Here is a 115,343-nt window from a genome sequence, read left to right as displayed (position 1 = left end):
ACGTAAAGAATGGTTTCGCCGTTCTGCTAGTAAAGCACTTAATCGTATTTATCACGAAGTGTTTCGGGTTCCACCGTTGGAGTGGCAAAGTTTAATTCCAGTAGAACTTGATGAAATTACCAAACTTAGCGAAATTCCTAGCGAGTTAGAAATAGAAAGTATTGAATCAGATTCAATTAAAGTAATTATGGGAAGACGATCTAAACAAAATAGATTAGATGCTATCGCTCAAAACCAAGACATAACAGGTAAATTTCACCACTCACCCAAACGCTATCTAGGTCAACCTAGCTCGCGACTAATTAATGTCAACTTAGATGGCAACAGTAAGGAGATTAAAGCAGAAGAACTGGTGCAATCTGCTTTTCGTTATCTGATTCAATCAACTTCAGAGTATTGCGCTCGCAACTCAGATCGACTTTCTGAAGGTCGCTTTAATAATGCAGTGATTACTTACCCGACTATAGCACCTCCCAGAGTGCGCCAGGAAATCAAAGAACTGGTGGAAAAACTGGGTATTAAGAATGTGGAGATGGCTTATGATGAAGCTGTATCCGTAGCCATCTTTTTCCTATGGCGAGAGTTTGGTGGAGACTTGAATGTAGGGATTGAATCTTTGAAAACCAGATGTCGTCGCTATGGAGACCAATGGACGCAAAATATTTTAGTGTTAGATATTGGTGGGGGAACTACCGATTTAGCTTTAATCGACTTCACACTTGAAGAGATAGAAGTTTTCAAGGGTGATGAAGACCGAGGTTCTGGAGGACGCTATTATAAACTGACTCCCCAACTTTTAGGTTCTTCTGGTCATTTACATTTGGGTGGGGAACAGATTACTCTCAATATATTTCGCTTGCTCAAGGTTGCTATTGCCGATTGTTTGCTGACAGCGGTGCAAGCAGGAAATATTCAATCAGATATATTGACAAATCAGCTAAATGACCTGAATGAAAAATTCCTGAATAATAATAAGTTTGAAAGTGGCAATTTATTAGCTTTTGTGGATAAGGATAATCCGGAAACTGATGCTACTTATAAGGATGCTTTAGATACTGCGAATAAAGTGTTACCAACTCGCTGGAAAAATGCAAAATCATCAGCTCCTCAGCAAGTATTTTACACTCTTTGGGAATATGCAGAAGAGGCTAAAAAATCAGTATTGGCCAAGGGTAAAACAGATGAATTTGTGGAACCTACTTTTGTGTTAGAGGGGCAGAAAATAACTGAATTATTGGCGTCAACAAATTTAGAACTACAAGGTGATGGAGTTAATAATTTAAGTGTAAGTTTAACTTTAAGTCAGTTAGAAAAAGCTGCTAAACCTGTAATTAAGGAAGCAGTTGGTATTGCTAAAGGGTTGGTAGAAAGTGGTTTGTCAAGACAAGAAAAATCTCAAAATTCTGATGAAAAAGAACAATTAGATTGGTTGATTTTGTCTGGAAAAACCTGTGGTTTTTATTTAGTAGAAGAGGAACTTTATCAAGAATTTAATAAGTCTCAATCAGAACGTTTTATTTGGAACTCAGAAAAAATTACTTTTGTCCCAGAATATACTAAGTTAGCAACTTCCGCAGGAGCGTGTTATGCTCAAAACCTACGACAATTCATTTTTGATCCGAAAGAATCTAAACCATTGCTCAGAAAAGGGGCAAACCAACTTTACATTGATGTCAAAAATTTGCTTTATTTTTTGCCATGTTCTTTTACTCTGAGGACTATAGATGGTAACTTAACTATTTTTAAAGCAGGTGAACAACTTTATCAACTTGACGCCAAAGAGTCAGTAGCGAGAGTACGCAGCGAACAACCCGATGGAAAACTCTATGGAGCACAATTAAAAATTGTGATATACCGAAAAGATTTTGAAGATAAGGAAGAACAACTATGGGGTAGTTATGATTCTCAAGAATTGCAAAAAAATTTGGAAATGACAGAAAAGGAATTTAACAGCAAAATTAAAGTTGAATTTGAAATTGACCAAGAACTAAATATTAAGTTATTTTTCTGTCAAGGTAAACCCCACTATTTAATTTCTAATTCCGATAATATTTCCAGTCTTAATGCTGCGGACGTTACCAAAATTTCTCCACTAATTTCTGAGGGTAGAGTGATGTGCAATATTGCTGTGAATGTAATTGAGTCTGCAACAGCAATGAAAACAGATGCTCATACACTTGTATTTGATAAGGAGAAAGATTATAGTCAGGGTCAGGAAGTTTTTCAATATGATGGCGACAATAATTCTCCAGAAATTGGGATAATTAGTCAAGCTTTACCTCCAGTTCCTTTGAGTGGAGAATATAGTTTTTATTTCCAATCCCCCGATCCAAATACCGATAAGTGGGAACTTATTGGGAAGTTGAAACCGGAGACTAAAACTGAATATCCTTGTGACTATTATGTGAGTTTGGATAGTAAGGGGATTTTACGATTACATCAGGGAACAGTTCCCTATTGGAAATCGAATAAGTGGGAATGTCTAAAGCAGGAAGGATATGTTTTTGAAGATGAGTTGCAATATGAACCAAATAAGATAGAAGAAAAGAAGAATCCATTTTCGGGAATACATTAGAATCAGTTATCAGTTATCAGTTATCAGTACGTGTTTGAGACAATTACAGCAAATTCCAAGCATAAGAAGTACAGTTCTTAAAAATTAAATGTTCCCAGTGCGAGCATCTTGCTCGCTTTGGGGTGTACCCCACCAAGGTGGAACCCGTTGTATCTGAAAACGCAACTGCTGATAACTATTAGACATCTCCTCCAAAAGAGGGAGTAGGGACGTTGCATACAACATCCCTACAGAGTAGGGTCAAATAATTTTAGCAAACTGTTGTAGAGAAAATATTTTTATGGAACACTTGAGTAATTTATTAAATAAAAAAGATTCGGATTTATCGTGGGTACTGCGTTTGAGTTTGCGGGGAATGGCAGCTCAACTCAAAGAAGCGATCGCCAAATACACAACAGACTCAGGAGTACAAGAATGTCAAGCATTACTAAAGGAACTTGATTCACTTTTGAAACCAACACCAATAAACGAAGAGAAAATTCAAGAAACTAAGTTCGATAATGTGTTGATACCTATAACTCCTCCGTCTGAGAATGAAGAGAGTTCACCAGGGAAAACTCCACTTGAACCAATACAAAATCAGGAGAAACAAGAAACTAACTCCTCAGAAACAAACGATCTGTTGCTCCCTATATCACCAAACCATGGGTTGGAACCAATACCATCTCCCCCTGAAAATGAACAGAAACTAATTCCTCTCCAGGAAGTTTTGCTTGCTGACAACAAAATAAAAGATTCCGATTTAGGGTGGGTACTGCGTTTGAGTTTGCGGGGAATGGCAGCTCAACTCAAAGAAGCGATCGCCAAATACGCAACAGCTCCAGGAGTACAAGAATGTCAAACATTACTAGAGGAAATTGATTTACTTTTGGAACCTTCATTGGAACCAATACCATCTCCCCCTGAGAATGAATTGAAACTAATTCATCTCTGGAAACTTTTGCTGACTGACAACAAAATAAAAGATTCAGATTTAGGATGGGTAATGCGCTTGAGTTTGCGTGGAATGGCAGCTCAACTCAAAGAAGCGATCGCCAAATACACAACAGCTCCAGGAGTACAAGAATGTCAAACATTACTAGAGAAACTTGATTCACTTTTGGAACTTTCAGAAGCAAACAATGGGTTGATACCCATACCACCAAAAGAACCGTTGTCACCTATACCACCTCCACCTGAGAATGAAATGAAAATTCGTCTCCGGGTAGTTTTCCTTACTGACAACAAATTATCAGAGTATGTCGGTTCAGTTGAGTTAAATAGCAACAATGTTTCTGATTTGTGGCAGGAACTACAATGTCTGCTGCTGCGACTTCCAGGAGTAGAGACAAATAGATTGCAAAACCAAGCTTTGGAGTTAGCATTGAAAGTGGGAGGTGAGAAAGAAGAGCGATCGCTTATCCCACTACCTTCTACTAAAGATGAAATATTGTATCCCGGTCTCACTGGTAAATTGAAAGCTCAAGGTTTATGCTTATCAACTCAGGAAAAATTAGACCCACGACTGACACAGAAAAATTTACCAGAGGAACTGTTGTTCCTAGCGAAAGTTATTTCTTTATATCTTAAATTTATTGAACTCGACCCCCAAATACATCATGCTTTGAAAGCAGTCGATCGCTTTGGTGTGAGGTGTTTGAGTTCAGACTCAGAGCAAAAGTCTAAGTATATTAATGCTTTGATCGACCGTTTCCAGTGGGCAGTAACTACAGAAGAGAGTGGTGATATCCTGAAAATTCTGGAAGCTAGAATAGACCTAGATGAAGCGATACATTCTTTAGTGTATGTACCACCAGTTCCTCGTGACTCTTGGTGGGGAAAATTGCAAAAGGAATGTCGGGATACACTAGCTGTTATCAGCACTCGCGCTCAAAATGCTGGTTATCAAGTGAGAATTCGTCCTTTATGGGGGTCTTATGCTGATATTTTCAGTTATTCCCAGAATAAGAATAATGATTTAGAACGCGATAGCGGGGGAACTCCAGGGGAAGTTTTAGCTTGTTTGCGAGTATATGCAAAGATTCAAGAGGAAGTATTGCCAGGTAGAGTATTGTTTAGAGGTCAGAGGTAGCAAAACGTTCCAGAATTGACATCCTCCCAACCCTGCTCTACTCTCCACCGGAAGGGTTAGGGGTGAGTTGTCTCCAGTATCGCTGTCTCCTACCCTTACCCTTAACGAAGTCAGAAGTCAGAAGTTAACCCACCCCTAACCTCTCCGAGGAGGGGAAATAGGGGATTTGAGCAACTCTCCAAAAATATTGCGCCTTAAAAGGCGGGGTTTTATATCAAATCCGTTTAATTCGGCACGTAAAAAATGTTCCATCTTCAACCATTACCAAATATTTCTCGATATTCCCCTCCTCGGAGGGGTTAGGGGTGGGTTCCCATCTCCCCATCCCCCCATCTCCTCATCTAATTACACCGATGCTACCGGATTTGATATTAGACCCATATTATTTTGATAAAACTTTTTCAGCAAACCCTAATTATTAATTATTAATTATTAATTATAAACTCTACCTCTCCATTTTTTAGGAGTTTTCATCGCAGATAAAAATATCCGCAAAACTGCAAAAGGATCTGCTAAAGGAGATAACCAAAATAACCAACCAAATTTAGCTTTACTCAAATCATAAGCAGGAGCGATCGCTAACAACAAAGCAAATCTAATTAATAGTAAAAATAAATTTAATCCAAATAACAAAAACCTGGAAGACAAAGAAATATCAACAGGCAAACTCAACAATAAATAACTCAAAACTATCAACAAAGGCAAACCCTGCGTAGCTGACAATAACCACAGGTCACTCCAAACTTGAGCAGTAGGGGAAGCATCCTTCAAGTCAAGCGATCGCCCCCACTCCTGCCAAGTTTCTGCCATACCCTCATACATCCTGACCTGCAAAACCTCCGCCCCATCCAAAAACCCCACCTTAAAACCTTGGGCAGCAATATTTCTAGCCAGAGTTACATCATCACAAAAAGAACCCTTAGCACTGCTATAACCTCCCACTTCTGACAACACCGAGCGCCGACACAAAAAACACTGACCATTGGCCATAACTCGTTCCGGCGTTTGTGCCCCGGTGCCCGTAGGTCCAAATCTATAGACCAACGTTATGAGTAAAGCAGGTTGTAGCCACAGCTCTCCTGGATATTTCAGAATAAACTGTGGCGACAGGGAAATCAGGTCATAGTTTTCAGCCTCTGCCTTTTTGACCAAACTAGCGACCAACCCTGGGTTTGGTTGAATATCTGCATCTACCCCGAGAAACCATTCACTCTCTGGAGAGCTTCTCAAAAAGCCTGTATGCAAAGCCCACGGACGACCTACCCATCCAGAGGGCAAAGGGTCGTCCGTAATTAAGCGAAACCTTGGGTCTGTTTCTGCCTTAGTTTTGACTATATATTGAGTATCATCTATCGAATTACTATCAACGATAATAAATTCCCGCACTTCATAACTTTGCCGACTCAACCCCAGTAAACAGGGAGTAATGCGAGTGGCCTCATTAAGAGTTGGTATGACAACAGTTACTTTACCTACTAATTCTGGTGTGGGTGAGTCAGGTTTTAATGGTGGTTGGCGAGTAGGACCTTTAATGAGACGCGATAGTAAGATAGCTGTTGCTGGTAGTTGCAACAGTAGAATGACAAAAAAAAAGGCTTCAGGCATGATTTTGGATTCTATTGGGCAATATTTTAGACTCTATATTATTTCTCAAACAAAGCCAAGAATTTATTTTTTCAAATACCTTTACCCCTGGTGTTCTTTCTAAAACCTAAAACTGATATAACTTTTGAGTTATTTTACAGCCATATTTACCTGTGTGACAGCTACTTTTACCTCATCATCACTCACAGCATTGTCGAGGGACATATCCACTTCACTGAATTGATTAGCTGGAGATATCCACCACAGGGCGATCGCTGGAATTACCCCTACCACTACACTCAAACAAGTAGGTAATAAGAATCTGCTATCTAGTGCAACGACAGTAATTGTTGCTCCAAAAGCAAAGTTAACTAAATAGGTAATGAGTGGCAGATTTAACTCTTGACGGGACAATGAAATTGTTTTCTTGCGCCAAAACCAAGCAGCTACAGACATATATATTGCACCTGTACCTACCCATCCTAGTAAGTTGCGGTAAGGCATACCAAAGAAAGAGCCTTCCTCTTGAAATGTCCAAAACGGAAATGGTGCCTGACTCATGGCTGGGTCAAGGACTAAGTCCCAAGCTGTTAGAAGCACTGCTCCTGTAGCGATCGCTCCTACATGACGTAACCAAGAGCTAGAACTCTTGACTTGTAAACCACAACGAGCTAGTAAATAGCAAACCAATCCCATATAAAACCAAGATAAGGGAATAGTAAAAGGTACTAAACCTGCAATTTTGTATCCTAAGCCATTCAGGTAAGCATAATCTCCAAAAGGAAAACCCGTGCTAGTGCCTAATAGTTCACTACTCAAAGATAGAAACACAGAAGGCAGCATAAAAGCCAGAGTTGTACCTATTCCTAAGTTCCTCATGCTATATAAGGCAACTGCTAATGCTCCAAAGATAATATAAGTTGCTCCTCCTCCTGCCATGCTCCATTGGAAAGCAGTCTGTCCTACCGGAGGCAAGCTGATAATAATTTCAGGATTAGGTAGAACTATTAACAGACCTGCTAGTCCAAAAAATGTTGACAAGATATGTACAAGTAATAGATAGCGTTCGGCAATCATAAGTTGCTTCATAGAAGTCCTATTTCTGAGGTCAAAAATCACTAATTTTTTAGTTTTGTGTTCTTGCGAAAATAGTCCAAATCTATTCTGTGCATCAGCAGCAGAAAGTTGGAAGTATTTTTTCTTAGTGGGACTAATTTTTTCGAGAAACCAATCCTGCAAAACACTACCTATTAGTTTACAAATCTTTACAAGAAAAAGAACCAGAATAACTTATATCTTTTGTTTTGCTTTGTATTTTTAAAATTTATTTTAATAAATTCTCATAAATTAAAGCTTTTATTACCATACTTGATAACATATGTCAATCATTATAATGGTAATATTACCAAATATTCTACTCTGCCCTAACCAAGCCAATATTAGGTACTTGATACTACTTTTAGATTTCTTCTATAAAAAATAGAGTGATGATGAATTAAATACAATTCGTTTTTTCCTACTGTTGCCTGTTCCTTTATATAAAGGCTTTTTCTCTTTAAATTATTCCCTGTTTCTAAGCTTGTGCAAAAAGTATTCTGTAAAATAAGCTGAATTTTCAAATAAGATTAAGGAAATTATATTAAGTAAGCTTAGTTCAAAGAAATATTAACAGGAGATTAAGTGATTATAGAAATTTTCACAACAGGAATTATAGTCTTAACGATACTTCTAGGTTTAGGCTATTTAGCACTAGAATTACAATATCGTAGTCGTCCAGGAAATGCATTAGAGCTAACCTCTGGAGAATGGCATTTAGCAGTTGCAGAACCAGAAAATTACCTATTAGTGGGTGAAATGGAATTATGCAACCGTACCAAAAGCTTAGAAATTATGGTGCCAGAAATACAAGCAGAAGTAAAACTTCTCTCTGGTGCAAGTTTAGAGAAAGTAAATTATCAAACTCGAATAATTCCTTTCCATGAAGATGCCTCAGCTAGACCTGATGACTATTGGTTTGCTTATATCGTTAAAGTAGGAAAAAAGACAAAACTGAAGATATCAATAGATATTCGTGGGGAAAATTTAGACCAACTAAAGTCAGCTTGGATTAAAGTCAATTATATTACCTATGGACCTCAAGGTCGCATTCCCAAAGTTCGTCATATTGTAGTGCCTCTCAAATTTCCCGACCCTAAAGCTATTCCAAATCAGCGAGAAGCGCAAAATGCAACAGTATTTCCCATTCGCACTCACTTATTAACAGAATTAGACGATCCGATAGAAATTGTCAAACGTTATGTAGTTCCTCATGCTCAACCAGGGGACATTGTTACCATCGGTGAAACACCCCTGGCCTTAATACAAGGTCGTTTTCGTCACCCCACTGACGTTAAACCTGGGTGGGTAGCCAAACGTATTTGTTACTTCTTTCTCCCCACTTCTAGTCTAGCAACAGCTTGTGGGATGCAAACTCTCGTAGATATTGTTGGACCAACCAAAGTATTGATGGCCTTTTTCGGAGGTGCCATAGCCAAATTATTAGGGAAACCCGGTATGTTCTATCAATTTGCAGGAGAACAAGCCAGACTAATAGATGACGTTACCGGAACTTTACCTCCTTATGACCAATTTATAGTTTTAGGCCCAGAAAATCCTCAACAATTAGTAGACCAAATTCAAACAGCAACTGGCCTAGGTGCAGCAATAGTAGATGTTAACGATTTGAAAGCAGTTAAAATATTAGCAGCAACCTCTAACGTGTCTACCTCTTTATTAGAGGACGCTTTGAGAAGTAATCCCGCAGGAAACGCGGATGAACAAACTCCAGTAGTTTTGATTAGGCCATCATCTTAACGACGAAGTCAGAAGTCAGAAGTCAGAAGTTAACCCACCCTAGCCCCTCCCCTCCCAGGAGGGAAGTAGGAAGATTTTGAGCAAGACTCCAAAAATATTTCGCCTTAAAAGGCGGGGTGACACGACCCAATTATTTTGATCAGACAAGAAGTTGATGGAAATGAAGGCTAAAAAAGTGAAGATTACTGGAATGAGCAAGATATAAAGTATTACTAATGCTTATATAACTAATCTGAAACAACTATAAACTCACGTCTATTTTAGTCATTCAAAATTATCTGGATGACTAAAAGCTGATTTAGGCAAATTTCCAGTTCCACAAAAATCAAAACTTTATTTGATATAAGTACCCAAAAATCTATAAGAAAAAATAATGAAACCTTTAACCCGCCAAAACAAAAGTCAGGTGGTCATCCGTCCCCTAGAGTACCGCGACCTAGAAGCGATCAAGAACATAAGTAAGGAAACTCCGGAGGTACAACACAATCATCGAGATGTTACCTTTAACCTCTCTCCTATTAGCCTCAGTCAGAAATTACCACAAATTAGTCGTTGGTACTGGCCCATAAAATTCTTGAGCCTTTTCCCTAATCCCTGCAAATATTTGCTAACTTCTTATGTTGCAGAAGTAGATGGACAAATTAAAGGGGCTATCCAAGTTTTTCCTAGTAACCGTACCCGCAGTAGTTGGCGGGTAGAAAGGATAGTTACTGAAGAAATAGGGACAAACAGAGGAATAGGTTCTCAACTATTACGATATTGCTTTGAGAAAATTTGGGAAGCACGGACATGGTTATTGGAAGTTAATGTTAATGATAAAGAGACTATGGCCCTTTATCGCCAAAATGGTTTTCAGCCATTAGCCCAAATTACTTACTGGACAATTACTCCCCAACAATTACAAGAGTTAGCCCTTTCTCAGCCAAATTTACCAAACTTACTACCTATTAGTAATGCTGATGCTCAGTTGCTCTATCAATTGGACACAGTATCTATGCCTCCTCTGGTACGGCAAGTATTCGACCGCCATATCCCAGATTTTCAAACTAGCTTTGTTAGTAGTTTGATGGAGGGAGTAAGGCAATGGGTAAATCATACTGAATTGGTTAGTGGGTATGTGTTTGAACCCCAACGTAAGGCAGCGATCGGCTACTTTCAAGTACAATTATGTCGTGATGGTACACAACCACATATAGCTCAATTAACTGTACATCCAGCTTATACTTGGTTGTATCCAGAGTTATTATCTCAAATGGCAACACTGGCTCAAGATTTTCCTCTTCAATCTCTACAACTTGCTTCTGTTGATTATCAACCTGAACGTGAAGCATATTTAGAAAAGATAAAAGCTCAACAAATTGAACATTCTTTGTTGATGTCTCGTTCTGTTTGGCATAAACTCCGAGAGTCTAAGTCTGTTATTTCTGACCTCCAGTTTTCGGAAGTTCTTCAAGGTCTGCAACCAGCTCGTAAACCAGTTCCTAGTCGTAGTTCCTTGTTAAAAATCATGCAAAATAGACATGGTAAAAATAGTAACTCTCAGCTCAAGACTAATAATAATAATTATTGGGAAGCTACAAGCGAACAAGTAAATTCTGCATCAGAATCTTCTATATCTTCATCTCCAAATTCACAAAGTGAAGATGAAGATGATAATGGAAAAATCTAAAGATGAAAAATTAGGGTGTGTCTAATTGAAGAAGGTTGACGCAACGGACTTATATCGCTTGAACTTACAAAAGCATGACTTACGCATGAGGTAGGAAAAACTAGGATTTGAGATTGCTTCCCTATCAGTCGCAATGACGAAAATAGGTTGCGGGTGCGTAAGTCCTAAATAGGGTACGGGTGAAAAAATTGGTTGGTGGGGGTAGGACACGGAGACGCACCAGACGCGGGGACGGGTCGATGTGTGGGGAACAGACAACAATTTCAGCCATTTTATGTGAAGAAATTTTCTTAAATTTCAGCAGAAAATTTCAGTAGATTTATGCCAATAAGAGCCAAAAACGACGAGATAAACTGAATATAAAAAGCTCTATTACCGTAAGCTTTCCTGACTTTCAGATTTATGAGCACAAGTCCTAAATAGGTAACAAAAAGTCTCTTAACAATTTTAGGTTTGAAGCCTATCGAAGCTAGGATAAAAATAACTCTAATGTCCTTTTAGTAAATCTAATCCTTTTTTTAGAACAGAAGAGGTAATTGTTAATTATTGATTGCTTATCTAAATGTTGGCAGAAGACCCGCGCTCTCCTCGTCGGGAGCGTCGGGAGGATGTCAATATATTGTTGAATATCTCCATTTGACCAAGAAAAGGAGTGGGAGTGAGAGATTTGTCACAAATCTAAAAAGTATAATTGTAGATTTAAGGAGTTGAATTTTCAATGTCTCAATCTCGAATTTCAGCACTGGGTTTAGATGTAGGGAGAAAACGCATGGGGGTCGCAGGATGTGATGGTACTGGTTTGATTGCTACTGGTATTACTACTATTAAACGTACCTCTTTTCAAGAAGATATAGCTAAGTTAAAAATTATTATCCAAGAACGTCAAGTACAAGTTCTAATTGTAGGTTTACCATACTCTATGGATGGTTCTATAGGTTTTCAAGCTAAACAAATACAAAAATATGCTCAAAGATTGTCACAAGCTCTAGAACTACCTATAGAATATGTTGATGAACGTTTGACTTCAGTTCAAGCTGAGGAGATGTTGAAAGCTGCGAATATTTCTCCTTCTCAGAATAAACATTTAATTGATAGAAAAGCAGCAGCTTTGATTTTACAGCAATGGCTGGATGAACGTAGAAAAAACAATATTAGCTCACAAGTAAATTATTCAATAGATATAGAAACATCTATTACATAGAAGAGAAACAAACTTATTTCAATAGACATCTGGTAAAAATCAAAAATAAAATCAATTATTATCCATAAATTATCAATTGTTCTCTCATAAATAAGATTGCCTAGAATTTTAATATCTTGAAAAATAGCCAATAAATACTAAATATAAAAACAGAGTTATAATTAGATTGGTAAAATTTGACTATTATCAACTATCAATCAAGTATAACTCAGAGAAATAACAGTTAATTGTTAATTATCTAGAAAAGGAGCTATGATATTTTAGAACCTTATAGGAAAACTGTTGAGTATTGAAATACATACTACCTAATATCAGTTTTATATGAGGTTGCATAGAATTTGAAATTCATTAAATCGATCTATATCTATCTACACTTACCTGCGGTCAATTATGCTTGAAATATTATTCTATGCAGCTTCATTTCAATTTGGTATAAAGTTAATTATATGAAAGTATACGGTAATTATCTAGTAGAATCTAAAAATCTGCTTAATGCTCATCAACAAAAACTCAATCTCTTAGACCTTGTTTGAACCTTGATGAACAGAATTTATCTATACTTAAAGCACTACTAAAGTGAAAAAATCATCCAAATACCCAAAATGTTTTCATCCCCAGAATCACAAGAAAATGGACAATATCCAGAAACTTATGTCACTTTAACTGATGAGGCAGAGCGATCGCTATGTTGTACTGTAGAGTATTCTCTGGAGTTAGATAACCAAGAGTATGTAATGTTACTACCAATAGACTTACCTGTAGAAATCTTTACTTGGGCACAAGGAGATGTAGACCAAGCAAGTATTCCTGTAGGTGATGAAATGGAAATAGATCGAATTTTTGATACTGCCAAAGTTGTACTTGAAGAACACAACCTCACACTTCAAAGAACGGCTATAACCTTAACTGTTACTGGGGAGTTACCAGAATGGGATGAAGATGAACTAGATGAAGTAGATGAAAATGATGAAGAAGGTGAATATTACGAAGAGTTGGCCACTTTTTTATATAAAGACCAGAAATACGCAATATATACACCATTAGATCCATTTTTAATTCCAGCTCGTAAAAGTGATAATGGAAAACTGGAATTGCTTTCAGAAGAAGAGTTTCAGCAAATTCAGCCAATGGTTCAATCAATGCTAGAAGATCAACTTTTCAATGATATGGAATAGACTATTTAGGGTGTGCTGAATAAAGTTTTTTTGTAGGGGTAGGAGACAGGAGACAGGAGACAGGAGACAGGAGAAATGGGAATGAGTAAGGAGGTAGGAGTAATAATTGTCCCAAGATTGTTCTGCTCAACTATGCACCTAAAATACTAGCTTTTTGAGCCAAATCAACTGAAACAGGCGCACTGCAATTCGACCCTCACAGTACTCAAAGCTTTATATATCAATACTTTTATCATTAATCAGCAAGCCCTATTTAAAACTTTGAGCAAATCAGGGTGATTTAGTCAAATATTTATACCTAAAATTATGCTCTAGAATAACTTAGATAATCATCTTCGCTACAAACTAAGCTAAGAGAACCTTGAGGATAAAGTATTAACTAATCAAATGAAAAATAGTATTAAACTAATTTCCAATCGTGCCCTATTCTATTTGGCCATCTTACCTGTAAGCTGTGGTATTTTTGCTTGGCAGGGATGGGCCTGGTGGAGTTGGGTTAGTGGCCCTCTAGTGACAAACACATCATCTACTCAGTCTCCAGAAGAAAATGCTGTAACAATTAAAATTCCAGTCGGAACTTATGGTCAACAAATAGGTGAAGATTTAGAAGCTGCTGGTATTATTCGTTCTGCAACAGCTTGGAATTTCTGGGTCAAATGGTTGGGAATGCAAAATCCAGATCTAGAGTTTAAAGCAGGAACTTATAATTTATCACCTACAGAACCACTCAGCGCGATCGCGGATAAAATTCTAGACGGAGATGTAGTTAAACTCAGCTACACCATTCGTGAAGGATGGTCAATTAAACAAATGGCTGAATATTTAGAAGCTCAAGAATTTTTTCCTGCTGCTGATTTTATTGCTGCTACTAAAAATATTCCTTATGATAAATTTCCCTGGTTACCAAGTAATATTCCTCACTTAGAGGGTTATTTATTCCCAGATACTTATAAGATAGAAGCGGAAAATAAGACTGCTGAAGCTATTATTAATCAAATGTTAGGGCAGTTTGAAAAAATAGCATTGCCTGTATATCAGAAAAATCTGAATAATGCCGAAAATTTGAACCTCCATGAGTGGGTGACTTTGGCAAGTATTGTAGAAAAGGAATCTGTAGTTGCTGAGGAACGAGGTGTAATTTCCGGTGTATTTAATAATCGTTTGAAGAAGGGTATGAGGTTAGCAGCAGACCCAACGGTGGAATATGGCCTTGGTATTCGTCAAACAAAAGAGAAACCTCTTACCTATAGTCAGGTTGAAACTCCTTCTCCTTATAATACTTATCTTAATACTGGCTTACCACCAACCGCAATTGCTAGCCCAGGTTTAGCTAGTTTAGAAGCAACTCTTAATCCAGAGGATACAGAATATTTATATTTTATGGCCAGGTATGATGGTACTCATATTTTCAGTCGTACTGCCGCAGAACATGAGGCTGCTATTGCAGAGGTAGAAAGAATGTTATCATCTCAGTAGCTAGTATCCCTACGCGGAAGTCAAAATTTAAAAGTCGTAGGGGCGAATGGCCTTCGCCCTCAAAAGTATTGATTGGTAAGGCTTTTAGGATTTTGTAACTGGTTAGTTATTTCTGCCATCCTGCACTAAAAGTAAAAGGTCAAAAGTATTGATTGGTAAAGCTTTTAGGATTTTGTAACCAGTTATTTCCGCCATCCTGCACTAGCAGTTTTTTTACTTTTTTGATTAGTAAGAAAGTCAAAATTAGCAGTTTATGAATAAATAACTTTGATGTCTTTTATTTATACTGCGTTAATATTCTATTATTTTTGACTTTTAACTTATTCATTGAAAATTATTGTTATTTTTATTATAAATATTAATTTAATTTTATGTCTTGGGGTAAACTTTTACAGCCAGATTTAGTTTTAGGGAACTCAATTTTAAGTCTAACATCGGGAATTATTCAAACACATCAAATTAAAGGTTTAGTGTTGGATGTAGATGATACTCTTGTACCAATTCGTGACAGTAATACTTCTCCGGAATTAAGTGAATGGGTAGAGGAAATTAGAACAATAACAAGTCTATGGTTAGTAAGTAATAATCTGAGCCAATATAGAATAAGTCGCATCGCCGAGTCTCTCAATATACCTTATATTGCTGGAGCAGGTAAACCTTCTCGTCGTAAATTAAAAAAAGCTGTTGATGCGATGAATTTACCAGTAGAGCAAGTTGCAATGGTAGGCGATCGCTTATTTACTGATGTTCTAGCAGGAAATCGTTTAGGAATGTTTACTATTCTTGTTGAGCCTATATCTAATATAGATTCAGATATTCCTAATTATGGGTTTCGCTCTTTTGAAATCTGGTTTTCTCAACTTCTAGGAGCATCTTTAAGTATGGATGCCTACCGTTTAATGCCTGGAAATAAGAAATAATTAGTAATTAATTATTAGCAATTCCCAAGAAGTGAGAGATGCAAAATTTTTTGGTTTGAGGGAACACCAGATATGAAGAATAGGCGATAAAAAAGAAATAAAGATTAGGTGTATTTCATTAGTGTGAGAAATGCTATATTACCTCTCCTGAAAACGGATAGGATTGACGAAAATGATTTTTCTGATTCCCGTCTAAAATCTTGACAATTGCTGATGCCATTGTATTGAAATCTCCGACAGGTACAACATAACTACGCTCATCTTTGTGATTCTCTCTCCTCCTGACTCCTGACTCCTTCTTACCGAATTATTAATAATTAATAATTAAATAATTCGTGCCTTGAAGCCTCCCTTTTAAGGGAAAAAAGAAATAATATTTCCTTATATTCAATCCCGTAACGGTTTTAACCAGAGGTAATTATCAATTATGCATTATCAATTATCAATTAATGAATTAACCAATCTATAACTGTTTAACCGGATTTGATATAATATCCTCCCCTACAGTTTACAGATTGCAAATGCCGTTGGTGGGGTACAAATCCCCATAGAATGCATTTTCTAACTACTTCTTCAATTATTAAAATCTATAGTTAAATCTATAATTTATTATTAATTTTTAACTTCAGCTATTTCTATTACTCGACCATTCCAATCTTTAACTAATAAATTCAGGGGTCTCTCCCTTCTAATTTTGTATTTAATACCTCGCATTTGTACGCGCATTAATATTTGTTCTAAACAATCTTTATCAAAGCAGACATGACGTTGGTTATCTCTCGTACCTAGACTTGCTCCACTAATAATATGTACCTGAGTATTTTTCATCAATTGATACCACAGACCATCTGAAACTCCTGTTCCTTGATTAGTAGTGCTTGGTCTGGTATAATCGCTCGATAGATAAAGTGGATCTATACCTGTTGCACCTAATGTTTGTTCATAATTATAATAATAATGTAAAGGCACTTCTGCTACTGGTAAATCAAGCATTCCTTCATAAAACTGTTGAGCAATGGCTAAGTCTGAAACCATTATTGTGTAAACCTTCGGGGCGCTAGTAAGAAACATCCACATAGCTACAGCATAAGCTGCTAGTAGCATTACCATTATTCCTTGGGTAGAAAATAAACTATCAAGTGGTAACTCTGGTAAAAAAGCGCCTAAAGTTAGCTGAGGGAGTAGAAAAGCCATAATATTTACTACTAACATTATCTAATCAAATATTCAGAATTATGATTAATTTTTGTGGTCTTAGCACAAACTCTATCTAAGTTTAACCTTACTATTGCATTATAGAGTAGTTGTGAAGTCCTCTATTGGTTCTAGAGAGAATACACGACTTCGAGGGGGAATAGATGGTCTAGACATTTCCCAATTCAGTCTCGTTTTAATTTCCGTTTACCAACTTTGCCTTGATTAGAAAACTCAGTTTTGTGAGGTTTTTCAGTAATATACCCTCCGAGACCGAGTAAAGACCTTAAACTTTGGACATTTACTTTCGTTTCAGATGACTAAAATAGTAAGGTAATCAGGACTTACGCAGAGACTCTACATACAGGGAGGGCGAATGCCATTCGCCCCTACATATGATGTGTGATTTGATATGCGTGCGTAAGTCCTGGTAATGTTGAATAAAAGCTAGGGGATTGATTGTTTTTGTTATCAGAAAAAATTCTTAGAGCCTCAATATACGCCGGATGGGTATTAATATTAATTAATTAATCGAAAAATATAAAATACTCCTATGCATAAGTAAATTAAAAATAAGTATTTTTGATAAAGTATCTGTAAAATCTAGAAGTTCTGGTATAGTTAGTATACTAATCAAAAAAGAAGCAGTTTGTTTAGAATAGGCTAAGGTACTTCTGATTAGGGGTTATAGCTCAGTTGGTAGAGCACCTCAATGGCATTGAGGGGGCCAGCGGTTCGAGTCCGCTTAGCTCCATTTTAATATTCAATTTTTCTGCACCACTATCTCTTCAAGATTAGAAAGTGCTTCTCAATAATTGATAATTGATAATTACCGAAAAATTGTGGTATAAAGCCTCCCCTTTTAAGGGGATAAAAAGCTTTCGTAGCGCAGCTTCCCGTAGGGTGGGATGGCGAGGTTTCCTCGCCATATCCATGAGACCAAGAGAAGAAAAATTTCATGATTAGTCAATCAATTCAGTTTTAAAGGAGAGATAATTCTAAATTCTAAATTCTAAATTCTAAATTCTAAATTCTAAATTCTAAATTCTTGAACTCTCCCTAGTTTAAACATTTTCCTTCCCCTACGAAAGCAAACTTACAGCGCAATTCATTTAAGTAGACTACAAAATTATTTTGAGTTAGGGAGTAGTCAGTAGGAGCTTTGGCCACTGTAGTCTATCTATTATTAAAAACTGCTATAATTGCTGATAAATTTTCATAATACCAAACTTAACTATAGCTCCGCAATGCTGAGATATTTTATTTGATGTAGCAAAATGTGGTGCAACACAATCTATTTATGGCATTTCCATCTATTTATGGCATTTCCATTTAAAGTATTTGGTAATTAATAGATAACTGATGAGAACTATATTTTATTTTTTGCTTCTACTCTGATAGATTTACCTTTATCATCTGTACGATAAGCCCAGGTATAATTACCATCAGACAAGATAATATACCAACCTTCTACTAATCTTTGCCCACAAAGTTCATTACTATTTGCAAGTCCTAAACAAGTATTAGGCCAAGTTTCTTGACTGACTTGAGTAACCTTGATATTTTCAGGCAAAATACCCGTTTGATTACTTAAATCTTCGCGAACAGCATCAACTATATTATTAGGTATTATTTCTTCATTATCAGCAAATTCTTCCACTTTATCTAGAGTGGGTTTACCAATTTTTTTATCCCATCAAAATTTTGATTAATGGAAGGTTTGCTGACAGCGAGTACCTGATTGATAGATTTATTTTTTAGAAAAAAAGGGTTGAGATATTTCTGTCTGATCGTCGATTTTCATCTCTGTTGCAGACTTGATAAGGTTAGCAAATTTATTAGCTGTAGAATTAATTTTGGTGTTTGTTTCTAATTGTTGAGATTGAAGTACTTTGACAGAAGCAATTGCTGTTTCAGTCAGATTGGGATATGCTTCAGCAGCTAATATTCCAGTCAAAATTAATGCTAGTAAAAAAGGATGAGGTGATTTCTTATAAACTCGCTCATTTAGATTGGGTTTATAATTTTTAGAGTTTAATTTCATAGTTAGTACTCATTTATTATTGCTAGATTTACTTGTTATTATGAATTGAGGAAGCTGTCATTTTATAACTCTGAATATAACTACAGGATTAGATAAACTACTAAACAAAATTATTGACATACTCTGATTCTATAGAATGCTTACAATATCAGGTAATTAATCTGAAAAAATGTGTGATTAATTTTGTGTAGCTGCTTAAAAATGTAAGTTTTAATTTTATTCTGCTACTTGGCTAAACATAACAGAAGAATTGTAAAATTTAGTATTAGTTAAACTTAATTTGTCTATATCTATTTAATCTCTCATAACTAAAATGAACTTAGTTTGTACCATTTTATCTGGTTAGTAACAGACAAGAAAAATTTACCGAAGAATTAATAATTAAATAATTAAATAATTCAGGTTTAAAGCCTCCCCTTTCAAGGGGAAAAAGCGGTCGAGGGATGGCGAGGAAACCTCGCCATATCCAATCGACCAAGAAAATATATTTTTCCTTTTATTCAACCCTCTTCTTTTAGGGAGAGGTAATTATCAATTATCCATTATCAATTATTGAAAGTATTTAACTAAAATAGACTTACAAAAAAGTCAGTTAGTTCCGTAATAATTCGTCATAAAAGCTCTGACAACAACTATTACTTTATTTCAATTTAATTTGGTGTTTTTCCGGAGAAGAGACTTTTTTCTAGAGCTGATGTAAATGTAAAGTTTGCTTCTATCTAAATTTTCTGCATTGAAAGTATCTGCAACTACCAACAAGATGGTACGATAATACAATGTTAAGCTATTAAAGTTCTAAATTTTTACTGACAAATCAAAATTCTAATTCTCATCTCATCATCAGAGAGTGTTTGTAAAATAAATATTTAACCATGTAGGGTGCGAAGTGTGTTGCATAATGCACACCTCTCACATCACGAGGTGCTTGAGGTGTAAAACTGACCATTATTCCAGAAATGGTAAGGGTACCGTCACAGACCCTACTTAATCTTTATGTTGACAAACATCCTCGAACCTAGAAGTTTCTACGGATGGATAAAAATATCTTCCTTGGCAGTAGAAAATTAAGTAAGCACAAAGCAATTTTGGTGCTATTAACAATTTAGCAAGAGAAGATAATGGAGAAAAATATTATGGACCCGTTACTTGAAGGTGGTGCTGCTATACAACAGCGTGATTACACCTTAATCATCGATAAAAGCAAAGATATGTATCTATCTGACTCTGCTATAGGCAAAAGTCCTTGGGAGCTAATGCAAGAGTCGGTAATAAAATTAGCAAGTGAATGTGAGAAGTTAGATTTAGATGGACTAACAGTTTATCTATTTTCTGACTATTTTAAACGATATGACCAGGTGACATCCACCGACTTAGTTCATATCTTTCTGGAAAATCAACCTTCGGGTAAAACTAATTTAGCAGATGCTCTTAAGGATGCTATTGATAATTATTTTGAGCGACGTGCTTTAAATATAGCAAAGCCAAATGGGGAAACTATCTTGGTTGTTACGGTAGGTGAGATAGAAAATCCCGATAGAGTCAAGGATATTATAATTTTTGCTGCTAATAATTTGCAACAAGATGAAGAATTGGGTATTTCACTTATTCAGGTAGGAAATAAGCCTGAAGTAACACAGTTTTTCAATTATTAGATAATGAATTACAAACAATGGGTGCTAGGTTTGATATTTGTAATACTGTGACTATTGAAGACTTAGAAAATATGAATTTAACTGATGTTTTTATTAATGCTATCTTTCTTTAATTAGGAGTCAGAAGTCAGAAGTCAGAAGTCAGAAATCAGAATGAATGCCTTCAATAACAGTTTTTAGGTAGGAAATTCTCTTTCTTTTTCTCTTGGTGCGCTACCAGGTACAGGCGACGCGGGGTCGCACCGCTTTGTCAAAGAGACATCTCCTGCGTCTTTCTTTTAATCACCAAAAAATTGGGTAGTTACGCCTCCTCTTTTAAGGGGATAAAAAGAATATTATCTATTTCAAGCTTCTTGCTTTCCTGCGGAATGCTGCGCAAACAGATAGAGTTACTGATAACGCAGTTCCTCCCACAGGAGGCTAACTGATAACTGATAACTGATAACTGATAACTGATAACTGAAATGACACTTATTCTTCAAACACATTCTTTTTAACAATGGTATAAAAAGATAATTCAAGACTTTAGGGAACAGAGAAAAGTGCAGAATTTTACAGATTTTTAGTATGGTAAAAAATGATAATCTAGTTTCATAACTCATCTGGAAACTCCATATTTTCATATATTGCTCGTTAATTTTGTCTAATACCAATTTTAAAAAAGAATGTTACGAATAGTAAGAGCGATAAAAAGACGCGTGCAGGAGATGTCTCTCTCTTTGACAAAAAAGATAGTTTATGCCCTAAAAATGGCACTAAAGCCATTCCTATACTACTCCTGACTCCTAAGAAATACCCTAGATATTTGTAGCAAACATTTATCAATTTGTTCTAATTTGGCAATTGATCGTCTTGAAATGTAAACATTCAGCTATTAGCATTTCCTGCGGAATACTACGCAAACAGCTTTTGAAAGAATCAAGCAACGACTAAGGTTCGCTGATGACCAATTTCATTAATAACTTTTCATTTTTTTTCGAGACTCATTCTTCCTGCCAAAATAATCAGTTAATAACTCATAGCTGATAGCTGATAGCTGACCGCTGAATGCTTACCTTGAAATTTATCGAAAAATTAAAATTAAGGTATAAAGTCTCTCCATTCATAGAGAAAAAAGAAAATTCTTTTTTAGCCTATCCTCTTAATTTACAAGAAGAGGTAATTATATGATTTCCGCTGGGGCGTATTTGTGTAAACTCAAGGATGAATATCTACAAAAATTTAAGTTTTTTGGAATTTTAAGTCTTCTGTTCTAGATAAATCAAGCCTTCTTCCCTCTCCCTTCTTCCTTCTTCCTTACCTTTACCAAATAATTAGTAATTAATAATTAAATAATTCGCGCCTTGAAGCCTCCCTTTTAAGGGCAAAAAAAGAAATAATATTTCCTTATGTTCAATCAAGAGCGGTTAAAACCCGAGGTAATTATCAATTATCCATTATCAATTATCAATTAATGAAAATACCGATGCTAGCGGACTTGATATTATTAATGATTAATTGTTAATTGTTAATTGTTAATTGTTGAAGTAGAAGAATTTTGTGGTGAAATTCTCAACCATAAATACCGTCCTACTGCCTTTAAATATAACCTGACTGGAAACTGATAATAATCAATGAAAATATTAACGATAATTAGCAAATGAAATAGAAAAGTTAAACCAGTCCAAACTTTCGGTAACCAACACAAAGGAGTACCAGGTATTGGGGGATAAAAGTAAGCCGTTAATCCTATTAATGTTGTTGGTAATATTACAAATGCAACTGCTAATAACTTAATTATCCAGTTCAATTCTACATTAGGATGATCGACTTTCCAATTTCTACCATTCCACCGCCAACTTAAATTAGAAGAACTATCTGCTATTTTCAATGATTGCTTTACCATATCGGCAGTAAAAATATGGTTACAGAAGTTACAAGCAAAAGCATCCATTAAAACCATTGCTGATATATGGCCATGATAACATACAGGACAAGTATAAACTTCTTCTAAGCTCAAATCTTTATTGATATGTTGAGAATTACACATAGAATTTGCCAGTATAAAGCTATATGGTATCGCAATTTTAAACTTGAACTTCTCAACTTATCCATAGTCTGTGATAATTCTTAATTTTTTCTAAGTTAGATAAGAATTAACATCAGCAAAACTATAGCAATCCTATTTCAATTTTAATATTTCTGTGGTAGCTAGGAGTCAGGAGTCAGGAGTCAGAAATTTTAAGGTTTTTCGTCAATCTTAACTATTATCGTAAGCATTTCCTGCGGACTGCTTCCCTACGGGATGCTACGCAAACGCAAACAGCCGTCAGCTATCAGCTATCAGCTATCAGCTATTGCTTTGAGTTTTAGATAAAAGCTTTACTAATTGAGGCATAATTTATACTTACTACCAAAGTTGGCTTTAAAGTCTATATTAATTTAACCCCCATCCTTTTGCTGAGAGCTGACAGCTAATAGCAGTCAGCTATAGCGCAAAAATACTTTCTCTTTAAGAACAGTGTTTAAATTAACAACTGACTTTAAGGTCAAGGGAACCAACTTTTGTAGTAATACCAATTTCATAAAATATTGCTACAGTCACGGCAGAGGGAATAGGGAATAGGTATGGAGGGAATAGGGAAGGAAAAACATAAATATTAAAGAGGAAAAAAGGTTTAATTTTTAGAATTTATCAGATTTATCTTTTTTATGGTAGGAAGAAATCACAAACTAAGATGTAACTACCTTTTTGAATTTGGTATAAGACAATTAATAAAGCTTTGATTGTAAACTAAAAGCAATAACTGATAGCTGATAGCTGACGGCTGTTTGGGCAGCATTCCGCAGGAAATGCTTACGTTGCTATATTCTATGTATAGATGAATTATTATTATAAGTTGTGACAAACACTCTCAATAAATTTTTATGGTAGTAATCAAATTTAGTAAGAATAATTTTATTTAGATGTCAATTTTACGGAATAATAAAGGTTTAAAGTCTCTCCTTTAAAGGAGAAAAAAAATTTCCTTAAGCGTCAATCCTCTTTTTTTCAAGGAGAGGTAATTGTTAATTATTAATTATTAATTATTAATTATTAATTGTTGAACTAGCTTTTAGCTATCAGCTTGGGTTGAAATATTCTAATTCTACAATCAAGACCATTAAAGAAGGGTTGAAATACCCTTATTCAATTGCATTTCTCTCAGTTTTAGCTGAATTATGGCTGCTTAATTGCTGTTTGCAGAGCATTCTGTTAGGAAAAGCTTTTTAATATTTTGAGCTTCCACTAAACAAGTCATAATTTAGAAGCAATACACACCTCCAATAATAAAAAATTAAATCAATTATCGTACATAAATTATCAATTATTTCCCCCTACTCTGTACGGACGTTCCATGCAACCTCCCTACCTACTCCCTCTTTTCCAGAGATGTCTAATATTTTAAATAATTTTCTGAGGAACTAAAATCTTGGTAGAATTTATCTCAGAAAAAATAATAAGCTCCAGTATAAGTGAGGTAAATAATTAAATTGGTCAAACATCAATTATTTAATTCTGTCAACCGTTCCCGACAGCTAATTATTCAATTTATTAGTTTGTTTTGTCTTTGCTGTTTCCTAGTTATTAGTTGTAGTCAACCACAGAATAATCCTAATAACACCTCCACCACAGAAATTCAAACAAATCGTATTACAATTGGTACAACTCTTAAACCTCGTACCGTAGACCCAGCAGATGCCTACGAAGTAATATCTGGTAACTTACTCTATAACTTAGGCGATCGCCTCTACGGTTACAAGTTAGGAACAACAGAACTTGTCCCTCAACTAGCTACAGAAATGCCAAAAATTAGCGAAGATGGCATAACATATACAATTCCTCTTCGTCAGGGGGTAACATTTCATGACGGTACTCCCTTCAACAGTGAAGCAATGGCCTTTTCTTTAAAACGTTTTATTGAAAATGAAGGTCCACCTTCTTCTTTATTAGCAAATACAGTAGAGTCAGTAGAAGCTACCGGAGAATATCAGTTAACAATAAAGTTAAAAAAACCCTTTGCTGCTTTTACTCCTCTACTAGCATTTTCTGGTCTTTGTGCTGTTTCCCCTCAAGCATACACAATAGATGAAAATAAATTTAAACCCGATACATTTATTGGTACCGGACCATACAAATTAGCTGAATACGGTACTGATGTTTTACGATTAGATATATTTGAAAATTATTGGGGAGAAAAACCACAAAATCAAGGAGTTGACATTCAAATATTTTCTAGTTCAGCCAACTTATTTAATGCCTTTAAAACAGGTGCTATTGATGTAGCTTATCTATCTCTCGACACTGACCAAATTTATAATTTAGAACAAGAATCAGAACGTCAAGGTTGGCAAGTAATTTCTACAGATGGTAAGACAGTTAATTATATAGTTTTAAATATTAATTCAGCACCATTAGACAACAAAGCAGTGAGACAAGCATTAGCAGCTATTGTTGACAGAAATTTGTTAAATAAACGAGTTTTACGAGGGCAAGCAGAACCTATTTATAGTCTAATTCCCAATAAATTTGCAGGTTATAAACCAGTATTTCAAGAAAATTATGGAGATGGAAATTTTGACAAAGCTAAAGAGTTATTAAAAGAGGCAGGATATTCTCAAGATAATCCAGCAAAAATAGAAATTTGGTATGCATCTAATTCGACAAAAAGACAATTAGTCGCTAGTACACTCAGAGCATCCGTAGAAGACAAAATAGACGGTTTAATGGAGTTAGAATTAAATAGTGTAGAAGCAGCGACCGCCTTTAAAAATTTAGACAAAGGACTATATCAAACTTTTATGTTAGATTGGTACGGAGATTTTGTTGACCCTGATAACTATATCCAACCATTTTTAGAATGTACAAAAGGCTCAAAAGAAACAGGTTGCGAAGCAGGAGCTAGCCAATTTCAAGGTTCATTTTATTATAGCGATCGTATCAATCAATTAATAGAGCAACAACGTCAAGAACAAAACCCAGAAAAGCGCCAAGGTATTTTCAGAGAAATTCAAGACTTATTAGGAGAAGACGTTCCTTTTATTCCACTGTGGTTAGATAAAGATTATGTATTTGCTCAGAAAAATATTAACGGAGTAAATTTAGAACCAACTCAGCAATTTCCTTTCTGGACAATTAATAAATCATCATAGCTTCAAGAATTTAGAATTTAGAATGCGCGAATTTAGAATTACCTCTCCTTGAAAATGAAGAGGATTGACTCAAAGGAAAATATTTATTTATTATCCAGTTAAAAGGGGAGGTTTTAAACCACAATATTTCGTTAAGCATTCAGCTATCAGCTATCAGCTATTGATAACAGGAGGAGTTCAACAATTAATAATTAGGGTTTGCGTATGGAAAGTCTTTTAGTAGGGGTAGGAGACAGGAAACAGGAGACAACCCACCCCTAACCCCGACCGTGGAGGGGAGAAATGGGAATGAGCAAGGAGTTAGGAGTAACAATTGTAAGAATGATTTTTCGGCTCAACTATGCGCCTAAAATACTAACTTTTTGAGCATGAATAGCTTAAAACCAGGCACTTTTTAAAGGCCCCAAAATGCTAAAGTCTTTATATGTCAATGCTTTTAGATTTAATCAGCAGAGCAATAATTAGCCATAATAAAAATTTTATTCTCTTGATAGAGAATATTTTTTCCATTTGTCATGGGGAGGAAACAAATTTCCTCTTGTTTCCTACTCCCTACTACTTACTCCTTACTCCCTAAATTTTTTATTGGGGTTATTTAAAGAGACATTATATAAGGGATATCTTGTAGATAGTTAGAGTTATAACTTTCAAGGGAGTTCAGAAGACATATTGGCAAGGTACAGGAGCTAAAATTCAGAATAAATCATTGAGTAATTCATAAATTAAGTAGATTTAAAACCTCTGCTCTTAGTAATTAGTTCTAACTCCTGACTTCTGACTCCTTTTATTCCGCTCCGGTTAGATAAAGATTATGTATTTGTTCAGAAAAATATTAATGGAGTAAATTTAGAACCGACTTAGCTATTTCCTTTCTTGACAATTCATAAATAATCATAGCGTAACTATTCACCTATCAGCTCTCAATTATTAATAAGAGAAGCAGGTAAGAGAGTAATTGAAATCAAGAGAAATAACTGCTTGAGATAGATAGCTTCTATAATGGCAAAAGTCTCTTCTAGACATAAAATTTGACTTCTATTTTTCAGAGTCAGGACTTACCCACGGACAATAAATAGAGTGAGGGCGTTAGCCAATGCCATTCGCCCCTACATCTGGTTTTTTCAAGGTTAATTTGCGTAAGTCCTGATAGTATTACTCTACTATCAAACTGTAATTAAACTCTATTCCGGGCATTGCACAATGACGAATGATTTTAGATTTTTGATTGAATTGAATTTGGGATTTGAGAGTTGCTAGAATGATTAATTAATGGTTTTTTTTAGTCACAATATGAACTAAATTTTGGCAATATCATTCCATAATGTGCAACCCCTCAAATTCCTTCCTTCTTCCCTCTTCCTTCTTCCCTCTTCCTTCTTCCTTCTTCCTTCTTCCCTCTTCCTTCTTACTTCTTTCTTACCTTAATCAACGTAAAAAACAACTAACCATCCATAACACCAAAAACGTTACCAAAGTAATAAATATTTCTGTGGTTAAACCAGTTGCTAAAGCAGTCAATATTCCACCTAAAATCAACCCAAGAATTAAACCCGCAACAGTCAACAATACAGCACGACCAAACTTATTCTCTTTACGATTAAGAAAATAAAGACAACCACCAACTCCCAAAGCCAAAGTAAGTTGCAAAATAGACGGTTGACTAACCCCAGAATAAATACTAATAGCACCTAAAACCACATATATACCAGTAGGCCACAAAATATCAGCCTGACTAGGAGTATCAATTAACTTTTGTAGCCAAGCTGGCCCTTTTTCAGTCAACCCAGGAGTAAAACTATCAGGGACCTTCTTTGTTTGCTTCTCAGGAAACCGAATACGCTCAGGAACCTTAATCTTTCCTTCCTGACGCAACCTTAAACGGTCCATCAAAATCGAATCATAAGCAGCTTCAATATTTTCTATAACCTTTTGATCGCCACTATGCTGCTGCTTCAAACGTTCCTTTGCTGCTTGAATTTCATCAAAAGAAGCATCTTCAGTGAGACCAAGTTGTTGATAATGACTTAAATCGCTCATTTCAATTTATTAATAATTTTTTAAACTATGATACGGAGAAAGTTTGGGAATTTGGTAGCCCCGTCAATTTAGGCGCAGGGCGGGAAAATGACGTGGCGGTTTCAACCGCCGTAGTTAGGGTCATTAACGTACTCCAAAATCTTAGCAGTGCTGACTTTCCCTATTTTGATGATAATAGAAACATGAGCAAAACAACAAAAAATATGGGATGTCAACAAGTGTTGCTTCATCCCGATCAAAATCTGTTGGCCATATTAAAGTACTTGTGTGGCGAGGCCAATAAAGTATTCAATTGTTCCGTTTATTATGCTCGACAAGTTTGGTTTAAAGAAAATAGATTTCTCACTCAAGGTGAACTTTGTCGGCAGATGAAATGGAACGTACATTTTAATGCAATGTACGCCTCTAGTGCCCAACAAATATGCAACGGTATTGTTGAATCTTTTAGAAGTTTTAAACAACTACTTAAACTGTTTGGAAAAGGTGAATTAGCCAATCAACCCAAACCTCCTAAATATCGAAAACCAGGTCTATTTACTGTTTCTTATCCTAAAAAATGGCTGAAATTAACTGATATTGGGATTAAAGTTCCATTAGGCCGTAAGGTCAAAGCATGGTTTAGATTAGATGCTTTCTATATCCCAATGCCAAGTAATCTAGACTGGAACCTAATTAAAGAAATTAGAATTATGCCTCGTCATGGTTGTTTTTATGCTGAGTTTGTTTATGAAATGAAAACTCAGTCAGTTAAGTTAGACCCTAACCAAGCTCTTTCTATTGACCACGGCCTAGACAACTGGTTAACTTGTGTAGATACTCAAGGCCATAGTTTTATTGTTGATGGCAAACATCTCAAGTCCAAAAATCAGTGGTACAACAAACATATAGCTACTCTGAAGAAAAATAAACCACAAGATTTTTGGTCTAAAAGATTAGCTTGTATAACTGAAAAACGTAATCGTCAGATGCGAGATGCCGTTAATAAAACAGCAAGATTAGTAATCAATCATTGCCTTAAATATGGAATTGGCACGATTGTTTTTGGATGGAATAAAGGTCAAAAACAGTCAATTGAATTAGGGAGTAAAATTAATCAAAAATTTGTACAAATTCCTACAGCTAAACTCAAGGAAAGAATTGAACAACTTTGTAATTTATATGGGCTTAAGTTTGTAGAAACTGAAGAATCTTATACTTCAAAAGCGTCGTTTTTAGATGATGACTTTCTCCCAATCAGGGCGTGAAAAACCCGACAACTGGAAACCATCAGGAAAGCGAGTCAAACGCGGTTTATATCAATTATCAGTCGGTTATCTGATTAACGCTGATGCTAACGGTGCGGCAAACATTCTCAGAAAAGTATCTGGAAGGCTTGGTCTTGACTTAAGCCAACTAAGTAGAGGTGCTTTGACAACGCCTTTAAGAGTTCGATTTTGGGCTACTTAAGAATCCCTGCGTCTTGAGACCGGGGAGTGTCAAAAATTACCGAATAATCTCATAAATTAACATAAGTACTAACTATCAAAAATAGCTTTTAACCCCCTGAGATTAATAGAAGGAAAATCAAAATTAAAGATGTCGAGAGGCAAAGAATAAGACTTTACTTAAGTAAAGCATTTAACATTGGTTAGAGAAAAAAAGTAATTTTAGCTCCAGAGTATGTTCTGCCAAACATTGAAATTACCACTTGATTAATTTACACTATCTGTCTTTTGGCTTTTTAATTTATACTTTTGACTTAATTCAACCCACTGACTATTCCTGACCACTGCACTTTTTTCTGTTTTTCACGCCGATAAGAAAAAAAGTAATCCGGTTGTTGATAAGTACAATAAGGAGCGATCGCCATCTGTGAATGACCAATACCCAATTGCTCCAACTGTAAAACATTAACCATACGCACATCCAAGCGGACCTTACCCGGTTCAGGATCGGATAAAACTGGTGAATTAGGTAAAAGCCCCATAAAATGCAAAATCTCCTCAGTAGTTGCTCTCTCTATTTGTGGAACAACAGTCGCCCCAACCTCAGCCGCCACATCTTCAGATACTTGATAAACCTCTCCAGCAATAGCAGGTCCAAGAACAAATAATAAATCGGATAATTGACTACCCTGAGCTTGAAAACTTGCCAATGCCACCGGAACAATTTTAGCGGCCGTGCCACGCCATCCGGCATGAACTGCTGCCACTTGTCCTGTTTTTTTGTCAGCAATCAAAACAGGTACACAGTCAGCACTGCAAACCCAAACTGCTTGTTTTGTTGTTTGAGTTATTAAACCATCAGCTTCAGCATAAGTTTTTTCGGCATCAGAGTTAGGCATCTCTACCTGAGTAGCTTTCCCTGTTGTTAGTACAGTATTGCCATGTACTTGCTTCACACGATATACCTCAGCAGAAGAAGGGAATAGTTCTACTAATTCTCCTGGTGTACGAGGCCAAAAATGGTGAGTAAAAAAGCCATGAGGCCAATTTTCCAAGAGGCTACAAGTTAGGTAAGATAATCCTTGCCATTTTTGCCAGTGCCAAGTGGCATTATTCTCGCCCAAAATTTGGTAGTATCTATTTAATTGTTGTGAGTCAGAGTCAGCTACAGTCATTTCAGTTATCAGTTATCAGTTATCAGTACCTCTAGTTAGAGTCAGAGGCTTGAAATATTGAACTTTATTTTTTTTTCATCCCCTTGAAAGGGGAGGCTTGAGACCTGATTTTTTGGTCATCAGAATCAAAGTTATTGTTTAGGATTGAGATTATTATTTTGACATTTTTGTGCCTTCTACTGCACAAGATTAGGAGTCTACCCAAAATTAAAGTGCTTCAGAGAATGAATTTGACTATTGCTATATTCGCAATATGAAGTAGAAGGAACAATTAATGATTTAATTTTTGGTGCTTCAGAGGATGAAATGACTATTGCGGCATCCGCAACAAAAGTAGAAGTCACACCTCCAACTCTGAGTACTTCACAGAATGAAATGACTATTGCGGCATCCGCAACAAAAGTAGAAGCCACACCTCCAACTCTGAGTGCTTCACACAATGAAATGACTATTGCGACATCCGCAACAGAAGTAGAAGTCACACCCCAACTTCGAGTGCTTCACAGAATGAAATGACTATTGCGACATCCGCAACAGAAGTAGAAGTCACACCCCAACTCCGAGTGCTTCAGAGGATGAAATGACTATTGCGACATTCGCAACAGAAGTAGAAGTCACACCTCCAACTCTGAGTGCTTCACAGAATGAACTGGCTATTGCGACATCCGCAACAGAAGTAGAACTAATAATTGAGTCATCAGCTCCGAGTGCTTCACAGAATGAAATGACTATTGCGGCATCCGCAACAAAAGTAGAAGTCACACCTCCAACCCTGAGTGCTTCACAGAATGAAATGACTATTGCGACATCCGCAACAGAAGTAGAAGTCACACCCCAACTTCGAGTGCTTCACAGGATGAAATGACTATTGCGGCATCCGCAACAAAAGTAGAAGTCGCACCTCCAACTTCTAGTGCTTCACAGAATGAAACGACTATTGCGACATCCGCAACAGAAGTAGAAGTCACACCCCCAACTTCGAGTGCTTCATAGAATGAACTGGCGATTGCGGCATCCGCAACAAAAGCAGAAGTCACACCCCAACTCCGAGTGCTTCAGAGGATGAAATGACTATTGCGGCATCCGCAACAAAAGTAGAAGTCACACCTCCAACTTCTAGTGCTTCACAGAATGAAATGACTATTGCGATATCCGCAACAGAAGTAGAAGTCACACCTCCAACTCTGAGTACTTCACAGAATGAAATGACTATTGCGGCATCCGCAACAAAAGTAGAAGTCACACCTCCAACTTCTAGTGCTTCAGAGAATGAAACGACTATTGCGATATCCGCAACAGAAGTAGAAGTCACACCCCCAACTTCGAGTGCTTCACAGGATGAAATGACTATTGCGGCATCCGCAACAGAAGTAGAAGTCACACCCCCAACTTCGAGTGCTTCACAGGATGAAATGACTATTGCGGCATCCGCAACAAAAGTAGAAGTCACACCCCCAACTTCGAGTGCTTCACAGGATGAAATGACTATTGCGACATCCGCAACAGAAGTAGAAGTCACACCTCCAACTTCGAGTGCTTCACAGAATGAAATGACTATTGCGACATCCGCAACAGAAGTAGAACAAATTATTGAGTCATCAACTTAAGGAAAGGTTAGGACAGTTCAAAAGTTTAAAACTCAGATAAAGTAAAACTTTTCCTTCTTCCTTCTTTCTTCTTCCTTGTTCCTTCTGCGATAAAGTGTTGATATCTATCAACTTTGACCCAATACTAGGAAAATTGTCAGTAGCAGAATTTAACAAAAAAAAATTTATAGACAGCTTGTCAAATATTCAGGGAGTTTCAGATAAATTCACCGCTTCAACATTCCCTAATCTCCATATTTTTCTGAGCCTCCCCTCAACAAATCAAACTCTTTGGCAATTAATCGACTCCGGAAACCCATCAAGCATTGTTATTGCCAGTCAACAAACAGCAGGACGCGGTCAATGGGGAAGAAATTGGCAGTCAACTGTCGGTGGCCTATATATGTCAATAGCGATCGCTAAGAGCAATACCATCGCTCCTAATATTTCTATATCTCAAACTTCTCAGCTAACTTTATCAAGTGCTTGGGGTATAGCCTCTAGTTTGAGGGATTATGGTGTACCAGTTAAAGTTAAGTGGCCCAACGACTTAATTTTAGAACACAAAAAATTAGGAGGCATCTTAACAGAGACTAGGATAAACAAGAAAAAAATTTCTCAAGCAGTCATTGGCGTAGGAATTAATTGGGCTAATTCTGTGCCAGAAACAGGAATTAATTTGCAGAGCTATTATAGGAAACAGTCAAAATCAGGAATATTCTCTCTAGAGATGTTAGCTGCTATAGTCTTTCATGGACTAGATTCTGGCATTAAACAACTTTTAGAGTCAGGAATAGAAAGTATCTTACCTTCCTATCAGCAACTACTAATAAATATTGGGCAGCAAGTAGTAGTAGAAGATCGTATTGGCACAATTGTGGGAGTAACGACTAATGGGGAATTACGGGTCAAGTTTAACCAAGACTCAGGTAGTCCGCTAACTCAGCCTCAAATATCTTCTTCAGAAATTTTCCTAAAACCCGGTACAATCAATCTGGGTTATGGCCAACCTTTTCCCGGAAGCCAGGAGTGAGGGAGTGGCTCACACGGATTATGGCACGGATATACGGATAGGTCAGGGAGTGGGGGAGTGGCTCACACAGATTATGGCACGGATATACGGATAGGTCAGGGAGTGGGGGAGTGGCTCATACGGATTATGGCACGGATATACGGATAGGTCAGGGAGTGGGGGAGTGGCTCACACAGATTATGGCACGGATATACGGATAGGTCAGGGAGTGGGGGAGTAGGGGCGAATGGCATTCGCCCTCACTGGATTTAGTGTCTGTGCGTAAATCCTGCTCCTACTGTCTACTTCCTAACCCAAAATAATTTTGTGTAGTCTACTTAAATGTTAAATGAAAAGCGCTGTAGTTGAAGTCAAATAAAGCAAGTAGATTTTTCTACTAGGGAAATTAATATAGCAGTCGAAGTAAAGGACGCGGATATATCAAAATCTTAAAACTCAGACAACGCCAGATTTTTCCTTATTCTTTCTTCTCCTATAAGACACGCTCATAGTCGGTCTTTGACTATCCATAAGCAATTTTCCCTTCTGCTTTCTGTCTTCTACCTTATGCCTTATGCCTTCTTCAATGTTAAAGTTAATTTTTATTAAACTGCATTAATTGTCAATTCAAATAGGACTTACGCAAATTCACCTTAAAAACGCCATATGTAGGGGCTAATTAATTCGCCCTCAATTGATTTAGTGTCCATGGGTAAGTCTTGTCAAAGTAATAAGTATAGTGTGAGGAAATGATGGTATCAGAGAACGAAAACCTGTCAGTAGAGTCTAAAACTGAACTACAGGAAACAACCAAAAAGCCAAATCAAAATATTATTCAGACCAAACTTCTAACTCATAAGTCTCTTATGCAGCTTGGTTGTTGTCTAGCAAGTCTAGGAATGTTGAGTAGAGGAATAGTTTTAGCGGAGGCAATTTTAGAAATAGAAGTGTATGACTATGAGCCATCATATCAACCTGCTCCAGTAGATAACTACTATCCCCAAACATCCTATTCGGAACCATCCTATTCACCAGAACCATATTATTCGGAACCCTACTACGAACCAACACCTTCATACACACCGGAACCATATTACGAACCCGAACCTTATTATTCACAACCATATTACGAACCAGAACCATATTACGAACCAGAACCTTATTATTCTGCTTCACCAAGTTATTCGGAACCATACTATTCGGAACCATACTATTACGAACCGGAACCAGAACCATATTATTCTCAACCAGCACCAAGTTATTACGAACCAGAACCTTATTATTATTCTCAACCAGCGCCAAGTTATTACGAACCAGAACCATATTATTCCCAACCAGCACCAAGTTATTACGAACCAGAACCTTATTATTATTCCCAACCAGAACCAGAACCAGAACCAGAACCAGACAGTGGTATTTATCTGCCGAAAAATTTGTATGTCGCACCTCCGACAAATACAGGACTCAACCTATCAAAACAACCAAAATATCAGGAGTTACCACCTCTAACATTACCAAAACCTGAAAAACTTTATTATTATGACGGTTCGACTAACGCTTATATAGATAATACAGAATACAAAACTGGCGCAACAGAAAGTTATGAAGCACCAAGTACAGTAGTTTTCTCGGAACGTTCCACAGATAATATCGCCGAATATCCAACAACTAACAAAAATTGGGGTGCTGTTGCCGAAAATAACAATTGGAGCGCCCCTACTCAGACTAATAACTGGAGTTCTACAACTGCAACAAATAATTGGAGCGCCCCCGCTCAGACTAATAACTGGAGCGCCCCTGCTCAAACAGCATCCAACAATTCATGGAGTGGGGAAACTCAACAAAGTTACTATTCTCAAAATAACTATCAAGACTCATATCAAAATAGCTATCAAGACTCATCCTACGATAACAACTATTACTCCTCCAACAACAATTATTACGCCTCCAACAACAATTATTATTCAGACACTTCTAGTTATAGTCAAAGTAGCTATTACTCTGGTTCATCCTCCAGTCAAAGCAGTTATTACTCCAGCACCTCCTATACTCCAAGTCATTACTCAGGTTCGTCACAAGGAGTAGAAGTCGCTGCAGTTTTACCCGCTCAGGTGCAGGGTTTATTTGATAACCCAATTACTCAGTCAGGTTTAGCATATTATAACCGCACCATGCGACCCCCAGCAGTAGCAGGAAATGGTAACACTAGAATAATATTTCCTCTATCTATCCCCGCACCCATCACTTCATTTTTTGGTTGGAGACAACATCCAATATTAGGTTATAAGAAATTTCACACAGGTACAGACTTAGGAGCGCCAACAGGAACCCCAGTAGTTGCAACTTATGCAGGTCAAGTAGCGATCGCTGACTGGTTAGGAGGTTATGGTGTCACTGTGGTATTAGACCACCAGAAAAAATCATTGGAAACTCTCTACGGTCACTTATCAGAAATTTTTGTGAAACCAGGAGAGGTTGTCAAACAAGGTGAAGTTATTGGACGAGTTGGTAGTACGGGAATGTCTACAGGTCCGCACTTACATTTTGAAATGCGACAGTTAACAAAGGATGGGTGGGTTGCGAAAAACCCAGATACTCATATTCAGTTTGCATTGGTGAATTTGATGACAGCGTTGAAAATTACTGAAATACCACCTGTACCGGAAATAAGTATTAATGAGTTGGTGAAACAGACTAAAGAATTAGATTCTGGTGTACCACAACTGCCACCTTTACCACCAGGTTTTGAAGTACCTATTCCTGACTTAGAACCACCAATTTTTGAATTGACAAAAGCTGCGGAAAAGTCTGATGAAAATACAAAAATTAGTTTGAATGAAGAGGAGAAAAAAGTCGTGGAATAGAGTTAGTTGGATCGGGGAAATTTGACAAAACTCTTAGCCCCCTAAATCCCCCAAAATTGGGGGACTTAAAGATAGCAAATTGACTCTTGTTCCCCCCAAAATTGGGGGGCTAGGGGGGCAAAATTCACAGCCCCTAAATCCCCCAAAATTGGGGGACTTAAAGATAGCAAATTGACTCTTTTTCCCCAAAAAATTGGGGGGCTAGGGGGCAAAATTCACAGCCCCTAAATCCCCCAAAATTGGGGGACTTAAAGATAGCAAATTGACTCTTTTTCCCCAAAAAATTGGGGGGCTAGGGGGGCAAAATTCACAGCCCCCTAAATCCCCCAAAATTGGGGGACTTAAAGATAGCAAGAGGAAAGTCAAAAGTCAAAAGTTAAAAGTCAAAACTAGGATTTGATATAGAGCGATCGCTCTCCAGAGTCAAGTCAAAAGTTAAAAGTTAAAAGTTAAAAGTTAAAAGTCAAAACTAGGATTTGATATAGAGCGATCGCTCTCCAGAGTTTATCTAAAAATAAAATAAGTTAAAATATAAAAATTATCTCTGGGCAACTACTGAAAAATGTCCAAAACCTTAAAAATCAGAACTAATTATTATTATGGAAGACAAGAAAATTTGGATTATTGCTGATGAAACTGCTTCAAAAGTCTCTGGTGAGAAAGATCCAGTAGATACTGGACCTAAGTATAGTAATTCGTCAAAAGAATCTACCGAATCTGACAGAAAAAGATTTCAGGTTAAAGCTGAAGATTTGAAACGAGAAATGTCTGAATTTCTTGAAGTTATTGAATATGTATTTGACCAAACAAATCGAGAATCTTCTAATGTTAATTTAAAAGAAATAGAATTATCTGTTGAAATTAATGGAGAAGGTCAAGTTACTCTATTTGGTATTGGTGGAAAAGCTGGAAGTAAAGGTGCAATTAAATTAAAATTAGAACGAAAGGAGTCTTAAAAGATGGCAAAAAATTGGGCTATTTGTGTTGGGATTAATCATTACGATAATATGCCAACTCTTCAATATGCTAAGAGAGATGCTGAATTAATGCGGGATTATTTTCTCAATGAAGCAGGTTTTGAGAAAGTTTATTTATTTACTGATAATTCTCCTCAAATTAATGATGTAGATCAACCTTTTAATTCCCAACCTACCTATGGCACTTTAAGAAGGTTTTTACGAGAGAGATTTGAGAATGAATTTTTATCTGCTGGTGATAATTTTTGGTTCTTTTATAGTGGTCATGGAATGCGTTTTAATGACCGAGATTATTTAATGCCTACTGATGCTGATCCTCATCCAGATGGAGTAGAAAATACTGCTATTCCCCTTTATTTTGTGACAGAAAGATTAAGGCGATGTGGAGCAGATAATATTATTTTATTTTTGGATGCTTGTCGCAGTCAGGAAAGTTCAAAGGGTTTAGGTATAGGAAAAGAAAAGCAAAAAGGAGTAATTACATTTTTTTCTTGTAGTCCCAATGAAAGGTCTTATGAAATTGAGGATGAAAGGATAAAACAGGGTGCTTTTACCTATTCTTTATTAGAAGCTTTAAGAATTCAAGGTGAAGGTAATTGTGCAACTGTTGAAAGATTATATAATCGTCTACTTTATAGAATTCCTGATATTAATCGTCAATTTAGAAAGCCTCGGCAAACTCCTTATGCTATTGTTGAACCTGCTACTAAATATCATTTAATTTTATTGGAAAAACAGGCAACTGAACAAGATATTGCTACTCTCAGAGAAGAGGCATTAGAAACAGAAAATGAGGATAATCTAGAATTAGCAGAACAATTATGGATTCGCGTTTTAGCAGTTTCTCCTGCTAATGAAAAAGCTTTAAAAGCTCTGAGAAGAATTTGGCAGAAGCAGCACAATATAAAATCAGGTATAACTTCTGAAAATTCTATTAAACAAGAAACAAAATCTACAGGAGATAAAGCTGCTAATTGGAGTTCAAAAGAGACAGATGAAAATTCAAAAAATGATGAAATAGAATTACTTTCTGACAAAAATGTAGACTATACAAAACTCCGTGAATTTCTAGCAAATGGGGAATGGAAAAAGGCAGATATGGAAACTGCTCGTTGTATGTTGAAAGTTGCGGGGCAAGAGGAGCAAAGATATCTAGACATAGAAGATATAGAAAATTTTCCTTGCACAGACCTCCGCACAATAGACCAACTTTGGGTAAAATATAGCGATGGTAAATTTGGCTTTTCTGTGCAAAAAGAAATTTATCAGAATTTAGGAGGAAAAAAAGAGTATAATGAAGAACTCTGGAAAGAATTTGCAGATAAAGTAGGATGGCGTAAAGGAGAAAAATGGTTATATTACAGTGAATTAACTTTCGACATTAGCACCCATTATAAAGGTCATCTACCGTCAAGAGTTGGGTGGTCTAAGATGTGGTGGTTTGTTGGGGGAGTGCTACTCTTCTCTCGCGCAGAGAATTGTAGACTGTAACATATAAACATTTCAGCCGCCTCAGTCAGTTATCAGTTACCAGTTATCAGCACAATATTTAAAGTTTATTGTTATCAACAAAATTAACAAAACGACCCCAGTAGTCATATCAAAAATTTATTGTTTCTACTTCCCAAATAATGAAACTACCCCAACCTGTCATTTCAGTTATCAGTTATCAGTTATCAGTTATCAGCACAATATTTAAAGTTTATTGTTATCAACAAAATTAACAAAACGACCCCAGTAGTCATATCAAAAATTTATTGTTTCTACTCCCCAAATAATGAAACTACCCCAACCTGTCATTTCAGTTATCAGTTATCAGTTATCAGTTATCAGCACAATATTTAAAGTTTATTGTTATCAACAAAATTAACAAAACGACCCCAGTAGTCATATCAAAAATTTATTGTTTCTACTCCCCAAATAATGAAACTACTCCAAGCTGTAATTATTCCTGATGAAAACTGGCAATGAATCATCAACTCCCAGAATTTGATAGTCTTAGTTTAAAAGTAGAGTTAGTTGACTAAAATTAATACCCGAAATAAGTCGTTTTTTAGGAATTATTATTACCGAAAAATTGTGGTCTAAAGCCTCCCCTTTTCAGGGGATAAAAAAAGAACATATTCCTTATTTCAAGCATCTTGCTTTCCTAGGTCATGCTGCGCAAACAGCTAGAGGTACTGTTAACGCAGTTCCTCCGACAGGAGGCTAACTGATAACTGATAACTGATAACTGAAATGACCATGTATTATAACGACCATCCACCTCCTCATTTTCACCTTCGTTATAACCAACAAAAAGCTTTAATTGATAGAAAACCTTTCCATTCTTGAAGGTAAATTAACCCCTAGAATTCTTGTTTTAGTAATCGAATAGGCAACAATTCATCAAAGAGAACTTCTAGAAAACTAGCAACGAGCAAGAGAACAAAATCCTTTGGAAAAAATTGAACCTTTGGAGTAAATCATGTTAAAAGACATTATCGAAGTTAATCATCAAGAAAACTATCTACTTTATCTGAAATTTGAAGATGGGAAAGAGGGAATTGTAGATATTAGTCAGCTAATAGAATTTACGGGAATTTTTGCCAAATTACAAGATATAAATTATTTTAAAACTGTTAAACTTAATCCTGAATGGGGAACAATTTACTGGGAAAATGGCGCAGATTTAGATCCAGATGTTTTGTATTCTATTGTGACAAATGAACCAATTCCTCAATATATTTCCAGAACAACAAAAGATAAAACCATAAATGCTTGAATTATACCAACGTATTTCTCTAACCAAAGACTTCCCAGAATATCACCTAAAAAAAGGTGATATTGCCATGTTAATTGATACAGCAATTCACCCAGAAGGAGGAGAAAATGGCTATGTTTTAGAAGTATTTAATGCCATAGGAGAATCTATTGTAGAATTCGTGATGTAGCTACCGCACTTGCTGTGCGATCGCTATTATTCATAACCAAAGAAAAATTATCATCCTGTGAAGCTCCAAAAAAAACGGCAAGGTATTAGCCCTTGCATCCTCAAAAAAATTATGATAGTATGTAATCATTGGGTGTTGCTCGCCCCTACACATGACTTTTTATTCAACGCCAAAACAGCATTTCGTTACTGAATACATATAGAAAAGATACTCAGACACCAAAGCACCAGAAAGTTATCATCCTGTGAAGCACTAAGAAAAGAAGTGGCGACACCGAAAAATTTTCACCCCATCAACACATCCATATATTTACTCATGTAGAATTCGTGATGTAGCTACCGCACTTACTGTGCGATCGCTATTATTCATAACCAAAGAAAAATGTCATCCTGTAAAGCTCCAAAAAAAAACGGCAAGGTATTAGCCCTTGCATCCTCAAAAAAATTATGATAGTATGTAATCATTGGGAGCTACTCGCCCCTGTATATGACTTTTTATTCAACCAAGGAAAAACTTATATTTTGTGTTGATACTTAATCTAAAAATCATTACCACTCAGCAACGCCTAAAAAAATGCCAATATGATGCTAAACAGCTATCCAAGTAACAAGATGCTAGACAGAACCAAAGACATTGACTCCCTCACTAACTTCAAGCGTAATACTACTCAATATTTGCAGCGAATTAAGGAAAGCGGAAACCCACTCATCCTCACAGTTAATGGTAAAGCTGAAGTAGTAGTTCAAGATGCAGAGTCATACCAAAAATTACTAGAATTAGTAGACCATATACAAGCAATAGAAGGTATTCAGGCAGGTTTAAATTCAGTACAAGAGGGACGCACTTTTCCAGCAAAGCAAACATTAACCAAGCTCAAACAGAAGCATGGAATATCAAATTGAAATTAGCGATCGCTTCTAATTTAGATAGTCAAATTACACCACATTTAACAATAGTATTCATAACTCAACTTTGCCTATCCTTGACAATTCAACACACCTCAAAAACTAATATTTTATATTATATATGTATTAACAAAATCTAACATATTGAGGCCAAATAGTTATGACAAGTGGATTAGAAAATAAAGTACTAAAATTAACAATTCCTACTCTAGAAAATGGCGATCGCTTAACTCGAATTGAATTTGAACATCGTTACAGTAAGTCAAATGTTAAAAAAGCAGAATTAATTGAGGGAATAGTTTATATGGCATCTCCTTTACGAATTACAAAACATGGTAATCCTCATGCAAGAATTATGACTTGGTTAGGTATTTATTGGTCAGCAACTCCAGGTATAGAACTTGGTGATAATTCTACTGTTCGTTTGGATGGAGATAACGAACCTCAACCCGATGCTTTACTGCGAATTGAAAATGGTGGGCAGTCAATTATTAGTGAGGATGGTTATGTGGAAGGAGCGCCGGAATTAATAGTAGAAATTGCTGCTAGTACTGTTTCTATTGATGTGCATGAAAAAAAGAAAATCTATCGTCGTAATCAAGTTCAAGAATATCTGGTTTGGCGCGTCGAAGATGGAGAAATTGATTGGTATAGCTTAAAAGAAGGGGAATATATTCAGCTTCAACCTAATTCCGAGGGAATAATTTATAGTGAAGTTTTTCCTGGTTTATGGTTAGATAAAACAGCTTTATTAACAGGAAATTTAATCAAAGTAATTGAAGTTGTACAACTTGGGTTAGCGACAGCAGAACATCAAAATTTTGTGGATAAATTATCAAAATAGGGAGTAGGAGGAAATAATTAATAATTAATAATTAATAATTAATAATTCTGGTTGAAAGCCTCCCCTTTTAAGGGGAAAAAAGCGGTCGTTTGCGGAGCATTCCGTAGGATGGGATGGATGGGTTTCCTAATCATATTCAATCGACCAAGAGAAGAAATAATATTTCCTTATATTCAATTCCGTAACGTTTTTAACCAGAGGTAATTATCAATTATCCATTATCAATTATCAATTAATGAACTATTCCCTGCTATCCAAAAATCTGAAACTAAACATCGTAACTTCGTGCTTCAGCAGCTTCTGGGTTATCCTCACAATAGAGGTCAAAAGCACTTTTTTCCATCCTTTCTGCCTTTTGATGAGCAGCTTCAGCTTGTAACTCTTCTACAACATCCCAAGCTGCTGCACATTCTTTAGAAGTCACACCTTTTTCCGCACAAATACTCCTTGCTTCTTCAATAGCTGCTTCTATTCTCCTTTCAAGCAATACAGATTTTGGTTTCTCCACAAAATCACTTTTGCTTAAAATATCTGTAATTGAAATAATACCAAGTAACTTATCCTTAATTACAGGCGCTCGATGTATACCTGTATTAGCAAATAATCTCGCTACATATTCTACACCTAGATCGGGGTTAACAACAATGCAAGGTTTAGTCATAATTTCATAAACTCGCACTTGTTTAGGGTCTTTGCCGTAAGCAGCAACCTGATAAACAATATCTGTCTCTGTGATAATACCATAAGCATCTTGTTCGTGACGGCGTTCCACAATTAGAGCGCGCAGACAGAGATCGTTCATTTTCTTCACAGCATCAGCTACCGTTGCCGAACCACGAATTTTTTCAACCTCTGTGGTCATAATATCTTTAGCTTTCATCATCTTGACTTTTCCTCAATAATATGTATTTAGTTATTGATATTTAAGCTACTAATATTTAGCAGCTTTAGTTATTAATTTAAGATTAGGATAAAAGAGTTATTTAGTCTATAGATTTATCAAATCAAATTATTTTTAATTAGCTGTTAGTTCAGAGCTAGTTAGTATCAGACAAATCTTTAACAGTCAATTTCCAGCTAGAACTTTTCTCTTTATTTACCAAAATTTTATTCATAATATCTCCAAAATCTTTTTGTAGTTTTTGAGTGACAGTAATTGGAAAATCTAAGTCTATTTCCTGATTTTGTACGATCGCTGCCAACTCAGCAAAATTAACTTTTTGAGTAACTCGTTCTGTAGGTGATAATTTAAAAGTTGAAGTTTCAGAAATATTCTGTGCTTGCATAGCTAATTTTATCCGCTCAAGTATATGAGCAATTTCTGAATCTAACAATTTCCATTCATGTAAAATATCTTGATATCTTTGACTTAGTTCCTCTAAATTCTCAGTAGTAGGTTCAGAATTATTTTGTTTCATTAATTCTAACAAAGCTAAATGTACTTGAGCTAAATAAACACAGTCCATTTTCGCATATTCTAACTGTTTTTCTGTCAGTGGGCGTTGTCCCCAGTCACTTCCCTGTATTTGTTTATCTATATTTTTAAAATCAGTTAAATTTTCAACTAATGTCTTCAGTTTTAAATTAGGAAGAGGCAAAATATAATAAGGTAATTTTTTCGCTATTTCCCAAGTGCAAGTAATATTTTCAGCTTGATTTTTACCCAAAAATTTAATATCAAATCTAGCATTATGAAATACCTTCTCAATATTAGGTTCGACCATTATGTTATCGATAAAAAAATTAGTTAGATCGGGATTATCTAAAACATCCAAAATATAAACGCGATCGCCCACTAAATCTTGAGAGTCAGCTAAGACTTGAATTAAAGACAATCTAGGTTTACGAGTCTTATAATCAGCAACTTCTGTATCAATCCAAAGTATATTAGCAGTAGCTAATTGTTCAATACATTTTTAATATCATTATTATCCGTCAAATAAAACATATAAATTAATAAAAAATCTTAAAATTACAGTATTAATACCAATTCACTTTAGGTATATCACAAATAGTTTTGCTCCTTTTAATATTAAATAACTTCGGTAAATTACCTAAAAATTATGGTTTAAAGCCTCCCCTTTTAAGGGGATAATAAAGAAAAAATTTCCTTTGAGTCAATCCTATCCCTTTTAAAGGAGAGGTAATTAATAATTAATAATTAATAATTAATAATTAATAATTATTGAATGTAGCATCAAAGTTTTGTAGCTCTATAAAATCTTACTTTTGACTTTTGACTTTTGAATTATCACTTTTGATTTTTGACTTCTGTGAAGTTAATGTAGCATCAAAGTGTTGCAGCTCTATAAAATCTTACTTTTGACTTTTGACTTTTGACTTTTGAATTATCACTTTTGAATTATCACTTTTAAGGACAAGTTGTACCATCAGGCATAATTGCTCCCCTCATATCTGCATCTCGTAGATTAGTTTTATTTAGCTTCGCATCAATCAATACAGCCTTAATTAATGTTGCTCCTGTCAGATTTGACCAACTTAAATTAGCCCGAAATAAATTAGCCCCACTCATATTAGCTCCTCGAAAAGTAGTCCAACTAACATTAGCAGTTCGTAGTTTCGCTCCACTTAAATTAGCTTCACTCAAAGTAGCTCCAATAGTAGTAGATTTGCTCAATTCAGCTTCACTCAGATTAGCCCCACTTAACATCGCCCCACTCAGAATGCCATTACTTAGATTGGCCTCTTCTAAAATTGACTCATTCATCAAGGCATTTGTTAAATTCGCAGACTCTAAATTTGAGCCATTTAAAATAGCTCTGATCAAATTAACGCGAATCATTGTAGCTGCTGTTAAATTAGCTGCCGTTAAATTAGCCTGACTGAAATTAGCTTCTGTTAGATTAGCACCTCTTAAATCCGCTTGACTTAAATTAGCTTCCCTAGAATTAGAACCCCGTAGATTAGCCTCACTCAAATCAGCATTAGTTAAGTCAGTTTTCACCAGACTCGCTCCAATCAAATTAGCTTCACTCAAATTAGTCCCATTGAGATAAGCATTCTCTAAATCCACTTCTCTGAGATTAACTCCACATAGGCGACCATCCATAAGTTTTATATTACGGAAGTTTGCCCTAGTAAAGTTAGCATTACTTAAATCAGCTCCCCTTAAATCTACCCCTACTAGAGTAATACCTTTAAAATTTCTTTCCCCTGCTGCATACTGCTTTAGAAGTTCTTCCGCCTCCATTTGCACCGCCTCAAACTATTTTCTATTTTATATTTTATATTTAAACTAGTGCCGCTACGCGTAAGTCAAAAGTCAAAAGTCAAAAGTCAAAAGTATTGATTTGTAATTGTTTTAGGATTTTGTAACTGGTCAGTTATTTGAGCCATCCTGCACTAGGACATTACTAACTTATATAAAGTAAAGAGAACCCCCATATATACCTAATTAACTTATTAACTAGCTTTTTCTATAAAACTTTTTGCTTTAGACAGGAGACAGGAGACAGGAGACAGGGAGACAACCCACCCCTAACCCCGACCGTGGAGGGGAAGACAGGAAGAACGAGGAATGAGCAAGGAGGTAGGAGTAACAATTGTCAATTCGGGATTTTTCTGCCCAACGATGAGCCTAAAATACGCTCCATGGATGAGCGTTAAGAGCTGAAAAATTTGCACTGCAATTCGACCCCAAAAAGGTACTTGTCTTTATATGTCAATGCTTTTAGATTAGATCGGTCACGCCCTAAAATACATAGGGTCTGCTGAAAAAGTCTTTTTTAAGGAGTAGGGGACCCACCCCTAACCCCGACCGTGGAGGGGAAAAAGGGAGTAGGGGAGTAGGGGAGTAGGGGAGAATTTTTTTGCCCAACTCTTCTAAAAATGCGCTCCATGCATGAGCATCAAGAGCTGAAAACCATGTACTTTTTCAATACCTAAAAAGGCTAAAACCTTTATCTGGTAATAATTTGAGATTTAATCAGCAAACCCTAAATATAGCAGTCGAAGTAAACGCCGCGGACATATCAAAAGCTTAAAACTCAGACAAGTCAAATTTTTCCTTCTTCCTTCTCTCCTAGATAGCTAAAGCCTTTTCTCCTAGATAACTAAAGCCTTCTTCCTTCTGCTATACACCAAATTAAGGGCCTAAGTTTAGTAACTTTATTGTAAATATCTCAAAAACCACGCTTATCTTCTGAGAAAATCAAGAACATAAGATAGTACAACAAAAAAAATACTATGCCAGAGAATGTAAGAAGCCAATTAATCACAAAAGGAGTACAACGTGCTCCTAACCGAGCTATGCTCAGAGCTGTAGGTTTTGAAGATTCAGACTTTACTAAACCGATAGTCGCAGTAGCAAACGCTTATAGCACTATTACCCCCTGCAATATGGGCATCAATGATTTGGCCATGCGGGCCATGGCAGGAGCCAAACAAGCAGGGGCAATGCCACAGATATTTGGCACAATTACCATTAGCGATGGTATTTCTATGGGAACTGAGGGAATGAAATACTCCCTTGTTTCTAGGGATGTCATTGCTGACTCCATCGAAACAGTTTGTAATGGCCAGGCTATGGACGGAGTTTTAGCTATTGGCGGTTGTGATAAAAATATGCCAGGGGCAATGATAGCGATCGCTCGAATGAATATTCCTGCGATATTTGTCTATGGTGGTACTATCAAACCAGGTCACTATAATGGTGAAGATTTAACCGTAGTTAGTGCTTTTGAAGCAGTAGGAAAATACAGTGCTGGAAAAATTGATGAAACAGAGCTCAAAGAAATTGAACGTAGAGCTTGTCCAGGTGCTGGGTCTTGTGGAGGAATGTTCACCGCAAATACTATGTCTTCAGCTTTTGAAGCAATGGGTATGAGTCTGATGTATTCATCAACTATGGCGGCCGAAGATGCAGAAAAAGCTGATAGTACTGAGGAGTCTGCCAAAATTCTAGTAGAGGCTATCCGCAAACAAATTCTACCTCGTCAAATAATTACCCGCAAGGCTATAGAAAACGCAATTTCGGTAATTACTGCAGTTGGGGGTTCAACTAATGCAGTTCTACATTTACTCGCCATTGCTCATGCTGCTGAGGTAGAATTATCCATTGATGATTTTGAAACTATTCGAGCCAGAGTTCCTGTATTGTGCGACCTCAAACCCAGTGGTAGATACGTTACAACAAATTTGCATCAAGCAGGTGGTATTCCTTTAGTAATGAAAATGCTCCTCGAACATGACCTACTCTACCCAGATGCTCTAACTATTACAGGTAAAACTATTGGAGAACAGTTAGCAGACGTACCTTCGGAACCACCTTCTAACCAAGATGTGATTCGCCCTTGGGATAATCCGATGTATGCTAAAGGACACTTGGCTATTTTAAAAGGGAATCTGGCAACTGAGGGAGCTGTTGCTAAAATTACAGGAGTCAAGAACCCAGAAATAACAGGTCCGGCAAGAGTATTTGAGTCAGAAGAAAACTGCTTAGAGGCAATATTAGCAGGCAAAATTCAAGCAGGAGATATTATTGTAGTCCGTTATGAAGGACCAAAAGGTGGGCCAGGAATGCGAGAAATGTTAGCACCAACTTCGGCTATTATCGGTGCTGGTTTAGGAGATAAAGTAGGGTTGATTACTGATGGTAGATTTTCTGGTGGTACTTACGGTATGGTAGTTGGTCATGTAGCTCCAGAAGCAGCAGTAGGTGGAGCGATCGCTCTGATAAAGGAAGGAGATATGATTACTATTGATGCTCACCAGCGTTTGTTACAGTTAAATATTTCTGATGAGGAACTACAACAGCGTCGTCAAGCATGGCAACCTCCAGCACCCCGGTACACCAGAGGTGTATTAGCAAAATATGCGAAGTTAGTATCTTCTAGCAGCGTTGGCGCAGTAACTGATGCTGGATTAGATTAAAAGTGTGGTATGATTAACATCAATTTGTGATATTCGCCAGTAAAATTAAATAAGCATATTGTAGACATCCTTAAGTTACAGTTTCTATTATTTTGTAGCTTAGGATGTCAATGAATTCTCAAGCAAATTACTGAAAAATTGGGTTAACTAGCTATTAGTTAGAGCGCGCTTCAGCGCTTCAGCCTAAAAATGTAGTGCTATAGATAATGGTATCTGTTTACCGGATTATTAATTATTAATAATTAAATAATTCGCGCCTTGAAGCCTCCCCTTTTAAGGGGAAAAAGCGGTCGAGAGATGGCGAGGAAACCTGCGCCATATCTAATCGACCAAGAGAAGAAATAATATTTCCTTATGTTCAATTCCGTAGCGGTTAAAACCCGAGGTAATTATCAATTATCCATTATCCATTATCAATTAATGAAGGAGCAGTCTGTCAAAAAAAGTTTGGGTTGCTTATACCCTTTCCGTTCGAGAATGCTCGGCATACACGCAAAGCTGACTGCTGAACTTCTGTTTGGGCAGCATTCCGCCAGTAAACGCTTTTTTATCAAAATAATTGGGCATAATACCAATTTGATAAATGTTTTTGACAAATGGTAGGGACTCCCTTATGCAACGTCCGTACGAAAAAAGGAAGAGCAAAGAAGGAAGATGGTTTAAATCTTGAAAAAAAGGGAAAAAAATATAAATAGCTATCTAAAATGAACTGGAATAGCTATTTTTAAGTATAATAAAAGTTATACATAAATATAGTCTTATGTAGTCAAATAATGTCAAATATCTTAGTTGATTTGTATTCAGAAGCTATTAAATACTTGACAAAATTTAATAAATCTCGACCACCTGTATTATTGTATAATCAAATTTCCTGAGAATTCCAGACTAAATAATCAGAAAATTTCCTTAATGCTCCAATCTTAATATAATTTAAACTCCTTGATTTATGAAATTAGTTGAGAGACATATTATTCAAAAAAATCATCGGTTTTATGCTGAAATTGACCGACTGTGTTTTTTGTCGAAAAATCTCTATAACTATGCTAATTATTTGGTTCGTCAGTCTTGGATATTTGAAAAGACAAATAATTCTTATTACGACCTGCAAAAAACACTCTCTACTCAATCAGATTATCAAGCAATGCCAGCTAAAGTATCTCAACAAATATTGATGATACTAGATAGAAATTGGAAAAGCTTTTTAGCAGCAAACGAAGTTTATAAACAGAACTCATCAAATTTTAAATATCTTCCTCATCTTCCTGGATATAAAAATAAAGTAACGGGAAGAAATATTGTAGTTTATACCACACAAGCCATCAGCAAGAAGCAACTTAAACAAGGAATTATTAATCCTTCTAAAACTGGGATTTATCTAAAAACATTAGTACCTACTTCACAAATTAAACAAGTTCGTCTCGTCCCCAGACTTAACCATTATGTAATTGAGGTGATTTATGAGAAATGCGCAAAACAATACGAGCTAGAAAAAAATCGTTGTGCCAGTATTGATATAGGATTAAACAACTTAGCTAAATTAACCTTTAATAAAGCCGGAATCAAACCGCTCTTGATAAATGGCAGACCATTAAAATCTATCAATCAATACTATAATAAAGTCAAGAGCTTCCTACAATCTAAACTCCGGGAAAATCAATCAAGCCAGAGACTGAAAAAGCTTTGTAATAAAAGAGAATTTAAAATTAATGATTATCTCCATAAATCATCTCGTTTGATTATTAATACTTTGATTAATCAGAAAATAGGAACATTGATAATAGGGCACAATGAAGAGTGGAAGCAGAAGATAAATTTAGGGAAAAGAAATATTTCATACTTTGTATCTGTTCGCTATAAAAAGTTAATAGAAATGTTATCCTATAAAGCCAAGATGGTAGGGATAGGTGTAATAATTACAGAAGAATCTTATACCTCAAAAGCAAGTTTTATAGATAATGATATTCTTCCTGTATACAAAAAAGTAAGAAAAATCAAGTCACTTTCTCAGGAAAAAGAATAAAGCGATGCAGCGCCGCCAAAGGGGGTTTCCCCCATGAGCGACTGCATCAAGACAAAGAGGAATGCAATCGTACCGCCAACAAAGAATTAATTAATGAGTTACGTTAATGGTTCTTTGAACATTATGAGAAAAGTAGTCCCAAATGTCTTGGACCATAGGATAGAGGGTGTTGTAGTTCACCCAGTCAGGATAACACCTGCAAAATAAGGATATGTCTTATGTGACCATATTTTTATGAACTATAATACCCTGCCTTTTAAGGCGAAATATTTTTGGAGGGAGATTTAAACCTCCTGTTACAAAAATAATTTCTAACTTTTGACTTTTGACTTTTGACTTTTGACTTTTGACTTCGTTAACTCTCTGTTCCCTGTTCCCTCCAGTTATGAATTATCCACGACCTCCTCGTAATTCTCAAACTATCTTGGGTAATATTACCCAGATGGTTAAAACTATTCATGCCAATGTTAACTTTTCCCGACTAGCACTGAGACCTAATGCTAAAGTACCCGAACTCTGGATACAGGAAACAGAGAATACTCCAGCTAAAAAATATCCTCTTTTGGGCGATCGCTATTTACTAGGACGCTCTTCCCAAGCTTGTGATATTGTCATTCGTAATCCCCTGATTAGTAAAATTCATCTGTCTGTCTCCAAAAATACTAATAAATCTAACGCTCCTTACATAGTTAAAGACGAGAATTCTGCTAATGGTATCTACAATGGGAAAAAACAAGTTTCTCGTATGTCTCTACGTCATGGTGATGTTCTAACTTTAGGACCGCCAGTATTAGCTGATACTGTTAAAATTCGGTATGTAGACCCTCCTGTTTGGTATTTTCAAGCATTTCGTTATACTGTCTTCGGTCTTTCTGGATTAACCGCTTTAATCAGTTTAATGATTTTGCTTGAATGGACAAAATTTCAGGTAGACCCTTTACCCAATCCAATTACTGGCCCAGTAGTTGTCTATGCTCGTGATGGACAAACTCCTCTACGTCCCACCTACAGAAATGCTCATTATGAATTAGGGCGCATATCTAAATTCTCTAAATATTTACCTGATGCAGTTATTGCTTCTGAGGATAGTCGCTTTTATTGGCATTTTGGCGTAGACCCCATCGGAATTACTAGAGCAGTATTGACAAATTTGAGGGCAGATGGTATAAGCCAGGGAGGAAGTACAGTAACTCAACAACTATCGAGAAGTATATTTCGTGACTATGTAGGTACAGAAGATTCTGTTGGAAGGAAAATACGAGAGGCAATAGTATCTTTCAAAATAGAGGCTTTTTATAGTAAAAACGAAATATTATTAAATTATCTGAATAAGGTTTATTTAGGGTTAGATTTATACGGATTTGAAGATGCCTCTAGATTTTATTTTGCTAAAAGCGCTCAAGATTTAACTTTATCAGAAGCAGCAACATTAGTAGGAATTTTACCAGCACCCAATACTTTTAATCCCGTAGAAAATTATCAATTAGCTATAGAAAAAGAGATGGAGTAATTTATCGAATGCTCACTTTGGGCATGATCGACCAACAAGAAGCAGATAGAGCGAGACGCTCGCGGGTAGAAATTAATCCTAAAGCTATAGAAATTCTCCAAAGTACAATAGCACCTTATTATTATAGTTATGTATTTAGCGAACTGGAAGAATTATTAGGAGAAGACTTAGCTAGAGAGGGAAATTTTGTTGTTCAAACAGCTTTAAATCCTGAAATTCAAACCTTAGCAGAAACAAGTTTAAAAGAAGCAATTAACAATGCTGGGTCTTATGCTAATTTTTCTCAAGGCGCTATAGTCACAATAGACTCTCGAAATGGAGAAGTCATCGCCTTGACCGGAGGTGCAGATTATCAACAGAGTCAGTTTAACCGGGCAACTCAAGCACAACGTCAACCAGGATCTACTTTTAAAGTTTTTGCCTACGCTGCTGCTTTGGAAAGAGGGATACCACCAACAAGATTATATTCTTGTAATTCTCTGAGATGGATGGGTCAAACCTACGGAGGTTGTCAACGCAGTGGTGGCAATACAAATATGTACACTGGAATAGCACTTTCTGAAAATGCAGTAGCTTTGCGAGTTGCTCAACAAGTGGGTTTAGGTAATGTAGTCAGGATGGCGAAGCGTTTAGGGATTAAATCTAAGTTAGATGCTGTACCAGGATTAATATTGGGTCAAAGTGAAGTTAATGTCTTAGAAATAACTGGCGCTTATGGAGCGATCGCTAATCGTGGAGTAGGAAACCGCCCTCATACCATTAGAAAGATTATTGATAGTAGCGACTGTAGCGATCGCAATAATATCTACACTTGTCGTTGTATTTATTCCTATAATTCAGACCCAAGCTGTGAAAACCCTCAAGGAGATATTCAAGCTAACCGCCAGATATTACGACCACAAATAGCAGATACCATGACCCAAATGCTCCAAGGAGTAGTGGAATATGGTACTGGTCGTGGAGCTTATGTAGGATTAGATGAAGCTGGTAAAACGGGTACGACTAATAGAGGAGTAGATTTATGGTTTGTTGGTTATATTCCTAAGAAAAGTGTGGTTACAGGTATTTGGTTGGGAAATGATGATAACTCTCCTACTTATAGCAGTAGCGGACAAGCGGCTCAGTTATGGGGGGATTATATGAAAAAGGTTGTGGGTGAGTAATAATATCAAACCCGTCAGGAATCAACTTTAAACTATCGAAAGCCATCATACTTGAAAAAACGCCAGTGCCAAGGTTCATAACTTACTCCTTGAGAGTTGTTTTCAGGAAATGACATTTCAAAACCGTATTTGTCTGCATTGTCAATTAAGATGGTCTCTCAGGATCTAAGAGCATTAAACAACTCCTAGATTTGATGATATACTAGGCCTAAATAATTCTTTAGTCGAAGTTGGATGAAGACAAACCTAATTTTAGCTCTTGAGAGAGCGAATTTAACCTGGACTCTGCACCCACACCGCACTTGTACAGTTGGCCAAGATTCTGACTGCGATATTATCCTTCCTAGTATTGGTCATGTGGCAACCCTTCATTTAGAGTTTAGATATGACCAATCAATTAAAAAATGGTGTGTAAAAAACTTAGATGGCAATAAGAATGTTACCTTCAATGAAGGGGCAATGGAAGACAAAGAGGTTCCTATTTTAGGGGAAACTCGCATAGAAATTACAGAAGGGCAGGCATTATTAGCTATACCTAGAGCTAAGTCTGACGAAACGGAAAGCTCGCCACCATTGTCGCAAAAGTTAATAACATCAACACGGTTATTGTCAGGCTATGCTTACTTAAAAGGAATTTTTAGTAGTTTTGAGCTGCTGGATTACTTGCAAGTCGATCCTTACAAAGCGAAAATTCCCTCATCTAGCCTTGATTTGGATGAAATAGCAGGTCACGCTGCTCGTTCGGCTTTAATTACACTATTGTTTTCAATATTAGCCTTAGCCGCAGTATGCGTACAAATTTTAATAATAATCGACACTGGTTTTTCAAACTTGGCTTCTCTGGTTAGCATCGTTGCAGGGCTATTAGTAGGATTCGAGCTAGTTTATTTGCGATGGTTCATGGCTAGAAAATTCATTAAAAAGAATTACACGCAAAATTATCAAGTTAGCTTTTTCAAATTTCTCGAACCATTAGTAAACCACTTTCGGCAGCAAGTAATGCAGGTAGAACCAGCCCAAAATGTTATTGTTTTTGGTGGTAACTATCCCTTTACTGGTTATGGGGAGTTGATTCCAAAATCTAGTTGGACTGTACCAATAGACAGACTAGCAAAAGCTTCAAAATCTAAAGATTCAAATAGTAGAGTTAATATTCCTGTTTCTGAATTTTATAAATCTGTTGATGCTGAAATTGCTCAAAAACAATTACCAAAACTACAAAAGTTTTCCTACTTATTTGTTGATGGTTTTGAGCTAAAAGACAGTCAATTTTTGGCCTTTCCTACTACTCAGCCAGGAGTAACTTATCTAGAAGACCCACTCTTAAATGAAGAGCATAATACAGTAGGAAGTCTCAAGCGAGCTTATCGAGTTTATCAATACACTGATACTGAACGTGATTACGTTCTGACTCACTTTTTGCGCTTTATAAATGCTGGTTCGGTTACTTTTGTTGAGTCTGCTGCTTACATTTTGACGGGTATAGATCGCAAGCGGTTTAGCTTAATTTCTACCCTTCAAGATACTAAGTTTTTAAGGTTAATTAAAGCCATGATTATTGGTATATATCTGGGTAACTTATACTTAGCTGGCTTAATAGCTATTATTCATATTGGTATTTTTATTCATAAAGTCATTTCCTGGCAGCTTAATAATTTTCGACAAAAAAAATCCGCAGAACTTCAAGAGGAGTATAATTATGGTATTGAGAAAACCTTGCGAGAGTATGTTGCAGAACCTTTATTCTTTAAAAGAAAAGAAAATTTAAAAGAGAAAGGCTCAGATTTTAAAATAACAACAATAATTTTTAACCCAGTTCTTTACCTGAACCCCATAGGTATTTTTATAATAGTTATTACACTTTTGTCATCGTTCTTAGTTTGGATACCACTTTCGTTTGCGATTTTAGTAAACAAGAATTTTAACGTCTTTCTTAAAGTTGATAGAGAGATGAAAATCAATTTTGATTATTACTGTAACCAAGATACTTTTTTTATTGGAAAACTATTCAAACTACCATATTTAATAGTACAGTTAAGACACTAGCAAATTGGGGAGTTAATACATCAGAATTTGAATATTTCAAACAAGTCATCAATAATGGATTAATGATCAATAATGGGTTAATGATTGATGCTAATACAATTACAAACAACGGTCAGATGGTTGGTGGCATCGATGCGCAAGCTATCTTTAATCAGACTGTAAACAAACCTTCCAACAAATAAGCTAACTAAAAGGGAGAAAGCAGAATGAATGAAACTAACAATGGGGTTTCTATCAAGAGCAATAGTTTAACCAATAATGGTCAAATTGCTGGTGGCCTAAATAGTAAAAACCACTATGAAGTATATGAGACGACTAACGAAGCCCAATCAAAGAGTTTGGCTGAGACAGCAGCAGAAATACAAGAAATCCTCAAGCAACTAGAAGAATCTAACCCTACCAACACAATAGCAGGTCAAATGGAAGTTGCCAAAAAAGCTATTGAGATAGTTAACAGTAAGCCAACATTAAAGGAGCGGGTCGTTGGTTTGTTGAAATCTGTGGGGACTCAAGCATTGAAGGAAGCTTTAGACAATCCAGTAGCTAATATTTTAGTTGAAGCTTTTAAAGGCTGGACGAAACCCTAATCTAGTATGTCAGGCAAAAGACAGGATATGAGATAATTTTTTCAGAAAACTGCCCTTATAATCTTGAACAATTATTAGATATTAACTGGCTACCATAAAATAAGTTATTAATTAGGGTTTGCTGATTAAATCTTAAAGGATCTATATATAAAGGCTTTAGCTTTTTTGGAGTTGAAATATGTCTATAATTCCAATTATTAATCCGACTCAGTCTTATACCTTTGCTGACTACTTTAAATTAAACTCTGAACCAGACGATATTCTATCATACTTTGGCTATGAATATGAATCGCGATCGCTAAATTTACCCCAAACCCATTGTCAACTTGAACGCTTAGATAATTTAAAACAACGCTTGGAAGAAATTTTACCTTGTGTCAGCTTAACTAGCGAAATGGCTAGAAGAGAATTTCTGATTGCTCCTGTTTTGATGGAATTAATTCACTACACCCAAGTCAAAATCAAAGTGGGGTATTCTTTAAAAATTAATGAACAGTTGAAAGGTGAATTAGATTATTTTCTCCAGACCAAAACTCAGTTTCTAGTTATTGAAGCAAAAAATGCTGACTTACAAAGAGGTTTCACACAATTAGCAGTGGAATTAATTGCTGTAGAAAAAGCAGAATTTGCCAACTATTCTATGTTATACGGTGCAGTTTCGATGGGTAATATTTGGCAATTTGCTGTTTTGGATACTCAACAAAAACAAGTTATACAAGATACAAATGTATATCGAGTTCCAGCAGACTTGACAGAGTTATTACAGATTATGGTGGGAATTTTAGAAGGTTGATATGCTGTTTACTATTAGACATCTCCTCCAAAAGAGGGAGTAGGCAGTAGGGGGAAATAATTGATAATTTCTGTGTGAGAATTGATTTTATTTTGGATTTTTATCAGATGTTTATTAGACATCTCCTCCAAAAGAGGCAGTAGGGAGTAGGGGGAAATAATTGATGAATAAGAGTACGATAATTGATTTAATTTTTTTGGTTGTCCTGCTCTCATAATGGTAAAAAAGATATATATTTTTAATTTCTCCCCACACTCCCCACACTCCCCACACCCCTACTCCCCTACTCCCTGTTCCCTACTATCTATATAATTACCAGCTAATTCCGATACACTACCCTTTTCAGTCTGAAGTTGCCATTGACCTACTACATTTAGGGAACCTTCCAAAAATTGACTACGACAAACTCCACGCTGAATCTTACCACTGGTAGTCTTAGGAATACTACCAGTCTTCAACAGATTAATAGCATAAACTTCTACTGTATGCTCTGCGGCCACTACTTGTCTAATTGCTCCAACTACTTCCTCAACATTCAATTTTCGTAAATAACTACGTTCCACCTCTTGAGCAATTATCAACCGCTCATCATCTTCTGCTTCTATAGAAAAAGCTGCCCCACAACTAGACCGTAAAGCGGGATGACACTTTTCCACTGTCAGCTCAATATCTTGAGGATAACGATACCTACCCCACAAAATCATTACATCTTTAATCCGACCAGTAATAAATAATTCCCCATCTTGTAAAAATCCTAAATCTCCGGTTCGTAAAAAAGGTCCTTTATCTGCCAAAAAAGCATTAAAAGTTCGTTCCGTCTCCTCCGGTTGATTCCAATAACCCCTACCTACACCAGCGCCAGATACCCAAATTTCCCCAACTTCACCATCTGGACGTGGAACTAATAATTCTGGGTCAACAATCATAATTTCATCGCCCAACCAAGCAAAACCACAACTAACTACTGCTCTACTTTTTTCACCACCAACCACAACTCGGTTTTCTGCTAAAGCTTCAGAATCTACATATTTAATAACTGGAGGTTTTGTTTTTGTTGCGCCACTGATAAATAAGGTAGTTTCTGCCATTCCATAACAAGGATAAAAAGCCTCTCGCCGAAACCCACAAGGTGCAAAAGTCTCGGCAAATCTTTCTAAAGTTGCAGCTCGCACGGGTTCAGCTCCAGAAAATGCGACATCCCAACTACTTAAGTCTAAATTTTTCAGTTGTTTTGGCGTTACTTGCCGAGAAACTAAGTCATAAGCAAAGTTGGGTCCGCCGCTGGTTGTTGCTTTGTATTGAGAAATAGCTTTTAACCAACGTATGGGTTTTTGAATTAAAGCCACGGGTGACATGAGGGTAACGGGAAAACCTCCATATAAAGGTTGTATTACTCCACCAATTAATCCCATATCGTGGAACATGGGTAGCCATATTACGCCCTGACTTTCTGGGGAATGTTCAAATGACTGATAAATAATTTCTGAGTTATGCAATACGTTGCGGTGAGTGACCATTACTCCTTTTGGTTTGCCTGTGGAACCGGAGGTGTATTGGAAAAAGGCGAGGGTGTCTGAGTCTATTTTTGGTTCTATCCAATGGTGTGCTTCAGAAAAATCAATTTTATCTGTGGCTATCCAGGGTAATTGGTTGAGTTTAGGAGCTAAGTCTGGATTTTTAGCTAATTTTTCTTGAATTTCCCGTAAAAAAGATTCTGTGGTGAGAATGGCTTTTGGTTGGGAGGACTCGACTCTTTCTTGGAGTTTGGCTATTGCGTCGTTGTTGAGGGGAGGGTTGCTAGTTACGGCGATCGCTCCTGCACAGATACAACCAAAGAAACTAGCGATAAATTCTAGTCCGGCAGTGTAGGGATAAACGACTAATATTCGGTCTTGTGGAATGATGATTGATTGGAGGTGAGCAGCGATCGCTCGGACTTGGGTATTTAATTGTTGATAAGTTAAGCTACCAGACTCGGTTTCTCCATCGGGCAAAAACGTATAAGCAGTTTGATTAGGAAGATTTTGGGAGCGATGGTTTAGGATGTCTAGTATTGTTGAGTATTTAGCCATTTGAGGATTTTTTCAGCAGATTAATAATTAGAGTATTGTATTAGTCAGTTTTTCTTGCTTACCACATAGTTGTAAATAGGTCAAACCCTTGTTAGAGGGGCTGAGAAAAATTAGTTCATCTTGGTTAAATAAATATGAGGCGATCAGTCATTTAAACAACGAATTTATAGATGTTTCGGGCGTTAAAATTTGATTAGGCAATAACACTCCCTTGGATCTTTCCTTGAATTATCCTATCACAGGATGTGGCAACAAGGGTGAAACCATTGAAACTCTGTTGACGAGTTTAGCCATTTTTGGCGAGTTTTTGTCAGGATTTGATGACAATCTTTTAAATTTTCTGTCAAAGAAGCTGAGATTGATAAGTAAAACTTTATCTTCAAAAAATAACGATTACATCATTTTTGATTCAACAATTAAGTTAGAGTGCGATCGCCGATCTTGTAGAGTGTGTTAATGAAATGTAACGCACCACCCACCGACAAGAAGAAATCAAACCATTCTTGACCAAAAAATAAGGTCTCAAGCCTCCCCTTTCAAGGGGATGAAAAAAAATCAAGTTCAATATTTCAAGCCTCTGACTTCGGGCAGAGGTACTGATAACTGATAACTGATAACTGATAACTGAAATGACCTAGCAGTCTAGGGATAAACGACTAATATTCGGTCTTGTGGGATGATGATTGATTGGAGGTGAGCAGCGATCGCTCGTACTTGTGTATCTAATTGTTGATAAGTTAAGCTTCCAGATTCAGTTTCTCCATCTGGCAAAAATGTATAAGCAATTTGATTAGGTAGATTTTGTGAGCGATGGTTTAGGATATCTAGTATTGTTGAGTACTTAGGCATTTGAGGATTTTTTTGAGTAGATTAATGTTTAGAGTATTGTATTGGTAAGTTTTTCTTGAATACCACATAGTTGTAAATAGGTCAAATACCTGTTAGAGAGGCTGAGAAAAATTAGTTCATCATGGTTAAATAAAAATGAGGCGATCGCTGGTTTAAACAACCAATTTATAGGTATTTCAGGCGTTAAAATCTTATTAGGTAATAAAATATCTATAGATTATACAGTAAGTATAGAATATCACATAATTTAAAAATAAGGCTGAAACCATTGAAACTATGTTGAGGAGTTTAGGGATTTTTAGGGATTTTTAGGATTTTTTTTGTCAGAGGTTGGTGACAATCTTTTAAATTTTCTTTCAAAGAAGCTGAGATTGATAATTAAAACTTTTCAGATGTTGATTAGAGAGTCCAGTAGGGTGCGTTAATGAAATGTAACGCACCATCTATCGACAAATAGTCTACCTCAGAAATCGAAAAAGCCAGGATTTCCTTCTGACTAGCTTGCTCAAGTATTTCACCTAATTGCTCTTCTTGTTCCAGATTTAATTCAGACAAAGAAGCTAATATGACAGACTCATTAATGAGCTTTTTTAAGTTAGGAGTTAAAGTCATTGAACAATTTTGTGCTTGAACAATTTTATGTTTGATTCCTATGATTTTCTAGCTTATTAATACCGGACTTATTAATATCTAAGGGTTTTAGGTTGCTAAAAAATTGTTCCTTTAAAAGCGCTTTTTGATCTTCATAGTAATTGAGGTCTTCTGGCTTTAACAAACCTAAACTTTCGCCCAAAATATAGTCTACTTCAGAAATCCAAAAACTAAGGATTTCGTTCTGACTAGCTTGCTCAAGTATTTCACCTAATTTTTCTTCTTGTTCCAGATTTAATTCAGGCAAAGAAGCTAACCTGACATACTCATTAATCAGCTTTTTCAAGCTAAGAGTTAAAGTCATTGAATAATTTGCTGTCTGATTCATTTTAAATAGTTACGTTCTCCACTAAAAGCTTTACATATACTTAGTGAGACTTAACTTATATTTGTGACACGATCGGCTGTCACAATGAGTAGTCAAGCTACACTTAATATATGTATAGGTAGTGGTGAATAATTGAATGGTATTTCTCAAAAAGTTTTAGCTGAGAAAATCATTATGCACTATCATAGATAGCAATTCCCAATTTCACATAAGTTAGAAGGAGCTTTGCATGAAAGAAAAATTTGATTCATACTTTGAAAAGTTATTACGTCGAGATGATCCAGAAAGTTATTTATTGTATGCCTTTCTTAAAAGGACTCTAAAGCAATTTCACCTAGACAAATTCTATGAACCAAACGACATTCTTAATGAAGTTTACTGTAGAACTATTAAGGCTTTGGAAAAAGGTACAATTATACATAGTTTCTCAGGTTGGGTGCGTGCAACAGGGTTTAATTGCGTCCGAGAATTTAGCCGGAAGGAAAAAAAAATAAGGATATCACAAGAAGCCTTGATTATCTAAAGGATAGCAAGCAAAAGGTATCTCTGCCAGCTCAAGTTGAACAATTAAATAATAAAGTAGAGTTATTGAAAGAGGGCTTAAAAAAGCTGACTCCTGATGAACAAAAGCTTTTGAACCACAAAGTAGTTCAAGGTTTATCGTGGCAAGAAATTGCGAGTTTGGAGGAGTACCAAGGTATTACACCGTCTGCTTTGAGGAAACGCAAAGAAAGGATTATTAAGAAATTGCGCAAGTTTTGCTATTCTTTCTATAGTAAAGCTAAGTAAATCCATAGTACAGATACTCCTCTGGAGCTGAAAATACTCGGAATCTTGAAATAAGTAAAATATTGGGATGTTCTATGGAGCATCCCTATTTATTTAAAAAAAAGCTTACACAGCAATACGGATCAGATAAGACTGGAACTATAGTTGTTTAACTTAAAAATGAGAAGTTTTTTCGTCTGAAACTTCCTCAGAGCAAGAAAGCTTTGTCTCAATCTAAAGTTAAATGACTATATTAAGGAATGGAAGCATTAGATGAGCTTTTCAAATTACAGAACAGGCAAAAAAAATCCTTAACTGAATTATATTGTGGTATAATACGCTGTCTAACTTAAGCTAGAAGTACTGAAAACTGAAAATTAACAGAAAGAGTATAAAAAATTGATTTTTAGTCCACTTGACAGGCTGAAATGTGAAAGTTATCATTGGTAAAGTCGAAAAGCTAAAAAAATAAATAGTAATAAGCTTCTTATCATTTATTGATTGTAAAAAGTAGCTAGTCTGTTAGAAGTAATAATCCCTACTTAGGGATTGAAACCATGTAACGACTCCAGTTTGAGACACTATTTATAATCTCTCTGGAAACCCTAATCCCTAATTAGGGATAATATAAGTTCTAGAAGAACTGTGATCGATTATAAAAATTGCTTGGACACCTAAATCACTACGAGCTTTTGAGCCATTAGTCCAGTGAGGTGTGTAAATGAAATGTAACGCACGAGCCTATCCCAGCTAATATAATTCTTGGGTATTTCACGACTTTTATATCACCTGAACATAAGGTTCAAGAATAGTGGGATAGGTTCAATATCTATCTACAAAAAGAAACTGAAAGATTATTAACCCATAAGTGCGGTGCAACTGTGGCTCAAAATGTTGTCAAATAATCTATTTTTATCAACTAAAACCCCTAAAGCATCCTACTTTTTTACTTTTCTAAAAAAATATATTCGTTGCCAAAGTAAAGAGAAAAAAATTGAACTTTAATTATTCTAGACTTTTGATTTTATAGTTATTTTTAATAGCTCTGTTTGTCAGTTTAATATTATCGGCAAATAACCCCTATCCTTATTCTCAATAAAGTTTACTTGAGAGGTATTAAAGCTTTGGAAGAAGGAAAAACTATAAACAGTGCCTCAGGGTGGATTCGTGGAACAGCATATAATTATATTAGAGAGCTTAGTAGGAAAAAATCTAAAACAAAAAGCTTTGAAGAGCTTAGTAAAAAGAATCTAAGTATGTAATAAAAAGCCTTAATTTGTTACAGCAAGATGGAACTATACAAGATCGGGTTGAAGAGGCAAATAATAAAGTTGAGCTATTAAACGAAGCTTTAAAAAAGTTAACTCTAGAGGAACAAAGACTTTTAAACTACAAAGAAATTCAAGGTTTATCGTGGCAAGAAATTGCGATTTTGGAAGAGTACCAAGGTATTACACCGTCTGCTTTTTTGTGGTGTAATATTATACGATTTTTCAAATAATTACGATAAAACAGAAGGAAGATTAAATCAAAATTACTAAGGAATTATGATCAAGACTTCAGCTTTTCAACAAGCCATTACAACAGTTAAAAAAAATTCCTTAGAAGAGCAATAGATATTAATCAATACCCTTCAAAAGCGATTATATAAACAAAGTTGTTTTGATCTATAAAGCTTTTTCAGCAATTAACAATTATTCGGTAAATTGAATTGATAAAATCAAAGACTCTAAATTAATCAAATGGTTTATTTTAAAATATAAAGATGAGTCAATTGCTATTTGAGTGGGACCGGGAAAAGAATCTGATTAATCAAAAAAAACGGTGTTTCATTTGAAGAGGCAAAATCAGTGTTTTATGATGATAATGCCATTCAATTCTGGGATGAACAACACTCTGAGTTAGAGGATAGATTTTTATTGCTTGGTATAAGCTCAAAAATGCGAATATTATTGATAGTTAATTGTTATCGACAACAAGAATCCGTCATCAGAATTATTTCTGCCCGCAAAGCAACTAAAAAAGAAAGTCAACTGTATGGAAAATAAAATTATGAAACCAGAATATGACCTAACTAAGATGAAAAGTCGTCCTAATCCTTATGCAAAAAAACTAAAGCAACAAGTAAATTTATCTTTAGGGGTTGAAGTAATAGAATATTTTGAAAAAAAAAGCACAAGAAAAAGGAATTTCGTATCAACAATTAATTAATTTATACCTTCAAGATTGTGTCAGTAGCAAACGTGAACTATCTTTTTGAAACAATAGTGCGATGGCAATCTTGTAGGGTGCCATCTTGTAAGGTGCTTCGCAGTGAAATGTAACGCACCGCTTTGATAATAAGTAAGTAAAATAAGTACTATTTGTAGATTTAGTAGAGGCAAAGAAACTCAACAAACTAACCCATATTCTGTCAGTAAATAGCACATCCAATGTATGCTTTTGCGGATAACTTAATTATGCCACCATCACCAAGTATTACTAATTCCTTAGACACCTTTCTCCAACAACCCAACATAGAAGCTTCTCCTGCTTGGGAATTTATCCATGGACAAGCTCAACAAAAACCCATGCCAACCCTGTTTCATTGCCGTCTCCAGCGCAACCTTGTAAATGCCATTAACAATAAAACCCAAGTATACGAAGCTATTCAAGAACTCCGCTGCATAATTCCCCCCTTATCCCCTGTGCCGGATATTGTAGTTGTTAAAAGCGATCGCCTCTCGGATGAAGATGGCCCACTCCAAGGATCGCCAGACTGGTTAATAGAAATACGTTCCCCAGACCAAAGCACATTAGACCTACAAAACAAAATTCTGCACTGTTTGAGCAAAGGGACTCAACTTACTTGGTTAATCGACATTCAGCGACAGCGAATTTGGGTTTGGGAAAACCAAGAACTACCAATGGTCTTTGCCGGAAATGACATACTTCCTACCCTAGACAATATTTCAGATTTTACAGTTGAACGGATAATAGCAATGACTCGACAGCGATAAACCTTTTCAGGGAAGTCAAAACTTCAAATTCAAAATTCAAAAGTTCAAAAGTTAGAATTTAATTGAACTAACTGTCAGTCAACTTTTAAGTCTTAATAAGGAGTTAATTGTTGCCAACAGATAAACAAAAAGAAACTGCAATTTTTATTTGTCAATTGCTATCCAATCTTTATCAGCCCATCAATTTATTTCGTGACGATATAAGACTAAAAATAATTTATATTCTAGTAGGGATAAATGATGGTTTAGAAATTTTAATCAACCAAGATGAAAATTGGGATTTTGAAACATAAACAAATCACTTTCACAAATGAGTAATAGAGAACTTCGCCAATATCTTTCAGAAAATCGCAATGATGAAGAAAAGTTTAGTCAAGCATTAGAACTATTAATGAATCGGAAAACGGAAAGTTTTAAGTATCCTCCACCATCAGAAATGAAAAGAGAAGAAATTGAGGCAATTTTTCAAGCCAAATTGAATCAGAAACAATAATATGATCGCCTTTCTATAGTATATTAATAATTCCTTAGCTTAAGATTTATATTTTTTGCCTTCTTCCTTCTTCCTTCTTCCTTTTTCCTTCTTTCTTCTTCCTTCATTTATGAAAATTGCCATTATTGCCTCTGGATTTTTACCTGTATTAGATGGAGTAACTGTCAGTGGTTTTTATCGAGTCCAAAAATTAAGTCAATTCGGACATCAAGTTTTATTGTTTTGCCCAGACTATAGTCCCCTTGCTCATTTGTATCCTAATTGGAAAGATTATACGGGTAATATTTTTCCTGGAGTTCAAGTTATTAATTTACCTAGTACGCCATTCCTAGATTTTGAAAGAAATGTAGGATTTAACACTTATAAAATAGTCCGCCGAGAATTAGAAAAATTTCAGCCGGAAATTATTCATGTAGATGAACCAGAAAGATTATTTTTTGCTTTTTTCCGTTTAGCTGGCATCGAATTTGCTCGACAAAATAATATTCCCTGTGTTTGTACTTTCAGAACTAACTTTTTAGACTATTTTGAAGATTTTTTACCTTTACCAAAAGGGATTAACTTGATGTTGAAATTAATCTTTGAAAAAAGTTTTGTCTCTATTTACAATCAATATGATTTAACCTTGGTTTCTAGCAGTGTCACATATCAAAAAATTGTGAATATTGGTATCGAGAATGTTAAGTATACCAATTTTCATGGTTTTGATGTTGAAAAATTTCAGTCAGCAAGAGTAACAGCTAATTTTTGGGAATCAAATTATCAAATTCCTAATTTAACCAACAAAGTAAAAATAGTTTTTTAGGCAGATTAACTGAAGATAAGGGTTGGCAATTTACTTTGGATGCTTTTGTCAGACTTCAGCAATTAGTAAATATGGAAAATATTGCCATAATCATTGTTGGTGACGGTCCGATGCGCGATGAAATATCAAATAGATTAACTAAACTGAAACAAAATGTATATTTATTAGGTAGAGTACCTCCAGAGAATATACCTAATATTTTGAAAAATAGCGATTTTCATGTCACTGCTTCAGAAAAAGAAACCAGAGGTTTAACAGTATTAGAAGCTTTTGCCGCAGGAATTCCAGTAGTTGCTCCTCAAGCAGGAGGAGTCGTGGAAAATATTCAAGATGGATGGAATGGTTTATTATTTACACCCAGAAATCAGGAAAATTTTTGTGAGAAGTTGAAGCTATTAATAGAAGATAATAATCTACGGATTCAAATGGGTATTAATGCCCAAGAATCTGTTGTTAAATATAGTTGGGATAATGCAGTTACTAACCTAGTGAAAATTTGGCAAGAACAGATTACTCAAATCTTTTGAAGAAGGAAAAATTCAAGAATTTAGAATTTAGAATTTAGAATTACCTCTTCTTTTAAAGGAGAGGATTGACTAATCATAAAAATTTTTCTTCTCTTGGTCGATTGGATATGGTTAGGAAACCCATCCATCCCACCCTTCGGGAAGCTGCGAAGATCGACCGCTTTTTATCCTCTTAAAAGAGGAGTCTTTCAACCGCAATTTTTCGGTAAGGAGGAAGAAGGAAGAAGAAAAAAGGAAAAAGTGGATGGGGATTAACGAAGTCAGAACTCAGAACTCAGAAGTCAGAAGTTATTTTTGTAACGGAGATTTGAGCAAGGTTTCAAAAATATTGCGCCTTAAAAGGTGGAGTTGAGCAACCCATATTATTTTGATAAAACCCCGATCAATTGTAAACATCGCTTATGAGGTGTAGGGTATTAAACCTAAAGGAAAAAGATAAAAATTAGTAACAAAGCATATCAGCTATCAACTTTTGCTTCTTTAATTTGGTGGTGGTGCATTGTAATGGTGGTCTATTGTAATTATTTTAGTCAAGGATAAAAGATAAAAGCAGTGGGAGCATCTTGCTCCCGTGCCAGGTATTCCTTTTTGCTGTATACCATTACACGAGCAGGACTACCAAGATAAATACCTGTGCAAAATTAATTTAACATTTGTTAGTCGGGAACAGGGAACATGGAATAGGGAATAGGGAAAAAACATACTTTTGTGCTAAAGATGTCAATCTAAAAATTATTTTTCCTCCTTAGGGTTTGCTGATTAAATCTTAAATAATTACCAGATAAAGGTTTTAGCCTTTTTAGGTATTGAAAAAGTACATGGTTTTCAGCTCTTCATGCTCAAAAAGTTAGCATTTTTAGCCCATAGTTGGGCAAAAAAATTCTCCCCTACTCCCCTACTCCCCTACTCCCTTTTTCCCCTCCACTGGAGGGGTTAGGGGTGGGTCCCCTACTCCTGAAAAAAGACTTTTTCAGCAAACCCTACTTATTTAAGTTGACTATCAAATATACAATTAATTTGCTTTTACTATTTATAGCAATTCTCATACTGAAAAATAAGAAAAACAGGCATATATCAATAACCAAATAGACGCTATATTTGTAGTAAATACTTACAAAATTGGTATGACTACCCTAATTATAGACATATGGAATCGAGGAAAATATCAATTAGAAACTACTTAAAATTTGATATGAACTACAGATAATTTTCTTCAACTCCACCCTCATCTAAATTTACTTGAAAAATTTCCCTAGTTTTTTCCCAAAAATTAACTTTGTGTATATGAATCAACTTAAATAACATTCTGATTGTTTTTCTCAAAATTATATTCTGAAAGCTCTATGGAATTTTCTATATTTTTTTGTGTCTTTTGCAACAATACTTCTTGAATTCCTTTGAAGAATAGTATTACAAAAAATATTCGATCAAACTTACTTATAAAAATATTAAGACAATATAATCTTTAAGCTAGTTAAAAAATATCCAGTTAAAGTAAATAGAGATACTAAAAATACTATTAGTTAAAAACCTAATAAACTAAAAACCTAATAAACCAAATAATTGTAGTTATTAATTTAATTAGGTAAATCTACTTGAATAGCTAGCAGAAAATTAATCCATCAGGCAAAAACGAAATTTTTAATAGCTGTAGCAGTCATCAAAAAAATCCACAGATTAACACATACTTAATCAGATAACTTTAGGAAGTTATAATTAGGTATTAATAAGTCTACTGAATTAATGCTATTCCATTCTTTTTCCATTCCTCTAGCAACTCAAGGTTATGCAAACATTCTTATTTATCTGGTTGGGACAAATTGTTTCCCTATTCGGTTCTAGTCTGAGTGAATTCGCTCTAGCAGTATGGGTTTATCAAACCACAGATTCAATTACCCATTATACTCTGTTATCCTTATTCATTCATCTACCTAGTCTCTTAATTTCACCATTTGCTGGTGCAATGGTAGACCGCTGGAGTCATCGCAGGGTAATGATTGTCAGTGACTCAATCACTGGAGTAACAGCATTTGCAGTAATGTTATTGGTCTTCTCCGGGCAACTGCAAGTTTGGCATATTTATATAGCAGTAGGTATTAGTTCCGTCTGCAACGCTTTTCAATGGCCAGCTTACATCTCTACCATCCCTCAACTTGTTCCAGTGCAAAACCTGAGTCGCGCCAATGGCATGGTACAAGGTGCAATGGCAACAGCAAGAATACTAGGTCCAACTATAGCTGGATTCTTGATTATTAAAATCCATCTTCATGGAGTATTATTAGTAGACTTTGGTACTTATCTGTTTGGGTTGTTGACTCTGTTGAGTATAAAATTCCCGAGAAGAGAAAAGAAAATTACCAGACGTAGAGTTAGTATTGAAGAGTTATGGCAGGAAGTTGTTTCAGGTTGGAATTATGTAGTTATACGTTCTGGTTTACGGAAGTTGACTATATTCTTTGGTGTTATCTACCTAAGTGCGGGAGTATTGCAAGTTTTATTCTTCCCAATGGTATTAAGTTTTGCTTCTGAAAAAGAATTAGGAATGGTAATGTCTGTTAGTGGCATTGGAATGTTACTAGGTAGTGCCACAGTAAGTTTATGGGGAGGTACTAAGCGTCGAATAGAAGGAATTTTAATTTTTACATTTATCCAGGGATTATGTTTATGTTTAGGAGGATTCAAAACTGCTGTAATATTAGCTGCAATTGGTGGTTTTGGCTATTTATTTTCTAGGGCAGTTATTGTTAGTTTGAATCATACGATTTGGCAAAAGAAAGTACCTCAAGATTTACAAGGACGAGTTTTTGCGTTGCAGAATATGATGGAAAAGTCTTTATTAGTAATTACTCATTTAAGTGCAGCACCTTTAGTGGAATTTATGAAACCATTGATGAGTGAAAATGGAATGTTAGCAAGTAGCGTAGGAAGAATTATTGGAGTTGGAGATGGCCGGGGAATGGCTTTATTATTTGTATTGATGGGTCTATTGAATATTGGGGCAGTGTTAGTTGCCTATCGTACTCCAGAGTTACGGAGGGTAGAGAGAGAGTTGCCTGATGCCGATCGCTTTGAAGTTGATAATACTGAATCTGATAATACTGCTGCTTGCTAAAGCTGGAAAACATGGACTATAAACAGGAGACAATAGCTGTCTCCTGCTCCTACTAAAAGATTTTTGAGCGCAAACCCTAATTATTAATTATTGAAAGTGCTTTTCAAATTGATGAACACATCCTCATAACCAAAAGTGCGAATGCCATTCACCCCTACTGTGGTCTACTGAAATGAAAACCGCTGTAATATGTCAATGCTTTTAGATTTAATCAGCAGAGCAATAATTGGGTCTAAAACCCCGCCTTTTCAGACGAAATATTTTTGTTAAATCTTCGTTACAAAAATAACTTCTGACTTCTGAGTTCTGACTTCTGACTTCGTTAATCCTCTTCCCTCTTCCTTATTTTTTATGAATTTTCACCTCAATCCTACGATTACGTTGGCGATTAGTCTTAGAATTATTTTCTACTATAGGATTAGATTCTCCATAACCAATAACCAAAAAACGGTAGCGATCGCCCATATTTTTTGAGAAATATTCTGCTACTCTTTCTGCCTGCAAAAATGATTTTTCCTGATTTACCTTGACTTTACCTAGATTATCAGTATGACCAGAAACACTAATTGTCATTTCTGGATAATTTTTCAATTCACTAATTAAATTATCTAAAATTGACCTTCCCTCAGAACGAATTGTATTACTATCAGACTCAAACAAAACATCACTAGGAAGAGTAACCATCATTGTATTTTCACTAAAAACTGGTTGAGAAGATTTACTTATTACTTCTTTATTCTTACCAGCAGATATAGGCAAAGCTAACTGTTGAGATATTATGTCCAATCTTGCCTCTAAATTTCCATCCGATTTTCTCACACCTAGTTGATTTTCTAAAGTCCTGGTACGACCAATTAAATTATTTAACTCTGTTTGTAACTCTTGAAGCTCTGTTTGTAGTTCCTTTCTTTGTGCTTGAGTCAGTTCAACTTGAGGCGTAATAATTTCTGGAGTAGATACAGGGGTAGACCTTGAGGACTGAGGTAACTTTTTCTGAGATACTATACTTCTAACACCACGGAGTAATTTTTCTGCTATGGGTATCTCTTGGGTAGTAGAAGGATATTGAAAAGCGATCGCCATTCCCAAAACCCAGGAAAAACCGCTAGCTACCACCAGTAGTAAAAATCGAAATATTAAGGATAGTATTAACAAACCCATCCCCGGAGACCTAGTATTAGGAGTCCGGTCGGGAGAAGATTTACTCACGGTTTTTCCATTCGATGATTATTCTGATTTGATACTACCTCAAAAACTGAATTTGATACATAAGACAATATACTGGAGTATAACTTTATCTTTTCTTTTGCGGGTTGAATACCCCACTGTCATTTCAGTTATCAGTTATCAGTTAGCCTCCTATCGGAGGAACTGCGTTAACAGTTATCAGTACCTCTACCTGTTTGCGCAGCATGAACTAGGAAAGTCCTATGCTTTATCAACATCTTTCTTAAGATTAAACTTGACAAAATAAACAAGTTATGTGTTTGTGTTTGAGAGGCTTTTTCCTCAAAAATCATGTATTGAAAAGTAAATTTTTGGAAAACTTAAATAGTTTTACTTAGCTAAATTGGCTCTTTCTCTCTTCTCCCCTACTCCCTGCTCCCCTGCTCCCCGCTCCCCTGCTCCCCACAAAATTTTCAGAAATTTCTTATCAAAATAATATGGGTCTAAAACCCCCCCTTTTAAGGCGAAATATTTTTGGAGGGTTGCTCAAATCTGCGTTACAAAAGATAAGTTCTCAATTCTAAATTCTGAATAATATGGGTCTAAAACCCCCCCTTTTAAGGCGAAATATTTTTGGAGGTTTGCTCAAATCTGCGTTACAAAAGATAAGTTCTCAATTCTAAATTCTGAATTCTCAATTCTCAATTCTGAATAATATGGGTCTAAAACCCCCCCTTTTAAGGCGAAGTTACAAAGATAAGTTCTCAATTCTAAATTCTGAATTCTCAATTCTCAATTCTGAATAATATGGTTCTAAAACCCCCCCTTTTAAGGCGAAATATTTTTGGAGGGTTGCTCAAATCTGCGTTACAAAAGATAAGTTCTCAATTCTCAATTCTGAATTCTCAATTCTAAATTCTGAATAATATGGGTCTAAAACCCCCCCTTTTAAGGCGAAGTTACAAAAGATAAGTTCTCAATTCTAAATTCTGAATTCTCAATTCTCAATTCTGAATAATATGGTTCTAAAACCCCCCCTTTTAAGGCGAAGTTACAAAAGATAAGTTCTCAATTCTAAATTCTGAATTCTCAATTCTAAATTCTGAATAATATGGGTCTAAAACCCCCCCTTTTAAGGCGAAATATTTTTGGAGGGTTGCTCAAATTCCCGTTACAAAAATAACTTCTGAATTCTCAATTCTAAATTCTGAATTCTAAATTCTGAATTCTTCAATTACCAAGGTTCTACTTCCAGTAAACCATTTTCTTGAAACAACACCTTAAACTCAACTATAGATTGATTATTCTCCTCACCTAATGCTTTCTTATCGAGTAAATCTGGCAGAGAAGTTTTATCTACCTCATCAGCAGCGGCCGGATTTATAGGCTTATAGCCAATTATAGAACCATCCGAAGCTACTGTCACACGATAAATCAAAGCTTCATTAATTGGTATTGTCCAAGCGTTATTAATTTTTTCCAAGAGTAAATTCTCTAATCGTTGAATCTCTGCTTGGTCGGTAATTTTGGAACTGGTAGTCAAAGATGTCTCTGAATTTTCTTCAGTCAGGGTCTCCTCAGAAGTATCTACCCCATCCACTTCATCTGATGAATTAATAGTGGCATCCGGTGATGAGTCCAAACCTTCAGGTGTAGGGGTAGGATTAAAACCAGGTTCTGAAGTACTGTTAGGAGACGCCTCTAAATTATTAATACTTTCATTTGACTGTGGTTGAGGATCTTTAGGACGTTGTACCTCTGGAATAGGGACAAAGAATAAGGCCAAACTAGCCAATGCCAAACCAGACATTCCCACAGCAGCAGGTATAACTTTCTGAGCTACAGGTTCTCCTAATTTTGCCTCTTTTCGAGAAACAGGTTTTACTGCCAGAGAGAAACCAGGTAAAGTCAAAGAATCAGCAAAAAACTGGTCCACCGCCTCAACCAAATCAAATAGTTGGACTGTGTTTAAATCAACAACTCTTCCAGGTTTTTGCTCTGGAACATTGCCGTCAAAAACTGTCAATCTGTGTAGATTAGTATCTATTCTCTGTAAATGCACCAACTCTTGACTTTCACTTTGATGTCTAGGCAAAGATATTCCACTGAGAAATTCTTGAGCATAACTACTCACCTGTCTTACCAAGCTCTCAAAAAAATCTCGCCCCCCAGTTAATGATGGTTCTTGGCCTTGAATATGACATTCAGCATTAGTCAAAATAGATAATACCTGTCCTTGACTTAAATTAGGACTTCCAGTTTCACTCAAACCTTGTAAAACCAATTTACAGTTAGGCAAACTGTACTGACGTTGAATCGTCATTGCACTTCTGCTCCATAAAACTAAAACTAATACCAAATCTCAAAAGTCTTGCTACATCTCCTTGAGAGTAGGGAGTAGGGACCCACCCTCGCCCCTCCCCCTCCGGTGGAGGGGAAAAAGGGAGTAGAGAGTAGAGTTCAAAGACATAAGATATCTTAGTTTAATGACGATAATCGTTACAAAAATTACTGGACGATTATTATTACTTAATAACTAAAGTCTTCATGAAGAAGAGCATTATTTTTGTATAATACAATAACTCACAAAAAGTAACATTCTGTTCTTATATTTCTCCCTGTTCCCTGTTCCCTGTTCCCTGTTCCCTGTTCCCTCCTTTAACTAACTTCCCCATCAAACAGACTAATCCAAAACCTTTGCATACCCGTTGTACCAGTACAGAATAATAATTTACCCAATAACTCTAATCCCAGTTGATTTAACTTTTCCTCTGAATTGTAGGCCATTACACCAGACCGCCTAGGGTTCATACGACTGCGAAAATGCGCTCTAAACTGTTCTAAATAAAAAGATAATTGTAAATGATTTTCTATGGGTAACTGTTTTTGATTTAACTGCTCGTAGTCAAACAAAAGTTTACGAATCGGAACAGTTAAACGTTTGGCCAAATGACCAGTAATAATCACTAAAGCTTTAGCTTCATTCAATGTCAAGGGACGACGTTGACTATTAAGACGTAGAGGATTTGTACTACGCAGTCGCCACAAAAAAACCCGATTTGGAATAATCCCTTGTAGCTCTAGGTCTTTGACAACTTTCAGCATAACTTCAGCTCCTCCAAGTTGCAAAGCTTCAACGGCCAAAAGAATTAAATCAATTTGGGTTTTAGTTCTACGGGGACACCCACTATCGGGGAGAAGTATATCTGGTAAATTATTCAATACTAATGGTGTGGACGGACTGGGGGCAGTTTTCAATTCCATTACTTTATTTATTGCCAATATTCAATACTTCGTTATACTATTTTGGTAAAAATGTCAATACAACTAAATAATATTAATTATGATAAAGAACAACACCCAACTATAGCAATCCTAAATAGGTTGCGGGTAATCAAAAAGTAGATAAAAAAACTTAAACTCCCGCCTGTTCACTGTTCTCTGTTACCTTTTCCCTAAAAGCGGTAAGATTTTTATACACAAATAAAATAGGATTGCTATATAAATTTTATACTAAGTCTAAATTAGAATCATTAATCAAGACTTACGCAAAATATAAAATCATATACTATCGTTAACGCCCCTACTCCTGACTTTTCCCACTGAGGAATTTTTTGAATTTATCTAACATCTTATAACTTTTGACTTTTGACTTTTGACTTTCTATTTTTAACTTTTGACTAAAATCTATGGACTTAAAAAATTTAATTCGCGAAATTCCCAATTTTCCCAAATCAGGAATTTTATTCCGAGATATTACTACCCTTCTCAGTGACCCAGAAGGTTTACGTTATACTATTGACATTTTGGCAGAAAAGTGCTCAGAATTTCAACCAAACTATATAGTAGGTATGGAATCTCGGGGCTTTATTTTTGCTACCCCCTTAGCTTATAAGTTGAATGTAGGTTTTGTACCAGTGCGTAAACCGGGAAAATTACCAGCAGCAGTATATTCAGTTACTTATGATTTAGAGTATGGCCAAGATACGCTGGAAATACACCAAGATGCTATGGCAGCAGGTAGTAGAGTTTTAGTAATTGATGATTTATTAGCTACAGGTGGTACAGCAGGAGCTACAGCTCAATTAATTGAAAAAGCAAATTGTAATTTAGTAGGGTTTGGCTTTGTTATTGAGTTAAAAGACTTGGGTGGGCGTCAGAAATTGCCAGAAGTGCCAATTGTTAGTTTGATTGAATATTAATTGAAAATTAGGAGTCAGCAACTAAGTATAACTTCGGTTAATTAACTATAAAAAATGATCAATATAGTAGGGGCGAATGGCATTCGCCCTGACGAGGTTTTAGTTATTTAACAAAAGCGCTGTAAAGCTCAGGCAAGGTTAGATTTTGCTTTTAACAGTAGGCATCTTGTCCGCTTCAGACTGTACCTCACACTTAGTGGAGTCTACTTTCAACAATTAATAATTAATAATTAGGGTTTGCTGAAAAAGTCTTTTTGCTCTTTGTAGGAGACAGGAGACAGGAGACAGGAGACAGGAGAAATGGGAATGTAGAAGAGCTAGGAGCGGGCGTTTTGTCCCTTAATTTTTCTACCCAACTCTTGCACAAAATGCTAGTGTTTTGAGCAATCTTTACCGAAAACAGGGGCACTTTTTTAAACCTAAAACAGCTAAAACCTTTATCTATCAATGCTTTTATATTTAATCAGCAAACCCTAATTAATAATTACCTCTCTTTGAAAAATGATTGAATTGACTCAAAGAAATTTTTTTCTTGTTTCTCCTTTAAAGGAGAGAATTTTTACCTTAATTATTAGCTAACTATTGTAAGGGCTAAAGCCCAACTACAAACAAAAACTTTATTATTAGTAATTATCCTAATATAAACCCCTTCTTCCCTAGATAACTAAAGCTTTCTTCCTTCTTCCTTCTTCCTTCTTCCTTCTGCAAGCTAATGGATAAAAAATTGAAGTATAACAAGCTAAAACAACTAATTGCCAGTGAAACTTTTGCTTATGTTTTAAAGAGATTATTGCAAGCAATTTTGACTTTATTTCTCGCATCTGCTTTGTGTTTTGCAATAATTCAGTTAGCTCCAGGTAGTTATATAGATACTTTAAGTCAAAATCCTCAAATTTCTCAGGATACTATTCAACAACTTGAGCAACAATTTGGTTTAGATAAATCTCCTTTAGAACAATATTTACGTTGGTTAACACAAATTATTACCAGTGGCAATTTTGGTAGGAGTTTTGTCTTTCAACAACCAGTGTCCGCTCTATTATGGGAACGAATACCCGCAACCTTAGTTTTGTCAATTTCTTCCTTAATAATGACCTGGGCGATCGCTATTCCTCTTGGTATTATTGCTGGAGTTAATCAAAACCGTTTTTTAGACCGTTTTCTCCAATTAATTAGTTACACAGGTCAAGGTTTTCCTAGTTTTATTACTGCTCTATTATTATTATTTTTAGCTCAAAATCTTTCTCCTTTATTACCAGTGGGAGGAATGCAAAGTATTGATTATGATGAGCTATCTTTTGTCGGTAAAATTTTAGATATGGGTTGGCATATGATTTTGCCAACTGTTGCTTTAAGTATTACCAGTTTTGCAGGTTTACAGAGATTAATGCGGGGGCAATTATTGGATGTTTTACGACAAAATTATATTCAAACTGCAAGAGCTAAAGGTCTTCCAGAGAATCGAGTGATTTATGTTCATGCCTTGAGAAATGCCATAAATCCTTTAATCACACTATTGGGATTTGAATTTGCCAGTTTATTAGGTGGTTCGTTTATAGCTGAATATTTCTTTAATTGGCCTGGTTTAGGAACTTTAATTTTAGAGGCAGTAAGAAATCAGGATTTATATTTAGTTATGGCAAGTTTAATGATGGGTGCTTTGATGTTAATTATTGGTAATTTATTGGCTGATTTACTGTTGAAAGCTGTAGATCCAAGGATTAAATTGGAAAATCTGAAGTAGATATTTCTAAAAATTACCGATAAGAATGATAAAGTGTTTGTAGTGTGGGCATCTTGCCCGCGATAGGTGTACCTTACTAATATGAAATACCCTGTAAATTACTAAATAAAAAATGGTATCAAACCTATTCATTCTGACTCCTGTCTCCTGACTCCTAAGCAGTAACCTAAATATTTGTAGCAAAGATTTATCAAATATTATGACAGAAACAATACAAGCAGAACGAGTTACGCTTTATGATTTGATAGATAAATTTAATTTTAAATTGAGTGAAAATCCTGCTTTTTTTAGGGAATGGCAAGTTAACGAAGTCAGAAGTCAGAAGTCAGAAGTCAGAAGTTGTTTTTGTAACGGGGATTTGAGCAACTCTCAAAAAACGTTTTGCCTTAAAAGGGAGGGTATTAGACCCAATTATTTTGATAATTTACTAGAGATTAATGAAAGAGAAAAACAACAATTACATCGGGTTAAAAATAATTATTTTAATTTAGCGATGCGTCCTATGGTGGAAGATATGTTCAACAATTAATAATTAATAATTAATAATTAATAATTAATAATTACCTTTTCTTTTCAAGGAGAGGTAATTCTAAATTCTAAATTCTAAATTCTAAATTCTAAATTCTAAAATGTTTAGCTTATATGTTAGGAAGTCCTCATGCAGATAAATCTTTGTTTGGACTGGTGAATAATGGTAGTAACTTTATCTTTTTAAAGTTGGTAAAAGGGGAACAGTTTGAGTATGCTTTGTCTGATGAATTTAGCTTAAGAAGAGGGGATGATTTAGTGACAGTTTTGGCTATTTTAAAGGGGTTGAAAAGGGGAATTTTAAGTTGATTATAATGTAAGCATTTCCTGCGGAATGCTGCGCAAACAGCGGTCAGCTATCAGCTATCAGCTATTAGCTTTATTACCTTATAAAAAAGGAGAAAAAAGCAATTGATAAATTTCACATAATTATAAAGTATGGCTAAAAGCTCATCACTTAACCTTAGCAGTTTATCGAGCCACATTTACATTACCCTTTACAGACAGAATTTACACAAACTGACTTTTAAACCACCGTCTGTAGGGGTGAATGGCATTTGCCCTCGCTATATATGTAGTCTCTGCGTAAGTCCTGATAGAGTTTAAAATGTAGTAGAAATTAAACTAATGCTTACTTCATTCTTTTTAATATTCTTTATTAATGGGAAAACTATCTCTAATTATTAATTATTAATTATTAATTATTAATTATCTTTGTGTTTGGTTAATTCTGAAAAACACTCTAATAACCAACTTCCTACCTGTGCTTGGTCTTCCGTCCGACTGCGACTTAAAGCAGTTTCCAATATAGCAATATTCAACCCCGATAAAACTAACGATTCTTTAATTCGCTTACTACCATTATTGTCGATAATAGCAAAAGCAATAATTTCTGCTTTTTGTACATCCACCACCCAATATTCTGCTACTTGTATTTCCTCATAAAGCAACCTTTTTTGACCAATATCATCAGCTAAAGTAGAATCAGCAATTTCTATAACTAAATCTGGTGGTGGTGTGGTACCAAGATTTGTAATAGCTGTTCCCTTCGGTGCTAACTTCGCACGCTCGCCAATATAATAAGATATATCTGGTTGACATTCTCTGACTCCTACCATCCTATAACTACAGTTATCCAAACTATTGAAAGCCAGACTTTTGATAGTGCAAAAAAGATTTATGGCAAATAGAATAGTAGCATTATCTCTGGAATGATTAGGTCCTATGGGTATGGTTTCAATTCTGATATACTCATTGTGGTAATAGCATTTAGCTTTTTGATAGGCAGGGTTTTCCGTCATCTCAATAAATTCATCCCAGGTAGCTATTACCCATGTATTTGTTGGTAGTTTTGTTCCTATCATATTCATTAAAATGATATTTGTATCTAATAAATATAAATAACTCATTTTGACAAGTTGATGTTATTTAAAGGTAATGATCCTTCGTCCACATCTGGAAATTCTTCATCTAAAGGTTCGAGGGTAGAAAGGGTTTGCAGGAGGGATTTTTTCTTGACAGGGGAAATAATAGCGAAGGGAATGCCATCTTGGATGATAGTTAAGGGTTCACCTGTTTTTTGTGCTTGGTTAATTAGGTTTTGGATGGGTTCGGGAAGTTCTGCAAGAGTGATTTGTTTCATCGTCATTTCTGGAGTTAGGGGTGAAAAATTGTTTCAATCTCTAATTTTAGAGATTTTAGGTTTGTAAAGTTTTTCCCGTTTATGTGAGCCACCCAACTTACAGCTTCAATCCCTAAGTAGGGATTAGGGTTTTTCAATAATTAATAATTAATAATTAATAATTAATAATTAAGGAAATTATACTCCTGGTGTCAGTCTTGGTGAACCAATAGAGTTTCAATCCCTAAGTAGGGATTAGGGTTTTTCAATAATTAATAATTAATAATTAATAATTAATAATTAAGGAAATTATACTCCTGGTGTCAGTCTTGGTGAACCAATAGAGTTTCAATCCCTAAGTAGGGATTAGGGTTTCCAAAGTTCTTAAAGAGTTGAAGCGTCGAATGATGATAGAACAGTTTCAATCCCTAAGTAGGGATTAGGGTTTCCAGAGTTTGCTAATGTCTGAATATTGGAAACAACAACAAGAGTTTCAATCCCTAAGTAGGGATTAGGGTTTCCAGAGCTTTCAACCCACCTTCCACCAGCGTGGTGGAAAATCGTTTCAATCCCTAAGTAGGGATTAGGGTTTCCAGAGAATGTCAAACCAAATTTCATTCGAGCAAATGCTTGAAATAGTTTCAATCCCTAAGTAGGGATTAGGGTTTCCAGAGTCAGAATTTCTGAGAGGATTGATTTATCGTGAGTAAAAAGTTTCAATCCCTAAGTAGGGATTAGGGTTTCCAGAGTATAAAAAAATGTAAACCTTATCTCATTTAGAGGAGAGTTTCAATCCCTAAGTAGGGATTAGGGTTTCCAGAGTTTGGAGCAAATTTTATGTCTGAGAACAAAGGATTTTGTTTCAATCCCTAATTAGGGATTAGGGTTTCCAAAGTAGCTCAAATTCCTCTACTTCTTTTGTTAAATCTGTTGTTTCAATCCCTAATTAGGGATTAGGGTTTCCAAAGTGGAAGAACCTATACTTAGGTCTTGCTGGATCACTGGTTTCAATCCCTAAGTAGGGATTAGGGTTTCCAAAGGAGTTGCTTATGAGGTTTCCAATATAGCCTCTTGATTGTGTTTCAATCCCTAAGTAGGGATTAGGGTTTCCAAAGGACCCAAACTCAGAAAGCAACAGGTTAGCACAAGAAGTTTCAATCCCTAAGTAGGGATTAGGGTTTCCAAAGGATATCAGGATTACTTTGTCAACTCTCCACCAAATGGTTTCAATCCCTAAGTAGGGATTAGGGTTTCCAAAGCAAAAACAAGTGACTGGTCAAGTGGCCTGCGTAACGGTTTCAATCCCTAAGTAGGGATTAGGGTTTCCAAAGCCTTACCTATTACATCTATGATAGTAATACAGTTAATGTTTCAATCCCTAAGTAGGGATTAGGGTTTCCAAAGAGTTCGGTTCTGGAGCTACGACGTAGCAAGGGTTTCAGACCCCCAAATCGACGCGCCCCTTTGATTAATTTGTCAACAAGGCAAAAATTGCCAAAATGACAAGGCTCAAACCCTTTACTAGCAAGGCATCGACGCGGGTCAACGAAAGAATCAGGCTTTCAGCGATTCTCCGAGGCGCGTCGATGGGGTACCATGCAAAGATGAAAAACAACCTCTTAAACACTTCTAACAAGTTAGAAACGATTAAAAATGTATCGCTATTTATTTTTCGAGGTTCTTAATACTAGATATACTAACTTTTATTATACTAACTGTCAAGTAGACTAATTATTCAATTTTTAATCATTTTTCAGACATAAGCCATTTCAGTTATCATTTATCAGTCTAGCCTTGAAAAACACTTACATACATAAGTAGTAAAAAAATAGTATCTCAAAGCACAAATTACCGAAAAATTGTGATTTAAAGCCTCCACTTTTAAGAGGACAATAAATAAAAATTTTTATGATTAGTCAATCCTATAATTTTCAAGGAGAGGTAATTATTAATTATTAATTATTCATTATTCATTGTTGAACCATGTTATCCCAAATTTATTACCTACTTCGTTCTAAAGTTGATGGTAGTTATATTAGTGCCAATCCAGACTCAGATTCGACTGTTAAATTTTTATTATTATTCCAAGAAGATTTTGATGCCCACAGCTACCTCAATACCCACGCTCCAGACTTGAGCGATCGCTTCACCATTGAATCTATTCCACCTACTCAGTTAAAAGCAATATTAAAAAGGTGGGACTTCCAAGGAGTAGGAGTTATTCAAGACCCATTGTTGCCCAATATAGAATTTCTGATAGTTAGTTAAAAAAGTTGAAATATTAGGAATCTCAATCAAGATATAGAGTTAAAGGTTAAATTTGTCAACAATTTGACGCTATATATAAAAAATAGCTACACTCATAGCTTGTCACTTATTTCCAAAAGATTCTATTTCATAAATGGTACGAGAACTAGAGAGAGTAAATCAGGGTGAATTCCCCGAAACAGCACCTACAGCAAATCCAGTATTTTATCGAACTTATAGCCGTAAAACAGAAAATGGCCGTGAGACTTGGGTAGAAGTATGCGATCGCACAATTAATGGCCTGAGAAAGTTAGGCCAACTTACCCCGAAGAAACAGACTTACTGTATCGGATGCAGAGTCAACTAAAAGCTATGTCCTCTGGCCGTTGGTTGTGGGTAGGCGGCACAGAATGGATTACACAACCACAAAATTTTTCCGGGGCCTATAATTGTTCCTCCACAAATATAATGGACTGGCGTGCTTTTGGCCTATTAATGGACCTAGCAATGATGGGTTGCGGTACCGGAGCAGTATTAGAAGGAGATTATATAAATCAACTGCCACCAATTAGAAATCAGCTAAATCTGATATTGCGGGGTGAAATTGGTTCTACCCCTACTGAGTCACGTCGGGAGTTCACAGAACTAACATTCGATGGAGACGAGGTAGAAATTTATGTCGGTGACAGTCGTCAAGGTTGGGTAGGTTCATATCAGGCATTGTTAGAATTGTCAACCGATGAACGATTTTCCGGTGAAGTCAAAGTCATTATTGATTTGAGCGATGTTAGAGCTGCAGGAGAACCTTTAAAAGGATTTGGTGGTGTTGCCAACCCGGTAAAATTGCCAGAATTGTATCAACGTTGTGGGAATATTTTAAATCAAGCAATTGGGCGACAATTAAATTCTGTGGAGTGTTGTCTGCTAATTGACGAAGCTGCAGTGACAATTGTTGCTGGTAATATTCGCCGCTGTTTACCAGAAGGTGCTTTAGTACATACAGCATTAGGGTTGGTACCAATTGAAAAAATTCGGATAGGCGATCGCGTATTAACCAGCAAAGGATTTTATCCCGTAACAAATTTCTTTGATCAGGGTACTCAGTCTTTATGTCGAATTCAAACAGAAGACGGATATTTTGAATGTACTGCCGATCATAAAGTTGCCGTGCTGCAAGATTTGTATGGTAACTATAAAATGATTAAAGCTAAAGACTTGCAGGAGGGCGATCGCCTGATTTTTGTTCCTCAAGCAATACCTGGTACTCCCACCGAACTCCCTGAGTTGAAAGGTGTTACCTCCCATGGTGCAAAATCAATAACAGTACCCGCTCTTACCAGTGAAGTTGCTTACTTTCTGGGATATTTGCATGGAGATGGATCGGTTGCTTCAGATGGATGGCGAGTCAGATTTCGAGTCCACCAGGATAGTCGGGAAATTCTGGAACGACTGATTAATATTGCTCAAGAATTTGGTTTAGAAACACATACACTGAGAACCCCAGAACAATGTAAAACCAAAGCTTATGAACTTCAGTTAAACAGCAGCACTCTTAACAAATATCTGTCACAGTTTAAACAGTCATTTACTTCTATTATTATTCCTGACTGTATTCTGATGGGAACAACAGAAATTCGTCAAGCTTATTTAGCTGGTTTAGCAGACGCAGATGGTTGTCATTCTCAGGGTGTACTCGTAGCTTCAGTTTACCAAGATTTCCTGCAACAGGTGCAAGCATTATACGCATCTTTAGGAATCACTACGAGATTGTGTGGTTCGGTGCGCAAGCGAACAGGAAAATGGGAAGGTGAGTTAGTAACTGTAGGTGAGAGTGCTTTTGAAGCAGTAGAAAAAGTAATGATGACTTACTCTACTCAGTTTCCAGTCAAAAAACGTAAGCGACCTAATTTTTTCCACGATCACGGGTTTCCCAGGGAAATGGCTCAACCTTTAGTGAATACTTTTGATTGGAATAATCGCAAGCATATGATGGTTCGCATTGTCAAGAACTTTATCGCTGATGCCACAGATTTGATTCCAGTAAAAGTGAAAAAAGTTGAGATGGATGTGAGAGAAGCATCAACTTATGATATTGAAGTTGCCAGTATCCATGAATTTGTTTGTCAGGGAATTTTAGTAGCGAACAGTGCCGGGATGCGCCAGGGCAATAGTAGCGATCGCCTCTTTGCTGTAGCGAAGGATAATCTCTGGCGACAAGATGAAAACGGTAACTGGGGAATTGATCCAGAAAGAGATGCTCTGCGAATGGCAAATCACACCCATGTTTTCCACCACAAACCAACATTAGAAGAATGTGTAGAGGCAGTGAGAAAACAGTTTTATTCTGGTGAAGGTGCAATTCAGTGGGCAGGTGAAGCAGTTGCTCGTGCTAATCGCGATCTAGTTTCAACCCCAGAAATAAAGAGTGATTTTATTAAAGCTTATGGACAAGATAACGCCAAAAAATGGTTTCAAGAACACTATCCTAATATTAGTAATGATGAACTTGAACATCGGTTAGCTCGTCTAGGGTTAAACCCGTGTGGTAGTTGATTTTGCCTCACGTTAATCACCCGGCAAAAACGGGGAAAGCTGCGATGCCAATCCCGTGGTAACTAGAGAGGATAATACCTTCTAGCACCGTACAGAGTAGGGAATGAAACTCTACAACATATCCTTAAAATTAATCAAAAATCATTGCTTTGATTATTTTAATGTTAGTAATAACTCAGAAAAAAGTAATATTTATAGTTACTTTATTTTGAAATTTTAGGATATTATAGAGAATATAAATTCCCCAAGAGTGTCGGGCTACAAGATATGAATGGAAGAACCTATTGCGGTCATTATAGAGGACACTATCTCAAGTCAACTTTAGAGTATATTTATGCCAGATACCTTGATTACAAAGAAATCCACTGGGAATACGAAGTCAAAATTTTCGACCTATCTACAGGTGGGTCCTACAAACCTGATTTCATGCTTTCTGATGGCTCTTATGTTGAGGTAAAAGGTGGTTTTAATTATCAAACTGATTTACCCCGAATAAAGTGTTTTGAAAAAGACTATGGGGTTACAGTTAAAATAATTCAAGAAAAAGACTTGAGACAGTTAATTGCTTCTACACCAATGGTTTATGAGCATCTAAAACAAGAGTGGAAACAAATAGCGAAAGGTTTGGGTATGGATACTTCAGGTAAAAATAACTCACGTTATGGAGCCAAGGTTTCCAATATCACTAGAGCTAAAATTTCTGCTAAAGCAAAATCTAGGATGAAGGATTCAGAGTATAAAAGTAAATGGTTGGAGGGCCGAAAAAACAGTGCAAAGGTACAGAAACAAAACGAACGGTTGAAAGCTTATAACTTGCTTAGACAGTATCAAGTTTTTGTTACCTGTCACCATTGTGGAAAAGAGTTTGAGGTTCTGTTTAGAAAGAATAAACCTCAAAAATATTGCTCTTATAGTTGCTCAAATACTGCTCAGTTCTCAAAAATCTCTGGCGATAAATCTTTCCTAATCCAAGAGTTAGCTTTAGATTTTGCTAAAAACAATGCTCAGTCTATCCTAAGTTGTAAAGTCAATAAAATCATATCAGTTCTTAAACCATTTTATGACCAAATTGAAAAAGAATTTGGCATTAAAGATGAAAGAACAGTAAGTAAAGCTCTTCTTGGATATCAAACTAATCGCAAAGAAATTCTTTTTTACTTTCATTCACTTGTAGAAAATGTACTCGGAACTACAGGGAAATGAATCTGTAGAACTAGAGGATAAAAAGCCTTTAGGATAACAAAAAAATTGGAAATTATTGGCTCAAACTTCCACTGCAATTTGTCAGAAATTCATCTGAATCAAATTGACCCAAATAATCATAAAGAACAGGAGGAAGCTTTTACTGCTGGCGCCCTTTCTGTGGCAACTTTACTTAACCATAAATTCGTCGAACCTCGCTATCGTTATAGTCGAGAATTAGACCCAATTGTTGGAGTATCTTTTACAGGTTTATTTGACTTTTTTGTAAAAGCTTTTGGCATTGAATGGTTGCGTTGGTGGCAAGCAGGTCGTCCAACAACTGCTCAAGGTCTGAAGTTTAAACAACAGGAAGCAGAATATTTGACCCGTTGGCGCGAAATAGTCCATCAAGTAGTGTGGGAATATTGCGATCGCCACAACCTGAAACGTCCAAACCGTTGTACAACAGTTCAACCTTCCGGTTGTCTTGACAAAACAGCATTGAGAATATTTAACCAAGGTTTACTCTATGCAGATGAAATAGTAGCACCTGGTAGTGGCGAAACAGTAGGATTAGAATTAACCGTTCGTAATGGAATTGGAGCATCCACAGCGATCGCTAATCAACCACTGGAACTTGTAGAAATCAAACTAGCTAATGGTCGAACATTACGCATGACTCCCAACCATCGGATGAGCGTCGAAGGTAAGTGGGTATATGCTTGCGATCTTCAACCAGGAATGTTGCTTGATTACAGTATTGGTGAATATCAAAAACAAGAAGATGCTTTACTAATACCCTTGCAGTTAGAAAATTATACCAGGGTAAAACGCTCTCAAACATTAGGTCATAACCGTGGTGTATTAACCCAAGAAATAGTGACTCCTGCAACTATGACTTCAGACCTAGCTTACTTTTTAGGTTGTCTGTTTGGGAATGGTTGCATTTCTCAGAATAAATATCGAGTCCGTTTTTCTCATAGCAGACTTGATGTTTTGCATTGCCTCCAAGAAAAAGGCAAAAAATTATTTGGCATCGCAGGCAATATAAATGACCTTAGTAACGGTCGTTTTGAATTGTCCTTTGCTTCTCGACAGTTATTCGACTGGTTGCACCTAAACCAGCTTGCCAAAACTGAGAAAAGCAAAGATTTAGACCGGATACCTATGAGTTTACGTCGCTCTTCACGAGCTACCTTACTATCATTTTTCTGTGGTCTGATAGATACTGATGGATGTGTGCGTAAGGATGGAAAACTATCCATAGATTCAGCTAGCTCTGATTTTATTAGCAACCTACAACAAATAGGAGAAGCGATCGGACTCTGTTTCAGCATATATCAGAATACCAAAGGTGAGAACTTGCAACCCCAACAGAAGAATATGTGGGGATTATGTCTGAGTCGAATGTTGTCTAATGCTGACGCTTTAGATTATCTCAATGAGAACAGTATCAAATGTCAGGAACGACCCCTACTTCCACCTAAGCGTGTATTCAGTTTTTCACCATACAAAATTGAGTCTGTTAATATTGGAGCAGTGTGTGACTACTCTTATGATTTTGCCATTGAGGGTATAGATGATAACGACTCTTGGTATTGGCAAGGTGCTTTGAAGTCACATAATACCAAATCTCTATTAACAAATGCTGCTCCCGGTTGGCATCCTCCTTTTGGGTTGCGCTGGGTACGACGGATTACTTTTGCTAAAAATGACCCCGTAGCATTAGCTTGTCTTGACTATGGTTATTCCGTGATTCCAGGACAGTCAAGCAAAGATGAAAATGGAAATTTACTCAACGATCCCTTTGACGATCGCGCTAAAGAATGGTTAGTAGAAATTCCAGTACAGGTATCTTGGATAGATTTACCTGGAGTTGAAGAGATTGCCATTGAGAAGTTCAGTGCCACTGCGATGTTTGACTTTTACATGGGAGTACAACAACATTGGACAACTCATAACAGCAGTAGCACCATTTTATTAACGGAAGCAGAAATCGAACCTTTGGGCAAACGCATTTATGAAGCAATTCGCGATGATGAAGGTTATATTTCCTCAGCATTGTTGGCGCGGTTTGATGCACCATTCCCTCGGTTGCCATTTGAACGCATATCTCAGGAAGAATATGAAAAAATGCAACAGGATGTTTTGGATCGACGTAAGTCCGATAATTTTTCCGAGTTGATGAATGGTTATGTGTTAGCGAGTGAATTACCAGAGATGGGACCCCAAGATCCCGCTTGTTCTGGAATGGTTTGTGAGCTAAAAGCTTCTAGTGATACATTGTAATGGTATAGCCAGTGGGAGCATATTGCTCCCGTTCTGAATTATTTTGGTCACGGTATAACCAGTGGGAGGGTCTTGCCCTCGCTCTAATAGGGATAAGTAATTTATGATAGAAGTTTATACTAAAAGTAATACTTTTTTCCTTTATCAGTATTGTCCCTAATACTCTTTTTATAGCAGTCGAAGGGAAGGAGAGGGCATATCAAAAGCTAAAAAATCTGACGTTGTCTGAATTTTCCTTCTGTCTTCTGCCTTCTTCCTTCTTCCTTCTGCTATGGCATCTGTTAAGAGATAGGCGTTAATTCGTCTTCAAAAAACCAAGTACCTATGTTTTCTTCAAATTCGACCCAAAAGCCGATTCCACTACCGTCTACCATTTTAAATTCCTTTATTGTACCAACGGGACTTTTCTTCAGTTGGTTAACTATAGCTGCGGGTGGTATAGGCTTTTGTGTGATACCTTTTACTTTTACTTTCTGACCTATTTCCATTTTTGTTTATGATGTTCTCCTAGTGGTATGAATCAATCCACACCTTCTAAAAATCTAGACAATCCTAGACACGCTCTTCATCGGTGACTAAAAGCGATTTTCCGACTCACCCGTCCATAAGTCTACTGGCAAAGAAGGCTGATGTTCCGCTCAAGCACATTGAGTTTAGGATTCCCTCTAGGGTTTTCATTCTTATGAAAAGTCGAGTGCAAAACACTCCATAATCGTTGCTAAAACCAGAGGATTTTAGCAGACGTATGTGATAATAACACAAATTAATGGCGTAAAAACATAGACATTTTTGTAGATATAAGTCTTGGATAGTCTATGTTTTTAAGCTCTAGCAAGCAACAGTTTATATAAAGTTAGTGCTTGATCGCAGTGATATTATAAAGCTAAAAGTCTAATATTAAAGGTCAAAGGAAGTAACTAGAGAAAACCTAAAATATTTGCTGTATCTAGGAAACTTTTAAATTCAGCATCTACGGGTGCGGCAGGATTCGAACCTGCGACTCGCGACTTAGAAGGTCGCTACTCTATCCAACTGAGTTACGCACCCAATTTTCAACCATGAGATTGAAATTACTCTTTATTACTTTACGTCATATTCTCACTCGTTAAGCTAGCGCTATAACAAGGACTTCCCTCCCTTACGGAAAAGGTCTTCCTGCTTATTGCTGGTTGAGCATCCTCGCGCGCGTCCACAAACTGCAACGATGAGACCCACCGCCGTTTTGTATTGTCCAGTTCTGTACTCACCTAGCTACCTTCTGTGATTTTACCGACAAATCAGTTCGGCTTTCAGGTGCGTATTACCGCTACTCGATTTGGGCATTAATTATAGCATAATTGAAGTTACTTTACTGTAGAGATGAGTTTTGTTTCCGGTCGCAAGTCCTCTCCCGTTAAATGGGAGATTATAACAGGAGACCCAGAGCGACATTTAGTTGGCAAATCTCCAAATACGCAAGTTGATCGTCGATCTTTAGATTTATTTAAGTACAAGTATCTTAAGAATTGAGAGTAATATTATCCTTAAGGTTAATTATTATGTCAAATGACCCCAAAAATTAAAAATGTCTAAAACTATATTTTTGCGAGAGTGATTTGAGACTCTACGTCCCAAGAGTTTAATTACCCTAACCTCCAATACAATAGTATTATTAAAGTATGGTAAATCTTTCATAATATCTATAACATTAACATTATCAAGTCCACAATTTTAGCTTTTGCTTAAGGGAGTTATATTATTCATAGGGTAGTCCTAAATAAACTAAGGTTAGCGGGGAAGTCTCTGACAAGAAAAACTAAGGGGTCTAACAACTATCAAAAGGCTAGGCTGAAAGTAACTAGGATACACGCAAAAATTAAGGATTCAAGGCTTGACTATACTCATAAGCTAACATACGTCGCCAATCTGACGGCTCCCCTACAACTGATTAGAGAAAATCAAACTATTGTAGTTGAAGATTTAGCGGTAAAAAATATGGTCAAGAATCACAACCCACCCCCACCTCCCGGGAGGGGAGCAAGAGGGGTGGGTAGTAATGCCAACTGGGGAGAATTAGTCAGGCAATTAGAGTATAAGGCTGATTGGTATGGCCGAGAGTTAATCAAAATTGATAGATATTTCCCTAGTTCGCGCGCGTTGTTCTAATTGTGGTCATGTAGTGGAGAAATTACCTCTAAATATTAGAGAGTGGGATTGTCCTGAATGTGCAGCTCACCATGATCGAGATATTAACGCTAGTATAAACATTTTGGCTGCGGGAGGAGCAGTGTCAGTCTGTGGAGCGCGCTTAGACCCGAAGGGAGTAAGTCTCGGAAGGCGAGTGCTAAGAAACAGAAAGTCTCTAACAGTGATGCTAGGAATCCCGCGCTGTCACGCAAGTGCAGCGTCGGGAGGATGTCAAAGAAAAATATATATAAAATTAAATCTATGCGAGAGGATTCATTAATTATTGTCAAGAATCTGCTAAATGCTTTGAAAGCTTATAAAACCATTCTAACTAGGGAAAAAATTTCTATTTTTGTCAGATCGTGTTTTTAATTGGTGGTCAGGTGTGACAGTCAAATCCTGTGGACTAGGTGGTGCCGACACTTCTAGCTAGAAACAGGAAGTATTTGTAAACAAATAGTTAACAAATCTCAAACAGATTACAATTACCCAATAGTACCCCAGGTAATTATGGGAGTCGAATGTAAAGTGTCATGTTTATTCTGAAAAGGCAAGATGTTGAAATTACAAGTATTCAACACCCAAAAAAGGATCAACAGATCCCTATTCTTAATTATCAAGGGCAAACTTTTCGCTTAATCAGTCTTTTTAAGGCCGAGCAAGCAGAAGAAGCTAGATCCTTCTGGCGAGATTTAACAGATAATCGTGGTAAAGCTTGTGTTTTACTAGAGGAACCCGATAGATATAGTGTTTGGGGAAAAATCCGCTTAGAACAACTTAATAATGAAGACTCAAAAGATGAGGATACCATTACCCCTTCTTTTATTCAGGGTTGTTTATTGCTAGTACAAGCTGTTTACTTTGATGTAGAAGATTTATTAGGTAATCGACAGGCTAAGTCTTTTCACAAGGACTTTACTAAGCTTCTTCAAAACAGAAACTTTCCTAATACTGATTCTCCTGATGCAACTAAGGCTTTATTAACTGTCGATCCTGTGAAAAAATTACCACTACCTTCTTGGCGGGAAGTTCATCTATATACTTTACTGCAAGAAGTCCATCATTTAGGTGAACAATATTTTGGTAATTCCAATTTTGCTGAAGGTATTGATGAAATCTTAGAATCTATGTCTAGTACTGATAAAAGTCAGTTTATGGCTTGGCTGAATCAATTTCCTGAAGGTAAACAATGGGCAGTAAAGTAATTTAAAAAGTTTGCCAATATCACTTCTGGAGTTAGGTAAAAAATTGATATTGGTCGCTCTAAATCAAATAAAATGTTGCTACATAATAAGTTTGGCATCAGATTATATTGCTCTGTTTAAACAGCATTTAAAATCAAATAGTCTATCAATATTTTATTGTGTCCAATCTTTATTAAGAGTAGCTGAAATTCATTAATCTTAATTTGATTGATGAAAAAATCTATTTATTTAATATTGATTGGTCAAAAGCAAAGTAAGTCTATTTTTATCTCCTTAATACCTTTTAATACCTTTGATAAATCTCAAAAAAGACTAAAAATGGTAAAAAATGGAGATAACATAAGTGTCCAAAGTTAAGCTTGATGAGAATATTCCTATGAGCAGCACTTCAGAAAAATCATCTACCCTGACTAAGTCCTTATTCTCAGCCCAGAGTATTGTAATTACTGGTCTTATTTGGGGCGTACTTGCCCTATTATTTTTTCTCCTGTTTAGCGTGCCTTTACCAGGTGAAGAATTACCTTTTTGGTACTCTGTTGGTACTTATATATTTGAATTGGGAGCTTACTTATTCGCCTCTATAGTTTGCTTTAGAAATTGGCAAAGTCCTCAAATGGTTAGTGGGCGCAATGTATGGATGGGCATTGGTCTAGGATTATTATTTTACTTTCTTGCTGGTGTAGTTTTTGGTTGTTGGGAACTACTTTGGGAACTAGACCCCGATGTTTCACTAGCAGATATTTTCTACGTTCTTTCTTATTTGTTCATTGGTTGGGGTATGACTTTAGCTGTCACCTCCAAACGACTAAATTTAGAATTTTGGCAGTGGGGAGTTTTAGCTGGAGTAGCAGTTGCAGGAATTGCTTTGGCTATTTGGGTCGCTGAACCTTCATTTTTTGGTATATCACCTACTCCAGATACTTCAGTATTAGAAGAGTTAGATGTAGAAGAAGTATCGGCAAATTTGGCTCCGTCTTGGGTACTCAGTATAGATGGACAATTAGAACCATTTGCTTATAGCATAAACTTGTTCTACATCATTGCTGATGTATTTTTACTAATTATTGCTACTGCTTTACTTCTAGCTTTTTGGGGTGGACGTTTTTCTCAGTCTTGGCGGATGATTGCTGCTGCTACATTTTCTCTTTACATTGCTGATATGTATTTTAAGTGGTCAGACTCCCGTGCTCAAGGAGATTATGAAAGTGGGGGTTTATTAGAGGTATTCTTTGTATTTACTGCAATTTTGTTTGGCATAGGTGCTGTTTTAGAATACGATATCTCTACTCGTTCTCGCCAAAGTAGACGTGGTAGACGCAGTAGTTCTTAGCTTAATTAGCATTCATCCCCACACTATGATTGTCCTCAATGTAATGTATCAATTGGACGTGACTTAAACACTGCAATTAATATCAAGAAAGCAGCTCAGGTTTTGATAAAAGATTTTTTGCCACCATTAAATTTTGAAGGAGTTAACTAAGTCAGAAGTCAGAATTTAGTAGGGGCGAATGGCCATTAGCCCGTACAGAAGTTATTTTTGTAACGGGGATTTGAGCAAGGCTACAAAAATATTGCGCCTTAAAAGGCGGGGTTGCGCGACCCATATTATTTTGATAAAGGGGTATAATTAAGCCGATTTTAAATCAATTACAGAGGTGGGGCATCCCTTGGTAGCTCAGTCAATGTTCTCATAGAGAAGTCCCTGAGAAGCCTACATCTAATTCTCGATCGGCAGTGTGGGAGTATGTCACTCTAAAGTAGCTTTTCTAAACCATAGATGAGTTTGGTTAAAGATTGGACTTTACGAATGGCTAACAAAACTCCAGGCATATAGCAAGACCTATCTGTTGTATCGTGTCGTAAAGTATAAATTTGACCAGGGCCACCAAATATTACTTCTTGATGAGCAATTAAACCAGGTAAGCGTACACTATGAATCCGAATTCCTTCGTCTGCTAAACAACCTCTGGCCCCTTCTATTTTTTCTGTTTCTTGAACATCAGGTATATTGTAAGTTTTTCCTAGTTCTGATAGCATTTGTGCAGTTTTAATGGCAGTACCACTAGGAGCATCAGCTTTTTGATTGTGGTGTAACTCAATAATTTCTACATGATCGAAATGCTGAGAAGCGGCGATCGCTGCTTGTTGGAGCAAAACCATACCAATAGAAAAATTAGGAATTATCAGTGTACCAATACTGGCTTTTTCTGCAAATTCTGCTAAGTCCTGAATTTGCTCTGGACTAAGACCTGTAGTTCCTACCACTGGTCTGACACCATAAGCAATAGCAGAACGAACATTTTCATAAACACTATCTGGGTGAGTAAAATCAACCATCACTGCTGGCTGTTTTTCTTGGACGGCCATGACTAACATCCCCTGTAAATCATTAATCACTGGCACTTCTAGTTCTCCACAACCACATAATTCGCCAGCATCTTTACCAAGATACTCAGGTTGGCGGTCTATGGCACCAAAAAGAGTCATGTCACTAGCATTTGCTACAGCTTTTATTACTTCACGGCCCATCTTGCCCGCAGCACCATTAACAATTACTGGAGTGGAAGTTTGATTTGTCATAATTTCTATCAATAATACTAGGAGTAAACATAGGCATTTTAGAGTATTTTGTTTATGGCGCTACGCAAATATTGCACAGAAATTTGTCTTCCCTATTCCCTATTCCCTATTCCCTTACCGAAAAATTGGGTTTAAAGCCTCGCCCTTGTAGGGCGACTTTTTATTTGAGCATGCAAGTGAATTGGATATATGCTAAACTGTTATTAGTTGCCGAGGGGCACTCGGAAACTCTAAACGGACGTGGAGGGAAGCATCAGACTACCGCCAAGGAAGCAGCACCCTGTGTTAGCGACAGCTATGCGAAGCAAAGCGTCAACCCGCCGAAGAGCTACGGCTCAGTAGGAATCCCCGTGCCTTTAGGCCGGGGAGGATGTCAAATATAGAGAAAAGTACATTAGGGCTTGCTGATTAAATATCAAAGCTTTGACTGATATTGGTTTTAGGCTTTTTATGTCTTGAAAAAGTATGAGCTTTTCAGTTGTTCAGATTCATGCATGTGAGGATTTTCGGGTAGCTATGGCAGAAAAATCACTCTGACTATTATGAATGGCCACTGACTCTATAATTCCCATTTATTCTACCTCTTAACTACTCCCTACTCCCTTTTTCCCCTCCACGGTCGGGGTTAGGGGTGGGTCCCTACTCCCTACCTCAGCAAAAAGACTTTATGAGCGCAAACCCTACATTAAGAAACTCTAATTGTCCGTCAATGTGCAAAAATAAAAATTAGTAATCAGAATTTAGAGTCTACTGTGAGTCCAATCGCTCAAGCCAATAACACCGTAAATAAATCTGTTAAACCAGCCGTCCCCAGAATTCGGGCTGTTTTTCCCTTCACTGCAATTGTCGGCCAGGAAGAAATGAAACTGGCCTTGCTATTAAATGTCATTGACCCCAAAATAGGGGGTGTGATGATTATGGGCGATCGTGGCACAGGTAAATCTACTACTATCCGTGCTTTAGCCGATCTGCTCCCAGAAATTGAGATTGTTCTTGATGACCCTTTCAACAGCGATCCTCAAGACCCCGATCTAATGAGCGATTCTGTGCAAGATAGATTGGCACAACAGCAAGAAATTGCCACAGTGAAAAGAAAAGTCCAAATGGTGGACTTACCATTAGGGGCTACTGAGGACCGGGTTTGTGGTACTATTGATATTGAAAAGGCTTTATCAGAAGGGGTCAAAGCTTTTGAACCTGGATTATTAGCTAAGGCAAATCGTGGCATTTTATATGTTGATGAGGTTAATCTTTTAGATGACCACTTAGTTGATGTTTTGCTTGACTCAGCAGCAAGTGGGTGGAATACTGTAGAAAGGGAGGGTATTTCTATTCGTCATCCTGCTCGTTTTGTGCTTGTTGGTTCGGGAAACCCAGAAGAAGGGGAGTTACGGCCTCAATTACTGGACAGATTTGGAATGCACGCTGAAATTAGGACTGTTAAGGACCCTTCATTACGAGTTCAAATTGTTGAACAACGTTCAGCTTTTGACCAAAGTTCTCAAGAATTTTTATTAAATTATCAAACACAGCAGGAAGAATTGCAGGATAAGCTTGTAGGTGCTCAACAAAAGCTGAAGTCAGTGGAAGTTGATTATGATTTACGAGTGAAAATTTCTCAAGTTTGTTCTGAGTTAGATGTGGATGGTTTACGGGGAGATATTGTTACTAACCGTGCGGCAAAAGCTCTAGCTGCTTTTGAGGGTAAGACAGAAGTGACGGTGGAAGATATTGGTCGTGTTATTACAATGTGTTTACGACATCGACTACGAAAAGATCCATTGGAAAGTATTGATTCTGGTGATAAGGTAAAAAAAGTGTTTAATCGAGTCTTTGGGTTAGTGGAAGAGGAAGTTTAACGAAGTCAGAAGTCAGAAGACAGAAGTCAGAAGTTATTTTTGTCACAGGGATTTTGAGTAATCTTCCAAAAATATTTGGCTTTAAAAGGCGGGGTTCAACAATTAATAATTAATAATTAATAATTAATAATTAATAATTAATAAGTAAGTTTAGTTGAGCTGTGAAGAACCCAATTATTTTGATAAATTAATCATTAATCTTCTGAGTTGTAGTTGAAGATTTTAGGGAGAAGCAGATTATGTATAAAAGCAAGTTTTTGACAATTAAAACATTTGAGAGTTAATTTTCAATAAAAAACTTGTATTGATGCTTCTCCTAATTTCATCAAAAATAATTTTTAGTGAAATAAATAATATTTCAAAACAGTAAGAGCGATTCAAGAATTTAGAATTTAGAATTTAGAATTACCTCTCCTTTAAAAGAGGATTGACTCAAAGGAAAATTTTTCTTTTTATCTTCTTAAAAGAGGAGGCTTTCAACCACAATTTTTCGGTAATTACTTAAAGTTATTCAAAGAAGAAAGAAGGAAGAAAAAAGAAGGAAGAAGGTGTTTAGTTATCTAGAAGAAAAGGGAAAATATTGCGTTGCCTGAGTTTTAAGCTTTTTATATGTCTGCGTCCTTTGCTTCGACTGCTATATTATATTGCTAAGGAATATACAAATTGAGAATTTCAATAATTAATAATTACCTATCTTGAAAACAAAATCATTAATATTTGTAGCTCATATACCACCGAATCTGCTGTAAATTTTCTCCTCAAAAATTATTACTGATTAAATCAAGATGGAAAAGTTAATTATTGGATTAGATCCAGGTCTTGCAATATTAGGATTTGGAGTAATTAAATGTGTTTATAATTCAAAAACAGAAAAAATAGATTCTACTTCTATGGTTGATTTTGGAGTGATTAAAACCACAAAAAAACAAGAAATGGGCGAGCGTTTAATCACAATTTATGAAGATTTACATACGATATTCAATACTTTTAAGCCAGACTTAGCAGCTACAGAGAAACTATTTTTTTATCGTATGAGCAGTACAATTTTAGTTGCTCAAGCTAGAGGAATTTTAATGTTGGTATTAGCCCAACATGGCATTCCATTAATAGAGTTTACACCCGCACAAATTAAAAAAGCACTAACAAATTATGGCAATGCAAATAAGTCTGATGTTCAACAAGCAGTAGCAAGAGAATTAGATTTAGATGAGATTCCTAAACCAGATGATGCTGCTGATGCTTTAGCAATTGCTTTGGCCGCAAGTTGGTTAAGTGAAATCTAGAACTTCTGCTACTCACAGCAGTTTTCATTAATAATTAGGATACATAAATTTTGGCTTTAAGGCAGAGGGCAGAGGTTTTTTAGTCTACCTTTGTGAAAATCGCTATAATACCAAATTGAAAAAAGAATGTTACAAGTAAACTGGCTAGTAAATAACTAATAATCCACCTAAAACCTACCACCTAACACCTAGAAAATTATTTGTAGCAAACATTTATCAAATTGGTATAACTCTAATACTAATAGATATCTCCAATAATCAAAAATAAAATCAATTACCATACATAAATTATCAATTATTTCCCCTTACTTTGTAGGGATGTTGCATGCAACGTCCCTACTTCCTCTTTTCTGGAGATGTCTAATATTTGTTGTATTGGCCAGAAAAAACAGCAATTGTGATCTTTAATACATAATTATATTCTGATTTGTATTACCAATAGTCAACATTATTAAGTCAAAAGCTTCAAAAATATTAATGTTGGCTGCGCATTTTATATAAATGTGAGTTAAAGTAAATAAATGTAAAGAAATATGAGATTTTTCTGAACCCTTTTTTAATACAAGCATTTACTGTCCACTTTTGAGTTTGAAACTAAATATAAAATGAAAAAATTTTTTTAAAAAAATATCTTTATTAATTACAGCAGTTTTCGTGGCATTATCGATTTTTGCTCTAACCCCAGGAGTTGCCAACGCTTATGATAATCCTCAGTTACTCCCCGAACAAAAAACACCAATTATTGACTTAGCAAGAAACTTAACAGACATTCAAGAAGATATACTAGCCAAAGATTTAGAGCAATTTGAAACTGAAACTGGCTGGAAACTGAGGGTTTTGACTCAATTCGACCGTACTCCAGGTAGAGCAGTTAAAGATTTTTGGCAACTTGATAATAAGAGTGTCTTGTTAGTAGCGGACTCCCGTGGCGGTAATATTCTGAACTTTAATGTGGGTCGTGCTCTCTATGAATTCCTACCTCGGACATTTTGGGTAGAGTTACAAACTCGCTACGGTAATCAATTTTTTGTGCGAGACCAAGGTGAAGACCAATCTATTATCCAATCATTAGAATCTATTAAAACTTGTTTACGTCAAGGTGGTTGTAACGTTGTACCAGGTTTACCAAGAGAGCAATGGATTTTAACTTTAATTACATCAGCTATTGGTGGAGTAGTTTGTGGTTTTGCAGCTCAACCCCGGAAACCGGACCAAGCTTTTTCTTGGCAGTGGGCGTTAATATTTTCTCCATTGTGGGGAATTTTGTTTATTGCTTTCGGAATTGGCCCAGTAGTTACGAGAACTTCAGATTGGTTACCATTGACTCGTAATATTGCAGCTTTTCTGATTGGAGCTTTGGTTGCTTATTTGACTCCTTTTCTCAGTCAATCTTCTGCTTCTGAAACGTGAGAATAAGGAAGAAGGAAGAAGGACTGAAATTGGAAAAAGTGGAGGGGATAGTCTTCGACAAGCTGCTCCCCGTCTACAAACCGCAACCAATTGTAAAAAACGCCAGTGATGATGGGTTATTAAACCCAAAAGAAAAGGATAAGTTTATAAAATATTCAGTGGAAAAAACTAAGAGTTAGGGATGTTTATTTGTGTAAGTATCTCTAGCTCTTTTTTATTGTCTAAAGTTAGTAGAAGGAGGAAGGCTTTAGTTATCTAGGATAGAAGGCTTTAGTTATCTAGGACAGAAGAAAAAATTTTGTGTTGTCTGAGTTTTAAGCTTTTGATATTTCCGCGCCTTTTCCTTCGACTGCTATAGTTTTCAGCCATATTTATAGGGGCAAATTTTTACAAAATATTCTGGATAGTTAGTTATCGTATTATTCAGGAGAAAAGAGAAAGAAGAAAGGAAGAATAAGAGTGGGAATTATCTGGGGATATACCGACATTTTTTGTCTGCGTTGAATGGAAGTAGAGAGTGGGATAATTGTATAACCAGATTTCATCTAAAATAGAGATAGGGGAGAAAGGCGATCGCTACTTTTAAGTTGAGGAAGAATAATTATTTTTATCTGTATTGCTAAAATAGAGAGAATAGAGAAAGGCGATCGCTACTTTTAAGTTGAGGAAAAATATATTATTTTTATCTCTATAGAATTACTATGTCAAAAATTAATGAGATTCAAAATAAACTCAAAGAATTAAGTGGTGGTGAGCTTCAAAAATTGGCTGATGTTTACCTTGATAAAAAATTGAACAGGTTAAGTTGCTTAAATCATTAGGGTCTGTATCGGGAACTAAAAAAATAAGAAGAAGGAAGTCCAGATATGACTTTTTGGCAGTTGAGAGTAAAAATTTAATTGCTAAAATAGAGAGAATAGAGAAAGGCGATCGCTATTTTTAAGTTGAGGAAAAATATATTATTTTTATCTCTATAGAATTACTATGTCAAAAATTAATGAGATTCAAAATAAACTCAAAGAATTAAGTGGTGGTGAGCTTCAAAAATTGGCTGATGTTTACCTTGATAAAAAATTGAACAGGTTAAGTTGCTTAAATCATTAGGGTCTGTATCGGGAACTAAAAAAATAAGAAGAAGGAAGTCCAGATATGACTTTTTGGCAGTTGAGAGTAAAAATTTAATTGCTAAAATAGAGAGAATAGAGAAAGGCGATCGCTATTTTTAAGTTGAGGAAAAATATATTATTTTTATCTCTATAGAATTACTATGTCAAAAATTAATGAGATTCAAAATAAACTCAAAGAATTAAGTGGTGGTGAGCTTCAAAAATTGGCTGATGTTTACCTTGATAAAAAATTGAACAGGTTAAGTTGCTTAAATCATTAGGGTCTGTATCGGGAACTAAAAAAATAAGAAGAAGGAAGTCCAGATATGACTTTTTGGCAGTTGAGAGTAAAAATTTAATTGCTAAAATAGAGAGAATAGAGAAAGGCGATCGCTATTTTTAAGTTGAGGAAAAATATATTATTTTTATCTCTATAGAATTACTATGTCAAAAATTAATGAGATTCAAAATAAACTCAAAGAATTAAGTGGTGGTGAGCTTCAAAAATTGGCTGATGTTTACCTTGATAAAAAATTGAACAGGTTAAGTTGCTTAAATCATTAGGGTCTGTATCGGGAACTAAAAAAATAAGAAGAAGGAAGTCCAGATATGACTTTTTGGCAGTTGAGAGTAAAAATTTAATTGCTAAAATAGAGAGAATAGAGAAAGGCGATCGCTATTTTTAAGTTGAGGAAAAATATATTATTTTTATCTCTATAGAATTACTATGTCAAAAATTAATGAGATTCAAAATAAACTCAAAGAATTAAGTGGTGGTGAGCTTCAAAAATTGGCTGATGTTTACCTTGATAAAAAATTGAACAGGTTAAGTTGCTTAAATCATTAGGGTCTGTATCGGGAACTAAAAAAATAAGAAGAAGGAAGTCCAGATATGACTTTTTGGCAGTTGAGAGTAAAAATTTAATTGCTAAAATAGAGAGAATAGAGAAAGGCGATCGCTACTTTTAAGTTGAGGAAAAATATATTATTTTTATCTCTATAGAATTACTATGTCAAAAATTAATGAGATTCAAAATAAACTCAAAGAATTAAGTGGTGGTGAGCTTCAAAAATTGGCTGATGTTTACCTTGATAAAAAATTGAACAGGTTAAGTTGCTTAAATCATTAGGGTCTGTATCGGGAACTAAAAAAATAAGAAGAAGGAAGTCCAGATATGACTTTTTGGCAGTTGAGAGTAAAAATTTAATTGCTAAAATAGAGAGAATAGAGAAAGGCGATCGCTATTTTTAAGTTGAGGAAAAATATATTATTTTTATCTCTATAGAATTACTATGTCAAAAATTAATGAGATTCAAAATAAACTCAAAGAATTAAGTGGTGGTGAGCTTCAAAAATTGGCTGATGTTTACCTTGATAAAAAAATTGAACAGGTTAAGTTGCTTAAATCATTAGGGTCTGTATCGGGAACTAAAAAAATAAGAAGAAGGAAGTCCAGATATGACTTTTTGGCAGTTGAGAGTAAAAATTTAATTGCTAAAATAGAGAGAATAGAGAAAGGCGATCGCTACTTTTAAGTTGAGGAAGAAGATATGATTTTTATCTCTATAGAATTACTATGTCAAAAATTAATGAGATTCAAAATAAACTCAAAGAATTAAGTGGTGGTGAGCTTCAAAAATTGGCTGATGTTTACCTTGATAAAAAATTGAACAGGTTAAGTTGCTTAAATCATTAGGGTCTGTATCGGGAACTAAAAAAATAAGAAGAAGGAAGTCCAGATATGACTTTTTGGCAGTTGAGAGTAAAAATTTAATTGCTAAAATAGAGAGAATAGAGAAAGGCGATCGCTACTTTTAAGTTGAGGAAAAATATATTATTTTTATCTCTATAGAATTACTATGTCAAAAATTAATGAGATTCAAAATAAACTCAAAGAATTAAGTGGTGGTGAGCTTCAAAAATTGGCTGATGTTTACCTTGATAAAAAATTGAACAGGTTAAGTTGCTTAAATCATTAGGGTCTGTATCGGGAACTAAAAATAAGAAGAAGGAAGTCCAGATATGACTTTTTGGCAGTTGAGAGTAAAAATTTAATTGCTAAAATAGAGAGAATAGAGAAAGGCGATCGCTACTTTTAAGTTGAGGAAAAATATATTATTTTTATCTCTATAGAATTACTATGTCAAAAATTAATGAGATTCAAAATAAACTCAAAGAATTAAGTGGTGGTGAGCTTCAAAAATTGGCTGATGTTTACCTTGATAAAAAATTGAACAGGTTAAGTTGCTTAAATCATTAGGGTCTGTATCGGGAACTAAAAAAATAAGAACAGGAACTCCAGATACTTTAATTATTCTGGAAAATGGAAAGTACATTTTGGCAGAGTATACAACAGAGGAAAAAGGGGTCTGCAAAAAATTTAAGAAAGACCTCGACAAATGTTTTGATGAAGAAAAGACTGGAGTACTAATAATAGAAATAGAAAAGATTGTTTTATGTCATAATTCTACTCTGAGTACAAAAGAAGAAAATTCTCTGAAAGAGGAATGTCAGAAGTATGGAGTTGAGCTTGATATATTTGGTCTTGACTCTATTTCTTTTGACCTTTATAAAAATTATCCTGGTATTGCTAAAGATTTTCTAGGAGTTGAGGTAGATACTGGTCAAATAGTTGATATTGATGAGTTTATTACTACTTATAATAAAAGAAAAATTGTTGCTCCTCTAGATACAAAGTTTTACTTTCGGGAAAATGAAATAAAGGAAATATTACAACGACTTGAGGGAAATAATCTAGTTATAGTTTCTGGTAAAGCAGGAGTAGGTAAATCTAGACTTGTTTTAGAGTGTTGTAGGAAATTTGTAGAGAAATATTCTGACTACAAAGTTAAGTGTATTTTTGATCAAGGAGTCGATATTTTTGGGGATATCCATGTTTATTTTTCAGATGAGGGAAGTTATCTAATTTTTGTAGATGATGCTAACCGAGTCAAAGAATTTAAGCATTTTATTAATCTTCTTCTGTATAAACGTGAAAATCAGCAAATTAAAATAATAGCTACAGTTCGTGACTATGCAGTTGAGCAAATTAAAGAAGTAGTGTGTTCTTATGATAATAATTTAGAGCTAGTAAAAATCAACCCATTAACAGATAAGCAAATTGAGCAACTCGTTAAAGAAGAATACAAAATTCAGAATCAATTATACATAGAAAGAATTGTTGATATAGCTCAAGGTAATCCTCGCCTGGCAATAATGACTGCTTTAGTAGTAAAGGGAGAAAAAACTGTCGAAGCTCTTAAAAATGTATCTGATGTTTATGATATATATTATTCTTCAATTAGAGAAGATATTGCAGATTTTAAGGATGAAAGTTTATTGAAAGTTGCTGGTATAGTTGCTTTTTTCCAAGTGGTAGATTGCTCTAACGATGAAATGATGGAAAAGATTCAAACAACATTTTATATTGACAGGGAAAATTTATGGAAAGCAGTTCGTAAATTATATGAATTTGAGTTGGTAGATATATATGAAAATGAGATTGCCAGAATATCTGACCAGGTTCTGGCTACATATCTGTTTTATCTTACTTTTTTCAAGGATAAATTGTTGAAATTTTCCGTTCTCTTAGATAATTTCTTTCCTCAGTTTCAATATAATTTTGTTGATGCTCTTAATCCTGTTTTAAGTGCTTTTGATAGTGAGAAGATTATCAACATACTTACTCCAGATGTAGACAGACTTTGGAAAAATTATGAGGAGGCAGGAAATAAGAAGAATTTTATCGAACTGATGAAACTTTTTTGGTTTTTTAAACAGACAGAAATTCTCATATATGCTAAAAATTGTATTGACAAGATGGAAATCGAGTCAGTAGATATTTCAACCTTAGATATTCCGTCTAATTCTAATATTGACATTCCACCATATTCTATTCTTGACTTACTTAGTTTATCGAGTAATTTTGACGAACAAAATTTTCAGATTGCTATAGATTTGCTGTTTGAATATCTGACAAAAAAACCACAGGAACTATTACAGGTGTTTCGCCTTCTTATTGAAGTGTTTGGATTTGAACATGATTCCTACATAACAAAATTTATTAGTCAGTCTATAGTCATTGATAAGCTATTGGAAGAAGTAAATCAAGGAAAAAACGAATTATTCACAAAACTATTTTTTGGTGTAGCTGAAAAATACCTCTATCTTCAATTTAATACTCCTAAGCTGAAAAATAACAGAGAATTTTTATGTTTATGGCATCAATTTTCCCCACAACCTACACCGGAGTTATTTGATTTAAGAAATAAAATTTGGCAGGGAATATTTCAGCTCTATCAGATTGATATTTTTGAGAAAGAAGTAATCAATATAATTCATCAATATAGTAAATCATATTCTAAGTTTTCTGTCGGTGAAATTATTAAGCAAGATGCTGTAGAAGTGCTTAAATTTCTTACAGATAACTTAAATCCTCAAGATTATTATCATTGTCTTATTGTTCAGAAATATTTGGATTTTCTAGAGTCTCGTCAAATTGAATTTAATAATGAAATAAGAGAACGATTTCTCAATGGAACTTATGAGGTGTATAGGATACTTTCAGATAATTGGAATGAGAGAAACAACTGCTATTTAGAAGGGAAAGAATATGAGCAATTTAAGCAAAATCAAATCAAAGAATATTTTGCTAATTACGATTTTAAGGATTATCAGGATTTCTTTGCTAAATGCCATGAGATAAAAGCTGTAACAAAAGAGAAAAACCATTACTCTTCTGAATTTCCCAGTGGTAGAATAGCAGAAGTTATTTTTATCGCCTGCAAAAATTCAGAGCTTTATTTAGATGTGCTGAAATATTATCTCAATCTTGGCGACCCATTTAAACTTAATTATTTTCTATTTACATTAATTGAAAAATTAATAGAAATTTCTGGAGTTGAAAAAGCTTTTGAATTGCTCAATCAATTTGATTTTGCTTCAAAAAGAAAATGGTTATTTGGATTTTACAACTTACTGCCTGAAGATAAAATTACATCCGATTATTTAGAGCAACTATATAACTTATATCGGCAGAGTAAACTCAGTGAAATACCACAATATTTTGACTTTCTTCTCAAATATCTTCACTTAGATAAAAATGTGGTTGCTCAGATAACAAAAATTATTCTGAGTAAAATTAATGAACAGACAAATTATACAAATTTTTTAAGTCCTTTCGATTTTTTATTTAATCCTTACACTCAGGTCAATGAGCTTTTAATTAAATTATTCACAGAAAAACTTGATGTACTAAAACAAGCATATTTATCAAATCAAAAAATCAGGGGATACTCGTCTAATTCTGAAGATATATTCATCCGCATTCTTAATGTTGACCAACATTTCATAATTGAATATATTGACTGGGTATATGATGAGGAAAGAAAATTATCAAACTCCCCTTATTTCCAAGATGACCTAAACTATACATTTCTTTGGCAATCTGAAAATTATCAGGAATTAATCACTCAAGTAGTTGAGCATATTTATCAGAAAGAAAAGGAATTATCTAACTCTGGATTTAGTAATACTATCCTCGAAAGAATATTTTTTTTGGAAGTAACAGAAGAAGAGAAAGTTGTTTTTGAGGATAGACAAAATCAACTGCTAAAAAGTCTGATTGAAAATAGACATAACGATATTCATTTGATGCAATTATTGTTTAGCGTAACTACAACATTTCCATACGAAAGACGTTATCAATTTATCGATCTATTTTGTAAGTACAATCAGAAATTTGAAGATTTTAAGAAACTTCCCTAGAACCTTATGTTAAGAATGATAAGGAACTTTCCTCAGAAGATTATATATTGAGTAGCTCTAAGAATATTGAAGCAACACATAAAATCGTAGAACATCTTGAATCATTACTATTACGACCAATTTTTAATACAGAAAAACTTCTGGAAGACAAAGATTATGTAGAAAAAGAAATTGAGTATTTTAAGAAGTGGATTGAAGATGAAAAAAAGCGTAATTTTATAGAAGACTAATATCATATTCCCCCTCCGGGGGAGCTACGCTAACGGACGGATCAGTTATAAATAAAATTTCAGAACTGACAGTACCAAAAAAAGACTGAAATTATCTTTACTTTTGTTCTTTTCGCTCAATCAAGAATTATTGTTTAAATGAAAATCTCCACAACTTCACCCCAGAGAACATATCAATCTTCTTCCTTCGTAATTTTAATAACATAGGGATAATATTTATTTCTTTGATAAGAACCTACCCAAACTTCATAAGTACCTGAAAACCATTGACCCATAATTCCAGGATTTTTTCCTTCAAAATCATCGTTACACCAACTACCCCCAGGACCTCTAATTACTAAAGTTGTATCTTCACTACTTTTAACTTCAAGTTTCAGGGATTGAAAAAAACCATTTAAAATTAATCTATGATCTGGTTTTCGATCGATAAAACCTACGCAAGGTCCAGTTACCGTGTCATTTCTACCTGTTGTTTCTTTTGCAGATACAGGTCCTCCACTTAATCCTCTAATAATCATTCGATTTTGAGGAGATTTTGGATATAAATTTACATCTTCAAATATAGGTGTCAATTGTAAATCTTGAGATAAAACAGGACTGATTTTCTGTATCCCAGCTAATGAAAATAATACTACTAAAAATAATGTTGTTTTTCTTCGTTTATTTTTATTCATTTAGAGTCCTGTTTTAGGATAAAGAAATTCAAAATAATTATTGGGGAATTTGAGAGGATATCTGAAAAGTTTTTTGATACTAAATTTTGCCCCCTAACCCCCAACTTTGGGGGGAACAAGAGTCAATTTGTTTCTAAAAGTCCCCCAATTTTGGGGGATTTAGGGGTCTTGTATGTTGCAAATGGGATTTCTCAGACAACCTTTGAAGCAAACATTTTTCTGGTTTACTTTTATTTTTAATTCCCCCCATGTTATTTTCAGTATCTGAAACTATTAGAAGTTTAAGACTTTTTACCAACAATATCTGCTTTGATGTCTTGAATTTTATCTAATAATTCTTGCCGATTAGATTTCCGTAGTAAATAACGGTAAACAAACCATACTGAATATCCCATACCAATCAATTCAAAGCTAGTCGATAAAGTAGGAATTCCTTCTAAAGCTTCTAGGAAACCAAGAATTAACCTAAAGGTTAATATGATTAATATCAGCGAACCAATTACTATAAGTTGACGTTGATATGTTTGATAGAATTGACTAATGTAATCAGGAAAGTTAGCAAAAGTATCGACCAATTTTTCTTTAATCTTTTGTAATTGATCGCTCTCAATGCTTTCATTAGTTGTTGTATCTACAGGTTGTTGGTCATCTAAGGTTGAGGTTTCTACTTGAACAGTAACTTTTTGTTCTACGGTTTCCGGTTTTGTAGTAATAGTTGTTGCTGTTGGAGGTTTCTCTACAGTTGGTTTGACAACTTTAGTTTCTTCCGTTGGAGTTGTTGCCACTGTTGGAGTTGCTGTTGGAGGTTTCTCTACAGTTGGTTTGACAACTTTAGTTTCTCCTGTGGGAGTTGTTGTCACTGTTGGAGTTGCTGTTGAAGGTTTTTCTACAGTTGGTTTGACAACTTCAGACTTACCCGTTGGAGTTGTTACTTGTGCTTTATCTATAGTTGGTTTAACAACTTTAGTTTCTCCTGCGGGAGTCGTAGTTGCTTTCTGTTTTTCTACAGTAGGTTCAACAACTTCAGACTTACCCGTTGGAGTTGTTACTTGTGCTTTATCTATAGTTGGTTTAACAACTTTAGTTTCTCCTGCGGGAGTCGTAGTTGCTTTCTGTTTTTCTACAGTAGGTTCAACAACTTCAGACTTACCCGTTGGAGTTGTTACTTGTGCTTTATCTATAGTTGGTTTAACAACTTTAGTTTCACCTGCGGGAGTCGTAGTTGCTTTCTGTTTCTCTACAGTAGGTTCAACAACTTCAGACTTACCAGTTGGAGTTGTTGCTTGTGCTTTATCTATAGTTGGTTTAACAACTTTAGTTTCACCTGCGGGAGTCGTAGTTGCTTTCTGTTTCTCTACAGTAGGTTCAACAACTTTAGTTTCTCCAGTTGGAGTTGTTGCTTGTGCTTTATCTATAGTTGGTTTCTGTTTTTCTACAGTAGGTTCAACAACTTCAGACTTACCAGTTGGAGTTGTTACTTGTGCTTTATCTATAGTTGGTTTAACAACTTTAGTTTCACCTGCGGGAGTCGTAGTTGGTTTCTGTTTCTCTACAGTAGGTTCAACAACTTCAGACTTACCCGTTGGAGTTGTTGCTTGTGCTTTATCTATAGTTGGTTTAAAACTTTGAGACTCACCAGCAAGAGTACTTGATGCTTTTATTTTCTGAGGTTGTTGTTTTGGTGCAACAGATGTTTTTGAAGTTGCTGTTTTTATTTCAGCAAACCCTTTATTACTATTATCAGAAGCATCTACTTTTTTGCTTTCTTCAACCTCCTGACCTATAGCTTTTTTGAAGCGTAATACATCAAAACCCCTTTGATGCAAGAGTAACCATGACTGAATTAGATCGGGTCCTTGCATTGCACCTGTTAAAGACGCCCTGAGCGATCGCATGACAATGCCTTTCTTAACTTTAATTGCCTGAGTCACCCGTTTAATAATTTTTTGTGCATCACCCACTCGCAGAGGTGCATCACTATCTATCCCCTCAATAATAGAATTAATAGATTTTACAGCATCTTCTTTCTGCATTTGTTCAATTGCTTCTGCATCCAGTTCTACAGTGGGGGAGAAGAATAACTTACTCATTTCTACTGCATCTGTGAGGCGAGTCAAACTAGGTCCAATCAAAGCGGCCAATTGTTCTAACCAAGGGCGATCGCTCTGTGGGTCTAGTTCATATCCTGCTTTTTGCCAAACAGGAATTAATCTATCTGTCAGTTCTCCTACTGGTAAATTATGTAAATATTGACTATTTATCCAGTCCAACCTATTCCAGTCAAACTTCGCCCCTGCTTTATTCACTCTCTCAAAAGAGAACTGTTGAGCTGCTTCTGTCAGGGTAAATATTTCTTGAGTTGAGTCTGGAGGTGTCCACCCAAGCAAACACATATAATTTGCTAGTGCTTCTGGGATGAAACCTAATTCTTTAAAATCAGAAATTGAAGTTACGCCATCCCGTTTTGAAAGTTTGCGTCCTTCTTGATTAAGAATTAGAGGTGTATGAGAAAATTCTGGTACTTTCCCCTCTAGGGCTTTATAAAGTAATATTTGTTTAGCTGTATTGGCAATATGGTCTTCACCACGAATTACATGGGTAATTTCCATATCCATATCATCTACTACCACTGCCATATTGTAGAGGGGTTGTCCTACTGTCTTGCCACTAGCAGCACGGGAGATGACCATATCTCCACCCAAGTCGCTCCCCTTCCAGGTTACTGTCCCTCTAACTTGGTCTTTCCAGGTAATTATTTGGTCATTGTCAATTTTAAAGCGAATTACTGGCTGTCTTCCTTCTGCTTCAAAAGCTGCTTGTTGTTCTGGTGTAAGGTCACGGTGGCGGTTGTCGTAGCGGGGTGCTTCTTTTCTAGCTTTCTGAGCTTCCCGCATTTCTTCTAGTTCTGCTGCTGTACAATAGCAGCGATAGGCTAATCCTTTGTCTAGTAATTTTTGAGTAGCTGTCTTATATAATTCTAATCGTTGAGACTGGTAGGATGGTCCTTCATCCCATTCTAATCCTAACCAGGTCAATCCCTCCATAATATTTTCTGTATATTCTGGACGCGATCGCTCTATATCTGTATCTTCTATTCTGAGGATAAATTTTCCTTTCTGGTTTCTGGCAAATAACCAGTTAAATACAGCTGTTCTGGCTGTACCGATATGTAAGTTTCCTGTGGGACTTGGGGCCAGACGAACTCTAACACTCATATCAATGTTTGATTTTGTTTTTTTGTTTTTAGATTTTGTTATGCATTCTGGTTCAATTTGATAAAATTTCTATTTTACCAGAGTGATATTAAAATCTATAATTTTTATGCTTATCTGATTCCCTACTTTTACCATAAAATATAGAGTTTCACCAAACAGTAGTTACTGTTCGTATCATTTTAAGCATTCTGAGGTTAAAGTTGTTTATCTACGGGACTGACGGGGCTCGAACCCGCAACTTCCGCCGTGACAGGGCGGTGCTCTAACCAGTTGAACTACAGTCCCTTATTTTTTAGCCTTTTACTATTATGTGGTTTTTCTTTTGATTTGTCAAGCTTTTCTGTAAATTTTTTTCTACAGAACCCATTTTGGCTCTATTTAAGGCTTACCGATATAATCTAAAAGCACTGACATATAAAGGATTCAGTCTTTTTCGGTACAAAAAAGTGCCTGGTTTTCAACAGAAAACCCTCAAAAACTTAGCATATCAAAGACAGGGGGGATAGCAGAAAAATCACGTTCGACAAATATATCCGACTATCTCCTAATTAGGGTTTGCTGAAAAAGTCTTATGGGTAAGGGTAGGAGACAACCCACCCTAACCCCTCCCAGGAGGGGAAGACAGGAGACATGAAAAAAGAGACAGGAGACAGGAAAAATGGGAATTATAGAGGAGGTAGGAGTAAAAATTGTCCTTTGATGTTTCTGCCCAAATCTCGCCTAAAATACGCTCCTTTTTGAGCATGAAGAGCTGAAACAGGCACACTTTTTTTGACCTCAAAAAGGCTAAAATCTTTATATGTCAATGCTTTTAGATTAGATCGGTAAGCCCTAATTAATTTCTCGTTTCTCCTAACTACTCCCCTACTCCCCTACTCCCCTACTCCCTCCCCTACTCCCCTACTCCCCTACTCCTCTACTCCCTACTCCCTACTCCCCCACTCCCCACTCCCCCACTCCCCTACTCCCTACTTCCTACTCCCTAAATAGCTAAAAATCAGAATCTGAGTAACTTGTAGAGGGTTAAAATTATTATCGCTAACTAGGATGAGCGATCGCTGACCGTCTGCCAAGTCTGGGCCAAAAGTTATACCTTCAATATTGTCTAAGACTATTTCTAGAGTGCTGAAATCTAAGAGTAATTTTTTTTGCACTGGAGAAATATCAGTAATTTGATTATTTAAGCCTTCAATATTTTGAATATTATCTGTGCCTGATAAATCTATTTGAAAAAGTTTAATTACATTTCCTGTTTCTAGGGAAAAAGACCGTTCTAAACTTAAGAGATGAGTATCATCTAACGCAAGTAAATCTACTAAACCATTGGTACTAAAACCACCTACATTATTAGAATTAGTAGCAATAGGTTCTGTGATATATATAAATTCTGTTTCTGGCTGACCTTGAGCTAAATCATACCGTATAATTCGACAGTAGCTACCCATACTAAAAGTTGCTTCTTCGCCATCTTGAACTAAAGCATTTTCTGTAGCGGTGAAGAGATATTTTTGACTAGGAGTAATAGTTAAACTTTCAAGAGCAAGATTATTTCTAACTCCACTGTTTGATTCTATGAGAATTTTTTCAGGTATAGGCAAATTTTGTAGTTGTTTACCTGTGAGAGAAAATTCTCTAATAAATGGTTGTATTTGACGTTCCCTATCTCCTTCAGAGGAAATAAATAAAGTCTCTCCTGTAAAAGTAATTCCTTCTGGGTCAATACTCAAAGCGGGAAATGGTTTACCTGTGTCATTTAATAAAGTTGTGACATCTGTAAAAGTTACTGTTTCCTCTGAAATTTCATCTTGCTGTAGGTCAATTTTCAGAGTATAAAATCGAGCTGGTGCTTTGCTACTACGGTCATCAGAAATTGCGTAATAATTTTGTTTTTCTGGATTGTAAGTTATGGCAGAAAGCCCACCAACTTCTGTATTTTTAAATTCTAATCTTGTGGGAAAATTTACCTCTCCTAAAAAAGTGACTTGAGGAGTAGTTGTTTGAGTGGCCGAATTAATTATTCTGCCTGTAATTACAGCAATAATAAAACAAGTAATTAAGGTAATAATTAGGTATTTATAAGTTCTATGTTTAAATATTTTCATATATAGCAGTCTGATTTTGATTGTGAGGAAAATGTTACAGCAGATTCGGTGGTATATGAAGTACAGATATTAACAATTAAACGTTCCCAGTGCGGACATCTTGCCCGCGACAGGTGTACCTCATGCCTGGTAGAATTGTAATTTTTTTTATATGCTTTAGCATTACTATTAAGATAGAAAAATACCACTTTATACCAATTTGAAAAAAATGTTACTAAACTCTAGTTATAGGGAACAGGAATTCGTAGCAAACATTTATCAAACTGGTATTATTTTCTATTTATATAGATAACATAATACTTTCTCACTTTCCTTATTCTTAATTATGAATAATTGGTTTTTCCTTCTTAGCTTCTTCCTTATTCCTTCTTCCTTCTGAGGAGAGAACAGGAATTCGTAGCAAACATTTATCAAACTGGTATTATTTTCTATTGATATAGATATAGATAATATAATACTTTCCTCACCTTCTTTTTTCTTAGTGATGAATAAAGGGAACAGGGAACACCGGAGCTAGGAAAAGAGATTTGTAGCAAACATCTCTCAAACTGATATTATTTACTATTGATATAAATAACACGATCTTTTTTCACCTTGTTTTTTCTTGATTATGAATAATTCCTTCTTACTTCTTTGCCTCCTTGTTAGCTTCTTCTGTATTCTTTCTTGCTGATTACTTTTTCCTTATTCTAAAATATTGAATAACTGCTTCTTACTCCTTCATTGTTAGCTTCTTGTATCTTATTTATTGCTTATTACTTTTTCCTTGTTAACTTCTTCCTTGTTAACTTCTTCCTTCTTCCTTCTTAACCTTCTAAAAATTGTAACAATCATTCTTTAATATAATAAGTAGCATAACAATCATCTTCTTGATTGCTTATTACTTTTTCCTTCTTCCTTCTTCCTTCTTCCTTCTTACTTCTTTGCCTCCTTGTTAGCTTCTTCTGTATTCTTTCTTGCTGATTACTTTTTCCTTATTCTAAAATATTGAATAACTGCTTCTTACTCCTTCATTGTTAGCTTCTTGTATCTTATTTATTGCTTATTACTTTTTCCTTGTTAACTTCTTCCTTGTTAACTTCTTCCTTCTTCCTTCTTAACCTTCTAAAAATTGTAACAATCATTCTTTAATATAATAAGTAGCATAACAATCATCTTCTTGATTGCTTATTACTTTTTCCTTCTTCCTTCTTCCTTCTTCCTTCTTACTTCTCTGCCTCCTTGTTAGCTTCTTCTGTATTCTTTCTTGCTGATTACTTTTTCCTTATTCTAAAATATTGAATAACTGCTTCTTACTCCTTCATTGTTAGCTTCTTGTATCTTATTTATTGCTTATTACTTTTTCCTTGTTAACTTCTTCCTTCTTCCTTCTTACCTCTTCCTTCTTATAACAATTGAAATAGCCATTCTTTAATATAATAAGTAGCATAACAATCATCTTCATTGTAAATAATAATTGCATCTAACAAAGAGCGATCGCCTGTTTTCAACCATTCTGAATACCAACAAACAGATTGAGCGCCATTAGCTTCGGGGTTCCGCCATTCAAAACCTAACCAACGAGCAATATTTTTGAGGGAATAACTTTCTACAGGTAATATAATAGTTTGAGTAACAACTTTATGAATATCTACAAATCTTTTCAACAATGGTTTCCACAGATAAGCTGGTGTTTGATAAAGTTGAGCTAATCTTCTTACAGTTTGAATTTCATATTCACAGAAGTGATAAATTGGAGCGATAGGATATTTCCAAACTAAGTCTAAAAATTGATACCAAATCAATTCTTCATCTAAAGGATTTTCAGCTAAATGAACATAAAATTTTTTGGTATCTTGGCGTTTATCAACTACTAATACACCATGTAAATAATCTAAATTAATATCTGGTTGAGCTTCAATATCAAAGTATATTTCTACAGGAGCATTGACGAGCTTAATTGATTTGTAATAATTAATTGGTAAAGTTTCACTATCTATTTCTTCAGCAAATGTTTCATTTCTCAGAATCACCTTATTTTCCCATACAGATTGAGCTTGCTTGACAACTTGTATTCCAACTCCATCAACAAATTCAGGGTAACTTTCTAAATCATCAGGATTAGTTTGACTCAAAGATTCTAAAGTTGTTAAATTCAAGCTCTTCAACACAGCATATCTATTAGAAGTAACTCCTGGCAAAAGACATAAATGTTTTTGAGTTTCAGCAACAGCATGACAGCTACTATACCAGGTACAAAGATTACATTTTTGACGGGAAATAAATACCTCTGGTTCTAGAGAATTTTGCAACATAGCAATTAACTCAAAAATAGTTTCCTGCATTTGCTCAATTCGCTTTTCTAAATTCACCTTATGTAACCCTTTCTTTCGGAGAATCAACCAAGCAGTTTCCGGCCAAACTTCTTGAATACTTGCTAATATTTGAGCATGAAAAGTAGCAACTATTTGATATTCTAATTTCGGACGTTTGCTTAACTTAATATCTGTAGGAATATAAACCCAATCACCAAATCGAGAATATCCAGGCTGTTTAATCAATAAATCTGGATAGCTAACAAAATTAATAGTCTGATTTTGTGGGAGTGAATTGATTGAAGATTCTTGAATAATTAATATTCCCCGATAAATAACATCAATACCTGCTGCCATTAATTCTTCAGTAGCCTTTCCCCCTGCCATTAAATCTCCACGAGGATAATCAGGCTTTTGATAAATATAATTCTTGATAATACTCGACCTAAATTCCGAACTATCTTTAATTAATTTCAGCAAAAAATCACTAGGAGAATCTTGTTGCGTAAAATCTCCATAGGTATCCAAAAATACTTTTCTAGGACAACGTTGATAAGAAAGTAGCTGAGAATCAGTTATAAACATTAATTATTTAGTTAGTGAGTCAGCCACTTTGCTGTGGTCAAAAGTCCAAAGTGGCATAACTATATACATACATATATAGTCTAGTCCACTTATTGAATTGAGATAAAATCTAGATATAAAAACCCAGTGCTTGTCATTATCAAACAGTGAAGTATAGATAAAATTCCCTACAACAATAACTATAAAAAAATGTCACAAAAACTACGCAAGCCATTTCCAACTCATCGCCTGACGGTACTTTATATTGTCGGACTCAGTGTAATTGCTGGGTTATTTATATTTGAACAAATTTTAGTAGAAAGGTCCCTAAGATATCAGTTTACCAGTTCTCGGGTAATTAACATAGCAGGTCGTCAACGAATGTTGAGTCAAAAACTTAGCAAAACAGCATTAGCTATCCAGTATAGTTCCAACTCAAAAGTCAGAAAACAACGTCAACAGGAACTAGAAAATGTTGTCCAGGTGTTCCAAACCTCCCATGAGGGACTACAGAAAGGTGATTCAGACCTAGAATTACCCAGTAATAAAAATAGTCCCAAGGTAAAACAAATGTTTGCGGAGATCGAAGAATATTATCAAGCAATAGTTAACGCTGCTCAGGGTTTGCTAGTAACCATCAACTCAGAGTCACCACAAGCAAATGCTAGCCCTTTTGTAGAAACCATTCTGAAAAATGAGGCCCTTTTTCTCCCACTGATGAATCAAATTGTCTTCCAATATGATACTGAAGCCCGACAAAAGATTCAGCAAGCCAGACGAATCGAAAATTTATTGTTAATAACTGCAATATTACTACTAATATCAGAGGGACTATTTGTATTTAGACCTGCAGTCAACCAAATTCAAGTTTACCTGGAAGAAAAGGCCAAATCTCAAGAAAAAACAACCAACATAGCAGCAGAATTAGAACAAAAAAATCAGGAATTAGATGCGGCCTTAAAGGAAGCTCAATCTATAGCCAAGCTGAAATCAGAATTTGTGGCCAACATGAGTCACGAAATACGCACACCAATGAATGGGGTAATTGGGATGACTGGTTTGCTGCTAGATACTAATCTAAGTCCTCAACAGCGAAACTTTGTGGAAATTATTCGCAGTAGTGGGGATAACTTGTTAGTCATTATTAATGATATTCTCGACTTCTCAAAAATTGATGCCGATAAGTTAGAGTTAGAAAGCCAAGCTTTTGACCTCCGAGAATGTGTAGAATCTTCTCTAGATTTGCTAGTGACTCAAGCTACAGAAAAAGCATTAGACTTAGCCTACATTATAGACGATTGTACTCCCTGTACAATTATGGGTGATGTAACTCGGCTGCGTCAAATTCTAGTCAATTTAGTCAGTAATGCTGTTAAATTTACTCACTCTGGAGAAGTAGTAATAAATGTTAATTCCGAAGAAGTTGGTTCAGACAATTCTCTATCTCCCACCTACCAAATCCATTTTGCTGTCAGAGATACTGGTATTGGTATTCCACTAGAAGGTTTAGAGCGACTTTTTCAGCCTTTTTCTCAAGTAGATTCTTCAACTACTCGTAAATATGGCGGTACAGGTTTAGGCTTAGTTATCAGTAAGCAGCTATGCGAAATGATGGGCGGACAAATGTGGGCAGAAAGCGGAGGTAATATTGCTGGAAATCCCTTGGTGGTAAATCAAGATAATTTTGCTTCTGCGAATTTTTTGGCTGTGGGTTCAACCTTTCACTTCACAATCTTAACTACAACTGCTCCTAGCATTCCTAAAGTTTATCAAAATCCTCAGCCTCAACTTGATGGTAAACAAGTATTAATAGTTGATGATAATCCTACTAATCGGCTGATTCTAAAAATACAAAATAAAAATGGAATATAATATCTACAGATGTAGATAGTAGTGTAAAAGCTTTAGAGTTGCTGAAGAAAGGTAAGAAGTTCGATCTGGCTATTTTAGATATGCAAATGCCGGAAATGGATGGTCTAACTTTAGCTGCTGAAATTCGTAAGCTTCCTTTACTAAAAACACTGCCAATAGTGATGTTAACTTCTATCGGTTGTCCTAAAGGCGATAAAAGCAATTTACAAGCTTGTCTAAATAAGCCAATTAAGCCAGATCGATTATATAAGGTACTGATGGAGATTTTTGCTAATCAGGTAGTAAATATTAAAAGTCAAGCCGTTTTCAAGACAGATAGCAATCTGGCGACACGCCTACCTTTAAGAATTTTACTAGCTGAAGATAATGTAGTGAATCAAAAAGTTGCATTGTCAATGTTAGAACGAATGGGTTATCGTCCTGATGTGGTTAGTGATGGTGTGGAAGCTTTGACGGCTATAGATAGAGTACCCTATGACTTGGTGTTCATGGATGTGCAAATGCCAGAAATGGATGGTTTGGAAGCAACAAAACATATTTGTGACAGATATGGCCATGAGTTAGACAACAGACCTGCGATTGTGGCCATGACAGCGGGAGCTATGGATGGCGATCGCGAAATTTGTCTGCAAACGGGTATGGATGATTATATGAGTAAACCAGTTAAGGTTGAAGAGCTACAGGAAATACTGGAAAATTGGGGAGAAATAATCATAGGCCAAAAAACTCCTACTGCACAACTGCAACAGGTAGAAAAAACTACTCCTCTGTCATCTCCTACACCAAAGGTAGAGACTGCTTCTAGTTCTCCTTCTGTGATGCTAGAAGTTCTTGAAAGTATTCGCCAAGAAGTACAGATAGATGGCGAAGCAGATGTTGTAACGGAACTAATCGATTTGTTTTTTGAAGATACTCCACAGCAGTTACTAGCTATTAAAGAGGCGATCGATAACTCTGCCACAGAAGCACTAATAGAAAGGGCTCATTCTTTGAAAGGTAGTTGTGGCAATTTAGGAGTAGTGCGCTTGGCTGAAATTTCTGCAACTTTAGAACAAAAAGCTAAAGCTGATACCATAACAAAAGCAGAAGCAGAATCTCTTTTAACTCAATTGGAAAATGAGTTTATTATTGCTAAATCTTTTTAAAAGAATTACAACTGCCACTACCCGGAAGTTAAAATTCAAAAGTCAAAATTCAAAAGTCAAAAGTTAAAAGTTAAAAGTTAAAAGTTAAAAGTCAAAAGTATTGATCGCTAAGGCTTTAGGGAAATGATCGACATTTATGGTAGGGCTTACTGATTAAATATCAAAGCATTGACTGATATTGGTTTTAGCATGAGTGAGCTTCTGGAAAAAGTACCTAGTTTTGAGCTGCTTTATGCTCATCCATGAAGCGCATTTTGGGCAGGAGAGTAGCCCAAAAATTGTTCCCCTACTCCCCTACTCCCCTACTCCCCTACTCCCCTACTCCCCTACTCCCTACTCTCTACTCTCCTACTCCCGTACTCCCCTACTCCCCTACTCCC

General features: G+C 35.7%; 97 protein-coding genes, 3 tRNA genes and 4 pseudogenes (1 of these 104 running past the window's edge). 72 read left to right on the top strand and 32 right to left on the bottom strand.

The features are described 5' to 3' along the window. Together SAGCYANO_RS40475 and SAGCYANO_RS40470 are read left to right on the top strand one after the other, a co-directional pair. Positions 1–2,575, top strand: the 3' portion of a protein-coding gene (locus SAGCYANO_RS40475; protein ID WP_202225166.1) for a virulence factor SrfB. The gene continues 878 nt to the left of window position 1, outside the view; the window shows 2,575 of its 3,453 coding nt (coding positions 879–3,453); its start codon lies beyond the left edge, outside the window; its stop codon occupies positions 2,573–2,575. Positions 2,576–2,855: 280 nt separating this feature from the next. Next, positions 2,856–4,646 carry a hypothetical protein gene (locus SAGCYANO_RS40470; RefSeq protein ID WP_202225165.1) on the top strand — a complete coding sequence of 597 codons (1,791 nt, stop codon included), beginning with the start codon at positions 2,856–2,858 and terminating at the stop codon, positions 4,644–4,646. 432 nt (positions 4,647–5,078) lie between these two features. Here SAGCYANO_RS40470 and cruG read toward each other — a convergent pair whose 3' ends face one another. Beyond that, positions 5,079–6,251, bottom strand: coding sequence for a 2'-O-glycosyltransferase CruG (gene cruG / locus SAGCYANO_RS40465; RefSeq protein WP_202225164.1), 1,173 nt, complete (start codon positions 6,249–6,251; stop codon positions 5,079–5,081). A gap of 129 nt (positions 6,252–6,380) precedes the next feature. Continuing rightward, positions 6,381–7,319 (bottom strand): gamma-carotene 1'-hydroxylase CruF, encoded by a 939-nt coding sequence (gene cruF / locus SAGCYANO_RS40460; RefSeq protein WP_202225237.1) that lies wholly within the window; start codon positions 7,317–7,319, stop codon positions 6,381–6,383. A gap of 594 nt (positions 7,320–7,913) precedes the next feature. On the opposite strand from cruF, the gene SAGCYANO_RS40455 reads away from it, so the two are divergent. The 6 genes from SAGCYANO_RS40455 to SAGCYANO_RS40430 all read left to right on the top strand — a co-directional run bounded on the left by SAGCYANO_RS40455 (position 7,914) and on the right by SAGCYANO_RS40430 (position 15,524). Next, the gene (locus tag SAGCYANO_RS40455) at positions 7,914–9,083 is read left to right on the top strand and encodes a F420-0:Gamma-glutamyl ligase (RefSeq protein ID WP_237397178.1); all 1,170 of its coding nucleotides are present in this window, start codon (positions 7,914–7,916) and stop codon (positions 9,081–9,083) included. Between the two features lie 373 nt (positions 9,084–9,456). Further along, on the top strand, positions 9,457–10,752 hold the full coding sequence (locus tag SAGCYANO_RS40450) for a GNAT family N-acetyltransferase (protein ID WP_202225162.1): 1,296 nt from the start codon (positions 9,457–9,459) through the stop codon (positions 10,750–10,752). 718 nt (positions 10,753–11,470) lie between these two features. Further along, on the top strand, positions 11,471–11,953 hold the full coding sequence (gene ruvX / locus SAGCYANO_RS40445; RefSeq protein WP_202225161.1) for a Holliday junction resolvase RuvX: 483 nt from the start codon (positions 11,471–11,473) through the stop codon (positions 11,951–11,953). A 602-nt stretch (positions 11,954–12,555) separates the two neighbouring features. Further along, the gene (locus tag SAGCYANO_RS40440; RefSeq protein WP_202225160.1) at positions 12,556–13,128 is read left to right on the top strand and encodes a DUF3727 domain-containing protein; all 573 of its coding nucleotides are present in this window, start codon (positions 12,556–12,558) and stop codon (positions 13,126–13,128) included. Between the two features lie 387 nt (positions 13,129–13,515). Then, the gene (mltG, locus tag SAGCYANO_RS40435) at positions 13,516–14,604 is read left to right on the top strand and encodes an endolytic transglycosylase MltG (RefSeq protein ID WP_202225159.1); all 1,089 of its coding nucleotides are present in this window, start codon (positions 13,516–13,518) and stop codon (positions 14,602–14,604) included. 371 nt (positions 14,605–14,975) lie between these two features. Then, positions 14,976–15,524, top strand: a complete 549-nt coding sequence (locus tag SAGCYANO_RS40430; protein WP_202225158.1) for a YqeG family HAD IIIA-type phosphatase — start codon at positions 14,976–14,978, stop codon at positions 15,522–15,524. 612 nt (positions 15,525–16,136) lie between these two features. Here the strand turns inward: SAGCYANO_RS40430 and SAGCYANO_RS40425 are convergent. Next, positions 16,137–16,718, bottom strand: a complete 582-nt coding sequence (locus tag SAGCYANO_RS40425) for a glyoxalase-like domain protein (protein WP_202225157.1) — start codon at positions 16,716–16,718, stop codon at positions 16,137–16,139. Positions 16,719–17,399: 681 nt separating this feature from the next. On the opposite strand from SAGCYANO_RS40425, the gene SAGCYANO_RS40420 reads away from it, so the two are divergent. Continuing rightward, positions 17,400–17,472 (top strand) — tRNA-Ala (locus SAGCYANO_RS40420). 615 nt (positions 17,473–18,087) lie between these two features. On the opposite strand, the gene SAGCYANO_RS40415 is transcribed toward SAGCYANO_RS40420, so the two are convergent. Both SAGCYANO_RS40415 and SAGCYANO_RS40410 read right to left on the bottom strand, forming a co-directional pair. Continuing rightward, positions 18,088–18,378 carry a hypothetical protein gene (locus tag SAGCYANO_RS40415; protein WP_202225156.1) on the bottom strand — a complete coding sequence of 97 codons (291 nt, stop codon included), beginning with the start codon at positions 18,376–18,378 and terminating at the stop codon, positions 18,088–18,090. Between the two features lie 90 nt (positions 18,379–18,468). Then, positions 18,469–18,762 (bottom strand): hypothetical protein, encoded by a 294-nt coding sequence (locus tag SAGCYANO_RS40410; protein WP_202225155.1) that lies wholly within the window; start codon positions 18,760–18,762, stop codon positions 18,469–18,471. A 1,133-nt stretch (positions 18,763–19,895) separates the two neighbouring features. Between SAGCYANO_RS40410 and SAGCYANO_RS40405 the strand changes: the two genes are divergently transcribed. Next, positions 19,896–20,414: a hypothetical protein gene (locus tag SAGCYANO_RS40405; RefSeq protein ID WP_375340092.1), complete on the top strand. Its 519-nt coding sequence runs from the start codon at positions 19,896–19,898 to the stop codon at positions 20,412–20,414. A gap of 1,507 nt (positions 20,415–21,921) precedes the next feature. On the opposite strand, the gene SAGCYANO_RS40395 is transcribed toward SAGCYANO_RS40405, so the two are convergent. Then, on the bottom strand, positions 21,922–22,443 hold the full coding sequence (locus tag SAGCYANO_RS40395) for a hypothetical protein (RefSeq protein WP_202225153.1): 522 nt from the start codon (positions 22,441–22,443) through the stop codon (positions 21,922–21,924). A 1,484-nt stretch (positions 22,444–23,927) separates the two neighbouring features. Here SAGCYANO_RS40395 and SAGCYANO_RS40390 point away from each other — a divergent pair. After that, on the top strand, positions 23,928–25,586 hold the full coding sequence (locus SAGCYANO_RS40390) for an ABC transporter substrate-binding protein (RefSeq protein ID WP_202225152.1): 1,659 nt from the start codon (positions 23,928–23,930) through the stop codon (positions 25,584–25,586). Between the two features lie 1,425 nt (positions 25,587–27,011). Here the strand turns inward: SAGCYANO_RS40390 and SAGCYANO_RS40385 are convergent. Beyond that, on the bottom strand, positions 27,012–27,623 hold the full coding sequence (locus SAGCYANO_RS40385; RefSeq protein WP_202225151.1) for a CPP1-like family protein: 612 nt from the start codon (positions 27,621–27,623) through the stop codon (positions 27,012–27,014). Between the two features lie 182 nt (positions 27,624–27,805). On the opposite strand from SAGCYANO_RS40385, the gene SAGCYANO_RS40380 reads away from it, so the two are divergent. Continuing rightward, positions 27,806–28,867 carry a transposase gene (locus tag SAGCYANO_RS40380; protein ID WP_237397162.1) on the top strand — a complete coding sequence of 354 codons (1,062 nt, stop codon included), beginning with the start codon at positions 27,806–27,808 and terminating at the stop codon, positions 28,865–28,867. Next, the gene (locus SAGCYANO_RS46845) at positions 28,839–29,069 is read left to right on the top strand and encodes a hypothetical protein (RefSeq protein WP_237397161.1); all 231 of its coding nucleotides are present in this window, start codon (positions 28,839–28,841) and stop codon (positions 29,067–29,069) included. The genes SAGCYANO_RS40380 and SAGCYANO_RS46845 overlap by 29 nt, the downstream gene beginning before the upstream one ends. 292 nt (positions 29,070–29,361) lie before the next feature. Here the strand turns inward: SAGCYANO_RS46845 and pgeF are convergent, their stop codons facing one another. Continuing rightward, entirely contained in the window at positions 29,362–30,222 is an 861-nt protein-coding gene (gene pgeF, locus SAGCYANO_RS40375) for a peptidoglycan editing factor PgeF (protein WP_202225150.1), read from the bottom strand. 237 nt (positions 30,223–30,459) lie between these two features. Here pgeF and SAGCYANO_RS40370 point away from each other — a divergent pair, with 237 nt between their 5' ends. The 13 genes from SAGCYANO_RS40370 (at position 30,460) to SAGCYANO_RS40315 (ending at position 41,343) form a co-directional block, all read left to right on the top strand. Then, positions 30,460–30,738 carry a hypothetical protein gene (locus SAGCYANO_RS40370; protein WP_202225149.1) on the top strand — a complete coding sequence of 93 codons (279 nt, stop codon included), beginning with the start codon at positions 30,460–30,462 and terminating at the stop codon, positions 30,736–30,738. A gap of 64 nt (positions 30,739–30,802) precedes the next feature. Continuing rightward, positions 30,803–31,087, top strand: a complete 285-nt coding sequence (locus SAGCYANO_RS40365) for a hypothetical protein (RefSeq protein WP_202225148.1) — start codon at positions 30,803–30,805, stop codon at positions 31,085–31,087. Next, a complete protein-coding gene (locus SAGCYANO_RS48650) occupies positions 31,084–31,215 on the top strand; it encodes a hypothetical protein (protein WP_255502886.1) in 132 nt (43 codons plus the stop codon). The genes SAGCYANO_RS40365 and SAGCYANO_RS48650 overlap by 4 nt, the downstream gene beginning before the upstream one ends. Before the next feature lie 74 nt (positions 31,216–31,289). Further along, on the top strand, positions 31,290–31,829 hold the full coding sequence (locus tag SAGCYANO_RS40360; RefSeq protein ID WP_202225147.1) for a hypothetical protein: 540 nt from the start codon (positions 31,290–31,292) through the stop codon (positions 31,827–31,829). A gap of 133 nt (positions 31,830–31,962) precedes the next feature. Continuing rightward, positions 31,963–32,841 carry a biotin--[acetyl-CoA-carboxylase] ligase gene (locus tag SAGCYANO_RS40355; RefSeq protein WP_202225236.1) on the top strand — a complete coding sequence of 293 codons (879 nt, stop codon included), beginning with the start codon at positions 31,963–31,965 and terminating at the stop codon, positions 32,839–32,841. A 728-nt stretch (positions 32,842–33,569) separates the two neighbouring features. After that, positions 33,570–35,684 carry a peptidoglycan DD-metalloendopeptidase family protein gene (locus tag SAGCYANO_RS48875; RefSeq protein WP_305081062.1) on the top strand — a complete coding sequence of 705 codons (2,115 nt, stop codon included), beginning with the start codon at positions 33,570–33,572 and terminating at the stop codon, positions 35,682–35,684. 599 nt (positions 35,685–36,283) lie between these two features. Then, positions 36,284–36,640, top strand: a complete 357-nt coding sequence (locus SAGCYANO_RS40345) for a hypothetical protein (protein ID WP_202225146.1) — start codon at positions 36,284–36,286, stop codon at positions 36,638–36,640. A gap of 3 nt (positions 36,641–36,643) precedes the next feature. Continuing rightward, positions 36,644–38,152, top strand: a complete 1,509-nt coding sequence (locus SAGCYANO_RS40340; RefSeq protein WP_202225145.1) for a GUN4 domain-containing protein — start codon at positions 36,644–36,646, stop codon at positions 38,150–38,152. Positions 38,153–38,899: 747 nt separating this feature from the next. Next, entirely contained in the window at positions 38,900–38,995 is a 96-nt protein-coding gene (locus tag SAGCYANO_RS46835; protein WP_307786307.1) for a DUF4160 domain-containing protein, read from the top strand. Positions 38,996–39,128: 133 nt separating this feature from the next. Continuing rightward, positions 39,129–39,425 carry a DUF2442 domain-containing protein gene (locus SAGCYANO_RS40330; RefSeq protein ID WP_202225144.1) on the top strand — a complete coding sequence of 99 codons (297 nt, stop codon included), beginning with the start codon at positions 39,129–39,131 and terminating at the stop codon, positions 39,423–39,425. Then, a complete protein-coding gene (locus tag SAGCYANO_RS40325) occupies positions 39,418–39,594 on the top strand; it encodes a DUF4926 domain-containing protein (RefSeq protein ID WP_202225143.1) in 177 nt (58 codons plus the stop codon). Before SAGCYANO_RS40330 ends, SAGCYANO_RS40325 begins: the two co-directional genes overlap by 8 nt. 611 nt (positions 39,595–40,205) lie before the next feature. Further along, positions 40,206–40,496, top strand: coding sequence for a type II toxin-antitoxin system Phd/YefM family antitoxin (locus tag SAGCYANO_RS40320; RefSeq protein ID WP_202225142.1), 291 nt, complete (start codon positions 40,206–40,208; stop codon positions 40,494–40,496). A gap of 163 nt (positions 40,497–40,659) precedes the next feature. Next, the gene (locus SAGCYANO_RS40315; RefSeq protein ID WP_202225141.1) at positions 40,660–41,343 is read left to right on the top strand and encodes a Uma2 family endonuclease; all 684 of its coding nucleotides are present in this window, start codon (positions 40,660–40,662) and stop codon (positions 41,341–41,343) included. 268 nt (positions 41,344–41,611) lie between these two features. Here SAGCYANO_RS40315 and SAGCYANO_RS40310 read toward each other — a convergent pair whose 3' ends face one another. The 3 genes from SAGCYANO_RS40310 to SAGCYANO_RS40300 form a co-directional block, all read right to left on the bottom strand. Beyond that, positions 41,612–42,226, bottom strand: a complete 615-nt coding sequence (locus SAGCYANO_RS40310) for a CP12 domain-containing protein (RefSeq protein WP_202225140.1) — start codon at positions 42,224–42,226, stop codon at positions 41,612–41,614. A gap of 154 nt (positions 42,227–42,380) precedes the next feature. Further along, positions 42,381–43,220 (bottom strand): ribonuclease D, encoded by an 840-nt coding sequence (locus tag SAGCYANO_RS40305; RefSeq protein ID WP_237397176.1) that lies wholly within the window; start codon positions 43,218–43,220, stop codon positions 42,381–42,383. Between the two features lie 494 nt (positions 43,221–43,714). Continuing rightward, positions 43,715–44,554, bottom strand: coding sequence for a pentapeptide repeat-containing protein (locus tag SAGCYANO_RS40300; RefSeq protein ID WP_202225139.1), 840 nt, complete (start codon positions 44,552–44,554; stop codon positions 43,715–43,717). A gap of 995 nt (positions 44,555–45,549) precedes the next feature. Between SAGCYANO_RS40300 and ilvD the strand changes: the two genes are divergently transcribed. The 3 genes and pseudogenes from ilvD to SAGCYANO_RS40285 all read left to right on the top strand — a co-directional run bounded on the left by ilvD (position 45,550) and on the right by SAGCYANO_RS40285 (position 51,928). Continuing rightward, a complete protein-coding gene (ilvD, locus tag SAGCYANO_RS40295) occupies positions 45,550–47,235 on the top strand; it encodes a dihydroxy-acid dehydratase (RefSeq protein WP_202225138.1) in 1,686 nt (561 codons plus the stop codon). A 946-nt stretch (positions 47,236–48,181) separates the two neighbouring features. Beyond that, entirely contained in the window at positions 48,182–49,255 is a 1,074-nt protein-coding gene (locus tag SAGCYANO_RS40290; RefSeq protein ID WP_237397160.1) for a transposase, read from the top strand. A 385-nt stretch (positions 49,256–49,640) separates the two neighbouring features. Next, positions 49,641–51,928 (top strand): annotated as a pseudogene (locus SAGCYANO_RS40285) (transglycosylase domain-containing protein). Positions 51,929–51,960: 32 nt separating this feature from the next. Here the strand turns inward: SAGCYANO_RS40285 and SAGCYANO_RS40280 are convergent. Next, positions 51,961–52,077, bottom strand: a pseudogene (locus tag SAGCYANO_RS40280) (D-alanyl-D-alanine carboxypeptidase family protein); the annotation flags it as partial. An 85-nt stretch (positions 52,078–52,162) separates the two neighbouring features. Here SAGCYANO_RS40280 and SAGCYANO_RS40275 point away from each other — a divergent pair. From SAGCYANO_RS40275 to SAGCYANO_RS40265, 3 genes are all read left to right on the top strand, one after another. Continuing rightward, entirely contained in the window at positions 52,163–53,974 is a 1,812-nt protein-coding gene (locus tag SAGCYANO_RS40275; RefSeq protein ID WP_202225137.1) for an FHA domain-containing protein, read from the top strand. Positions 53,975–54,180: 206 nt separating this feature from the next. Beyond that, entirely contained in the window at positions 54,181–54,561 is a 381-nt protein-coding gene (locus tag SAGCYANO_RS40270; protein ID WP_237397159.1) for a hypothetical protein, read from the top strand. 178 nt (positions 54,562–54,739) lie between these two features. After that, entirely contained in the window at positions 54,740–55,354 is a 615-nt protein-coding gene (locus tag SAGCYANO_RS40265; protein ID WP_202225136.1) for a hypothetical protein, read from the top strand. A 275-nt stretch (positions 55,355–55,629) separates the two neighbouring features. Here the strand turns inward: SAGCYANO_RS40265 and SAGCYANO_RS40260 are convergent, their stop codons facing one another. The 4 genes from SAGCYANO_RS40260 to SAGCYANO_RS40245 form a co-directional block, all read right to left on the bottom strand. Then, on the bottom strand, positions 55,630–57,426 hold the full coding sequence (locus tag SAGCYANO_RS40260; RefSeq protein WP_202225135.1) for a fatty acyl-AMP ligase: 1,797 nt from the start codon (positions 57,424–57,426) through the stop codon (positions 55,630–55,632). Positions 57,427–58,068: 642 nt separating this feature from the next. Then, the gene (locus SAGCYANO_RS40255) at positions 58,069–58,275 is read right to left on the bottom strand and encodes a hypothetical protein (protein ID WP_202225134.1); all 207 of its coding nucleotides are present in this window, start codon (positions 58,273–58,275) and stop codon (positions 58,069–58,071) included. 399 nt (positions 58,276–58,674) lie between these two features. Continuing rightward, positions 58,675–58,887, bottom strand: coding sequence for a hypothetical protein (locus SAGCYANO_RS40250; protein WP_202225133.1), 213 nt, complete (start codon positions 58,885–58,887; stop codon positions 58,675–58,677). 25 nt (positions 58,888–58,912) lie between these two features. Next, positions 58,913–59,254 carry a hypothetical protein gene (locus tag SAGCYANO_RS40245; RefSeq protein ID WP_202225132.1) on the bottom strand — a complete coding sequence of 114 codons (342 nt, stop codon included), beginning with the start codon at positions 59,252–59,254 and terminating at the stop codon, positions 58,913–58,915. A 229-nt stretch (positions 59,255–59,483) separates the two neighbouring features. Here SAGCYANO_RS40245 and SAGCYANO_RS40240 point away from each other — a divergent pair, with 229 nt between their 5' ends. The 10 genes from SAGCYANO_RS40240 to SAGCYANO_RS46825 all read left to right on the top strand — a co-directional run bounded on the left by SAGCYANO_RS40240 (position 59,484) and on the right by SAGCYANO_RS46825 (position 64,846). Further along, positions 59,484–59,777 carry a hypothetical protein gene (locus SAGCYANO_RS40240; protein ID WP_202225131.1) on the top strand — a complete coding sequence of 98 codons (294 nt, stop codon included), beginning with the start codon at positions 59,484–59,486 and terminating at the stop codon, positions 59,775–59,777. A 65-nt stretch (positions 59,778–59,842) separates the two neighbouring features. Beyond that, positions 59,843–60,043, top strand: coding sequence for a sigma-70 family RNA polymerase sigma factor (locus SAGCYANO_RS51145; protein WP_202225130.1), 201 nt, complete (start codon positions 59,843–59,845; stop codon positions 60,041–60,043). Between the two features lie 1,255 nt (positions 60,044–61,298). Further along, complete coding sequence (locus SAGCYANO_RS40225) at positions 61,299–61,523, top strand: sigma-70 family RNA polymerase sigma factor (protein WP_202225128.1); 225 nt, start codon at positions 61,299–61,301, stop codon at positions 61,521–61,523. A gap of 349 nt (positions 61,524–61,872) precedes the next feature. Further along, the gene (locus SAGCYANO_RS40220; RefSeq protein WP_237397158.1) at positions 61,873–62,070 is read left to right on the top strand and encodes a BrnT family toxin; all 198 of its coding nucleotides are present in this window, start codon (positions 61,873–61,875) and stop codon (positions 62,068–62,070) included. Positions 62,071–62,074: 4 nt separating this feature from the next. Beyond that, a complete protein-coding gene (locus SAGCYANO_RS40215) occupies positions 62,075–62,233 on the top strand; it encodes a hypothetical protein (RefSeq protein ID WP_237397157.1) in 159 nt (52 codons plus the stop codon). A 248-nt stretch (positions 62,234–62,481) separates the two neighbouring features. Further along, positions 62,482–63,021: a Uma2 family endonuclease gene (locus SAGCYANO_RS40210; protein ID WP_202225233.1), complete on the top strand. Its 540-nt coding sequence runs from the start codon at positions 62,482–62,484 to the stop codon at positions 63,019–63,021. A gap of 110 nt (positions 63,022–63,131) precedes the next feature. Next, positions 63,132–63,314 carry a DUF6888 family protein gene (locus SAGCYANO_RS40205; RefSeq protein ID WP_202225127.1) on the top strand — a complete coding sequence of 61 codons (183 nt, stop codon included), beginning with the start codon at positions 63,132–63,134 and terminating at the stop codon, positions 63,312–63,314. A gap of 17 nt (positions 63,315–63,331) precedes the next feature. Beyond that, a complete protein-coding gene (locus tag SAGCYANO_RS40200; RefSeq protein ID WP_202225126.1) occupies positions 63,332–63,514 on the top strand; it encodes a DUF6887 family protein in 183 nt (60 codons plus the stop codon). A gap of 109 nt (positions 63,515–63,623) precedes the next feature. Beyond that, on the top strand, positions 63,624–64,319 hold the full coding sequence (locus tag SAGCYANO_RS46830; protein ID WP_237397156.1) for a glycosyltransferase: 696 nt from the start codon (positions 63,624–63,626) through the stop codon (positions 64,317–64,319). Positions 64,320–64,354: 35 nt separating this feature from the next. Continuing rightward, positions 64,355–64,846 (top strand): glycosyltransferase family 4 protein, encoded by a 492-nt coding sequence (locus SAGCYANO_RS46825; RefSeq protein ID WP_237397155.1) that lies wholly within the window; start codon positions 64,355–64,357, stop codon positions 64,844–64,846. Positions 64,847–66,043: 1,197 nt separating this feature from the next. Here SAGCYANO_RS46825 and SAGCYANO_RS48645 read toward each other — a convergent pair. Continuing rightward, a complete protein-coding gene (locus tag SAGCYANO_RS48645) occupies positions 66,044–66,169 on the bottom strand; it encodes a hypothetical protein (protein ID WP_255502885.1) in 126 nt (41 codons plus the stop codon). A 463-nt stretch (positions 66,170–66,632) separates the two neighbouring features. On the opposite strand from SAGCYANO_RS48645, the gene SAGCYANO_RS40190 reads away from it, so the two are divergent. Beyond that, positions 66,633–67,958 (top strand): MFS transporter, encoded by a 1,326-nt coding sequence (locus SAGCYANO_RS40190; protein ID WP_202225125.1) that lies wholly within the window; start codon positions 66,633–66,635, stop codon positions 67,956–67,958. 342 nt (positions 67,959–68,300) lie between these two features. Here the strand turns inward: SAGCYANO_RS40190 and SAGCYANO_RS40185 are convergent, their stop codons facing one another. From SAGCYANO_RS40185 to SAGCYANO_RS40175, 3 genes are all read right to left on the bottom strand, one after another. Further along, a complete protein-coding gene (locus tag SAGCYANO_RS40185) occupies positions 68,301–69,167 on the bottom strand; it encodes an OmpA family protein (protein ID WP_237397154.1) in 867 nt (288 codons plus the stop codon). Between the two features lie 1,192 nt (positions 69,168–70,359). Continuing rightward, positions 70,360–71,448, bottom strand: a complete 1,089-nt coding sequence (locus SAGCYANO_RS40180) for a DUF4335 domain-containing protein (RefSeq protein WP_202225124.1) — start codon at positions 71,446–71,448, stop codon at positions 70,360–70,362. 335 nt (positions 71,449–71,783) lie between these two features. Continuing rightward, positions 71,784–72,389 (bottom strand): DUF3038 domain-containing protein, encoded by a 606-nt coding sequence (locus SAGCYANO_RS40175; RefSeq protein WP_202225123.1) that lies wholly within the window; start codon positions 72,387–72,389, stop codon positions 71,784–71,786. 425 nt (positions 72,390–72,814) lie between these two features. Here SAGCYANO_RS40175 and SAGCYANO_RS40170 point away from each other — a divergent pair, with 425 nt between their 5' ends. After that, entirely contained in the window at positions 72,815–73,327 is a 513-nt protein-coding gene (locus SAGCYANO_RS40170; protein WP_202225122.1) for an adenine phosphoribosyltransferase, read from the top strand. A gap of 656 nt (positions 73,328–73,983) precedes the next feature. On the opposite strand, the gene SAGCYANO_RS46820 is transcribed toward SAGCYANO_RS40170, so the two are convergent. Beyond that, positions 73,984–74,127: a hypothetical protein gene (locus SAGCYANO_RS46820; RefSeq protein ID WP_237397153.1), complete on the bottom strand. Its 144-nt coding sequence runs from the start codon at positions 74,125–74,127 to the stop codon at positions 73,984–73,986. Here SAGCYANO_RS46820 and SAGCYANO_RS40165 point away from each other — a divergent pair. From SAGCYANO_RS40165 to SAGCYANO_RS40155, 3 genes are all read left to right on the top strand, one after another. After that, on the top strand, positions 74,118–75,071 hold the full coding sequence (locus SAGCYANO_RS40165) for an ABC transporter permease (protein ID WP_237397152.1): 954 nt from the start codon (positions 74,118–74,120) through the stop codon (positions 75,069–75,071). The two genes, SAGCYANO_RS46820 and SAGCYANO_RS40165, sit on opposite strands and share 10 nt — an antisense overlap. A 199-nt stretch (positions 75,072–75,270) precedes the next feature. Beyond that, a complete protein-coding gene (locus SAGCYANO_RS40160; RefSeq protein WP_202225120.1) occupies positions 75,271–75,600 on the top strand; it encodes a hypothetical protein in 330 nt (109 codons plus the stop codon). Between the two features lie 113 nt (positions 75,601–75,713). Further along, a complete protein-coding gene (locus SAGCYANO_RS40155; protein ID WP_202225119.1) occupies positions 75,714–75,908 on the top strand; it encodes a hypothetical protein in 195 nt (64 codons plus the stop codon). Between the two features lie 395 nt (positions 75,909–76,303). Here SAGCYANO_RS40155 and SAGCYANO_RS40150 read toward each other — a convergent pair whose 3' ends face one another. Both SAGCYANO_RS40150 and SAGCYANO_RS40145 read right to left on the bottom strand, forming a co-directional pair. Beyond that, positions 76,304–77,008, bottom strand: a complete 705-nt coding sequence (locus SAGCYANO_RS40150) for a Uma2 family endonuclease (RefSeq protein WP_237397151.1) — start codon at positions 77,006–77,008, stop codon at positions 76,304–76,306. Further along, the gene (locus SAGCYANO_RS40145) at positions 77,005–77,241 is read right to left on the bottom strand and encodes a type II toxin-antitoxin system Phd/YefM family antitoxin (RefSeq protein ID WP_202225231.1); all 237 of its coding nucleotides are present in this window, start codon (positions 77,239–77,241) and stop codon (positions 77,005–77,007) included. Before SAGCYANO_RS40145 ends, SAGCYANO_RS40150 begins: the two co-directional genes overlap by 4 nt. A gap of 1,962 nt (positions 77,242–79,203) precedes the next feature. Here SAGCYANO_RS40145 and SAGCYANO_RS40140 point away from each other — a divergent pair. From SAGCYANO_RS40140 to SAGCYANO_RS40125, 5 genes and pseudogenes are all read left to right on the top strand, one after another. Next, entirely contained in the window at positions 79,204–79,488 is a 285-nt protein-coding gene (locus SAGCYANO_RS40140) for a hypothetical protein (RefSeq protein ID WP_202225117.1), read from the top strand. A 133-nt stretch (positions 79,489–79,621) separates the two neighbouring features. Continuing rightward, positions 79,622–79,834, top strand: coding sequence for a hypothetical protein (locus SAGCYANO_RS51140; RefSeq protein WP_375340091.1), 213 nt, complete (start codon positions 79,622–79,624; stop codon positions 79,832–79,834). Next, positions 79,819–82,020 (top strand): LAGLIDADG family homing endonuclease, encoded by a 2,202-nt coding sequence (locus SAGCYANO_RS40135; RefSeq protein ID WP_375340090.1) that lies wholly within the window; start codon positions 79,819–79,821, stop codon positions 82,018–82,020. Before SAGCYANO_RS51140 ends, SAGCYANO_RS40135 begins: the two co-directional genes overlap by 16 nt. A gap of 426 nt (positions 82,021–82,446) precedes the next feature. Then, positions 82,447–83,223: a hypothetical protein gene (locus SAGCYANO_RS40130; protein WP_202225116.1), complete on the top strand. Its 777-nt coding sequence runs from the start codon at positions 82,447–82,449 to the stop codon at positions 83,221–83,223. 69 nt (positions 83,224–83,292) lie between these two features. Further along, positions 83,293–85,491: pseudogene (locus SAGCYANO_RS40125) on the top strand (LAGLIDADG family homing endonuclease); the annotation flags it as partial. A 281-nt stretch (positions 85,492–85,772) separates the two neighbouring features. Here the strand turns inward: SAGCYANO_RS40125 and SAGCYANO_RS40120 are convergent. Both SAGCYANO_RS40120 and SAGCYANO_RS40115 read right to left on the bottom strand, forming a co-directional pair. Beyond that, a complete protein-coding gene (locus SAGCYANO_RS40120) occupies positions 85,773–85,979 on the bottom strand; it encodes a DUF2862 domain-containing protein (protein ID WP_202225114.1) in 207 nt (68 codons plus the stop codon). A 485-nt stretch (positions 85,980–86,464) separates the two neighbouring features. Continuing rightward, positions 86,465–86,538: transfer RNA gene (locus tag SAGCYANO_RS40115), tRNA-Arg, on the bottom strand. A 687-nt stretch (positions 86,539–87,225) separates the two neighbouring features. Here SAGCYANO_RS40115 and SAGCYANO_RS40110 point away from each other — a divergent pair. The 4 genes from SAGCYANO_RS40110 (at position 87,226) to SAGCYANO_RS40100 (ending at position 90,192) form a co-directional block, all read left to right on the top strand. Beyond that, complete coding sequence (locus SAGCYANO_RS40110) at positions 87,226–87,636, top strand: RNA-guided endonuclease TnpB family protein (protein ID WP_375340094.1); 411 nt, start codon at positions 87,226–87,228, stop codon at positions 87,634–87,636. Positions 87,637–87,649: 13 nt separating this feature from the next. Next, on the top strand, positions 87,650–87,937 hold the full coding sequence (locus tag SAGCYANO_RS51135) for a zinc ribbon domain-containing protein (protein ID WP_375340093.1): 288 nt from the start codon (positions 87,650–87,652) through the stop codon (positions 87,935–87,937). A gap of 253 nt (positions 87,938–88,190) precedes the next feature. Beyond that, the gene (locus SAGCYANO_RS40105) at positions 88,191–88,862 is read left to right on the top strand and encodes an Npun_F0813 family protein (protein WP_202225113.1); all 672 of its coding nucleotides are present in this window, start codon (positions 88,191–88,193) and stop codon (positions 88,860–88,862) included. A gap of 376 nt (positions 88,863–89,238) precedes the next feature. Beyond that, complete coding sequence (locus SAGCYANO_RS40100; protein ID WP_202225230.1) at positions 89,239–90,192, top strand: hypothetical protein; 954 nt, start codon at positions 89,239–89,241, stop codon at positions 90,190–90,192. 422 nt (positions 90,193–90,614) lie between these two features. Here the strand turns inward: SAGCYANO_RS40100 and dapB are convergent, their stop codons facing one another. Continuing rightward, positions 90,615–91,442 (bottom strand): 4-hydroxy-tetrahydrodipicolinate reductase, encoded by an 828-nt coding sequence (gene dapB / locus SAGCYANO_RS40095; RefSeq protein WP_202225112.1) that lies wholly within the window; start codon positions 91,440–91,442, stop codon positions 90,615–90,617. Between the two features lie 176 nt (positions 91,443–91,618). Here dapB and SAGCYANO_RS40090 point away from each other — a divergent pair, with 176 nt between their 5' ends. The 14 genes from SAGCYANO_RS40090 (at position 91,619) to SAGCYANO_RS40025 (ending at position 103,097) form a co-directional block, all read left to right on the top strand. Continuing rightward, positions 91,619–91,825, top strand: coding sequence for a hypothetical protein (locus tag SAGCYANO_RS40090; RefSeq protein ID WP_237397150.1), 207 nt, complete (start codon positions 91,619–91,621; stop codon positions 91,823–91,825). 369 nt (positions 91,826–92,194) lie between these two features. Then, positions 92,195–93,301: a magnesium chelatase ATPase subunit I gene (gene bchI / locus SAGCYANO_RS40085; protein ID WP_375340089.1), complete on the top strand. Its 1,107-nt coding sequence runs from the start codon at positions 92,195–92,197 to the stop codon at positions 93,299–93,301. A 785-nt stretch (positions 93,302–94,086) separates the two neighbouring features. Further along, positions 94,087–94,584, top strand: coding sequence for a crossover junction endodeoxyribonuclease RuvC (gene ruvC, locus SAGCYANO_RS40080; protein ID WP_202225110.1), 498 nt, complete (start codon positions 94,087–94,089; stop codon positions 94,582–94,584). Between the two features lie 654 nt (positions 94,585–95,238). Further along, the gene (locus SAGCYANO_RS40075; protein ID WP_237397149.1) at positions 95,239–95,994 is read left to right on the top strand and encodes a TPM domain-containing protein; all 756 of its coding nucleotides are present in this window, start codon (positions 95,239–95,241) and stop codon (positions 95,992–95,994) included. 805 nt (positions 95,995–96,799) lie between these two features. Continuing rightward, positions 96,800–96,937, top strand: a complete 138-nt coding sequence (locus SAGCYANO_RS40070) for a hypothetical protein (RefSeq protein ID WP_202225108.1) — start codon at positions 96,800–96,802, stop codon at positions 96,935–96,937. Positions 96,938–97,082: 145 nt separating this feature from the next. Next, positions 97,083–97,220 (top strand): hypothetical protein, encoded by a 138-nt coding sequence (locus tag SAGCYANO_RS40065; protein ID WP_202225108.1) that lies wholly within the window; start codon positions 97,083–97,085, stop codon positions 97,218–97,220. A 145-nt stretch (positions 97,221–97,365) separates the two neighbouring features. Further along, complete coding sequence (locus tag SAGCYANO_RS40060) at positions 97,366–97,503, top strand: hypothetical protein (RefSeq protein WP_202225108.1); 138 nt, start codon at positions 97,366–97,368, stop codon at positions 97,501–97,503. Between the two features lie 145 nt (positions 97,504–97,648). Beyond that, a complete protein-coding gene (locus SAGCYANO_RS40055) occupies positions 97,649–97,786 on the top strand; it encodes a hypothetical protein (RefSeq protein WP_202225108.1) in 138 nt (45 codons plus the stop codon). A gap of 145 nt (positions 97,787–97,931) precedes the next feature. After that, on the top strand, positions 97,932–98,069 hold the full coding sequence (locus SAGCYANO_RS40050) for a hypothetical protein (protein WP_202225108.1): 138 nt from the start codon (positions 97,932–97,934) through the stop codon (positions 98,067–98,069). A 145-nt stretch (positions 98,070–98,214) separates the two neighbouring features. Beyond that, entirely contained in the window at positions 98,215–98,352 is a 138-nt protein-coding gene (locus tag SAGCYANO_RS40045; RefSeq protein ID WP_202225108.1) for a hypothetical protein, read from the top strand. A gap of 41 nt (positions 98,353–98,393) precedes the next feature. Then, on the top strand, positions 98,394–98,636 hold the full coding sequence (locus SAGCYANO_RS40040) for a hypothetical protein (RefSeq protein WP_202225109.1): 243 nt from the start codon (positions 98,394–98,396) through the stop codon (positions 98,634–98,636). A gap of 145 nt (positions 98,637–98,781) precedes the next feature. Beyond that, complete coding sequence (locus SAGCYANO_RS40035) at positions 98,782–98,919, top strand: hypothetical protein (protein WP_202225108.1); 138 nt, start codon at positions 98,782–98,784, stop codon at positions 98,917–98,919. 426 nt (positions 98,920–99,345) lie between these two features. Then, positions 99,346–102,867, top strand: coding sequence for an ATP-binding protein (locus SAGCYANO_RS40030; protein ID WP_202225107.1), 3,522 nt, complete (start codon positions 99,346–99,348; stop codon positions 102,865–102,867). A 47-nt stretch (positions 102,868–102,914) separates the two neighbouring features. Next, complete coding sequence (locus SAGCYANO_RS40025; protein ID WP_202225106.1) at positions 102,915–103,097, top strand: hypothetical protein; 183 nt, start codon at positions 102,915–102,917, stop codon at positions 103,095–103,097. A 173-nt stretch (positions 103,098–103,270) separates the two neighbouring features. On the opposite strand, the gene SAGCYANO_RS40020 is transcribed toward SAGCYANO_RS40025, so the two are convergent. From SAGCYANO_RS40020 to SAGCYANO_RS40000, 6 genes and pseudogenes are all read right to left on the bottom strand, one after another. Continuing rightward, positions 103,271–103,771 (bottom strand): hypothetical protein, encoded by a 501-nt coding sequence (locus SAGCYANO_RS40020; RefSeq protein ID WP_202225105.1) that lies wholly within the window; start codon positions 103,769–103,771, stop codon positions 103,271–103,273. A 281-nt stretch (positions 103,772–104,052) separates the two neighbouring features. Then, entirely contained in the window at positions 104,053–104,556 is a 504-nt protein-coding gene (locus tag SAGCYANO_RS46815) for a CAAD domain-containing protein (RefSeq protein ID WP_237397174.1), read from the bottom strand. 996 nt (positions 104,557–105,552) lie between these two features. Beyond that, a pseudogene (gene gltX, locus SAGCYANO_RS46810) lies at positions 105,553–106,986 on the bottom strand (glutamate--tRNA ligase); the annotation flags it as partial. A 211-nt stretch (positions 106,987–107,197) separates the two neighbouring features. Next, positions 107,198–107,271: transfer RNA gene (locus SAGCYANO_RS40010), tRNA-Asp, on the bottom strand. A 683-nt stretch (positions 107,272–107,954) separates the two neighbouring features. After that, complete coding sequence (locus tag SAGCYANO_RS40005) at positions 107,955–109,088, bottom strand: esterase-like activity of phytase family protein (RefSeq protein WP_202225103.1); 1,134 nt, start codon at positions 109,086–109,088, stop codon at positions 107,955–107,957. 1,385 nt (positions 109,089–110,473) lie between these two features. Beyond that, positions 110,474–111,967 (bottom strand): TM0106 family RecB-like putative nuclease, encoded by a 1,494-nt coding sequence (locus tag SAGCYANO_RS40000; RefSeq protein ID WP_202225102.1) that lies wholly within the window; start codon positions 111,965–111,967, stop codon positions 110,474–110,476. 189 nt (positions 111,968–112,156) lie between these two features. On the opposite strand from SAGCYANO_RS40000, the gene SAGCYANO_RS39995 reads away from it, so the two are divergent. Together SAGCYANO_RS39995 and SAGCYANO_RS39990 are read left to right on the top strand one after the other, a co-directional pair. Then, on the top strand, positions 112,157–113,818 hold the full coding sequence (locus SAGCYANO_RS39995; RefSeq protein ID WP_237397148.1) for an ATP-binding protein: 1,662 nt from the start codon (positions 112,157–112,159) through the stop codon (positions 113,816–113,818). Further along, the gene (locus SAGCYANO_RS39990; RefSeq protein ID WP_307786310.1) at positions 113,815–114,963 is read left to right on the top strand and encodes a response regulator; all 1,149 of its coding nucleotides are present in this window, start codon (positions 113,815–113,817) and stop codon (positions 114,961–114,963) included. The genes SAGCYANO_RS39995 and SAGCYANO_RS39990 overlap by 4 nt, the downstream gene beginning before the upstream one ends. Positions 114,964–115,343 lie beyond the last annotated feature (380 nt).

Origin of the sequence: Okeania sp. KiyG1, from assembly GCF_014132355.1 — a bacterium.
In the GTDB taxonomy this organism is placed as follows: domain Bacteria; phylum Cyanobacteriota; class Cyanobacteriia; order Cyanobacteriales; family Microcoleaceae; genus Okeania.
The sequence above is the reverse complement of the archived record's forward strand: the minus strand, read 5'-3'. Positions and strand labels throughout refer to the sequence as shown.

Bases quoted from the DNA above. Each gene is read 5' to 3' on its own strand.
- SAGCYANO_RS40470 (WP_202225165.1), top strand. From the start codon at position 2,856: ATGGAACACTTGAGTAATTTATTAAATAAAAAAGATTCGGATTTATCG.
- cruG (WP_202225164.1), bottom strand. From the start codon at position 6,251: ATGCCTGAAGCCTTTTTTTTTGTCATTCTACTGTTGCAACTACCAGCA.
- cruF (WP_202225237.1), bottom strand. From the start codon at position 7,319: ATGAAGCAACTTATGATTGCCGAACGCTATCTATTACTTGTACATATC.
- SAGCYANO_RS40450 (WP_202225162.1), top strand. From the start codon at position 9,457: ATGAAACCTTTAACCCGCCAAAACAAAAGTCAGGTGGTCATCCGTCCC.
- ruvX (WP_202225161.1), top strand. From the start codon at position 11,471: ATGTCTCAATCTCGAATTTCAGCACTGGGTTTAGATGTAGGGAGAAAA.
- SAGCYANO_RS40440 (WP_202225160.1), top strand. From the start codon at position 12,556: ATGTTTTCATCCCCAGAATCACAAGAAAATGGACAATATCCAGAAACT.
- mltG (WP_202225159.1), top strand. From the start codon at position 13,516: ATGAAAAATAGTATTAAACTAATTTCCAATCGTGCCCTATTCTATTTG.
- SAGCYANO_RS40430 (WP_202225158.1), top strand. From the start codon at position 14,976: ATGTCTTGGGGTAAACTTTTACAGCCAGATTTAGTTTTAGGGAACTCA.
- SAGCYANO_RS40425 (WP_202225157.1), bottom strand. From the start codon at position 16,718: ATGGCTTTTCTACTCCCTCAGCTAACTTTAGGCGCTTTTTTACCAGAG.
- SAGCYANO_RS40410 (WP_202225155.1), bottom strand. From the start codon at position 18,762: ATGAAATTAAACTCTAAAAATTATAAACCCAATCTAAATGAGCGAGTT.
- SAGCYANO_RS40405 (WP_375340092.1), top strand. From the start codon at position 19,896: ATGGACCCGTTACTTGAAGGTGGTGCTGCTATACAACAGCGTGATTAC.
- SAGCYANO_RS40395 (WP_202225153.1), bottom strand. From the start codon at position 22,443: ATGTGTAATTCTCAACATATCAATAAAGATTTGAGCTTAGAAGAAGTT.
- SAGCYANO_RS40385 (WP_202225151.1), bottom strand. From the start codon at position 27,623: ATGAGCGATTTAAGTCATTATCAACAACTTGGTCTCACTGAAGATGCT.
- SAGCYANO_RS40380 (WP_237397162.1), top strand. From the start codon at position 27,806: ATGAGCAAAACAACAAAAAATATGGGATGTCAACAAGTGTTGCTTCAT.
- SAGCYANO_RS46845 (WP_237397161.1), top strand. From the start codon at position 28,839: ATGATGACTTTCTCCCAATCAGGGCGTGAAAAACCCGACAACTGGAAA.
- pgeF (WP_202225150.1), bottom strand. From the start codon at position 30,222: ATGACTGTAGCTGACTCTGACTCACAACAATTAAATAGATACTACCAA.
- SAGCYANO_RS40365 (WP_202225148.1), top strand. From the start codon at position 30,803: ATGACTATTGCGACATTCGCAACAGAAGTAGAAGTCACACCTCCAACT.
- SAGCYANO_RS48650 (WP_255502886.1), top strand. From the start codon at position 31,084: ATGACTATTGCGGCATCCGCAACAAAAGTAGAAGTCGCACCTCCAACT.
- SAGCYANO_RS40360 (WP_202225147.1), top strand. From the start codon at position 31,290: ATGACTATTGCGGCATCCGCAACAAAAGTAGAAGTCACACCTCCAACT.
- SAGCYANO_RS48875 (WP_305081062.1), top strand. From the start codon at position 33,570: ATGATGGTATCAGAGAACGAAAACCTGTCAGTAGAGTCTAAAACTGAA.
- SAGCYANO_RS40345 (WP_202225146.1), top strand. From the start codon at position 36,284: ATGGAAGACAAGAAAATTTGGATTATTGCTGATGAAACTGCTTCAAAA.
- SAGCYANO_RS40340 (WP_202225145.1), top strand. From the start codon at position 36,644: ATGGCAAAAAATTGGGCTATTTGTGTTGGGATTAATCATTACGATAAT.
- SAGCYANO_RS46835 (WP_307786307.1), top strand. From the start codon at position 38,900: ATGACCATGTATTATAACGACCATCCACCTCCTCATTTTCACCTTCGT.
- SAGCYANO_RS40330 (WP_202225144.1), top strand. From the start codon at position 39,129: ATGTTAAAAGACATTATCGAAGTTAATCATCAAGAAAACTATCTACTT.
- SAGCYANO_RS40325 (WP_202225143.1), top strand. From the start codon at position 39,418: ATGCTTGAATTATACCAACGTATTTCTCTAACCAAAGACTTCCCAGAA.
- SAGCYANO_RS40320 (WP_202225142.1), top strand. From the start codon at position 40,206: ATGCTAGACAGAACCAAAGACATTGACTCCCTCACTAACTTCAAGCGT.
- SAGCYANO_RS40315 (WP_202225141.1), top strand. From the start codon at position 40,660: ATGACAAGTGGATTAGAAAATAAAGTACTAAAATTAACAATTCCTACT.
- SAGCYANO_RS40310 (WP_202225140.1), bottom strand. From the start codon at position 42,226: ATGATGAAAGCTAAAGATATTATGACCACAGAGGTTGAAAAAATTCGT.
- SAGCYANO_RS40300 (WP_202225139.1), bottom strand. From the start codon at position 44,554: ATGGAGGCGGAAGAACTTCTAAAGCAGTATGCAGCAGGGGAAAGAAAT.
- ilvD (WP_202225138.1), top strand. From the start codon at position 45,550: ATGCCAGAGAATGTAAGAAGCCAATTAATCACAAAAGGAGTACAACGT.
- SAGCYANO_RS40290 (WP_237397160.1), top strand. From the start codon at position 48,182: ATGAAATTAGTTGAGAGACATATTATTCAAAAAAATCATCGGTTTTAT.
- SAGCYANO_RS40275 (WP_202225137.1), top strand. From the start codon at position 52,163: ATGAAGACAAACCTAATTTTAGCTCTTGAGAGAGCGAATTTAACCTGG.
- SAGCYANO_RS40270 (WP_237397159.1), top strand. From the start codon at position 54,181: ATGAATGAAACTAACAATGGGGTTTCTATCAAGAGCAATAGTTTAACC.
- SAGCYANO_RS40265 (WP_202225136.1), top strand. From the start codon at position 54,740: ATGTCTATAATTCCAATTATTAATCCGACTCAGTCTTATACCTTTGCT.
- SAGCYANO_RS40260 (WP_202225135.1), bottom strand. From the start codon at position 57,426: ATGGCTAAATACTCAACAATACTAGACATCCTAAACCATCGCTCCCAA.
- SAGCYANO_RS40255 (WP_202225134.1), bottom strand. From the start codon at position 58,275: ATGCCTAAGTACTCAACAATACTAGATATCCTAAACCATCGCTCACAA.
- SAGCYANO_RS40250 (WP_202225133.1), bottom strand. From the start codon at position 58,887: ATGACTTTAACTCCTAACTTAAAAAAGCTCATTAATGAGTCTGTCATA.
- SAGCYANO_RS40245 (WP_202225132.1), bottom strand. From the start codon at position 59,254: ATGAATCAGACAGCAAATTATTCAATGACTTTAACTCTTAGCTTGAAA.
- SAGCYANO_RS40240 (WP_202225131.1), top strand. From the start codon at position 59,484: ATGAAAGAAAAATTTGATTCATACTTTGAAAAGTTATTACGTCGAGAT.
- SAGCYANO_RS40215 (WP_237397157.1), top strand. From the start codon at position 62,075: ATGAAACCAGAATATGACCTAACTAAGATGAAAAGTCGTCCTAATCCT.
- SAGCYANO_RS40210 (WP_202225233.1), top strand. From the start codon at position 62,482: ATGCCACCATCACCAAGTATTACTAATTCCTTAGACACCTTTCTCCAA.
- SAGCYANO_RS40200 (WP_202225126.1), top strand. From the start codon at position 63,332: ATGAGTAATAGAGAACTTCGCCAATATCTTTCAGAAAATCGCAATGAT.
- SAGCYANO_RS46830 (WP_237397156.1), top strand. From the start codon at position 63,624: ATGAAAATTGCCATTATTGCCTCTGGATTTTTACCTGTATTAGATGGA.
- SAGCYANO_RS40190 (WP_202225125.1), top strand. From the start codon at position 66,633: ATGCAAACATTCTTATTTATCTGGTTGGGACAAATTGTTTCCCTATTC.
- SAGCYANO_RS40180 (WP_202225124.1), bottom strand. From the start codon at position 71,448: ATGACGATTCAACGTCAGTACAGTTTGCCTAACTGTAAATTGGTTTTA.
- SAGCYANO_RS40175 (WP_202225123.1), bottom strand. From the start codon at position 72,389: ATGGAATTGAAAACTGCCCCCAGTCCGTCCACACCATTAGTATTGAAT.
- SAGCYANO_RS40170 (WP_202225122.1), top strand. From the start codon at position 72,815: ATGGACTTAAAAAATTTAATTCGCGAAATTCCCAATTTTCCCAAATCA.
- SAGCYANO_RS40160 (WP_202225120.1), top strand. From the start codon at position 75,271: ATGACAGAAACAATACAAGCAGAACGAGTTACGCTTTATGATTTGATA.
- SAGCYANO_RS40155 (WP_202225119.1), top strand. From the start codon at position 75,714: ATGTTAGGAAGTCCTCATGCAGATAAATCTTTGTTTGGACTGGTGAAT.
- SAGCYANO_RS40150 (WP_237397151.1), bottom strand. From the start codon at position 77,008: ATGAGTTATTTATATTTATTAGATACAAATATCATTTTAATGAATATG.
- SAGCYANO_RS40145 (WP_202225231.1), bottom strand. From the start codon at position 77,241: ATGAAACAAATCACTCTTGCAGAACTTCCCGAACCCATCCAAAACCTA.
- SAGCYANO_RS40140 (WP_202225117.1), top strand. From the start codon at position 79,204: ATGTTATCCCAAATTTATTACCTACTTCGTTCTAAAGTTGATGGTAGT.
- SAGCYANO_RS51140 (WP_375340091.1), top strand. From the start codon at position 79,622: ATGGTACGAGAACTAGAGAGAGTAAATCAGGGTGAATTCCCCGAAACA.
- SAGCYANO_RS40135 (WP_375340090.1), top strand. From the start codon at position 79,819: ATGCAGAGTCAACTAAAAGCTATGTCCTCTGGCCGTTGGTTGTGGGTA.
- SAGCYANO_RS40130 (WP_202225116.1), top strand. From the start codon at position 82,447: ATGCTTTCTGATGGCTCTTATGTTGAGGTAAAAGGTGGTTTTAATTAT.
- SAGCYANO_RS40120 (WP_202225114.1), bottom strand. From the start codon at position 85,979: ATGGAAATAGGTCAGAAAGTAAAAGTAAAAGGTATCACACAAAAGCCT.
- SAGCYANO_RS40105 (WP_202225113.1), top strand. From the start codon at position 88,191: ATGTTTATTCTGAAAAGGCAAGATGTTGAAATTACAAGTATTCAACAC.
- SAGCYANO_RS40100 (WP_202225230.1), top strand. From the start codon at position 89,239: ATGAGCAGCACTTCAGAAAAATCATCTACCCTGACTAAGTCCTTATTC.
- dapB (WP_202225112.1), bottom strand. From the start codon at position 91,442: ATGACAAATCAAACTTCCACTCCAGTAATTGTTAATGGTGCTGCGGGC.
- ruvC (WP_202225110.1), top strand. From the start codon at position 94,087: ATGGAAAAGTTAATTATTGGATTAGATCCAGGTCTTGCAATATTAGGA.
- SAGCYANO_RS40040 (WP_202225109.1), top strand. From the start codon at position 98,394: ATGTCAAAAATTAATGAGATTCAAAATAAACTCAAAGAATTAAGTGGT.
- SAGCYANO_RS40020 (WP_202225105.1), bottom strand. From the start codon at position 103,771: ATGAATAAAAATAAACGAAGAAAAACAACATTATTTTTAGTAGTATTA.
- SAGCYANO_RS40005 (WP_202225103.1), bottom strand. From the start codon at position 109,088: ATGAAAATATTTAAACATAGAACTTATAAATACCTAATTATTACCTTA.
- SAGCYANO_RS40000 (WP_202225102.1), bottom strand. From the start codon at position 111,967: ATGTTTATAACTGATTCTCAGCTACTTTCTTATCAACGTTGTCCTAGA.
- SAGCYANO_RS39995 (WP_237397148.1), top strand. From the start codon at position 112,157: ATGTCACAAAAACTACGCAAGCCATTTCCAACTCATCGCCTGACGGTA.